We start from the raw sequence: 82,524 nt of genomic DNA, 5'->3' as shown, positions 1-82,524 counted from the left end.
CTGGTACAACAACCGCCGACTGCACGGCGAGCTCGGACACGTCCCACCAACCGAGTACGAGGAACTACACGCGGCGGCCAACCCGGTCACCGCACCCCTGGAAACCAACTAATCCAGTCTCCACGAAACCCGGGGCTTGACAGTAGCGGGCGGCCTGACAATCCTGAAGTCCACGTCGACGGAGCACGACGTCGACCACGACACGGCACTCACGCTCGGCGCCGGCGCCGTGGTCGGTCTGGCGCACGACTGGCTCACGATCGAGATCCCTGACGTAGCCCGAGTGGCAGGAGGGAGCCGGGTAGGCAGTGAGCTTGTGGCCAGCCTCCAGGAGCGGCTGCCAGCACTGCGCAGGATCGACCACACCCTCGGCGGGCTGCAGGCGCGCCCCCTGGTCGATGCCGAGCTGCGGCTGGTCAGCAACGTGCTGGCCCAGAGCAGTTACAGCGAGAAGACCGGACAAGACCTCTTCGCGGTGGCGGCAGAGCTTTGCCGGGTGGCTGGGTGGGCTTCGTGCGACGCCGGGCAGCATGCCGCGGCCGAACGGTACTGGCGCGCCGGGGTCCGCGCCTCCCATCTGTCCGGCGACCGCGGAATCGGCGCGAACATCCTGAAGTCCTGGAGCCTGCAGCGCGCGGAAGCTGACCAGCACTCGCAAGCGATTGCGCTGGCCGACGTCGCCCTGGAGGCGGTTCGCGGTAGCGCTGACCGAGTCCAGGCAATGCTCACCGTCCGCAAAGCCAGAGCACACGCCGCCCGCGGCGATCTCGCCGACACCGAACGACTCCTGGCCACCGCCGACACACTCCTCGCCCGCGACCGCGGCAACGATATCCCGGAGTGGGCCTGCTACTTCGAGACGGCCGAGTTCCACGCCCAGTCCGCCGCCTGCCACCTCCTACTCGGTCAAGCCGGCCGCACCGACCAGCTCCTGGACCACGCACTGGCCCTGCAGCCCGACGACCGCAGACGGGACCGCGCCACGTACACGATCTGGCGTGCAGAGAACTCCCTGGGCGCAGGCGACGTCGAAGCCGCCTGCACCCACATCCGGACCGCCATTCCTGACCTCGCCAGCGCCCACTCCGCCCGCAACCGCGCCCGCCTCGCAGGAGTCCACCGCGGACTTCGCCCTCACCACCGGCTGGTGGCCGTGCGCGACCTTGACGAGGAGCTCCACGATCTCCTCCAGGTGAAGTCCGCATGACCCGCCACGTCGCCGTCGTCACTGGCGCCACCAGCGGCTTCGGCCTGGCTACCGCCCGCGCCCTGGCACAGCATGGCTTCCACGTCATCATCACCGGCCGCGACACCACCACCAGCCGCCAGACCGCCGCGGCGCTCGAGAACGACGGCCTATCGGTCTGTGCGCACCCACTCGATGTCACCGACCCCAACAGCGTTGCGCGCGCCTTCGCCACCATCGGCCACGAGCACGGACGGCTCGACGTCCTGGTCAACAACGCCGCGATCGCGATCGATCGTCACCGCACCGCGACCCAGCCAGACATCGAACGCGTGACCGCCACGCTAGACACCAACATCACCGGCGTATGGCGGTGCAGCGCGGCCGCAATCCCCGAGATGCTGCGCCACCAGCACGGCAGGATCATCAACATCACCACCCATATGGCCACCAACGAACGCCTCGCTCGCGGCGGAGTCACCGGCAGCGCCGCTTATGTCGTCTCCAAGTCCGCGCTGAACGCCCTCACCCAGGTCCTCGCCGACGACCTGCGCGGCACCGGCATCCTCGTCAACGCCGTCACTCCTGGCAGGGTCGACACCCGCATGACCTACGGCAAGACCACCAGGCCGGTCGACGCCGCGACGCCCGACATTGTCCACCTGGCCACGCTCCCCGGGGACGGGCCGACCGGCGCGCTCTTCTACGGCGGCCAGCGGATCAGCTGGTAGCCAACGCTCGGCGGCCACGCTCCGGTACGGCCGGATGTGTTCTGCCCAGGGCTGCCGTGCATGAGCGTGACGTCGTCGGCGGGTTCAGCTGTGCCACCTCTCAGTCCGGCCAGCATCGAGGACGTGGTCGATCCGGAATCGGTTGGTGGGATGGGCCGCCAGCTCGCCGAGCCGGCCGACTGGCTGCCACACCACCTCAGAAGACTCCGACGAGGCACGTATCTCACCACGAGTGACGGTGGCGGTCACGCCGATCGAGAACTGGGAGCAGACCCCGTCGCTGTAGGCGATCACATGGCGCGGATCAGTGTAGACGCCGACCAGCCCGGTGACACCGACGCACCTGGTCTCTTCCTTCGTCTCCCGGACCGCGGCATGCCGGACAGACTCACCTGGTTCCATAGTGCCGCCCGGCATCGACCACAGGTCGTTGTCCGTGTGGTGGATCAACAGGATCCAGCCCGTCTCATCTCTCGCGCCGACCCTGACGACTGGGAATTCGGCTCGGGAGCCTGCGGGTCGTCGACGTAGTCGGTGCGGGCCATGGCGCTCGACCCTTGGTACGCGCCCGAACACGCGATTACATCTACCGTTGGGTTATTGGGCGCCCGGATCCACTACTTTGTTGCCTCGACGAAGAGGGAGAAGTGCTCGTTCTCCTCATTGGTCGTCGATGCGTTGTAGCCGTAGTCGTCGATGCGCAACTCCGGATGGGTGCTGCCCTGGTACGACGACTCCGTCGCCTCGCTGAAGCCTGCATCGATGAGCAGCTTGCGCAGCGTGATCGTGTCGTAACCGAACTTGTGGTTGAAATTCATCGTCTGCGAGTCCGCGCCGCAGAACAGCAGGATGTAGTCGAGCGTGGCCACTTCATCCACAACGAATCCCTCGCTGAGCGGATAGAACCTGTTCCGCGCCGCGAAGAAGGCCGAGTCTTTGGTGGCATACGCTTCAAGGAGCCGTCCCACGTCCGGGACCACAAACCTGGCGGTTCCACCGGGCTCCAGCACCCGGAGGATCTCGTTGATCAGAACCGGAGCCTGGTCGCGGAATCGCAGATGCTCCAGCAGGTGCGCCGTGTAGACGTACTCGATGCTTTCGTCGGGGAACGGCAGGCCCCAGTTCACGTTGAGTGCCAGATCGTCGCCTCCGGCGTCAACGTTGACCCAACCATCGAGCCGGTGCCCCCCGGACCCGAGGTGCAGCCGGGTGGGCGCATGTCGTGTGCTCTCCTCCAGTGCCCCGAGCTGCTCGGTGATGAACTCGTCGCGTGTGGACCGCAGCTCGGCGTACGCGCTCGCGAGTTCGGCCCGCGCTCGGACGAGCCGATCCTGAATGCTAGAGACATCGACCGCGAGACGCGGATCGGCCTTAGCTCCCCGGCTGGTGGTCTCAGGGTCCTGGCCGAGTACCGAAAGGTCGTCGAATAGCCGGTCGCTCAGCCGGGCGATGTCGTCGAGAAGGTCCACGCTGGTATGGCCCGCGGAGAGTTCGAGCTCCCGCATTTGGAACCTCGCTGCCGACGTGGGATCAATCCATTTCAGGCGCTCCAGATCGTACTCTGGGGGTGTGGATTCGGAGGGAATCATCGAACACCTGCTGCCAGGCCACCGAACAGCCGTCGTAGCCGGACCCGTACATCCAATGGGATTGGGGCGGCTACAGGGGTGTCGAATTCGTCATCGTGCGGCAGGTCGTCGAACTTGTCTGCTGCGAGGCGGCTGGAACCTCGCAGCAGGTCCTGCGCTGCGCCCGGATAGGCATCGACCATCATCTGTGCGAGGTAGTAGAAGTACGCCCGGCCATACATCCGGCTCGGGTACCGGGCCTCGTAGTTCTGCAGCGAGAACTTCGGAAAACAGCCGTCGATCAGCGATTTGGGCGTGAGCCAGAGCGGATAAACGATCTCAACCTCGCCCATCCGGCCAACCGGCTTTGGGAAGGGCACCTGGCCTGCGGCCAGGTAGTACAGGGTGTCGGACAGGCAGTCCTCGAGGTTGCTGCCGATCACGATCCGCCTGGCCCCCTGCTCCACGGCGACCGCCTCAAGCACCCGGCGCACGCCGTAAACCCCGAGCACTTCCAGGTCGTCGCCGGGGAACTGTCGTTCAAAAGCCGTGACCCAGTCCACCTGAGGCTGTGCAAACCCCAGGATCTTCGCCGTCTCGTCCTCTTGCACGGTGCGTAGGGTGAGTCCGTGAGTATCACAGATCGCGGTCGCCCGCTCCCACCCTTGATCCCAGTCCGGGATGCCGAGCATCATGACCGGCCGGATGTTCTCCTTGGCCACGAGCCCGGATCGCGCGATCGCTTCGAGTAGGGCATTACTGTCGCCGCCACCGCTCACCCCGACGACGAGCGGCTGATCCTCGACACCACTGGCCTCAAGTGCCGTCGCGACCTGTGCTGAGACCAGATCTATCGCGTCCGATGGGCGGAGGTACTCCGTAACGAATCCCTCGCCATCGTCAGCTCGCGTGCGGATCCAAGTCGAGGCACCGAGCCGCTCACGGACGACCGCGTCGCCGCCGAGAAGTGCGTGGTAGTCGATGTTCCGGTTAGGGATGACGACGATCGTGTCGGTGCCACGATAGTCACGCAAGGGATCGTGTGGCCGGACCACCAGAGCCAGTTCGCCCTGCGCATTCTCCTGGTACACAGAGACCTGCGTGACCGGCAATCCGTAGCGTTGACACACGTCGACTATCGAATCGGACTCACGCGCCTCCAGATAACGGTCGCCGTGCGCGCTCCGGAAGATCACCCGATTCAGGTTTTCCATGGCCTCACAAGCTTCTTTGGCCGCCGTTTCAGCAACGATGGCATCACCGAATAGACATTCTTGATGTAAGAGTTCACGTTCTGGACGCTGCGCGCCATCTTCACGACGTCGTCCGTCTCCTCCGCCTCGATCAACTCAACCTTGCCGCCCTTGCTGGGCAAGAACATCAGGTTGAGAATCGGTTTGCCCCTCGCAATGAAGAGCGGAGCCGAGGGGGCCCACCACTCGAAGACGAAGTTCACAGGCCTTACCCACGAGCGGATGTTCCACCGACCCTGAAGCACGAGCCCAGGCAGCGCGGGCTCGAAGTAGGTCGTTGCTAGCGGGGAGAGATACTGAACAGCGACGTCATCATCGGAGATGAAGTAGTAGTTCAGCATGACCTGCATGAGTGGGCGGTCAGGATGACGCCACTCCGCACGCGGATGCACCTTGAGCAACGGCGCGAGCTTTTCGGCCCGAATGCTTGACTTCTCGCCCACCGAAATGGTGCAACCGTCGTCCGTCAGTTCGCAGAGCAGATGCAAGTCGAACGGGCTGCGAAGCGTGTAAAGACTCTTCGAGAAGTCTCGCGACGCCGGGCAGAACCGGATGAGCCCCTTCTGCTCGCGATAGTCTTCCAGCTTGACGTAAGGCGCAGGATCAAACCATATCGCTCGTGCCTCAAGAGCACGCGGGAGAAACCATCCTACGCGGCGCGCGGCGCTCAACCGTGACAGGTCGGGCTGCAGGCGTTGAGGTACAACTCAAGCGAGTAATTGGAGACCTGTGCGGTGCCCTCGGGCAGAGCGGAGAACTCGGGCGAGATCGTTGGGGAGTCGCTCACTACCGTAGAACGCGCCTCGGTCCGGAAGGGCTGCACCTCTGACGGCTCGGACGTGGTCGCCACTGAACTCGTTGAAAGACCCACCTGAATCTCCTTCGTGACGAGGGGTTTCGCACGCTAGCAGGCGCCCGATGACCCGGTCAAGGCCTCCGACACGACCCGCGCCACGTCCGCGTCGGGTACGCTGACTTGCTCCGCCGTCTGCATGTTCTTCAGCGACACCGTTCCTGAAGCGTGCTCGCTGTCGCCGATGATCACAGCAAACCGCACACCCATTTTGTCGGCCAACTTGACCCCCGCGCGCATCGTCGAGGGCCCGAGCGCCGGCACCGAGCGGATCCCAGCTTCACGAAGAGCTCCGGTAACCCGACGCGCATCCGCGAGCAGGTCGTCGCTAGTGCCGAAAACGTACACATCGGGGCCGAGGTCAGGCTTCGGGAGGAGCCCGTGGGTCTTGAGGAAGTCCACGACCGTCACGTCGCCCATCCCGCAGCCGATGCCGGGGATCTTGCGGTTGGTGAACAAACTTGCGAGGTCGTCGTAGCGCCCGCCGCCAAAAAGGGACCGGCGGTTGTCCGGCGAGGTGTCGAAGACCTCGAACACCGTAGATGTGTAGTAGTCGAAGCCACGGATGATGCCGGGGAAGAACTCGAGCGGCACATCGGTGAGCTTGTCGCGCATGATCGGCACGATTCGAGAGCGAGAAGCCGCATCTTCTCCCGCGACATCGACGAACGCCGACAGATCCATGTCGAGAAGTGAGCGCAGGAGCTCCTCCTGCTTCACGTCAAGGCCAGCATCCCGCAGGGATTCCGACCGCCGTTCGTCATCGATCTTCTCCCAACGATCGATCACACGTCCAACCACCGAAAGGCTTCCGTCGGAAACGCGGACGTAGTTCTTGAGCGCCGCTGCCAGTAATCCTCGGTCATTGACGCGGATGACATACATCGACGGATCAGCACCGAGCCCATTGAGCAGCGCCGCGATCAATTCGAACATCTCGATCTCCGCGGCGCTGTCGTCGCTGCCGAAGATGTCGAGGTTGAGCTGCCAGTGCTCACGCATCCTGCCGCGCTGCGGCCGCTCGTACCGGTGAGCGTTGATGTGTGAGTACCAGCGTGCCGGAAGCACGATATCAGCCTGATTGCCAGCAATCATCCGCGCTACAGAGGGCGTCATCTCCGGCCGCAGCACGAGATCGCGTCCACCCTTATCGGTGAAGCGGTACATCTGCTCATCGACGATTTCCTTGCCCGATTTCGCCTCGAAAATATCAGCCGGCTCGATGATCGGCCCGTCGTAGCGCTGGAACCCAAAGAGTTCCGTGGTCCGGAACAGATTCTCGAAGATCTGCGTCCGAATCGACATCTCTTCAGGCAGGAAGTCGCGCGTGCCTCGGTACGGCTTAGTGGAGAATGGCAATGCCGGTCTCGATTCTTGGATGAAGGTTCTGACATTTGAATACAATCGGTAGCAATCGTGCGCAGGGAGCCAATAATCCGCTCGGGATCAAGGATTCCATTGCGCTCGACTGTCTATCGTTTGGGTTGCCTAGCGTTCCAGAGTGTCGACGGGTTCGCACTCGGTCGCTTCGAAGTCGCCGACTGTCGCTGACCGGTGCATTTCCCGGAGACCCTGGCGGGAGAAGTCTAGCACGCCAGCCCGGTTATGCAGGAGCGTCGCATTTTCCCATACAACGACGTCGCCCGGTCGCCAAGAATGTCGATATACCAAATCTTCGGCGGTCTGCGCGGCATGAACAGCGCTAAGAATCTCGTCACTCTGCGCATCGCTGAGACCTCGGATACTCGTCGCCTGCGGAGAGCAGTAGACGAACTGGCGCCCGGTTACTGGGTGCACGCGGACGATTGGCCGAATGAGGCTGCGACCCTCAGGGACCTCTGAATAGTCAATGGGCGGGAGACGCCAGTGCATTCCCTCCAGAGACGAACGCAACTCGACAGGGAGTGACTCATATGCGCCATACTGGTCGGCGAACAGCGTATCGCCAGCCGGGTCTGACGGACACTGGAGACAGTGCAAGACCGTGGCACCATGCGGGCGTCTTGCGTAGGCGAGGCCGTCCGAATGCCAGGCCATTCCATAGTTTGTAGTTGGCGAGTCGGACGAGTTGCGAAGCAGCAACAAATCCGGATAGCCGTTCACCTGATGCGATGGAGGCCTCCGCGATATCCCCGGATCGAGACTTCCGAAGCACCTCGTGAGCCGAAGTTGGTCCGCAGGACCGATGCTCGTGTCGCGAAAATGAAGCAACTGGAACTTCGCGAGAGCATCACGCAACTGCTGGGCAGTGGATTCGCTGATTGCATCTCGAAGGTCGATCTGCTCAACAACTGCACCAAACTGACCAATCGGGACCGTCGTGAATTCAGTCATCGTATATCCACATCCAGCTGATGGGCTTCGACTAGCATCCGCACTATCTCTCGGTCGACTGGGCGGGCCTCACCGGCAAAGCCATCACCCCAGCGCTCCGCGTACCGATCACGGGCGGGCCCCCCGCCGCTGAGTGCGAGCAGTACAGCCTCCAGACAGATTGCAACGTAGGACACCGCGTAGCCGCCCTCGTGCAACATCACCAACCGACCCTCGCAGGCCGTATCAGCTACGCCCATCATGATGCGAGTCATCTCAAAGTAGTCAGCCGCGCACAGCTGCAGTCGTGCTGCCGGGTCGACGTTAGATCCATCGAATCCGCAGCTTACGATGATGATGTCGGGCGCGAACTGGTCACATAGCGGTGCCACGACCGACTTCATAGCCAGCGCATAGGCGGCACCACCTGCGCCTGGCCCAAACGGCAGATTGACATTGTGAAGACTGCCCCTCCCCGCCCCAACCGCACTGGCCGAACCGTCCGAGCCTGCCCATGTCTCCCGGTCTTGGTGCAAGGAGATCGTCAGGACTGAGTCGTCCTCCCAAAAGGTGTCCTGAGCACCGTTGCCGTGATGCGCGTCCCAATCGACGATCGCAACGCGCGCGAAACCAAGTGCCTGAAGCTCTCGTGCGAGCACGGCGCCGTGGGCGAAGAGACAGCCACCTCCACCGCCACTAGACGCAGCGGCATGGTGCCCGGCGGGACGCACGAGGGCATAGCCATTCCGGACATCACCCCGTGCTACTGCCCGCCCCATCGTCAGGACGGCAGCACACGCATCGAGTGCCTGCGCAGAACTGTTCGGATCCCGCATGACCTCGGTGATGTAAGCCTCCGGGTGCACCCGGCCGATCGCCTCCCGAAGCCTTGAATCGTCGATAGCCAGTTCCCGCACTCGCGACCACACACCGGCCCGACGAACGTGTTCACTCGGCACAACAACACGCTCAGGGCGATCCCAGATGTCGTCGAAACCGTCCACGACACCAGGCTGAAGGAACGCTGACCCCGTCTTCGTCGCTGGCCCACGGATCTCGGTGGCCACCACGACACCTGTTGCGTAATCACGCATCTTGTCGACGTCGCTCCCCGATCAGCTTGGATTCGCCCCTATGATGCCATAGCGAGCGATCTCCTCCCAGGTCAGCGAGACATGCAAGGTTCAGTAAGCCTTCAGAAGCCGCATGTCGATCTTGCGAATCGTAGTCACCGTGAGTGATCCCCCGGCTGCGCCCGTGGCCATGCCGGCGCAGCCGCGGGCCGTGGCGTACCAGCATTCGCTCGCGCCCGTCGATCATCCGTGGCGCGCGCTCGTCCCGTTGACCTGGCTCCCAGCCGGACGTAACTCTTGTCAGGTTTGTCGTCCGTACTTGCGGTCGGGTGCCCCCGCGATTAGCACGTCCAGCGGGACCTCCCGCACGGTCGTTCCGGCTGCCGTGTCGTTCGCTCGTCGTGTCGCTGGGCGTTGGGTCCATCGCTTTGCCTGGGTGTCGGTCCGGAAGGGGAGGTAGGGCGCTTCGGTCATGTACATTTCTCGCCCAGGGCGGCGCGCGACGTGCTCGATCAGGCGTGAGAGCTTGCTCTTCCTGGTTGCGCCCGCGATTCGTACGGTCACCAGGTCTTGTGTGCCGATGGTTTCGACGCGCACCGCTTGCAGGGTGGTCTCTGCCCAGTCAGAAGCGTCCGGCACGGTGGGGTCGGCCAGCAGCACGAGCTTGCCTGGCCGGAGCCGGAATGGGAGCGAGACCGATGCCGTGAACGACTCGTCGTACAGGTTCAGAACGCGCAGACGTGAGACTGAGCCGTCCAGTACGCCGCGCTCGAGGAGTAGCGGGTCGGCGGTCAGGATCGCTCGGGTGGCGGTGTCCGCCGCTGAGGCACGGCCGTAGACCGTGACGGCGGATCGCAGCCCCCGGAAGCGGGCTGCGCTCAGGGCCGCGGACTCGCTCTTGAACGCGTGGCGTGCCCATTTGTTGTTGGTGGAACCGTCTCGTACGCGCTGCATGAGGTGGTCCAGGACGTCAGCAGTTTGCTCGTCCGGTGCGATGCCGAACGCCGTGCTCCACGAGGCCAACGTGTCGCTGTGGAGTCCAGATGGGAGCCAGTACTGTCTTGCCAGGGCTCGTGTCAGCACTACGACGCGGGTCGAGGCGACCAGGCCGAGCGCGAGCCGGAGCCGAAAGGGCAGTGACGCTTCGAAACCGTCGGGGCTTGTGCCACGGTCCGCTCTGGCGGGTCGTGCCCATCGGTCGGCGGCCTCCACGACCCGCCGCATCGTCGCCTCGTCGGCGACGATTAGCCGTCGCGGACGTTCCAGATCCGGGTAGGGGGTGTGGTCAGTCGTCACCTTCTCGGGCATCACGAGCGCCTTGTCGAGCAATCTAGCCGTCAACCGTGCCGCGCGCCCGGAGCCGCCCAGCAGACGTGCGCGGAGCATGCCACGCTCGTCCTGCCATACGCCGACGTCATCTACCGGCCCACCACCACCGCTGTCCCCGCCAAGGGCTCCCGGTGCTCGGGTCCGGCGGAGGGGCTTCCCGGCGTCTCGGGCCGCCGCTCGGCGCGCGGCGTCGTATCTGGCGATCGTCACGCCCTGTCGCTGGTCCGTGCTCGTCATGGTCTGGCAGATGTGCGGCCACACCGCTTGCACAGCTCACATGACGACCCCTGGTCCGCACATCCGTCGTGTGTTCCCACCCGTCGACCAGGGGAAGACCATGACTCTCGGCGCCAGCCTCGACGACCTCGGCCTCGGCTTCCCTGCCCGGGCGACGCCCGCCGAGCCCACGCCATCCGAGCCGGATCCGGCTGCTCTCGTGCCCGGCTCTCCTCTGGCTCGGGTGCTCTTCGAGGTCTGGTCGGGCCGCCCGATCGTCGTCGTCGACTCCCCGCCTGGCGCGGGCAAGACCACCCTCGTCACGGATGTTGTCGCGCAACTGAGCCGCCGTGCGGACATGAACGTCGTCGTGGCCACGCCGACTCGTCGAGCGGCGATCGACCTGGCCGAACGCCTCGGATCAGTACTCGGTGTCACGCCCGACGGCACGGCGCGCGTCGTCTTCGGCCCCGCGCTCAAACCGTACGAGGAAGTCAGCGAACGCGTCGCCACTGCCCATACAGGGCAGAAGGTCGTGGTCCGCACTCTTGCCTCCACCCTCATGAGCGCGCCGCAGTGCGACCTGTTGGTCGTGGATGAGGCATACCAGTCGGTCTTCGCCGACGTCGCCCTGGCTGGCGAGCGTTCCGCGCAGGTTCTCCTGGTCGGGGACCCGGGTCAGATCGGCCCTGTCGAGCAGTCCGACACGAGCGTCTGGAGCGGCAGGCGGCTGGCCCCGCACCTGCGCACGCCCGAGGTCTTCGGCCAGGCCGACGACGCGTTCGACATTCGGCTCCCCTCGACCTATCGCATCGGCCCGGATGCGGCCCGAGCGATCGCACCGCTGTACGACTTCCCCTTCGACTCCCGACGCCCCGACCGGTGGACCGAACGCCACGGACGCCACCTCCCCGAGATCACCGCTACGCAGGTACCTGCCGCTGGATCCGATGGCGAGTTCGATCTCGCCGTCCTGGGCCGCTTGGCCCATCTCGCGACTGGGTACATCGGCGACACACGCCACGAGACCGTGCCAGACGGTCCGGTGGCCGCCCACACCATCGGTGAAGACGACATCGCCGTCGTCGTGGCCCGCTCCGGTCAGGAAGCTGCTGTCCGTGCCCTACTGAAGCGCTCCGGAATCACAGTAGGCACGGCAGACCGGCTCCAGGGTGGGCAGTGGCCTGTCGTCGTCGCGCTCGACCCCCTTGTCGGTGCAGCGGATGCCGATGACTTCCGCACGGGGCCCGGGCGGCTCTGTGTCATGGCATCACGGCACACGACGCATCTGCACTGGGTTCACGATGGCCGCTGGGCTTCCATGCTCGATGCGGCCGCCGTCGACGGCCGTCGAGCAGAGGACGCCCGTAAGGGCGTAGCGGTCCGGCGCGCGCTGTGCGAGTAGTTGACTGCCGTGGCCCGCACATCATCCGGGTATGAACCTCAGGCAGCCGCGCGGCGCACCCGATTCCACCGGTGGGCAGTTCGCCCCGGCGCATCGAACCGACACGGACGTTCCGCTGCCGGCACCGGCTCCTGGTGCCACGCCACAGGATGTCGCGTCGGTCCAGCAGATGCTGCAGGAGGAGGGCGAGCTCCCGGTCGCGGACCATCGCGGTCATGTCGTCGACGAGAACTTCTACTGGACCGATCGCCGCGAGTCGGTCGCACACGCCGCCACCAGGACGCTGCTCGGTCACGACGACAACGACGTCGCACGGCTTGTCGGAGAGAGCAGTGAGTGTTTCGTGCCGGATCGCGAGGGCATCGGCTCTCACTTCGACGCTCGTGACCTGGCCGACGCCGTACGCTGGTTCGCTCACAGCCGGTGATGCCCCGGTTACGGCCTGCTACGGCGAAGATTGCCGTCCACTGGCGTTCGGGATCCTCGCCGCCTGCCCTGCACGATCGTGATGGCCTCCGAGCCTGCCGACAGTAGCCGGGCTATCCGAGCAGTGGCCAGGCCGCGAGTGCGCCGCTGGCGAATCCCCACAAGTACCCCGTGGCGACCTCGAGCGGCGTGTGCTCCTTCTGCGCGAGCCGCGCTGAGGCGACGATGACCGCCAGGGCGAGCAGAGCGACGGTGAGTCCGGGCAGGACCTGCGTCATGACGCCGGCGGTCACGGTCAGTGCCCCCACGTGGATCGAGGCGCGAATGACAGGTGTGACGGCGGTCAGTGCGATGACCCCTGCGACGCAGGCGATGAGCATCCGGATCAGCAGGTCCGATGCGCCCAGGAGGACGAGGATGGCGACTGCTATGACCTCCAGGACAACGACGCCGAGCAACGCGACGAATCGTTGGGCTCGGGGCCGGATCCATCGCGACTCGAGAATGCCCACCTTCGAGAGTCCGTACACCGCTGCGGCGGGGACCAGCGCACAGAAGACCAGGGCTGCTGCCGCGTGGCCGACTCCCTTCCATCCGGTGGCGGTTGCAAGGCCCATCGTGATCACGGTGACGGAGACGACGTTCGCAGGCTCGAAAACGGCGGCCACAAGGTTCGCCCAGGCCGGAGCGGACCGGTGCGCGGTCTGCACTTGGGAACTCACTCCCCCACCACCTGCTCCACGACCCGCTGGCGCGCGGAGGACGTCGTCCGGTCCCGGAATGCTCTGCCCAAGCGGTACACCGCCTCGTCATCGGACAGCCAGGAACTCCAGTCGTCGCTGTGTTCCGGGGTGTCGCCGATGGCTCGACGGGCCGCGGCAATATCGATCTGGTAGGCGAGGTGCACCTCTCTTGGTGCGTCCCCGACGGCGGTCCGGACGTGTTCGACGTCGGACTCGGACGAGTAGCGCGACAAGACCGCCAGAGCGTCCATGACTTCGACCATGGTGTGATACTCGGCGAGGACCTGGTCAGACTCAAGCCGGATCTCAGAGACAGTCGCGACAAGGTGATTGTGCAGCGCCCGCACGTCTGCCTGCCGATGGTGCTTGCGCACCATCGCAAGTATGAGGTGTCCGACGGCGCCCACGCAGAGGAAGGCGGTGGCCGTCGTGATGAGTGCGCTCGCGGTCACACCGAGCGCCGACTCCCACAAGGCAGTGTTCACCAGCACGTGGATGACCAGTGAGACGGCCGCCCATGCGAGTCCGCATGCGGCGCCGACGGCGGCGATCAGCATGCCCCAGCCGTACCCGAGGCCGAGCTTCCTGCTTGCCCGCGCTGATGACAGCCCGAACATCGCCGAAGCCAGCCCTGCTGCGCCGCAGTACAGCAGCCAGTACAGCGCCATCCACGGTTTGCCGTCGGTCTGCTTGCTGAGCTCCTCGTTGGTCCATGGGCCGTTGAGGACCACCAGGGCAGACATCACGATAGCGGAGCTGACAGCAACGGCAGCAACGACTATGAGGTTCGTTTCGCGGCCGGTCAAGGCCGTACGAACCCACCCGATGATCGCGACGGCCCCCATGGTGAACGTGACGTGCCTGACGACCTCGTAAGCCCCCGGGGGTGTGTTCGCGATCAGAGCTTGTTTGACCGGGTCGAGGCGTGTGAGCGACCCGACCGACAAGAGGCCCAGTCCGAGCGGAAGTGCCACGTCGCCCCCATGGCTGTTCCGGCTTCGGATCCCCGTCACGACTGCCGTGGAAGCAAAGAAGAGGAACACGACCAGTGCTGCTGCGGCCTTCACGCGAAGGTTCCCATCGCCGTCAGGCGGTCCGCGACACCTCCGCTAGCTTGGATTGACATCATGAGGGCGCAGGCTAGGGATTCCACCCGGTGCTCGGTGGGGTCGTCGTAGCCGGAGCGGGTGGCGCTGTTGCGCTCCTGGCTGGGGTCGTTCACGGCTTCCAGGATGTGCATGAGCTCGTGGGCGACGATGAACTCCCGGTGGCGTGGGCTGAGTGCTGACTCGGAGTTCACGATGATGCGGTCGCATCCCGGGAAGCCCAGCCACATGCCGGAAAGCCCTTCGCCCAGCGGCTGGTCGACGACTTCAATGGTGCGGGCTCGCAGCCGCTTGACGATATCGATCGCTTCGTCGAGAGACCGCGCTCTGTCCAGCCCGTGGGCTACCAGAGTGGCACGCTCGCCCGTCCGACGATCACGTGTTCGGCCTGTTCTCACCACTGCACCTCCCCCGCGGAGCCGTGGCGAGAGAACGTCTCTGCATCACGGGCGTTCGAGCACTGTTCATTGATTCTCGCTCATGAAGTGTTCGCGTGCTCGGTAATTGACGAAATGGCGCGCTCCTGGGCGTGTCTCGTGGGGAACAGGGGAACGCCCAGAGCCGCACATCCACGTGGCATGACGCTCACTTCATTGCGCAAGCTCGCCAGCGCTCCGGCCCCAAGCGGCGGCCGATTCACGACCAGCGCCGGCGCGGCTCGCCAGGCTTCACCGTTCTCGCTGGCTCCATACGATCCCGAGCACGAAGCGCCTGACGATGCGATCCTGCGCGCAGCCGACACGCTGGGCTCACTGCTCGACGGCGACGCCCGTGACGAGTTGATCACGCGCCTCCTTGCCGCACGAATAGCTGACGACCAGCGTCAGGGCCTTGCTCCCGCTGTTGCAGCGCACGCACACATCCCTGACGACTACGGGTTCGACACGGCGCTGCCCGCCTGGCCGGACGAGCTCCTGTTTCCAGAGACGAACGGCGTCGAGCACGGCGTCGACGGCGTGGAGTTGTACGTGTCCGTCGATCGACGGCGGGCCGCCGTCAGGCAGAACTCCGCCGGCGCGGTGGACGTCACCTGGACCGAGGACGACGACGCTGGCCCCGAATTCACGCCCGAGCAACTGGACGCCGCCAACGCCTACCTCCGAGCGATGTACGACCGCGCCGATCAGCTGACGACCGAAATCGACCACGCCGCGTTCGACAGCGTCCGGGAAACGATCGCGGCCATGCTCGACCACGAGTGACGGCGTACGAGATTCGACGTTCGCCCGCGCGCTGAGAGCCGATACCCGGCGGACCCTTCGACGAACCGAGACGCACCAGCACCATCAAGAGGGCTGCTCACGCCCCGCGTACCAGGGGTGTCCGAGGGCGAGCAACGCTTCTCGCGCCGTGTCGCGTACCCCAGGTTCGCGGTCTTCGGCGAGGACCGCGAGGCATGCAGAGCCGAGGCCGGGGAAGGACGCTACGCGTGTCCGGATCGCCGGGTCGTGGTGCGTGGCATACCGCGACGCAATGGCAGCGTTGCATTCGGGGTGGTCGAGCACGAGGCCGACCAAGCAGGTATCGGCGTCCGGTTCGCGCAGGCTCGGGGCGACCACCGCAAGCGCCTCACGTGTCAGGGCAGGATTCGCCGCGAGGTCTCGCAACGTGGGCAGGTCACGACGGTTGACCGCTTCGCAGCTGCGGCGGTAGAGGATGCCGGATGAGGTGGAAGTGGATTGCACACCACCGATCATCGAACACATGTACGCGATCGGGTAGTGGTCGTGGCCGACTATCGATGATGGACGGTCCCGTTGTCGTCCGTGTCGAGCCTGATGGGGGAGACTGTCATCCTGGAGTCCAGGAGGGCGCCAGCCTCTGCGACGGCGACGGCGTCCGCACGGGTGGGCGGGTCCTTGAGCTTCTTGACCATGTCGAGTGGGCCGAAGGTGGAGTCGAACGCGGCTTCCCCGTTTCGTGCGAACCACCATGCCTGCCCGATGACCTCGGGCATTTCGGCGAATGGGTTGGACTCATCGGTGATGACGGCGAGAGCGTCACGGTTCTCTGTCGCCCAGCGGGAGAACTCATCACGGATGTACTGCCGTGTGGCCGGAGCGAGCGTGTCCCGGTCGTAGCGGGTGGGCCAGAAGGGGTTGTCGAAGCTGACGTCGTCGAGGTCGTCTCCGGAGGCGGTGAACAGCACGTAGTCCTCGACGCCTTCTGGTTCGGTCATGGCGGCCTCCACGAATGCCTCGTGGGCGGCGGGATCCTCCACGTCCACATCCACGTGCGGGGCCGGGGTTGGCGTGAGCGAGATGGAGGTTTCGCTGTGCGTCGCGGGCGCGAACTGGCCGCCGGTGGAGTCGGGCGCGCCGCGAGGCTGCCGGTTCGGGCTCATGCCTGGGTGGTGTGCGGGCACCAAGTCCCGACTTTGCGTCGGGCGTCCGCAACTGCGTAACAGCGGCGCACCTTCCGCGCCTGCCGCGGCTCACCCCGCGGGACGCTCACGGTGATTGCCACGCGCAGCCGGTACAGGTCGGGAGGTCATCCGCGTGGTCGAGCTCGTCACCGCACTCGTCGCACCGGTTCGCGCAGTCCTCAGCCGGCAGGTACTCGACCGAGTCGTTGGGGCGAACGCGGACTTCGCCCTGGTCGGTCCTGACCCTGAGCCGGTGGCCGGCGGAGTCGTCGTCCCCGGTGACCGAAAGGACGGTCGCGAGCTCGGACTCGGCAGGTTCGAGAGAGTGAGCGTCGTCGGCGACATCGCTGTACTCGCGCCAGAGCGGTTCGAAGTCGACACGGTCCTCGACGACGAGGTCACCGACTGTGCCCCGAAGGTAGAGCCCGGCGCTCTGGTACCAGCCCACCTTCTCCGCGTACGGGGCTGCGGTCGCGTCGGCATGCTGCTCGATGACGTCTCGCGGGTTCATCCCTCGAGCACCTGGTGATAGCTCGCCGCGGGTAATCATCGACTCGATCCAGTGGTCGCTTGTGTGGCGCGGGGCGTGGGTGAGCGTCGAGGCGGCCTCCGGGCGGCTGGTGGGTGCGAACTGGCCGCCTGAGGATCCTGGCGCTCCTGCTGGATGCCGTGACGTGTGTCCCATGGCCTGGTGGTGTGCGGGAGCCTTCCTGTACGCGCGAGCGTGATCAGGTCGCGGGTTGGCCGCACATCTTCCCTGCAGGATGACGGGCGCAAGGATCGCGCCCACCGACGGCTCCGCTCCCCCGGTGTTGGCAAGGATGGGTCGCCGGACCTGCGGCGACGGGAGAATGGCCATGCGTATCTCGACCACGGGCAGAATGACCGTCGCGTTGAGCTTCTTCGCGGTAGCCGTCCTCGGATCGGGCCTCGACCTATCGCAGTGGTTTGCTGAGGCTGGCCGCGGCATCCCTGAGGGCGGTGGCCTCGTCAGCGCGGTGGCGGCCTGGGGTGCGGAGCATCGCCCCGTTCTCGGTTATGGGCTCGGCGCGCTGGTAGCAGTCATGGTGGTTCTCCGGCTCTGGAGCTGGTGGCCCCGGGCTCGCGATCCGCGCCGTGACTATCCAGGGCCGGTCCGGCGCGAGGCGTTCGGCCGGGCAGGCGGGCGGTGTGAGTACACGTCGATCCCCGGCGTGCGGTGTCGGCGCGCGGCTGAGCACGCCGACCACCTTCATCCCTGGTCCCGCGGCGGAGCCACCACCTTGGCCAACGCTGTCGCCTCGTGCGCCCGGCACAACCTGGTCAAGAGCGACAGAATCCTGGCTCCGTCGGTCATCTGGGCGCTACAGCAGCGCAGGCGCCGGTACTTCCCACCCGGTGCAGACGTCCGTGCCGGCGAACGATACAAAGCGTGACCGGGCGACAGGCCGGGCTTGGATCGGCGTGCTGTCGTGGATACGGCGTGCGCCTGTTCCGAGACCCACGCGATTGTGTTCGCCAGGTTCGCCGCGCCTACGTCGTCCGAGCGACGTCGGGCGGCGGTCACTCACCGATGACTCGCTTGGCCAGTCGCTGGCGTGACTCGCTCGTGGTCTGGTCGCGGAACGCGCGCCCGAGGCGGCGCAGGGCGTCGTCGTCGGTCAGCCAGGTGCTCCAGTCGTCGCTGTTGGCCGGCAGGTGGTCGATGCCGCGTCGAGCGGCCGCGATATCGATCTGGTAGGCGAGATGGACCTCGCGCGGGGCGTCGCCGATCACCGCACGGACGCGGCCAACGTCGTCGACGTCGGAGAAGCGTGACAGGACCGCCAATGCATCCATGATCTCGATCGAGGCGTGGAACTGCGCGAGTTCGGACCGGGGAGACTCCAACGAGGTTTCGGCAACGGTTGATCTCAGGTGCTGGTGGAGTTCTCGCAGGTCTTCCTGGCGCCGACGTTTGCGCGCGATCGCGAGGAAGAGGTGGCCGATCGCTCCGATGCACAGCAATGCCGTGGCCACGGTCGTGAGCGCGCTTGCCGTCATGCCAAGTATCGACTCGCGTGCCCGAGGGTGGACCGAGGCGACGCCGATGAGGGATGTCACGGCCCACACGACTCCGGCAGCTCCGCCAGCCGCGGCGATCGCCATGCCCCAGCCGTACCGCAGGCCAAGCACGCGGCTTGAGCGCAGCGCCGACAGACCGAACGCACCCGCGGCGAAGCCGCCCGACCCGCAGTAGATCAGCCAGTAGGCCGCCATCCACGGACGGCCGATCACCTGGTTCATCAGATCGTCGTTGGTCCACGGCCCGTTGGCGAGGAACAGGCCGACCATTACCGTGACTGCCGCTGCGGCCACGCCGATCAGGACCAGGTAATTGGTCCGTCTGCCGGTCAGGGCGGTGCGCACCCACGCAAAGACCGAGATCGCGCCGACCGTGAAGGAGACGTGCTTGACGAGCTCGTAGGTCGCCGGCGGAGCATTGGTGATCAGGTAGTGCTCGACGACGTGGAGGCGGGCGAGCAAGGCCAGTGACAAGAAGCTCAGCCCCACCGGGAGGGCGTTGTCGCCGCCATGAGCATTGCGGCTCCGGGAAGCGGTGATGACGGCCGCGATGGCGAAGAACAGGAATCCGAGGACCGCGGCCGCGGTCCTCACGTGAAGGTACCCATCGCGGTGAGGCGCGCTGCGACGCCACCGCCCGCCTGGATGGACATAATCAGGAGGCTGGCGAGGGACTCCACACGGTGCTCGGTCGGGTCGTCATACGCTGTCCTGTTCGCTTGAGTCCGCTCCTGGCTCGGGTCGGTGACCGCCTCGAGGATGTGCATGAGCTCGTGGGCGACGATGAGGTCACGGTGCGCCGGGCTCAGCGCGGACTCCGAGTTTACGACGATCCAGTCGCGGCCGGGGAAGCCGAACCACATTCCGCTGGGGCCATCGCCCAGCGGCTTGTCGTGGATCTCGATCGTCCGACCGCGCAGTCGGCTGACGATATCGATTGCTTCTTCCAGCGAGCGAGCCCGGTCTAGCCCCGCCTCGACGAGGCGGGCATGGTCGCCGCTGCGGTGATGGGTGTTGTTGTTCCCGCGACGTGGCTTCATCGCTACCCCCTGAGGCCCGGACCGGCCTTCCCGCAGCGTGTACGCCGCGTCAGATGGCTACCGTCAATCATAGATTCTGCACCATCGAAACATCGACTTCTTGTTAACTCCTGGAATACAGCCGGCTGCGCTGGTCAGGCCCCGCCGCACATCAGCGAATTATGACGAATCCCCTCGCCCGCCGGCCTGCCGGAGCGCCGGACTCAACTGGCGGACAGTTCGCCCACACGTCGCGGCCCGAGCCCGACCCTCTCGACCTGATCCAGCCCACCGGGACCTACTCTGCTGTCACCGACGAGGCGGTCGTGCGTTCCGTCGAGGCTCTCACCGAATTGCTCACTCCGCGGGCGCGCAAGGACCTGATCACGCGGCTACTCGCCCAGAATTCCGAGGACAGCCGCACGGTGGGGTACCAGAGCTCAGCACAAGCCCAGGCATTCATCCCCGACGACTACCCGTTCGAAACTCCGCTGCCCCGCTGGCCTGACGACCTCTCGCTCCCCGACGTGTCCGTACGCGACGAAGGCAACGGTCTCGAAGTCGTCATGGAGGTCGACTATGAGCGGGCCATCGTCCGCAAACGCGCCGACGGCGATATCGAGGTCACCTGGCATGCAGTCCATGGCCGCTCCAACCCCGAGTTCACCCCGGAACAAGCCAGAACCGTCAACGCTTACGCCTGGGCGCTGCACGACCGTGCCGACCAGGTCAGCATCGAGGTCGCGGCGTTCGCGTTCGACAGCGTCACTGACCGAATCGCCGACCTGATCGATAGGCAGTAGTCGACGGCTACAGGCACTACCGTCAAGATGGCTGTTCCTATCGCGGATCCAGGAAAGCCTCCTCTCCGCGGCAAAGCACCGGTGGGAGTCAGGTCAGCGACGGTTTCCGGCGTGGGCCAAGTATGGATGAAAATCGCTGAGGCATAGGACCCAGAGCAGCGTTGCTACGCTGTTTGGATGAGTGCCGATACAGCAATCTATCTCCGCCATTCCCCTGGCTCCGACGATGGCCCTGCTGTGGCGGATCAGGAAGCGGACTGCCGGCGGCTGGCAGCGAAGCTCGGCTGGCGTGTCGCCGCCGTCTACGTCGATCGCACTGACGGCGTCGCATCCGGCTCCCTGCGTCAGCGTCGCCCTGAATACCAGCGGATGACGGCGGACATCGACACCGGCGCGATCCAGGCCGTCATCGTATGGGACACAGACCGCCTGACACGCACACCGCACGAAATCGACAACTGGAACCACTACACCAAAGTTCTGGGACTCAAGATCGCGTCGGCCCGCCCCGCAGGTTCCGGCGGGGCTGCGTAGTGACCCGCTGACCTGTCAGGCGGGTGGAAGTACGTGCGCTGAATGGCGAGCCCGCGACCGGCAGGACCGGTTGCAGTCTTGCACGGTCGCGGGGCTCGTCATTCAGGGTGCGCTCGCAAGCCCCGGGGCGCAACACTTCCACCGCATGGCTGTGCAGCACGACGGGGAGCGGCTACTGATCACCTCTCGATGAAGCGTCGGTGCCGGTGTGGAGCGGGCCCAGTTCTCGGGGCATCTAGTTCCGTGGAGACCCGAGCGGATGCCCTGAGCGAGCTCATGCGTCCGAGTGTGCCACGCTGCCGACGCAGAGCGCCGGTTGATTTCGCAGGCCTACCGGCGACGGGACCGGACTGTCCTTGGGCAGATGAGTTGCCACGGCGCGGCGCTCTGACCTGCGGCGTGACAACTCGTTTGACCGATCCACGCCGCGGTTCGGTCACTTGATCTGTCACGGATCGCCAAATGGCCGGCGCCACGCCGGCGGCGCGCGAGGCACAGGGGCTCAGTGGGGGACCTGTCAGAAGAAGAACCCGGCGTCGACGAGCTGGACCAGGCCGACGTCGCCAGCTACCTGTTCGGATAGCCGGCCATACCCGAATGGGTGATGTGCGGACCGGGGGACAGGCGAGATCCTGGCAGACCAAGCGGAGAGGACCACCACGATGAGCACGAACATCCCCACGCCCGGCCAGACCGTCAAGTTCCTGGACGTCCCGCCCGCGGGCGAGATGTGGGCTGGCCCGGGTGACGCCGGGGTGTTCGTCGGGCTGCACAAGCCCGACGGCGCAGCGCTCGTCGCCCTCGAGGGCAGAAGCACCGTGCAGATTGCCCTGGACCAGATCGCCCCCGTCCCCGACAAGGTGGACCCGGACGACGGCGACGTCGTCGACGAGCTGCGCGTCACCCGGTGATCCGCGCGGCCGCGGCGTGAGCAGGTCGTGGACCGATGATCCCGTGCCAGACTCAGGCGTCATGAACAGTGGCGAAGAGGGCGTCCCGAGGTCATTTGTGGAATTGGTGTCTCGGCCGGGTTGGATCGTCGTCGCCGATGACGGGACCAAGGTCGAGGCTCGCTGGCTGCCCCCCGGTGATGGGCGCGAGATCGTCGACCTGAGAGGCCGGCGGGATATACCGAACCAGTGGCATGCCTTCTTGGCCGTGTCAGGCCAAGAAGATGACCGACTTCTGGATTCGGGGCTCGGGCTGAGCGAGGCGGGGGCGTGCGCGACTGTCGACCGGTGGATTGACAACCTCGCGCTGGGCCGGGGCTGGTGGATGTCGCGGCTACGGCCGCGCGAGATGGGTGACTTCTACACCGATCGCCGCTGGGAGCCGGAGGGCGCCCGGCTGCATGTGCTGCTGGTTCCAGAGGTCGGACCCCAGCTCACCGAGACCTACGGCTTGGTCATGCACGCATGGCAGCACGCTCTACGGCCGGTGCCGGCCCACCAGGTCCACGCCACTTTGTCCTGGCTCCGTGCCCCGGTCGCGGCCGGGATCACGACCGAGACCCGACAGCAAGTCGCCGACGAGCTCCGTACCCGGTTCGCCGATCTCGATCCGATCTCGACGCTCGCCGACAGGACAGTGGAGCCGGCCCGAGTGCGCTCCTACGGGGTGCGCTGCGAGATCCCCGAGGACGACAAGTCCACAGGCGGACGGCTGATCTATGCCTACGCGGCCGCGGCCACCGCGGCGCTACGGGCAGTCTTCGGCGCCGACCAGGTCCCCGACCCGCGTCCCGACGCCCACCTCGCGCTCGCCTACGGCACCGGTGGCGACATAGCCAGGCTGCATGGCGATCTCCGGGTGCTCGAGCCGTACCGGAGTGACTGGCCCGTCCTGGGCGACTGTCGAATCCTTCTCGCCGACGCCGATACCTTCGCCACACCAGCGACGGAATGGGACCGCTCTATCAACCTCACCGGGTAGTCCTGATCTGACGCCGTGGTGGTCTGGAGGTGCCCGACGGCGTGGGCGTCGACGAGGTGCGCGTCATCCGGTGAGCTGTGTGGCTACGGAGGTGAGAACGAGCTTGTAGAATCACACCGCCACCGAGCGGAGGCCTGGACGAATTGCGGTGTTGCCCGCCTGGGTGGCTCCGGCGACGAGCACGTTCAGCCCGGCCCGCACGGCGGCGCCGAGGAACGTGGCCGCCTGCCGGGTGAGGGAGCCGAGCCGGACCAGTTCGTCGAGCCCCGAGGCCCGGACCACGTGCTTGCGGATGTTCACGCTGATGTGCCGGCGGGTGATTCCGGGCAACACGGCGTGCAGCCGTTCTCCCCCGGGCAGGCAGGCGTCCACGAAGGGGCTGCTGAGGTCGAGCCGCCGCCCGGTGGACTTCAGCATCCGCTCCACCAGGTCCTCCACCTGCTCGACGGTCAGGATCGTGGTGGTCAGCTCGCTCTTCCCGCCTCGGGCGACGAACACCTGGCTGGGTGAATTGATCCAGATCTCCTCGACGTCCGGATCATCTAAATATGATTGCAGGGGACCCAGGCCACCGATGGCGGCATGGACCTCTTGTGCGGCACGTCCGGCATCGTGTAGCGGCACGACGACACCGCGTGCAGCTCGGTCCTCGTAGTCCGCCACCGCCTCGCGAACCAGGTCGCCGAAGGCATCAGGTTCCGCGACCGGATCGACGCCCCGACGGCGGACGAGCTCGCGCACTTCCGATTCGAGCACAGCGGCGCCACCTTCGACCGACCTGACGGAGGTGGTCGCGACCTGCCTGGCATCGCGATGCCCCTCGACCGGCTGCTCGGTTCGTTCCACCGAAACCGACATGACTCGCCCCCTGAGCGATTGTGCTGGCGGTGCCCCTGAACGGCGACCTCCTCGATCACCGCTGCCGACGAGCGTAGAGCTCACCTGCACGATCCGCTCGCCACAGCCAGATGCCTGTGGATAACTTCTGCCCGAGCTCCGCGCCGACCCACGCACACTGGGACGATCACGAGACCCGTGACAACATCCTCTGCCCCGCGCTCGCCGTGGTGTCGATGTTCAGCGCCCGAAGTGGAGTCAGCTGGCGAGCTGAGAGACGCGCTGGTGGGAAACACCCAGAAGGGAAGCCACGTCGCGGGCGGTGAGGTGCTCGGCCTCTCTCAGTCGCGTGACGGCCAGGCGCATCGCCGCCGAGGCATCTTCCTGCGCCTGCCGGGCCGCTTGCGCGGCCTGGAGGGCTCGGGCTACGACGGCGGCGGCTTCCTCGTTCAGGACCGGGTTAACGGTGACGTCGATGTCGGCCGGGTCGGTCTCCAGCATCAGCGCGACGGCGTCGGCGGCCATGGCCGCGGCCTGGTCCAGCCGCTTCACCTGGGTGTGCACGCCGCGCACCTCGGGCACCTCGATGGCCCACCAGTCACCCGACCGATGAGCGGTCGCTGTCACCTTCATGAGTCTGCCTCCATGTCCTTCAGGATCGCCTTGGCCGTGAACTCGTTGACCTCGTTGTGACGCGGAACGATCGTTGACAGACTGCCGATCCGCACCTTGGTGTGGTTCCCGCCCTCGATCACGACCAGCTCCTCGCCGCGCTCCTTGGCTGCCGCCTTCAGCTTCTTCAAGATGTCTCGACGCCTCACCAGGCTAAGGCTAGAGCCCTTGCGAAATCAAGGCAAGACGGGTTGCGAATTGGCGCCTCTTATCGACAGTACTCACCGCTACGGTGGGCACGTGCTCGTCCTGTCCTGTCAGTCCGACGCGCCGTGGCTGCCCCCTGGCGGCCGCGCCGACGTCGTCGTCCACGAACCCCATGACCCGGCGCCCGGCCCGGTCGGGTTGGTGCGGCTGCTGGTCACCGACCCGGACGGCCGTGTCTTCTGCACGCCCCGTACCGGTGACAGACCGGGCTGGGACCTACCCACCGCCCCCGTGCCCGACAGCAACCCGCAGACTGCCGTCGACCAACTCACGGGCGACGTGTTCGGACAGGCCGCGGCAACCCAGCTGATCGGCTTCGTCCGCAACACCGTCCCAGCCGGAGCCCGGTACGACTGGCCGGCACCGCTCGCGCACTTCGCCGTGTATCAGGTGCTCGATCACGCGATGCCCGTCCTCGACGGCGCATGGCTCGACGACGATGCCGCCGCCGAGCACCTGAGCGGACGGCACTGGTGGCCGCTCGTCGCCGTCGACCACGACAGCGCCACAGCACTGACCACGGAGCTGAACGTCGCATGGGAGTTGTGGCTGGATGACGTCGACCGTGACCGGGACCGGATCACGACGTCGGCGACGGACGCTCTGGTGCTCGGCATGGACAGCCCCGCTCTGCGCGAGCTGGCTGGCCTCGCGCCGGATGTTGTGTGGCCCGACGTCGACCTACTCGTCCGGCAGGCCGCCACCGAGCTCGGCCTGCCGGCCCCGACGAAGGAACGTGCCCTGGGCGCCGAACTCCGGCTCCTGGCCATGCGGGTGGTCGCAGGAACCGCCGAGCCAAGAGCCCTGACCGCGTGGGCCTGGCGGCGTATCGGCTACGAACACCGGAGCGGGCTGGAAGCGCTGGTCCGGCTGGACGACGAGTACGGACTGCTCGACGAAGTCCCGGGCTACTGGGAGGTCCCGAACCGCAGCGCGGGTCTCGCCGCGCTGGACGACATCGTCCGTGCGGCTGCCGCCGCTGTCCTGGACGGTAAGCACGACCTGACCCGGTTCATGCCCAACCGCAGTCGCGAGAAGTCGACATGACCCCCACGGGCGATCCGGAGCCGGGCGCGATCGACGGCATCTCCCAGCCCTGCACGTCCAAGAGCGGCGCGCGGGAGAAAGCCGAGGCCTACCTCGACAGCTGGCGGCACCGCGGGCACAGCGACATCCTCGTTGACCGGGTCGAGGAGCACTCCCGCGCATGGATCGCGTACTACACCACCCTGCGCTACCTGCAGACCGGGGACTTCACGGACCTACCGATCGGTGCGTCCCCGATCGTTGTGGACAAGGGGACCGGCGAGGTCCATGTGTACGGTTCGGCTCCGGACGAGTACGCGAAGTTCCTCACCTGGCGCGACTCCCTCTGAGCGATTGCGCTGGTCGCGACCTGAGCGATCGCCAGATTGATCACCGCCACAAACGAGCCCAGGTACCCAAGTTCCAGATCGCTCGCCACAACACGAACGCCTGTGGATCACCCGCGCCCGGGCAGGAGGTGATGGCCGTGAAGCGGCCGAGCAGCAGGAGTCCTAGGTCTGGGGTGACGATGCGGCGGAGCATCACAGCAGGGCTGCACTCATCGGGCACTCACGATCAGAGTTCGTCAGATCGAAGAGTCGACGCTGCAGTCTTTCCGGTCAGTTCACCTGTGCAGACGCGTGACAGACACTGATTCGTCTCGTGGATTGTCGCTGTGGCCGACATTGTCGATGGCACTGATGACCCTACACAGGAGATCCTGTCGGGACTGATTCTTTCGAAGACAGCGGGCTGCGACCGCCGCACGGCATGAGTGGCAGGTCACGATGGCTGCCGTTGATGCCCTTAGCGCGCCGTTCGCAGCCACTACAATCCGCGCATGACGGTCTACCTGCTGTCCGACGGCGACTATCTCAAGATCGGCCACACGACGCGCGATGTCGAGCGGCGTGTACGCGAACTTCAGACCGGCAGCCCGCGCGAGATTCGCCTGATAGCGGTCCTCCCTGGTGCGAGTACCGACACGGAGCGTGAGCTGCACGCCCAGTTCGCTGCCTACCGCGTCCGCGCCAACGGCGAGTGGTTCACGACACGCCGGGGATCCATACCGAGTTCTCGCGCCGTTCGACCGAAGAACACCGCATAGTTCGCCTCCGGCTCGGAATTGTCGCGCTCGAGGTGTTGGTCACCGCCGAGAAGGCGCAGCGCATTGCGGAGAACAAGAAGCGCGCCCTGGGCATGGCCCCCATCCGCATAGCCGCGGTAGCACTCTTGGCTTGGCTCGCCATCAGCCTGTTCACCAACTCGTGGCTCTGGTCGTTCGTCGTGGTCGCCATCGTCGCCGCCTTCTGGTACGCCATCAAGGCTGCAACTATCAATGACATGGCGAACGACCTCTTCCGCCTCATCCAGAAGGCGGAGGAGGCCGCCGACGAATACGACAGGCATGCACCGATCAGGGTCGGAGATACGGCGCGCGCAGAAGCTGTGAAGAACTACAAGGGGCTGACCGGCCGCGTCATCGCTGTGTGGCGGCTGTATGTCGTACTCGACGACGGTACCCGTACCTACAAGTGCCCCAAGGCGGCAGTCGCGAGGATCCCCTGACCCACACGGGAACTATGGGTTCACGATCCCTGTCAAGACCCCGGCCCACCTGAGCCCATCGAGGCCCGAGGCGAAGTGGTTGTCCACGAGTCTTGGGCCCTATGCGCCCGGTCAGGCAAGGGAGCCCAGGCTCCGTCGTGCTGCCAGAAAAGCCCTGATCAGGGCGACACACCCCGCATACTGGATTCCGAGAGAAGATTTGCAGCCGGACAAGGTGAATTGACCCAGATTTCCTCAACATCCGGATCGTCTAAATACAGCTGGAGGGGACCCAGGCCGCCGATGGCGGCATGGACCTCTTGTGCGGCACGTCCGGCATCCTGCAGCGGTACGACGACACCGCGTGCAGCTCGGCCCTCGTAGTCCGCCACCGCCTCGCGAACCAGGTCGCCGAAGGCATCAGGTTCCGCGACCGGATCGACGCCCCGACGGCGGACGAGCTCGCGCACTTCCGATTCGAGCACAGCGGCGCCACCTTCGACCGACCTGACGGAGGTGGTCGCGACCTGCCTGGCATCGCGATGTCCCTCGACCGGCTGCTCGGTTCGTTCCACCGAAACCGACATGACTCGCCCCCTGAGCGATTGTGCTGGCGGTGCCCCTGAACGGCGATCCTCGACCACCGCTGCCGACGAGCGTAGGTGCCACCTCCACGATCCGCTCGGCACGACCCGGATGCCTGTGGACAACCCGGCGGCGACCTATCGTCGTCGATCATGTTCGCCCGGTGAAGGACGGTCCCGTTGGCTCTGCGGCGCTCGTCATTCCTCAGCAGCCATCAGCCGGCGGGTGACCCGTCGATCCGGGCCCGGTGAAGCGTGGCCTCGCCGGTGTCGCCGTTCTCGACGGTCCAGACGAGGTGGTCGCCGGTGATCCCGGCCCGGTAGACCCCGAACTGCCGGGCGGCTTCGAGCGGCTGCGCCTCCGCGGTGGGATCGGTGAGCACGAGGACGGCGCCCTCGTTCAGGTCGTCGTCGCCTCGCTCGACCCAGAGCAGGACGCGGCCGGCGAGGTCGACGTCGAACGCCTCGAAGCGGTCCGCGGCGGGCGGGACGACGTGGACCTGCACGGTCCGGCGGTCCAGGACGTGCACCCCGCCGTCCTGGGGCCAGGCGACGAGCTGGTCGGAGACGGCCAGTCCCCACCCGGCGTCGAACGTCTCCTGGTCCAGGTCGTACGGCAGGCCCTGGCCGATCACCTCGGTCGTGCCGTCGTCGCGGTAGCTGGTCAGCTCCAGCCGCGTGGCGCCGTCGATCGTCACGGCGGTCGCGACCACGACCTCGTCATCGTACGCGGCGACCTGCAGGACGTCCTCGGCCAGCACCTCGCCGGCGGAGCCGTCGTCGTCCAGCATGGCGGTGTGGACACTGACCGTGCCGTCCAGGTCGGTGACCCAGGCCACCCGTGCGCTGGTAAGACCGATCCACGTGCCGTCGAGCGTGGGCCGGGGGTCGGGGCCGTCGCTCGCGACCTGCACGGTCACGGTCCGCGGCGCTCCCCCGGTTCGTGCGTCGTCGAGCACGCGAACGGCGTAGGTGGCCGGGCCGGAGTCGCCCTGCGGCACCTCGGTCCACGCGACCCGCTCGCCGTGGCGGGTCACCCCGTGCACCGCGGTGGGCAGCCCGGCGACCGCCCCGGTGGTCGCGAGGTCGCTGCGTTCGGTGCCGCCGCCGTCGCGCGGCACTGCCAGCTGCAGCGTCTGGCCTCCCCCGCCGGGCAACACGGTCAGGAACGACCCGTCCGCCGCAAGAGTGCGTCCCTCGACGCGGGACACATCAAGACTGTCGAGCAGGATCGGCTCGCCACCGACCAGCCGCGCGGGCACCGGATCACCCTCGTCCACCGGTTCCCGCTCGGTCTCCTGGACCAGCCCGGGCTCAAGATCGGTGAGGCCCAGGTCGCGCCTCTGGGTCACCTGCTCCAGCCCGGTCACCTCGCGGAACCACTCGCTGCCCGGCAGCACGACCGTCCCCAGCCCGGGCACCCGCACCGGACCCGACAAGAACAGTGCCACCAGCACGGCGGCCGCCCCCGCGGCCACCGCCTGCGCGGTCCGACGGCGGCGCAGCGCCGCCTTGCTCTGCGCGAGCACGCCGTGCGGGTCGACGTCGAGCACCTCCACGAGCTCCAGGTCGACGCCGCCGATCAGACCACGCAGCCGGGCCAGACCCCGGGAGTTGGCGGCCTTGACCGTGCCGACGCTGCGGCCCAGCTCCTCGGCCACCTGCGCCTCGGACATGTCCAGCAGGTGCCGCATGACCACCACGCGCCGCTGCTGCGGCGGCAGCTGTGCCAGGGCGCGCACCAGCGCGTCCCGCAACTCGACACGGCCGGCCGCGTCCGGCGTCGAACCGACCGGCAGGTGCTCGTCGCCGGGGACGACCTCCCGGGCCGAGCGCCGCCAGGTGTCGGTACGCAGGTTGACCAGGACGCGCCGCGCGTACGCCCGCGGCTCACGGTCGCCGATCCGCCGCCACACCCGGTAGGTCCTCTCGAACGTGGTCTGCACCAGGTCCTCGGCACGGTGCCGGTCACCCGTCAGGAGGTAGGCGGTACGGGACAGATACGGTCCCGCGTCCCGCACGAAGGCCACGAACCCCTCATCCGGACTCGACCCGCGAGGGCCGACGACGACGGCGGCGCGCTCGTGCGCCTCGAAATCGATGCTCATGCCCTCCACCACGCGTCACGACGGTCGCAAGTTGAGCGGGAGCGCCGTAGCCGTTCAGCGGCGCCCGTAGCGCGCCAGGACGAACGACTCGACGATCTGCGCCACCAGGTAGAGCGTGAGCGACGCGAGCGTCACCACCAGCACGCACGCCCACACCAGGTTGTTCTCGGACCGGCCCACGGCGTTGACGACCATGCTGCCGATCCCCCGGCCGGTGATCAGCCACTCGGCGAGCAACGCGCCCGTGATGGCGCCCGGCACGGAGATCCGGACCGACGCGAACAACGCGGGCAGCGCCGACGGGAACGCGACCTTGACCAGCAGCGCCCAGCGGCCGCCGCCGTACACGTGGACGACGTCGGCCATCTGCGCGGACACCGAGCGCAGTCCCTGCACGATGTTCACCAGGGCGGGGAACAGCACCACGATCCCGGAGACCACGGCGACGCGGACCAGCTCGTCGGTGAACAACAGCCGGATGATCGGCGTGAGCGCGATGAGCGGCACGGCACGCAGGATCAGAGCGACCGGCATGACGGCGGTCTCGACCGGCTTCGAGAGCACGATCAGGGCCGCCGCGGTCGTGGCGGCGAGCATGCCCGCCACGAACCCGATGGCGGCGTCACCCAGCGTGACGCCGAGCGCGGTGGCGATCTCGGCGCGGGTCCGGGCGGCGTCGTCGTCCGCGAAGAGGAACTCGTAGACCTCGGCGGGGCCCTTCGCGACGAATGCGTTGTCGACCAGAACCACCGAGGCGAGCCAGACCAGGGTGAGGATCGCCACCATGAGCAGCGCGGTCCCGAGCGCCCTGCCCAGTCCGGCGGCGAGGGCACGGCCGGTGCCCACGACGGTCGAGGCCCGGCCGGCGGCGACCAGCCCCGCCCGGGCCGGCTCTGTCGACTGCCCGCTCATCCTCGTCCTCCTCCGGTCGACCACGGCACCACGAAGCGACCCAGCAGGCCGAACGCGGCATACCCGATGCCCGCGACGAGCGCACAGGCGAACATGATTCCCCAGGCGCGCTCGACCATGAGGCCCTGGCCGGCGGCGATCAGCGCGGGCCCGACGCCGCGGTCCACCCCGCCGATGTACTCGCCGAGGATCGCGCCCAGGAACGCGGCCGGGGCAGCGATCTTCAGGGCGCTGATGATCTCCGGCAGCGCGGACACGAGCTGCACGGTGACCAGTTGCCTCCAGCGGCCGCCGCCGTAGACGCGCACGACGTCGAGCGCCGCCCGGTCGGCGGACCGGAAGCCGAGGACCGCTCCGACGACGGTGGTGAAGAAGACGGACAGCGCCGCCAGGACGACCGCGGTCGGCGAGGGGTCGCCCGGATCCGGCGGGCCCAGCACGATGTACAGGATGGGCAGGATCGCGATCGTCGGCACGCAGTAGCTGATGACCGCGATCTGCGAGATCACGGGCTCCAGCCGCGGCGTGAGCAGCACGAGGGCCGCGAGGACGAGAGCCAGCCCGTTGCCCCACGCGAACCCGATCAGCGCCTCGACGACGGTGCCGCCGAAGTTGTTCACGTAGAACGCCCACCCGTCGACGCCGTACTGCCGCAGCACCCCGGGCGGTGTCGGCATGGACGAGCCGTCGAACACGGTGAGCGCGAGCAGCCACCAGAGCACGACCAGGGCGGCCAGACCCGCCGCTCCGCCCAGCCATGCGCGTGCGCGGTCACGCATCGACGGCCCGGTTCTGCGCGCCGTCGGCCACCCCGTCGTCCGCCGCGAACAGGAGTTCCGAGGCCCGGTCGTGCAGGGCATGGAACTCGCCGCTGCGCATCATCTCCGGCAGTCGCGGCCGCGGCAGGTCGACCTCGATGACCTCCTTGATCCGGCCCGGGCGCGGGCTCATGACCGCCACCTGGTCCGACAGGAAGATGGCCTCGGAGATGCCGTGGGTGACCATGAGGGTCGTGGCGGGCTTCTCGGTCCAGATCCGCAGCAGTTCCACGTTGAGGCGCTGCCTGGTCATGTCGTCCAACGCGCCGAACGGCTCGTCGAGCAGCAGCACCGAGGGCTTGACGACCAGTGCGCGCGCGATGGACACCCGCTGCCGCATCCCGCCGGAGAGCTGGCCCGGCTTGGCCTTCTCGAAGCCGGTCAGCCCGACGAGGCGGACCAGCTCCGCCACCAGCGGGCGGTCGACCGGCTGGCCCGAGACCTCGAACGGGAGGCGCAGGTTGGACTCGACCGAGCGCCACGGCAGCAGGGCGGAGTCCTGGAAGGCGATCCCGAGCTCGTGCCCGGAGCGAAGCTGCTCGGGATCCTTGCCGTCCACCTTCACGGTGCCCGACGTCGCCGACTCCAGGCCGGCGAGGATCCGCAGGATCGTGGACTTGCCGCAGCCGCTGGGGCCCAGCAGGGACAGGAAGCTGCCCTGGTCGGTGTGCAGTGTGACGTCGTCCAGCGCGGTGACCGCCTTGCGGCCCGACCCGAACGACTTCGACAGGTTCGCGATGTGGAGGCCGGTGCCGGCCCCGCCCTCCTGGGCGGAGCCGGCTCCGGCCGCGGCATCGGTGACGGACTGGTCGGTCACGCTCAGCCCTTGAGCTCGGGCTTCTCTGCGAGCAGTTCCTCCAGGAGCGACAGGTCGAACACGTCCTCCTGGGTGGCGTCGATGCCGGCCGCCTCGAACGTCTCCATGTTCAGCGCCAGGAGCTCGTCGCTGATCGTGAAGAGACCGTTCTCCGCCGTCTCGTCGGTGCTGATCAGCTCCTCGCACTGGATCGTGTTCTGCTGGATCTCCTTGTCCAGGTCGAGTTCCTGGTCGGCGCCGTACTCCTCGACCGCGAGGCGCGCGCCCTCCTCCAGCTCGGCACAGGCGTCGGTCCAGCCCTTGATCTCGGCCTCGAGGAACGCCTTGACCGCCTCGGGACGTTCGGCGATGGTCTCGTCCGTGGCGATGACGGACTCGGCGACGAACGGCAAGCCGTTGTCGGCGAACAGGAGGTTGGTGACGTCCTCGCCCTGCGCCTCGACGATGATCGACTCGTTGGTCACGTACGCGAGGAACCCGTCGACCTCGCCGTTGACCAGCGGCTGCGGGTCGTACTGCACGGGCACGATCTCGACGTCGTCCTCGGTGAGGCCGTTGGCCGCCAGGAGCGCGGCGAACAGCAGGCCGTTGCCGCCGTCCTGCACGCCGATCTTCTTGCCCTTGAGGTCGTCGATCGTCGCGATGTCCGCGCCGTCCGCGAGGGACAGGATCGTGAACGGATTCTTCTGGAAGGTGGTGCCCACGATCTTGATGGGCGCGTCCTCGTTGGCGACGACCTGACCCACGGTCACGGCATTGGTGAGGCCGAAGTCCGCCTTGCCGGAGGCGACGAGGTTCTCCGTGGCGCCCGGACCCGCGTTGAGCGTGACCGCGCCGAAGCCGGCGTCCGAGTAGTAACCCTTGCTGTCGGCCATGAACTCGCCGGCGAACTCGGCGTTCTTGATCCAGGACAGCTGGACGGTGAGGTCGCCGAGGTCCTCCCCCTGCGCGGGGGCGTCGTCGCCGGAGCCACATGCCGCGAGACCGAACGAGCAGGCGGCCACGACGGCCGTCAGGCGCACTATGCGCCCAGGACGGGAAAGCATCATGAGTGGTTCTCCTGGTGTGCTGGGTGGGGGCCGAAACCCGAGTTTCTCTCCGCGGACGCTAGGGGCTTACGGTTTCAGTCCCGCGTCGGCCGGTTACGCCGTCGTAAAACGCGGGGACGCAATCGGATCGTTATCGGTCACAACCGCGCCGCGGCGGACGCCTGTGGATAACTCTGCGCAGAGCCGGGCACCTCCGTGGCCGCCATTTCCCTGCCCTGTGGACGACACGCCAGACCGGGGGCCGGAGTTATCCACAGATTCACAAGGTTTTCCACATATACGCTGGTAACGCGGGTTCTCCACGACGGCCCGGCGGCGCACCGCCCGTGGACAAGCGGTGGACGAGCGCCGACCGGACACACCGCGGGACATTCCTGGTACCGCTCCGGACGGTTAGGGTCGGCCCATGACCAACGTCGGCCCTCCCGGTCCCTGGCAGTCCGTCGCCCGCTCCATCGGCCTGATGTCCGCCGACGGGACGGTCGCCGCCACGATCTTCGCCGAGATGTCCGCCCTCGCGGCGCGCACGGGTGCTGTCAACCTCGGCCAGGGATTCCCGGACGTCGACGGTCCGCAGGCGGCCAAGGACGCCGCGATCGCCGCCATCCGCGCCGGCCGCAACCAGTACGCCCCGGGCGACGGAGTCCCCGAGCTGCGCCGCGCCATCGCCGACCACCAGCGCCGCCACTACGGGCTCGAACTCGACCCGGATTCCGAGGTCCTGGTCTCGACCGGCGCCACCGAGGGAATCGCCGCCTCGATCCTCGCGCTCGTGGGCCCCGGCGACGAGGTGCTCACGCTCGAGCCGTTCTACGACGTCCACGCCGCCTGCATCGCGCTGTCCGGCGCCACGCACGTGACCGCCCCGCTCCTGCCGCGCGACGGCGCCTTCCGGCTCGACGTCGCGGCCCTGCGCGCCGCCGCCTCACCGCGCACGCGTGTGATCGTGATCAACACGCCGCACAATCCCACCGGCGCGGTGCTCACGCCCGGCGAGCTGGAGGCGGTCGCCGCCGTCGCGCGCGAGCACGACGCCGTCGTCGTCACCGACGAGGTCTACGAACACCTCGTGTACGACGGCGCCCGCCACGTCCCCGTCGCCACGCTGCCCGGGATGCGGGAGCGCACGCTGACGGTGTCGTCGTCCGGCAAGACCTTCTCCCTCACGGGCTGGAAGATCGGCTGGGTGTGCGGCCCGGCCGACCTCATCACGGCCGTGCGCACCGTCAAGCAGTTCCTCACGTTCAGCTCGGGAGCGCCGTTCCAGCCCGCGATCGCGGAGGTGCTGGCCGACGACGACGTCCCGCGCGCACTCGCCGCGTCCCTGGCCGAGCGCCGCGACCTGGTCTGCGAGGGGCTCACGACCGCCGGATTCGACATCTCGGTGCCCGCCGGCACCTACTTCGTCTCCGCCGACGCGGCCGGCCTCGGGTTCGACGACGGGACCGAGCTCTGCCGCCGCCTCCCCGAGCTCGCGGGCGTGGTCGCCGTCCCGGTGTCCGCGTTCTGCACGCCGGGCTCGCCGACGTCCGAGGCCCTGCGGAGCTGGGTCAGGTTCACCTACGTCAAGCAGCCCGACGTGCTGGAGGAGGGGATGCGGCGGCTCGTCAAGGCGTTCGGCTGATCATCGGGGCTCAGGCGCGGTCAGGCCCGGTCAGACGCAGGTACCGGTCGGCTGGCTGGGCTCCGGGTCGGGGTCCGCGGTGTTCTCGCTCGCGGGTTCGGTGCTCCCGTCGCCCGTGTCGCCGGCCTCTCCGCCGCCCGTCGTGCCGTCCCCGCCGGACGCGCCGTCCTCCGACCCGCCGGTGTCCTCGGCGCCGCTCTCCCCGGTCCCGTCACCGTCACCGGAACCACCGCCGTCGGACTCGCCGCCCGCCGAACCGTCCCCCTCGCCCGAACCCGTGCCGTCTCCGCTGTCGCCCGACGTCCCCTCGCCCTTGAGCGGCGGCAGGTCTGTCGGGGCAACATCGTTCGCCAGATTGGCCCAGAGCAGATCAGCCTCATCAGTCCACGCGACGCGGTTGTCACCCGGGAACCGCGGCGCGTTCGGGACGGTTTCGAAGATAATCCGGTCCTTCTGGATGTCCTTGAGGCTGAACGCGAGACCCACCAGGTTCTGCGCGTCGGCGAGCTCCGGGTCCGGGTTCACGGAGCCGAGCACTGCCTTGGACAGGTTCAGCATCTTCGCCGGGTTGGCCATCGTGTCGGCCGACAGGATCTGGCGCAGCAGCGCGTTGATGAAGCCCTGCTGCCGCTCGATGCGCTCCAGGTCGCTCTGGGTGGTCCCCTCGACATGGCGCGCGCGCAGGTAGTCGAGCGAGTCCTTGCCGCCCAGCGTCTGCTCCCCGGCCGGGAGGTTCACGCCCCCGTACCGTTCCGGGGTGACGATCGGGGAAGGCAGGCAGACGCGCACGCCGCCGATGGCGTCGACCACGTCCAGCACGCTGTTCATCTTGACCACGATGTGGTTGGGCATCGGTATGCCGGTGTTGTCCATGACGGTGGTGATGGTGCAGGCCGCGCCGTACGTGAGGTCGTCCTCGCCCGCACCCGTCAGGTTGCCGGCGGCGTCGAAGGCACCGTTGAACTGCCCGATCCCCAGCGCCGGCGCCACACCTCCCCCTGGGAGCTCGCACTCCGGCCGGTTCACCATCGAGTCGCGCGGGATCGACACGACGTGGATCCACGACCGGTCCCTGGAGACGTGCACCACCATCGCCGTGTCGGACCGCATGCCGACCTCGGCGGCTCCGCCGGCGACCGCGACGTTCTCCGCGTCGCGGTAGTCCGTGCCGATCACCAGGATGTTCACCGGGACATCCTTGAAGGGGTCGGACGGGTCCTTCACCTCACGGCTGGCACCCTGCACGATGCCGGACACGTCGGAGACCTCGACCTCCGCCGCCAGCTGGTCCATGACGGTGGCCGCCGCCGCACCGCCCAGCGCGAAGACGCCCACGAAGCACATCGCCACGATCCGCGGCCTGCGTGACCAGCCCCTGCCCGAGGAGTGTCGGCTGGCCGGCCGGTCCGTACGCTGGGGGATCCGATGTGGCGGCATCGACGCATGCTGCGCGGACGGCCGGTCGGGCTGAGGCATAGGCTGGAGGATAGCGTCACTGCGTTTCACACGTGTTCAGACGCTTGTCAGGGACAGAACGTTGTACGGCACCCCAGATCCGTCTCGCGCCGGCCGGCGGTGGGACGGAATCCCGCGGACCTCAGCGCCGCCGGAACGCCGGCGTCGCGAAGGCCAGAACCGCCAGGGCACCCAGCACGGACGCGAACATCACCGACACCATCGCCACCGAACCGCCGCCGAGGAACCCGGCGAGCGAACTGACGATTCCCGCCACCGACGACTGCACCGCGCCGATCAGCGCGGCCGACGTCCCCGCGATCTCGCCGTGCCGGGACATCGCCATGGCCGCGGCGTTCGGCTGGATGAGCGGCTGCGTCGCGAGCACGAACCACATCACGACGAGCAGCCCGGCCAGGCCGCCGACGCCGAGCAGCACGACACCCAGCAGCGCCGCCGCGGTGACGGTCTGCGCCACGACGGCAAACCGCAGCAGCCGCATCGGGGCGACCCTGCGCACCAGTGAGGCGTTGACCTGGGCGGCGAGCACCAGCCCGACGCCGTTCGCGGCGAAGAGCAGGGAGAACTGTCCGTGCGAGAGCCCGAACTCGTCCTGGAACACCACCGGGGAGCTGACCACGTAGCTCATCAGCACGCCGAACGACAGGCCCGGCAGGACCGCCAGGGCGAGGAACTGCCGGTCGCGCAGCAGGGTGGCGTACCCGGCGAAGACCCGGCCCCGCGCGGTCACGGCCCGCTGCTCGGCGCCGTGGGTCTCCGGCATGAACCGCAGCACGACGAGCGCGAGCACCACCCCCATGGCGGCGAGCAGCACGAACACCCAGCGCCACGACGCCCCGGTGAGGATGGCCGAACCGATGGTCGGGGCGAACATGGGGGCGATGCCGATGACCAGCATGAGGCGCGACAGGACGCGCGCCGCCTCCGCGCCGACGAACCGGTCACGGACGACCGCCATCGCCGTGGTGGCGGCCGCGGCGTTGAATAACCCCTGCATCACGCGCAGGACGATCAGACCGCTCATGGTGGGCACGACGACGCACAACAGCGACGTCACGACGTGCAGCGCCAGGCCGACGAGCAGCGGGGCGCGGCGGCCGAACCGGTCCGAGAGCGGCCCGATGACGAGCTGCCCCAGCCCGCCGCCGATGAGCATGGCCGACACCGTGAGCTGCGCCATCGCCTCGGTGGAGCCAAGGTCCGCGGCGACCTGCGGGATGCCCGGCAGGTACATGTCGGTGGTGAACGCCGGCAACGCGCAGAGCGAGCCGAGCATGACGACCCACAGGGCGACGGTCTTGCCGCGCGGGCGGACGGGTGCGGAGGGAAGAGCGACGGGACGGGAGGCGAGCTGGGCGGTGGACACGAGTCTCCTGAGGGCACGACGGGAGTGGTGCGACGATGCGGGAGGATGGTTTCCCCAGTCTATCGAATCGATACGATCGTGTCACGGCCCTTTCCCGTCACACCCGTCACACCCCGGACTCCCGGCGATGTCCGACAGCCGGAGCACACTGGGGGCATGTGCGGAAGATTTGCCTCGTTCAGGGACGCCCAGGATCTGGCCGACGAGCTCGCGATCGCCGAGCTCGCCGAGGACGCGCGCCTGCTGGAACCGTCGTGGAACGTCGCCCCGACGGACCCGGTCAGGATCGTGGTCGAACGCGCCGCCCGGGACACCGGCGAGATCACCCGGTCGATGCGCGTCGCCCGCTGGGGCCTCGTCCCCTCCTGGGCCAAGGACCCGGGGATCGGGGCGCGCCTGATCAACGCGCGCAGCGAGTCGCTGCTCGACAAGCCCGCGTTCGCGAAGCCGTTCGCCGCCCGGCGCTGCCTCGTCGTCGCGGACGGCTACTACGAGTGGCGCAAGCTGCCCGACGGCGGCCCGGCGGCGCGGTCCGCCACGAGCCCGTCGCCGGCCGGTACGGCCCGCACCCGCGGGAGATCGAAGCAGGCGAAGCAGGCCTACTGGATCCGTCCGGCTGCGGGCCGTCCGGCGGCGTTCGCGGGCCTGTACGAGTTCTGGCGCGACCCGTCGAAGGCCGACGAGGACCCCGCGCGCTGGCTCGTCACGACCACCGTGGTCACCCGGGCGGCGGCCGGGAGGATGGAGCTGATCCACGACCGTGCGCCGGCGGTCCTGGGGGCGGATGCCTGGGATCGCTGGCTCGATCCGGGCGTCGGTGCCGAGGAGGCCGGTGCCCTCCTGCGAGAGTCCCGCGTACCGCTGGCGGCCGGCCCGGTCGGTGCCGCCGTCGGCTCGGTCCGCAACGACGGGCCCGGGCTGATCGAGCCGGACCTGCACCCCAGCGACCCGGAACCGCTGCTCCTGTGACCGAGCCGGGCCGCGCGGCCCGGCCTCCGGCGCTCGGAAGAACGGCGGGCGTCCGCCGCGAGGACGGCAGTACGCTCGCGACGTGACCACACCCTCCATCGCCCGAACCCCGACCGCCGTGGACGCCGTCGCCGACGCACACGTCCAGCGGCTCACCGAGCACAGCCCGATGACCGCCACCGAGATCGGCCTGCCCGGGCACGACCACCTCATGGACACGCTGGACCCGGCGTACCACGACGAGACCGCCGCCCTGAACCGGGCCACGCTCGACGCACTGGACGCGGTGGACCCCGTGGACGACGTCGACCACGTGACCCTCGCGGCCATGCGCGAGCGCCTCGGCCTGCAGCTCGAGCTGCACGACGCCGGCGAGGACATCGCCGACCTGAACAACATCGCCTCGCCCGTGCAGTACCTGCGGGAGATCTTCGACATGATGCCGACGGACTCCCCGGAGGCGTGGGAGAACATCTCCGGCCGCCTGGGCGCGCTGCCGACGGCGGTCGACGGCTACACCGAGTCCCTCCGCCTGGCGGCCTCCCGCGGCAGCGTCGCCGCGATCCGGCAGGTCCGCGAGTGCGTCACGCAGGCGCGCGAGCTGGCGGGCGACGAGTCGTTCTTCGCGTCGTTCGTCGCGGGCGAGGCGGCGCGCGGCGCGCTGGGCGAGGGCAACGACGCCCTGCGGTCCGATCTCGCCAGGGCCGCCGACGGCGCGCGTGCCGCGTACGCGAAGCTCGCGGACTTCCTCGAGTCGGAGCTCGCGCCGCGGGCTCCCGAGGCGGACGCCGTGGGCCGTGACCGCTACGCGTTGTTCAGCCGGACGTTCCTGGGCGCCACGGTCGACCTGGAGGAGACCTACGAGTGGGGCGTCGAGGAGCTCGCCCGTGTCGTCGCCGAGCAGGAGGCGGTGGCCCGCGAGATCGCCGGACCGGGCGCGAGCGTCGAGGACGCGGTACGCATGCTCGACGCGGACCCGGCGCGGAAGCTGGCCGGGACCGACGCGCTCAAGGCGTGGATGCAGGAGACCTCGGACGCCGCGATCCGCGACCTGGGCGGCACGCACTTCGACATTCCCGAGCCGGTGCTGACGCTGGAGTGCATGATCGCGCCCACGCAGACCGGCGGCATCTACTACACCCCGCCGAGCGACGACTTCTCGCGCCCCGGCCGCATGTGGTGGTCCGTCCCGCCGGGGGTCACCGAGTTCAACACGTGGCGCGAGAAGACGACCGTCTACCACGAGGGCGTCCCGGGCCACCACCTGCAGTGCTCGCAGGCGGTGCACGCGCGCGACACGCTCAACTCGTGGCGCCGGCTGGCGTGCTGGGTCTCGGGGCACGGCGAGGGCTGGGCGCTGTACGCGGAGCGGCTCATGGCCGACCTCGGCTACCTGGACGACCCGGGAGACCGGCTCGGCATGCTCGACGGCCAGCGCCTGCGTGCGGCCCGCGTCGTGTTCGACATCGGGATGCACCTGGGGCTCAAGGCGCCCGCGGCGTGGGGCGGGAACACCTGGGACGCCGGTACGGCATGGGAGTTCCTGAAGTCGAACGTCAACATGCCCGAGGAGTTCATCCGCTTCGAGTACCACCGCTATCTGGGCTGGCCCGGGCAGGCGCCGTCGTACAAGGTGGGCCAGCGGCTGTGGGAGCAGACGCGGGACGAGGCGAAGGCGGCCGCGGCCGCGAAGGGCGAGGAGTTCGACACGAAGGCGTTCCACGCCCGCGCGCTGAACCTGGGCTCGGTCGGCCTGGACGTGCTCCGCGGGGCGCTCGGCTGAACACCGGCGGTGCGGCGGGACCGCCGGGCGGCGTGTCCCGCCGTCCACGCGGGTGCGTGCGCGGGAAGTGCGCACGCACCCCTACCTGAACCCGGGGCAGGTGCCGTACCGTCAGGGTGGGGGCTCGCGACGACGTGGGTTCCGGCGAGCAGCGACGGAGGTGCTTCCCATGCGGGTGACAGAGGCATTACGGCGTAAGGGCAGCTCGGTGGTCACCATCTCCGGTGACCGGAGCGTACGTGATCTGCTCGCACTCCTCGCGGAGCACCGGATCGGCGCCGTGGTGGTGTCCGGCGACGGCGCCCGCGTGGACGGCATCGTCAGCGAGCGCGACGTCGTCCGGCGGCTGCACGCGGACGGGGACGCCGTCCTGGACAGCCCGGTCACGCAGATCATGACGGCCGACGTGCACACGTGCGGGCCCGAGGCCACGCTCGACGAACTGATGCCCCTGATGACGGAGCACCGCGTGCGGCACGTCCCCGTGCTGGTGGACGGCCGGCTGGCCGGGATCGTGAGCATCGGTGACGTCGTCAAGCACCGGATCGCCGAGGTGCAGGCCGAGCGCGACCAGCTCACGGACTACATCACCGGCGGGCGGATGTCGGCCTGAGCCTCCCGGGCCGCGGCGGAGAGATCCACGAGGAACGCCGCGTCCTTGCGTACCTGCTCGGGCACGCTCGGCGCCCACCAGTCATCCGGTACGGCTTTGACCTCGACGTTCACCCCGCGCCGTCCGAGGATCGAGGTGAGCAGCACGGTCGACGTCGTCGGCAGGCTGAGTATGCGCTGCCCCTCGTGCATGCCGGACAGCCGCAGTTCCAGCACCGCGCCCGGGTCGGCGATGGTCACTCCGGGCGTGGTCCGCAGGATGCGCTGCACCAGGGGCTCGTCACGCCGGTACGGCACGTACAGCAGCGGGCCCTCGGCGGCCATCGACAGCACCCACGACAGGTAGGCGTCGGCGTCCACGAAGCCCGCGCCCACCAGGCCCGACCCGACCACGACGGTCGGCTCGGCGGGCGCCGCCTCGAGCGGCTGGGAGGTGAACCAGGCGAACTCGTTGCGCACCACGCGCACGCCGAGCTCCGACAGCCGGCCGAGGGCGTCGGCGGGCAGCGGGAGGGCGGTGAACAGGGTGAGCCCGCCGCGGCGTGCCAGGGACCGCAGGCGGTCGGCGGTGGCGCGGCCGAGCACGCGGCGGGCCGCGCCGGAGCGCACCCCGGAGCGCACGAAGGCCCCCGTGGGCGAGGTGAGGATGCGGTCGAGGTCGAGGGCGGCGAGCCCGTCGTCGACGAGGGTGATCGAGGTGACCGGGCGCGTCAGGAGGGCGGTCTGCACGACGCCGGAGAACGCCTCGCCGACGATCCGGTTCCGGTTCAGGGACCACATGGCGTTCTGGACCGGCCGCACGTCCATCGTCAGGCCGGCCGGCAGGGTCGCGCGCGCGAACGCGTCACGCGCCTGGGCGAGGGTGGGCACGTCGTTGCGCACGTGTACGCGGGTGGTGTCGCCGCCGAGGCCCGCGGCGTGCGCCTCGATCGTGCACAGCAACTGCAGTGGTGACTCGACCAGTGCGCCGACGACGCGCGCCCGCGCGCTCACGAGCGAAGGCTCCAGCGCCAGGAGTCGGCGTTGTGGCGGCCCGACCGGCCGCCGAAGTTCTGCGCGGTGGCGGCACCGTTGCCCCGCAGCACGCGCGACCGGTTGGTCCACTCGTCGATCGGGGCGGCGTCCTCCGGTTCCGCGGCGGCGGTCACGGCGGCGAGGCCGGCCACGAGAGCGGCGACCTCGAGGTCGTCCGGCCGGCCGCGTACGACCCGTAGCTGTGGGTGCGAGCTCATCGTTCGTCCTCCCTGGAGTCGTCCCGGCCGGGGCCGGGGCCGTCGAACCCGGTGTCATCGGTCCCGTCGAACGGGTCCTCGCCGAGCGGGCCGTCGTCGAACCCGGCCGGGGCGCCGCGCGAGGAGATCCACTCGAGCACCTCGTAGCCGCCGTCGGCCAGGCGTTCCGCGACCTCCTCGCCCGTGGCGTCGACCATGCCGAGCACGCCGTCGAGCGAGGCGTCGTTGCCGCGTGCGGCGACCAGGAAGCTCAGGAAGAAGGCCTCCGCGCGCTGCGGGACGTCGCCCTGCTCCGGGCGGGGCGCGGCGTCCGCACCCGGCTCCCAGATGGACGTGGTGAGGTCCGGATGCATGCCGAGGGCGCCGTGCAGGATGTCGAAGAGGTCGGCGTTGCGCTGCCCGACCTTCTCCTCGAGCACGTGCACCCGCGGGTCCTCGTCGGCCTCCGCGGCGCCGAACTCCCCGCGCACGCCGACGGCCGTGCGGACGTAGTCGTGCAGAGTCGCGGCGAGCGCGTCGACCGCGCGGTGCAGCGGCTCGGGATCCACGGGGCCCAGCGGTGCCGGGCCGTGCGTGGCGTCCTCATGGCTCATGGGCTTCCTCCGGTGGGGCCGTCCGGGGACAGGGCCGTGAGAGGCCAAGCGTAGTGCGCCCGGCTGGGTGCCCTTACCACAAGCCCCGTCACAGGGGAATGTTGCCGTGCTTCTTCGGCGGCAGGCTCGCGCGCTTGGTGCGCAGCGCCCGCAGCGCCCGGACCACCTGGACGCGCGTCTCCGACGGCCGGATCACCGCGTCCACGTACCCGCGCTCGGCCGCATCCCACGGGTTGACGATGGCCTCCTCGTACTCCGCGGTCAGCCGGGCGCGCTCCGCCTCGACGTCGCCGCCCTCGTCGGCAACCTTCTTGAGCGCCCCGCGCTGCAGGATGTTCACGGCGCCACCCGCGCCCATGACCGCGATCTGCGCGGTGGGCCAGGCCAGGTTGACGTCCGCGCCGAGCTGCTTGGAGCCCATGACGATGTACGCGCCGCCGTACGCCTTGCGGGTGATGACCGTGACCAGCGGGACCGTCGCCTCGGCGTAGGCGTAGATCAGCTTCGCGCCGCGGCGGATGATCCCCTGGTGCTCCTGGCCCACGCCCGGCAGGAAGCCCGGCACGTCGACGAACGTCAGCACGGGGATGTTGAACGCGTCGCAGGTGCGCACGAACCGCGCGGCCTTCTCCGCCGCGTCGATGTCCAGGGTGCCCGCCATCGACAGCGGCTGGTTCGCGACGATGCCCACGGCCTGGCCCTCGACGTGCCCGAAGCCAGTGAGCACGTTGGCCGCGAACATCGGCTGGACCTCGAGGAACGACTCCGGGTCTAGCACCGCCTCGACCGCGTCGCGCATGTCGTAGGGCTGGTTGTCGGAGTCGGGGACGAGCCGGTCCAGGGCCTCGTCGTCGGCGGTGACCTCGAGCGGGGTGTCCTCGGCCGGGAACGCCGGCGCGTCGCCCAGGTTGTTCTGCGGCAGGTAGCCGAGCAGGTGGCGGACGTAGTCGAGCGCGTCGTCCTCGTCGCTCGCCATGTAGTGCGCCACGCCCGACGTCGCGTTGTGCGTCCGCGCCCCGCCCAGCGTCTCGAAGTCGACGTCCTCCCCGGTCACCGAGCGGATCACGTCCGGCCCGGTGATGAACATGTTCGACGTGCCGTCCGCCATCACGATGAAGTCGGTCAGCGCCGGCGAGTACACGGCACCGCCGGCACTCGGCCCGAGGATGAGGGAGATCTGCGGGATCACACCCGACGCCGCCACGTTGCGCCGGAACAACTCCGCGAACTGCGTCAGGGCCGCCACGCCCTCCTGGATGCGCGCGCCGCCGCCGTCGCTGATCCCGATGATCGGCACGCCGGTGCGCAGCGCCAGGTCCTGCACCTTGGTGATCTTCTCGCCGTGCACCTCGCCGAGGCTGCCGCCGAACACGGTGAAGTCCTGCGCGTAGATGCACACCTGACGGCCGTCGATCGTGCCGTACCCGGTCACGACGCCGTCGCCCGGGATCCGCTTCTTCTCCAGCCCGAAGTTGCGGCTGCGGTGCGTCGCGAGGGCGTCGAGCTCGACGAAGCTGCCCTCGTCGAGCAGCTCGGCGATGCGCTCGCGCGCCGTCTTCTTGTCCCGCTTGTGCTGCTTGGCCTGCGCGGTCACCTCGGGATCGGTGACGGCGGCAGCGCGGCGGGCCTCGAGGTCGTCGAGCTTGGCCTGGGTACCCACGGGGGCGGTGGTGGTGGCGTCGTTCACGAGGCGAGCCTAGTTGGAACATTCGGCCAACTCGATGGCAACGTCGTCAGCGTGGGGTCGGCGAGCCTTGTGAGGTTCCTACAGGGCACGGTTTTCCACAGACTCCCGACGCGGCACGCGGGGCGCCCGTCGGCGAGGCAGGATGGGAGCCATGCGCGCACCACTTCGCCCGACCGAGCTGCTCGTCCCCGGCTTCCACCGCGTCGACGTGGTCGAGGAGTCGACCTCCACCAACAGCGAGCTCGTCGCCGCCGTGCGGTCCGACCCCGGCGCCTGGCCCGCGCCGTCGGCCCTCGTCGCCGAGCGCCAGACCGCCGGCCGCGGCCGCGCCGGACGCTCCTGGGAGACGCCGCCACGAGCCTCCCTCACGGTCTCGATCCTCCTGCGCCCGGCGGTCCCCGCCGAGCGTCTCGGCTGGCTGCCGCTGCTGGCCGGGACGGCGGTCGTCCGCACGGCCTCCGGGTACGACGGCCTGGGCGGGTCCGACGGCGGGAGCTGGGCCGACGGCGGAGGCGGGTCCAACGACAGGAACTGGGCCGACGACGGTGGTAGCTGGTCTGACGACGGCGGTAGCGGTTCCGGCGACAGCCGGGCCGACGACGGTGCCGCGGACCTTGCCGTCAAGTGGCCCAATGACGTGCTGGTGCGGGAGCAGACTCCCGTGACCGGGCTGGGCCGCTACCGCAAGGTGGCGGGAATCCTGGCCGAGGTGGTGCCCGGGGGCGGCGCCGGCGAGCCCGCGGCGGTCGTGCTCGGCATCGGGCTCAACGTGTCGCAGGCACAGCACGAGCTGCCCGTGGAGACCGCCTCGTCGCTGACACTGGCCGGATACGGGGACCTCGACCGGACCGCGCTGCTGGCCGGGCTCCTGCGCGAGGTGGCGACCGCCGTCGGCCGGTGGGAGCGGGCGGGCGGCGACCCGGACGCGTCGGGCCTCGCCACCGAGTGCGCGGCCGCCTCCGCGACCCTGGGCACACGCGTCCGCGCGGAGCTGGCGGGCGGCGCGGGCACGGTCGAGGGCGAGGCCCTGCGCCTGGACCCCACGGGCGCGCTGGTGATCCGCACCGACGCGGGCGAGGAACGCACGGTCTCTGCGGGGGACATCCACCACTTGAGGTGATGCGCTGTGACGCGCGCCGGTACGGTCGGCAGGTTGTCGAGCGGTCGGTCCTTTGTCCGTGTGGTCGGTCGCTCGGGGGGCCGACTTCTCGACATCGGACCGACCGATCCCGACATCGGACCGACCAGCCGACAACCAACCGACCACGTCGCCCACCCGCGCGATCCCCAGCGAATAGGCTGCTCCCGTGCTCGAGAACGAACCCGACCCCGCCGAGGGCGCCCAGCAGGACCCCCAGCCCGGGCGTGACACGCCGGACGACCGGTCCGGCCGGGACGCCTCGGCCGGCCCCTTCGCGACGGACCACGGCCATTCCCATGCGCTCGGCTCGGACACCGCGACGCGCCTGGACGAGGCGATCCTGGGTGGGCCGCGGGTGTACACGTTCCCGGAGATCGTCGAGCGGACGGGCCTGGAACGGAAGCGGATCGAGGACTTCTGGCGCTGGATGGGGCTTCCCGTGACCCATCCGACGGACGCGTGGTTCACGGCGTCGGACGTCGAGGCGCTGCAGGAGATCGACGAGGTCTTCGAGGAGCAGGAGATGGACGCCCGGGCGCGGATGGCGTTCGTCCGCGCGATGGGCCACACCACGGAACGCCTCGCGCTGTGGCAGGTCGAGGCCCTCGTGGAGCACCTCGCCCGGCGGTACGACCTGGACGAGACCTCGGCCCGGCTGCTCGCTCTGGACCGTCTCCCCGACCTCGCCGAGATCCTCGGGCGCCAGCTGGAGCACGCCTGGCGGCGCCAGCTCGCCGCGCTGACCGGCCGGATGGCGATCGAGTTCGCCGGCGCCCGCGACGAGGTGGACCACGACGCCCATCAGCTCCCGCTCCCCCGCGCCGTGGGGTTCGCCGACGTCGTCTCCTTCACGAAGCGGACGGCCGGCCTGGAGTCGGCGGAGCTGGCCGACTTCGTGCAGCGCTTCGAGGCCGGCGCCCGCGACATCATCACGAACTGCGGCGGCCGTGTCGTCAAGACGATCGGCGACGCCATCCTCTTCGTGGCCGACGACGCCGAGACGGGCGCGGAGGTCGCGCTCAACCTCGCGGAGGCGACCGGCGAGTCCCTGGGCACGGCGCAGCCGGACGAACCCGAGATCCCGGTACGCGTCGGCTTCGTGTGGGGGCGCGTGCTGTCGCGGTTCGGCGACGTGTTCGGCCCGTCGGTCAACCTGGCGTCCCGGCTCACGGACCAGGCGGAACCGTCCACCGTGCTGGTGGACAAGCAGACGGCGGACATTCTCGCGTCGTCGTCCCGGTACGCGCTGACGCGGCAGCCGGTCCGGGAGGTTCCCGGCATCGGCCCCCTGGCCCCGGTCCGCCTCCAGCGCGCGTACTCGGGCTGACGCCGCGCGGCGTTCCCGGCGGCGCGCCCGTCAGCCGCGCCTCATCGCGCCCGGGAGCAGGCGGAGCTGGGTCGCGCGCTCGGCGGCGAGCGTCCGCAGCGGCCCTCGCTGCCAGGTGCGGTCCAGCAGCCGTTTCGCCGCGCGGACCGCCTCGGGGCGGTGTCCGGCGATGGTTCCCGCGAGCGCCCGGGCCTCGGTCAGCGGGTCGTCCGAGGCCGAGCCCGCCAGGCCGAACGCGACCGCGTCCGTGCCGGAGAACTCCTCGGCGGTCAGGGTGAGGCGCTTGGCGGTCTCGATCCCGGTCAGCTCCGAGACGGCCTGGATGCCTGTCATATCTGGCACCAGGCCGCGGGCGACCTCCATGACGCACCAGCGGGCGTCGGGCGTGGTGATGCGCAGGTCGGCGGCCAGGGCGAGCTGCAGTGCTCCGCCGAGGACGTGCCCGTGCACGGCCGCGATCACCGGGACGGGCAGGCGCCGCCACGCCCAGCACGCCTCCTGGAATCGGTTGGTGCCGCGCCAGGTCGGCACGAACGCTGCGGCGACCCCGGCGGGGTTCCGCGCCGCGGCCTGGAGGTCGAGTCCGGCGCCGAACGACCGTCCCTCGCCGGAGAGGATCACCGCCCGCAGTCCGGGCCGGCGGCGCAGGCGCCGTGCCGTCGCCGCGAGGTCGCCGAGCATGTCGAGCGTCAGGGCGTTCAGTTTGTCGGCGCGGTCGAGGCGGACGTGCGCGACGTCGTCGTCCACGGTGCAGGCGATGTGCGACATGGCCGAAGCGTACGGTCAAGAGGTCGCGCGCAACCTCTGGGATAACCTGGCGCCCGTGCTCCGACTCGTGCTCGCCTCCCGCTCCCCCGCTCGGCTCGCGACGCTGCGTTCGGCGGGCGTGGAGCCGATCGTGCGGGTCTCCGGCGTGGACGAGGACGCGGTCCTCACCGAGGCCCGGGGCCGTACGGAGCGTCTCGGGCCGGACGACGCCGTGCTGCTGCTCGCGCAGGCGAAGGCGGAGGACGTCGCGCACGGCATCGGCCGGGAGGGTGCTGCCGCGGCCTGGGGTGCGGAGGGGGCCGTCGTCGTCGGCTGCGACTCCATGCTGGAGGTCGACGGCGAGGTGGCCGGCAAGCCGGCGAGCCCGGAGGTGGCGCGCGAACGGTGGCGCGCGATGCGTGGTGGCAAGGGGGTGCTGCACTCCGGGCACTGGCTCGTCGACCTGCGCGACGAGGACGCGGGCGGCACGGGCGCCACGATCGGTGCGACGAGTTCCACCACCGTCTGGTTCGGCCAGATGGACGACGACGAGATCGACGCCTATGTGGCCACCGGCGAGCCGCTGGAGGTGGCGGGCGCATTCACCATCGACGGTCTCGGCGGGCCGTACATCGACCGGGTGGAGGGCGACCACCACGGCGTGGTCGGGATCAGCCTGCCCCTGCTCCGCACGCTCCTGCACGACGTCGGCGTGCCCTGGCACACGCTCCGCACGGCCTGAAACACGCCCGGCCGGCGCGCATTGCGGAATCCGACAGCGAGGCCCTGCCCGGGATCCGCCCGAGCCCGCGAAGGCCGCCGCGCATGGTGGATTCCTCCAAACGCGCTGGGGGCTCGTTGGCGAACCTTCCACACGTCCCCCGGCGCCCGCCCGCGTTACCGTGAGCCGTGCCCAGTTCTCGTATGCCCAGCGCCAGCATCTCCAAGGTGCTCATCGCCAACCGCGGTGAGATCGCCGTCCGCGTCGCCCGCGCGTGCGCCGACGCCGGCATCGCGTCCGTGGCCGTGTACGCGGAACCGGACCGGGACGCCATGCACGTGCGCCTCGCCGACGAGGCGTTCTCCCTCGGCGGTGCCACGGCCGCCGGGACCTATCTCGACATCGCGAAGCTGCTCGACGTCGCGCGGCGTTCGGGGGCTGACGCCGTCCACCCCGGGTACGGGTTCCTGTCGGAGAACGCCGAGTTCGCCCAGGCGGTGATGGACGCGGGACTCGTGTGGATCGGTCCGCCGCCGTCGGCCATCGAGGCGCTGGGCGACAAGGTGAGCGCGCGGCACATCGCGCAGCGGGCGGGCGCCCCGCTGGTTCCCGGGACGCCCGATCCGGTGGCCGGTGCGGCCGAGGTCCGCGCGTTCGCGGAGGAGTACGGGCTGCCCATCGCGATCAAGGCGGCGTTCGGTGGCGGCGGCCGCGGCCTGAAGGTCGCCCGCACGTACGACGAGATCGGCGAGCTGTTCGACTCCGCGGTCCGCGAGGCCACGGCCGCGTTCGGCCGGGGCGAGTGCTTCGTGGAGCGCTACCTGGACAAGCCCCGGCACGTGGAGACGCAGTGTCTCGCGGACGCGCACGGCAACGTCGTCGTGGTCTCGACGCGTGACTGCTCGCTGCAGCGCCGGCACCAGAAGCTGGTCGAGGAGGCGCCCGCGCCGTTCCTCACCCCGGCGCAGACGGCCGCGCTCTACGAGGCGTCGGAGGCGATCCTGCACGAGGCCGGCTACGTCGGTGCGGGGACGTGCGAGTTCCTCGTGGGCGTCGACGGGACGATCTCGTTCCTCGAGGTCAACACCCGCCTGCAGGTGGAGCACCCGGTGACCGAGGAGGTCACCGGCATCGACCTGGTCCGCGAGCAGTTCCGTATCGCCGCGGGCGAGAAGCTGGGCTACGGCGCGCCGGAGGTGCGCGGCCACTCCATCGAGTTCCGGATCAACGGCGAGGACCCGGCGGCGGGGTTCATGCCGGCGCCCGGCAGGCTGGACAAGATCGTCTGGCCGTCGGGGCCGGGCGTGCGCGTCGACACGGGTGTCATCGAGGGCGACGTCGTGTCCGGCAACTTCGACTCGATGATCGCCAAGCTGATCGTCACCGGCGCCACGCGGGCGCAGGCGGTGCAGCGGGCTCGTCGCGCCCTGCGCGAGCTGCACATCGAGGGCATCCCCACGGTCGTCCCGTTCCATCGCGCGGTGCTGGAGGCACCGGCGTTCGTGCCGGAGCTGGTGTCCGACGCCGGCCACGGGGACAACGCGTTCGCCGTGCACACCCGCTGGATCGAGACGGAGTTCGCCGAGACGGTCAAGGGGCTGGGCTCCGCCCCTGCCGTAGCCCCGTCGCCGGAGAGCGAGCAGGAGGAGCTCGCAGAACGCGTCGTGGTGGAGGTCGGCGGGCGTCGCCTGGAGGTGGTCCTCCCGGTCGGCCTGGGCGTGGCCGCGGGGAAGGCACGGTCGGCGAACGCGGCGCGGCGGCCCGGCCGGCGTTCGGGCGGCACGAAGTCCGCGACCACGGGCAACACGCTCGCCTCCCCGATGCAGGGCACGATCGTCAAGGTGGCCGTGGCCGAGGGCGATCAGGTCGCCGAGGGCGATCTCGTGGTCGTGCTGGAGGCCATGAAGATGGAGCAGCCGCTGGTCGCCCATCGTTCCGGAACCGTGTCCGCCCTGGTGGCGGAGCCGGGCGCGGGGGTCACGGCGGGCGCCGCGATCTGCGAGATCACCGACTGATCGAGCCGCCGGGAATCACGGATCGAATACCGGTCTGATCTGGTCATTTGCAGGGCACGCGGGTGAGTGCGCCGGGCTGTCAGCGCTCCTGGACGCGGGCGTCCAGGACGCGCGCCGCCTCCGCCGTCGTACCGCTCAGCGACGGGTAGATGGTGAACGACGCCGCGACGTCCTCCACCGTGAGCCGGTGCCGCACGGCCAGCGTGATCGGGAAGATGTGCTCGCCCGCGCGCGGCGCCACGACGACGCCGCCCAGGATGACGCCGGCCTCCGGGTGGGCGAACAGCTTCACGAAGCCGTCGCGGATGCCGAGCATCTTGGCGCGCGGGTTGCGCGCCAGCGGGAGCGTCGTGGTGATGTACCGCGACCCCTGCTTCTTGAGCGCATCCTCGCTGTACCCGACCGTGGCGATCTCCGGCGCGGTGAAGATGTTCGAGGAGACCGTGCCGAGCCGCAGCGGGGCGACGCCGTCGCCGAGTGCGTGCTGCACGGCGATCCGGCCCTGCATCGCGGCCACCGACGCGAGCGGGAGGACGCCGGTGCAGTCACCGGCGGCGTAGACGCCGCGCACGGAGGTCCGGGAGACCTTGTCCACCTCGATGTGGCCGCTCGCCGCGAGCGTGATCCCGGCCTCCTCGAGCCCCAGGCCCTGGGTGTTCGGGACGCCGCCGACGGCCACGAGCACATGCGACCCGTGCACCACGCGGCCGTCCGACAGCGTGACCGCGACGCCGTCGTCGGTCCGCACCGCCGCCTCCGCACGCGTACGGCTCAGGACCGTCATCCCCCGCGAGCGGAAGACGCCCTCCAGCAGCTCGGCCGCGTCCTCGTCCTCGCCCGGGAGCACGCGGTCCCGCGAGGAGACCAGGACGACGTCCGACCCCAGCGCGTTGTACGCGCCGGCGAACTCCGCGCCCGTGACACCGGAGCCCACCACGATGAGCTTCTCCGGCAGCTCGTCCAGGTTGTACATCTGGGTCCAGGTGAGGATGCGCTCGCCGTCGGGCACCGCCGTGGGCAGGATGCGCGGGGTGGCGCCGACGGCGAGGAGGACGGTGTCGGCGTCGAGCACGCGCGGCTCACCGCCATCGTCCGGCTCGACGACGACCCGCGACTTCCCGTCCAGGCGGCCCGTCCCGCTCACGATCTCGATGCCCTCGCGCACGAGCCGCCCGCGGATGTCGGCACTCTGCGCCTCCGCGAGCTCGAGCACGCGCTTGTTGACGGCCCGCAGGTCGACGGTCAGGTCGCGCTTGGCCGCCTCGTCCGTCAGGCGGATGCCGAGCTCGGGGGCACGCTCGGCGATGGTCATCCACTCGGCGGTGGCGATCAGGGTCTTGGAGGGGACGACGTCGGTCAGCACCGCCGCCCCGCCCAGCCCCTGGCGTTCGACGACGGTGACGCGCGCGCCCAGGCTGCCGGCGACGAGTGCCGCCTCGTAGCCCCCCGGGCCGCCGCCCACGACGACGATGTGGGCAGGCTCGCGTGGAGAGGAAACAGGGGTGGTCACGGGATCAGCCTACCGAGCCGTCCAGCACGATCTCACCGTCCGCCAGGCGCAGATTCGTCACGGTGAGCCCGGGGAGCTTGGCCTCCAGGAGGCGCTCGACGTCGACGGCGATCCGCGCGTCGTGCTGCACGTCGACGACGCCGGGCGGCAGGTCCTGCTTGGCGAGGGCCTGCTCGATGGGCGCGGCGGCCAGGGACAGCAGCTTGTGCGCGGGAAGGCCGGCCGCGTTCGCCTCGACCGCCAGGGTGGCGACGCCGGAGGCGAAGGCGACGACGCGCACGTCGGCCCGCACGATGGGGGCGATCCGGACGGCGAGCCTGAGCGGGCCGGGAAGCGAGTCGAGGCGACGCAGGTCGGCGACGACGCGGACCACGTCGCCGTCGCCGCTCACGGAGCTGATGACGGGCGGGACGGGCTGGCCCGCGACCTTGACCAGGCCCAGGACCTCGGCGGGAGTGATGCGGATGTGCACGCGGTGACCCTATCCCGCCCGCACCCGCGAGGGCAGGAGGTTCAGGAGGTCGGGGAGCGCGGCCTCGAACGCGGGCAGCAGGGTGAGACGCGCGAGCTCGGTCAGGGCGACCCAGCGGACCGCGAGGCTCTCCGCGTCGGCGGCCCGGGGCACGACGCGGGCCCCGGGCAGGACCTCGGCGACCACCGTCGTGTAGCTCCAGACGGGATGCTCGAGGACATGGGTGCCGACGACGTCGACGACGGCGGGGTCGACGGCGGCCTCCTCCGCGGCCTCACGGAGCGCGCCGTCCGCCGCGCTCTCCCCGGGCGCGAGGGCCCCGCCCGGGATGCCCCAGGTGCCGCCCATGTGGGACCACAGCGCCCGGTGCTGGAGCACCAGGTGCGCGGGAGCGCCGTCCGCCCCGCGCTTCACGAGCAGCAGCCCGGCCGCCCCGTAGCGGCCCCAGTGCCGGTGGTCGCCGCATTCCACCCATTCGTCCCCGTCGTGACAGTGCAGGTCGGCAGGTGGCTTCAGCGATTCGGACACGCCTGCCAGTCTGTCAGAGGTGCCCGCCGGCGGACACTCGTGGCGGGCACCGCCGGGTGGCGGTGGCCTCCCGTGTCGGCGCCGGTTAACCTCGGATCATGAGCACCACCCCGGACCTCGACGATCCCACCACCGACCCGTTCGACGTAGCAGCGGCCGCCGCCGAGCACATCGCCGCCAAGTCCGGCGTCGCCGGCCATGACATCGCGCTGGTGCTCGGGTCGGGATGGGGCGGAGCCGCCGAGCTGATCGGCGACGTGGTCGCGGAGATGCCCACCGCCGAGATCCCGGGCTTCCTCAAGCCCGCCGTCGACGGCCACCGCTCGACGACCCGCTCGATCCGCGTGGAGCGCGCCGACGGCTCGGTGCGGCACGCCCTGGTCCTCGGGTCGCGCACCCACCTGTACGAGGGCATGGGGGTCCGCCGCGTGGTGCACGGCGTGCGCACCGCGGCCGCGACCGGCGCGGAGACGCTGATCCTCACGAACGGCTGCGGCAGCACGCACATCGGCTGGCGGCCGGGACAGCCCGTGCTCCTCAAGGACCACCTGAACCTCACGTCGAGGACCCCGCTCGAGGGCGCGAAGTTCTCCGACATGACCGACGTCTACACGCCGCGCCTGCGCGAGCTGGCCCGCAGTGTCGACCCGGAACTCCCCGAGGGCGTGTACGCCCAGTTCCACGGGCCGCAGTACGAGACCCCGGCCGAGGTGAAGATGGCCCACCTGCTCGGCGCGGACCTCGTGGGCATGTCCACGGCGCTGGAGGCCGTCGCGGCCCGGCACTGCCGCATGGGCGTGCTCGGGATCTCCCTGGTCACGAACCTGGCGGCGGGGATCAGCCCGCAGCCGCTGTCCCACGAGGAAGTGCTGGAGGCGGGCAGGCAGGCCGGGCCGCGGATCAGCGACCTCCTCGCCCGCATCGTCGCGAAGATCTAGCGGTATGAGCACATCGACGCGGAGCACGAGCACCTCCGGAGACGGGAGCGAGAGCGGGTCCCCGCGGCCACGGGAAGGGGAGCCACTCCTCGCGGACGAGCCGGTGGTCGCGCTCGCCGAGGCCTGGATCGCAGACGACGTGGACGACGTCGACCGCGCGGACCTGCGCAACCTGCTCACCAGGGCTTCCGACCCCCTCCTGCACCAGCTCGCGTTCGCCGAGCTCCGCGACCGGTTCTCCGGGCCCCTGGAGTTCGGCACGGCCGGGCTGCGCGGCGCGATGGCCGCCGGCCCGCACCGGATGAACCGGGCCGTGGTGATCACGGCGGCCGCGGGGCTCGGGGCGTATCTCACGTCCGCGGTCCCCGGCCCGCCCCGCGTCGTCGTCGGCTACGACGCGCGGCACCGGTCCGCGGACTTCGCCCGGGACACCGCCGCGGTGCTGACCGCGGCGGGCGCCGACGTGTCCCTCCTGCCCGCCCCCCTGCCCACGCCGGTGCTCGCCTTCGCGGTGCGGCACCTCGACGCCGACGCGGGCGTGATGGTCACCGCCAGCCACAATCCCGCCGCCGACAACGGCTACAAGGTCTACCTCGGCGGGCGCGTGGTCACTGACTCCGGTCAGGGCGCGCAGATCGTGCCGCCGTACGACGCGCAGATCGCCGCCGAGATCGCCCGGGCCGCCGCGGGGCCGCGCGGGGCGTCCGGCGTGCCGCGGGCCGAGGACGGCTGGACGGTGCTCGGCGCCGGCATCCACGAGGAGTACCTGCGGCGCGTCGCCTCGCTGCACGACCCCGACCTGCATCTTCGCGATGTGCACGCACCGCGGCTGGTGCCGACGGCGGACGCCCGGACGGCCGTCGTCATCGCGGCGGGGGACGCCGGTCCCGCGCCGCTGCGGATCGTGACCACGTCGCTGCACGGTGTCGGTGGCCGGACGCTGGGGCGGGTGCTCTCCGACGCGGGGTTCACCGACGTCATCCCCGTCGAGGAGCAGCTGGACCCGGATCCGGCGTTCCCCACGGTGCGGTTCCCGAACCCGGAGGAGAAGGGCGCGCTCGACCTCGCCCTGTCGATCGCCTCCGACGCCCGGGCCGACATCGTCATCGCGAACGACCCCGACGCCGACCGCTGCGCGGTCGCCGTGTACGACCCGGACTGGGGCACCTACCAGGGTGCCGAGACGGCGGCGTCGCACGGCTGGCGGATGCTCACCGGGGACCAGGTGGGCGCGCTGCTCGGCTGGGACATCGCGCAGCGCACGACGTCGGGCACGCTGGCCTGCTCGATCGTGTCCTCACGCGTGCTGGCGCGCATCGCCGAACGCCACGGACTGCGCCACGCGACCACGCTGACCGGGTTCAAGTGGATCGCCCGCACACCGGACCTGGTGTTCGGCTACGAGGAGGCGCTGGGGTACTGCGTCGACCCCGAGGCCGTCCGGGACAAGGACGGGTTGTCGGCGGCGCTGCGCGTGGCGCTGCTCGCGGAGCGGCTCAAGGAGTCCGGTCGCACGCTCAAGGACGCGCTGGACGACATCGCCCGCGCCTGCGGCCTGTACAGCACCGGCCAGCTCGCGGCGCGGTTCGACGACCTCGCCCGCATCCCGGAGGCGATGGCCCGGCTGCGCGCGACGCCGCCGGTGAAGCTCGACGGCGCGCCCGTGACGGACGTCGTCGACCTCTCGGCGGGGGTGAACGGGCTGCCGCCCACGGACGGCATCGTCCTGACGGCAGCCGACGACACCCGCGTGATCGTCCGGCCCAGCGGGACCGAGCCCAAGGTGAAGTGCTACCTGGAGGTCGTGACCCCGGTCGACGCCCACGCGACCGCCGAGGACCTGGGCCGCGCCCGGGTCACCGCCCAGGGGCGCCTGGAACGCCTGAAGAAGGAGATGTCCGCGGCGCTCGGTATCTGAGCCGCGCCGCGGTCCCCGCGCGCGCACTGGCCTCGTCATGGAAGGATCGGGGACCATGCGCGGAATCATCCTGGCCGGCGGGTCCGGAACCCGGCTGCACCCGATCACGCTCGGCGTCAGCAAGCAACTGGTCCCGGTCTACGACAAACCGATGATCTACTACCCCCTCTCCACCCTGATCCTCGCGGGGATCAAGGACATCCTGGTGATCACCACCCCGCACGACGCCGATCAGTTCCAGCGGCTGCTCGGCGACGGCTCGCAGTTCGGCATCGATCTGGAGTACACGGTCCAGGCGTCGCCGGACGGTCTCGCCCAGGCGTTCGTGCTGGGTGAGGAGTTCATCGGCGCGGACCCGGCGGCGCTCGTACTCGGCGACAACATCTTCTACGGGCCGGGGCTCGGGTCCCAGCTGACCCGGTTCTCCCAGATCGACGGCGGTGCCGTGTTCGCCTACCGTGTCGCGGACCCCGCGGCGTACGGCGTCGTCGAGTTCGACGACGCCGGCCGCGCCCTCTCGCTCGAGGAGAAGCCCGTCAGGCCCCGGTCGAACTATGCCGTCCCCGGTCTCTACTTCTACGACAACGACGTGGTGGAGATCGCCAAGGGTCTCCAGCCGTCCTCCCGTGGCGAGTACGAGATCACCGACATCAACCGCCACTACCTCGAGCAGGGCAGGCTGCAGGTCGAGATCCTCCCGCGGGGTACGGCGTGGCTCGACACCGGCACCTTCGACTCGCTGCTGGAGGCGTCGGACTACGTCCGTACCATCGAGCGCCGGCAGGGGATGAAGATCGGGGCACCGGAGGAGGTCGCCTGGCGACGCGGCTTCCTGTCCGACGACGAACTCCGCGCCCGGGCGGAGAAGCTCACGAAGTCGGGCTACGGCTCCTACCTGCTGGGCCTCCTGGACGAGTAGGAGGTCACGCGACAGGTTGGCGGGACGGCACCCTGGCGTCTCCTCCTAGGCTTCACCGAGAACCGTCGGGGCTGCCGCCGTCCACCGTTCCGACCAGTCACCGATCGGGGTGACGCCCGCCGCGGCCAGTGCCGCGTGACCGAGCACCGAGTACGCCGGGCGCGGTGCCGGGCGCGGGAAGGCGTCGCTCGTCGTGGGCTCCAGTTTCACGTCGTCGCCCGTGGCGGCCACGATCCGCTCCGTGAAGCCGTACCACGACACCTGGCCCGACGATGTGCCGTGGTACGTCCCGCCCGGCGCGTCCGCGGCGCGCAGCCGCACGATGAGGTCCGCGAGGTCCCGCGTCCAGGTGGGCTGCCCGACCTGGTCGTCCACGACGCTCAGCCGGTCCTTCTCGGCGGCGAGGCGCGCCATCGTCCTCGGGAAGCAGCCCCCGCCCGCGCCGTACAGCCATGCGGTGCGCACGATCAACGAGTCGGGCGCCTCGGCCCGCACGGCCCACTCCCCCGCCGCCTTGGTACGTCCGTAGGCCGACCGGGGTGCGACCGGCGCGTCCTCGGCGTAGGGCGTGGTCGCGGCGCCGTCGAACACGTAGTCCGTGGACACCTGCACCAGGCGGGCGCCGGCTTCGGCGCACGCCCGGGCCACGTGGGCGGCGCCGACGGCGTTGACGGCGAACGCGTCCGGCTCGTGCGTCTCGGCGTCGTCGACGGCTGTCCAGGCCGCGCAGTTCACCACGACGTCGTACCCCTGGATCGCGCGGGCGGTGGCGGCCCGGTCGAGGATGTCGAGTCCGGTGCTGCGGCCCGTCCCGTCCACGTCGTGCCCCGCGGACCGGGCCACCTCGATCATCTCCTGTCCGAGCATCCCGGCGGCCCCGACCACCAGCCACCGCTCCCCCACGCCGGTCCTTGGTTCCATACGTATGATCCTAGGGTCCGACGCCCCGTCCCCACCTCCGCCACGGGGGATCTTCCCTGCTCCGAGGAGTTTTCATGCAGTATCGCGAGCTGTCCGTGCCCGGTGCGTTCGAGATCACCCCGAAGCTGTTCGGCGATGCTCGTGGCCTCTTCCTGGAGGCGTTCAAGGCGGATCCGTTCCGCGAGGCCGTCGGGCACGACTTCGACCTGCGGCAGGCCAACTGCTCCGTGTCGGCCGCCGGGGTACTGCGCGGCATCCACTTCGCCGACGTCCCGCCCAGCCAGGCCAAGTATGTGCAGTGCCTGCGCGGTGCGGTGCTCGACGTCGTCGTCGACATCCGCGTCGGCTCACCGACCTTCGGCCGGTGGGACAGCGTCCTGCTCGACGACGTCGACCGCCGTGCGATCTACCTGTCGGAGGGCCTCGGACACGCCTTCCTGTCGCTGGAGGACGACTCCACGGTCATGTACTTCTGCTCGACCGGCTACGCGCCGGAGCGCGAGCACGGCATCCACCCGCTGGACCCGGCGGTCGGCATCGACTGGCCGACGACGTCCCGCGACGGCACCCCGCTCACCCCCCAGCTCTCGCCAAAGGACGAGGCGGCCCCCACCCTCGCCGAGGCGGAGGCAGCGGGCCTGCTCCCGACGCTGGAGGACGTGGAGAAGTACGTGACGTCCCTCCGCTGACGCGCCCAGCGGGGCCGGCTTCCGGCGGCCCTGCCCTCGGGCAGACCGGTTCACACAGCACTCTCGCACCTGCTGAGCCTCCCGACGGAGTGATCCGGCTATCGCTTTCGAACCACTAGGTTGACCCAGGGTGTCGGCCGGAGGATGGCAGGCTTCTCGGACCACCAGAGCACGTCGAAGCCAGCTCGCTCAACCTCTCCACGCAACTTACCCGGCGGCCAATGGGAGAAATAGCGCGATTCGGGTAGCCGATCGCTCTCGGCCATGCGGTTCCACGGCACCGCCGCGGATTTGGTGTTGAAGCCCAGAAGCCCTCCTTCAACAAGGGCATCGTGAACGTTCATGAATGCGCTCCGCAACTGCCGGTTGGTCATATGACAGAAGACCGAGTTGGCGAACACGGCGTCCTGCGGACCGGGAAATTCGTCGTTGAGCACATCAAACTTCAAAGCATCAAACCCTTGCTCGTTCAAGGCGCCGATGAAGGAGTCTGCGATCTCGGACCGCTGCACCCCGTAACCCAGCGACTCGAAGTACGCGGCGTCGCGCCCCGTGCCCGATCCGATCTCGAAGATGCGCGCAGCAGGCGGAACGTCGGCAAGAAACCTGTCGAGCCATTCCTTCATTCCGCCGGTGACATGACGCGGAATCGACGAAGCGTATTCCTGAGCGAAGCGTTCGTAAAACAACCGCGTCCTCTGGGCCACGATCTGATCGTGCGACAGGGTGACGACCCCTTGCTGCCCCAGGCTCATGCCGGTAGGATACACTGGATAAAGCAGGTGTTACATGAATGAGTTGGATGCTTACTCATGTCCGATCAGCTCCATGCGTTCGACTGCGATTTCTGCACTCATCTCGTCGCCGACCCGGCGTCGACCTTGCGGCACCTCGCGAATCGTATCGTTGCCACGTACCGGAAGATGTTCCTGGTCGCCGACTACGCGCCTATGACACTAGGACACCTACTACTGATCCCGCGGGACCACCACACGGGGATGGCATCCTTCATTGCCCGGGATCCGAGCACACTGGCGACCCTGCGCGATGTCACACGCCGCTACCGAAACGCATTCGGCGGTTGCACAGTGATCGAGCACGGCTCGGGTGGGACCACATCCGCGACGGGCCCCTGCATCGACCACGCGCACTGGCATCTGCTTCCCTACAACGACGAACTGGCGCCGATAGTCGACGGCGACCACGGGGGCTCCATGACGCGTGTGAGCTCACTCGTAGAATTCGCGCGCAACTACGCCCGTGCCGACTACATCCTGTGCTGGGACGCCGACAGCACTCGCGTCGCGCTGCCCGATGCGGCCTCGCGGCGCACTCAGTACGCACGCAGTGTCGTGGCGCGACACCTTGACGTGGCGGCAATGCCGTACGACTGGGACTGGGCCCTACGCATGGACGACGACCTGCTCGTGCGGACTCTGATCGCAGCAAGGGCGGCATTCTCCGGTGGTGCGGAGAACGATGACGATGACGACAGCACAGCGAGGGAGATCGCGTGACACTTTCGGACGAACCCACTCGGGTCGAGCTGCTGACGTCGCTGATAGGGCGAACACCTCGCACCTGGCCCGCAAGCCCCTCTGCCGGCGGGATGGTGCGACTGGGCGTGCGAGCCGCCGACCGTGACGACTGCGCGGTCTTCGACGTATCCGGCCCGCTGCAGATTGTGGTCGGCAGCGATTATGTGCGGGGCACCGGCTTCTCCATGTACGAACTGGGCCATATGGACGACTTCGATATCGGCTACTTCCTGGTCATGGCAAACGTCAGTGACGTAGCGGCCATGGGTGCCATGCCGATCGGGTTCCTCTCCGTGGTCCGCTACCCGAAGTCGGTCGACGATGACAGGTTCCTCAGGATCATGGCCGGGATCAACGAGGCATGCGCGGCCTCCGGCATGGAGAGCGTGGGCGGCGACATCGGCGGCGCGGAGTCCCTCGTGCTCTCCGGCACCGCGCTCGGTGCCTGCGTGGAGGATGGCGCGCTCCGCCGTAGCGGCGCCCGCTCCGGTGATCATGTCTTCGTCAGCGGTGTGACGGGCGTGGCCGGGGCCGCGATGAAGTACTTTCGCGCGCGCGCCACTGGGGCGGAGAGGGATTCCGTGACGCCAGCCATGGAAACGGAAATGATCGACGCCTGGCGTCGCCCGCGAGCGGAGGTCGAGCTCGGAATGTCGCTCGCGGCCTCCGGCGTCGTGACAGCATGCCAGGATACCTCGGACGGGTTGAAGGGCACACTGGAACAGATCGCCGATGCGAGCGGAGTCGGCATTGATGTCGATGCAGCGGCTGTACCCATCTCCGACGTCGTCACAGCCGCTGCACCGGTGGTGGGTGAATCCGCTTCGGCCATCACCTTTGGCGACTCGGTGGATTTTCGGCTCGTGTTCACCGTGGACGGCTCGCTGTCCGCCGCGCGAGCCGCGGAACGGTTTCCTGGCTGCCATCTGATAGGTCGAGCATCGGACGAGTCAGGCGTGCGGCTACTGAGCACGGAAGGGGCGGCCACATCTGTTCCCGGCAAGGCCTGGCGACACACGTGAGCCTCAGCGCCGATCCCAGCGTGAATAGACCATCGACCCAAGCACTCCCGTAACCAGCGCGAACGCGATGTTGGCGATCGATGTCGCTGACGTCACGCCGCTCTCACCGGCCGCAATGCGCCAGGACCAGAAGGCGACAACCACAAGCGTGACGAACACGAGAGCACGGTGGAACAACCGCGCACCCGCCAGCCTCCGGAGCACGCGCTGCCGCCGGGTCGACGACGGCTGAGCTGCCAGAAATTCCGCAAGGAACTGGTCCACCAGACCGGCGTCGACGACGCCGATCCGTTCCGTCAGTGTCGAACGCAGTCCGCCGTCCACTTCAATGGCGTGGCACAGCCGACCCGCGAGGTCGCTCAGCAATGAACGTGAACGGGCGGGCGCACCGGCTTGGAGCATGGCCGTACCGACCACCACCTGCAGCGGGAAGGTCATGTAGTGGTTTCGCTGGTCAGCGGGCTTCGGCACCCAATAGTGGATCTGCTCGTACGCGATCGGCCTGGCACGCACCTGTCGGAGCCAGCTGTGCAGTGCGGTCACTCCACGTCGCATCGCGTTGACGTTCTCCGGACCGATGCCAGCACGTCGAAGTCTCGCGAGCGCGATCACGGCGAAGGCCAGCTCGAGAGTGCCCAGCGGCCCGTCCTCGAGAATGCGGGATCCCAGCCAAGCCGCGGGCCCTTCCAGGGGCTCTGCATCGATCCCGTCGACACCGGACAGAGAGATCAGGGCCTGGGCGGTGGCCAGCACGCTCGGCGCCTCAGGATCATCGGGAACCGTGTGGTGCCCCCAACCCTGTCGGTCGATGATCCCGGAGAGCAGACCCAGGCATGCCACCGTCGTCCGCGTCTGTTCATGGCGGACGGCACAGAGCGCATCGACGATCGCACACACTTTGTGCGTGATGAACAGGTCAGTTGCATCGAACGCGATCGCGGAGGATTCCGTGGCCCCAGGGAGCAGACGCACCGTGCCGGCCATGTCTCGACCGCGTGCCGCGAGCATCACCACACCGGCCGACGTGCCGTAGATGCCCGTATGTGAGGACCTGGCGGGTGCATCCGCGAACTGGCCCCATGCCATGACGTGCCCCGGTGTGAGCCGAGCCGCAGCGACGATCGATTCGCCCAATCGTCGTCGGGCCGACCGAATCCGCTGATCAAGGTCGCTGCCACGGCTGCGGACCGCCTCTGGCACCTGCCCACACCCCCACTCGCACATTGGCGAATATTGGGACAAGTTACCAGAGATGGGTTCTCGCTGGCGATGCAACCATGATCCTGTTGTCGAGAAGCAAAGCTGAGGCCGATTCTGTCAAAGCACCGTCAGTGCCACGACCCTTCCCCACCGACCCTCACTGCCCGCTACGCGCGTACTTCGCCTCCGTCGCCGCCTTCGCCGGCCTCCACCAGGCCTCGTTCCCCCGGTACCAGTCGATCGTCGCCGCGAGCCCGTCGCGGAACGCGGTGTATCGGGGCGTCCAGCCGAGCTCGTCGCGAAGCCGGGTCGCGTCGATCGCGTAGCGCATGTCGTGGCCGGGGCGGTCGGCGACGTGGTCGAAGTCGTCGGGCTCGCGGCCGAAGAGTTCCAGCAGGGTTCGCACGACGTCCAGGTTGTTCTTCTCGCCGTCGGCCCCGATCAGGTAGGTCTCGCCGATCTGTCCCTTGTCGACGATGGCCCAGACGGCGGAGTTGTGGTCCTCCACGTGGATCCAGTCCCGCACGTTGAGGCCGGCGCCGTAGAGGCGCGGGCGGACGCCGTCGATCAGGTTGGTGATCTGACGCGGGATGAACTTCTCGATGTGCTGGTACGGGCCGTAGTTGTTGGAGCAGTTCGAGATCGTGGCCCGGACGCCGAACGACCGCACCCAGGCGCGCACGAGCAGGTCGGAGCCCGCTTTCGTGGACGAGTAGGGCGACGACGGGTTGTACGGGGTCTCGGGCGTGAACTTCGCCGGGTCGTCGAGCTCCAGGTCTCCGTAGACCTCGTCCGTCGAGATGTGGTGGAACCGGGTGCCGTGCTTGCGCACGGCCTCCAGCAGCGTGAACGTGCCGACCAGGTTGGTCTGCACGAACGGGGACGGGTCGTCCAGCGAGTTGTCGTTGTGCGACTCGGCCGCGAAGTGGATGACGACGTCGGACTCGCCGACCAGCCGCTCCACGAGGGCGGCGTCGGTGATCGACCCCTCGACGAGCCTCACCCGCTCCGCGACCGGCGCCAGCGAGCCCCGGTCACCCGCGTACGTGAGCGCGTCGAGGACGGTGACCTCGGCGTCGGGCCGCTCCCGGACGGTCTGCTGGACGAAATTCGCTCCGATGAATCCGGCGCCGCCGGTGACCAGGATCTTCACGCTGCGATGTTTCCCTTTGCTGTGTCGTGCGACTGCGTGGTGAACCTGCGAGGCTTCAGTCGCGCCCGTAGATGTCGCGGGTGTAGACCTTCTCCGCCACGTCGTCGAGGACGTCGGTGCGACGGTTGGCGATGATGACGTCCGCGCGGGCCTTGAACGCGTCGAGGTCGTTGACGACCTCGGAGTGGTAGAACTCGTCGTCCTCGAGCGTCGGCTCGTGGACGATCACCTCGACGCCCTTGGCCTTGATCCGCTTCATGATGCCCTGGATGGCCGACGCCCGGAAGTTGTCGCTGCCGGACTTCATGACGAGCCGGTACACCCCCACGACCTTCGGGTCGCGCCTGAGGATGTCCGCGGCGACGAAGTCCTTGCGGGTCGTGTTCGCCTCGACCACGGCCTGGATGAGGTTCTGCGGCACGTCCGAGTAGTTCGCCAGCAGCTGCTTGGTGTCCTTGGGCAGGCAGTAGCCGCCGTAGCCGAACGACGGATTGTTGTAGTGCGAGCCGATCCGCGGGTCCAGCCCGACGCCCTCGATCACCTGCAGGGTGTCGAGGCCGTGCGTCGCCGCGTAGGTGTCGAGCTCGTTGAAGTACGCGACGCGGAGCGCCAGGTAGGTGTTCGCGAACAGCTTGATCGCCTCGGCCTCGGTGGCATCGGTCAGCAGCACCGGGACGTCCTTCGTGACGGCGCCCTCCAGCAGCAGGTCCGCGAACTTCTTGCCGCGCTCGGAACGGTCGCCCACCACGATGCGGGACGGGTGCAGGTTGTCGTACAGCGCGCGGCCCTCGCGGAGGAACTCCGGGGAGAAGAGGATCGCCGCGTCCGGGTACGCCGAGCGCATCCGCTCGGTGAAGCCCACCGGGATGGTCGACTTGATGACGATCGTCGCGGACGGCGCCACGCTCAGCACGTCCTTGACCACGAACTCCACCGAGGAGGTGTCGAAGAAGTTCGTCACCTCGTCGTAGTTCGTCGGCGTCGCGACGACGACGACCTCCGCGCCCTCGTAGGCGGCGTGCGCGTCCAGCGTCGCGGTCAGGTTCAGGTCCCGCTCGCGCAGGTACTCCTCGAGCTCCGCGTCGACGATCGGCGAGCGCCGTTCGTTCACCAGTGCGACCTTGGACTCGTCGAGGTCGACGGCCCACACCTCGTGATTCTGGGAGATGAGCACTGCGTTCGACAGGCCGACGTATCCGGTACCGACAACGGCGATCTTCATGCGGCCCATAGTACGGGCTGCCTGCCGCCGGAACGCCGGGCTTCACCCGAGGACCAGGAGCTCACCGCAGGGGCTTCTCACCGAGCACCCGGTCGAGCACGGCGAACCAGCGCTCGGGCACGACGTCGTCGAACGGCGCCTGGCTGTCGAGCACGGCCGCGAGCAGGGCCCGCGCGTCGGCATCCACGCGGGCCACGAGCTCGGCGGGATACCCGTACCGCACCTGGTGCTCGGCGAACTCGTCCTGGTCGTCGATGAACGCGCGGCCCCGGCCGCGTGGGTCGACGTGGTCGGCGTGGAACCCGATCACGTCGAGGTCGAGGTCGACCATGGTGACCTCCCAGGCCCGCGGCGCGGCTCCCCTCCCGCCCCCGTCCCCGTTTCCGGGCACGCCGCGCCACTCCGGGACCGTCGTGAGGTCCGTGTACACGCGGGTTCCGTAGGGGTGCTCCTGATCACCGGGGTAGAACGCCGGCGTCCAGCCGGCGTCCGGGAAGTATCCGACGCCCCGGGTGCGCGCCCGGTACTCGAGGCCCGGGCGCGCGAACAGGGTCCCGGCGGGGTATCCGATCCAGGTCCCGTGCTCGTCGGTCCCGAGGTACACGGCGTCGAACTGCCAGTGCGGGCTACCGTCCCACTTGGTGTAACGCGCTCGAACGGGCTCGCCGGGGATGCGGGGTCGCTGCGTCACGCAGCGACGATACCGCCGGCCGCTTGATGATCCCCGACACCTCGGACTCGTCGGACGGCCCGTGCTTGGCCTCCATGCGAGCCAACATGTCGTCGATGGCGTCACGCTGAGCCTCGCGACGATTGGTCTCGGCCACGTCAGTACCCGCCGCCGGTCGGCGCGTCGACCGCCGGCGTGACGCCGTCGTACCCGTCCAGTACCGCGGCCGTGCTCGACAGTCCCAGCCTTGTGGCCCCGGCGTCGATCATCCGGAGCGCCGCGTCGAGGTCCCGGATGCCGCCGGACGCCTTGACGCCGAGGCGCCCGCCGACGGTCTTCGCCATGAGCGACACCGCCGCCACGGACGCGCCGCCCGTCGGGTGGAAGCCGGTGGACGTCTTGACGAAGTCCGCGCCGGCGGCCTCGGCGGCCTCGCAGGCCGCGACGATCTGGTCGTCCGTCAGGGCGGCGGACTCGATGATCACCTTGAGCAGGTGTCCGGCGGGTACGGCGGCGCGGACCGCCGCGATGTCGGCCCGCACGTCGTCGAACAGCCCGGCCCGCGCGGCGCCGACGTCGATCACCATGTCGACCTCGTCCGCGCCGTCCGCCACCGAGCGGGCGGCCTCGGCCGCCTTCACCTCACGTGCGTGTTTCCCCGACGGGAACCCGCATACCGTGGCGATCGCGAGCCGCCCGGCCGCGACCTCGCGGGCGTGCGCCACGAACGTCGGCGACACGCACACGGAGAACACGCCGAGCCGGGCGCCCTCCTCGACGAGCGCGGTCACGTCGTCGGCTGTCGCCTCCGGCTTGAGCAGGGTGTGGTCGACGGTGGCGGCGAGCGCCGCACGGTCCAAGGTCATCGTTGCTCCGTTCCGCACGGCTCCGCGGTTCCCGCGCGGGTGGCGGGGCCTTCGTCAGAGCTGTGCCCTTTCGATTTTCTGGAAGCCCGGCACGATGATCTGCTCGACCAGCGTGCGCCGCTCGTCGTGGTGCACGAATGCGCTCCACGCGGCGGCCACGGTGACGTCGAGCAGGTCGTCGAGAGTCCACCCGGCTTCGGTGTTCAGGAGCATCATCTCGCGCGTCATGGAGGTGCGGGACATCAGGCGGTTGTCCGTGTTGAGCGTCACGGCGAAGTCGAGTTCCTTGAGGCGCGTGATCGGGTGGGTCGCGACGGACTCCGCGGCCCCGCTCTGGGTGTTGGACACCGGGCACACCTCGAGGGGGATCTGCTGGTCCCGGATCCAGTGGGCCACGGGCCCGAGCTCGGCGGCGGCGCCGTCGTGCCCGCCGTGCGCGGTGAACGCGATGTCGTCGGCGATCCGGACCCCGTGCCCGATCCGCAGGGCCTGCCCGGTGTGCAGGGCCTCGGCGATGGAGTCGACGCCGGCCGCCTCGCCGGCGTGGATCGTCACCGGGACCTGGTGGGAGGCGAGGTGCCGCCATATCTGGTCGTGCCGGCCGGGCGGGAAGCCTTCCTCGGGCCCGGCGAGGTCGAAGCCGAGGACGCCGTCGCCGGCCAGGTCGATCGCCAGGTCGGCGACCTCCGTCCAGCGGTCGGCGTGCCGCATGGCGGTGAGGATCTGCCCCGCGCGGATGGTGTGTCCCTCGGCGGCGGCGCGCGCCATGCCGTCGTCGATGCCGGTCTGCACGGCCTCGACGGCCTGCGCCATCGTCAGCCCGCGCTCGAGGTGCTGCTCGGGCGCCCAGCGCAGCTCGGCGTGCACGACGCCGTCGGCGGCGAGGTCGAGGACCGCCTCGCGGGCCACGCGCTCCAGCGCGTCCGCGGTCTGCATGACCGCGACCGTGTGCACGAACGTCTCGAGGTAGCGGACGAGCGAGCCGGAGTCGGCCGAATCCGCGAACCAGTCGGCGAGCGCGTCGGGTGTGGTGGCGGGCAGTTCGTGCCCGACGGCGTCCGCGAGCTCGAGGACGGTGGCGGGCCGCGGGCCGCCGTCGAGGTGGTCGTGGAGCAGGATCTTGGGCAGCGCCTGGATGGTCTCGACGCCGAGGTGTGTCATGCCGACCAACTTACCTACCCCGGGAGCTCGTCGTCGGCCGGGGCGTGAACGCCACCTGTCGCGTCAATGAGCAGTCTCATGCGGCGGCGAAGGGAAGTTCTCGCTCCTTGAGCGCCTCGCCGGCGAACGCGAGCGCAGCGTAGATGTCGGCGAGCTCGATATAGGGGTAGTGGACCTGGTGCTGAACGTTCGGCGCGATCACGCCACCCGGTCGAGGATCAGCCTCCCCGGTGTCGCCGCGGACGCGGCCTCCGCGGCGTCCGCCGGGGCCACCTCCCATGCGCCCTCCAGCGCCTGCCGGGCGCGCACGAACCGCTCGGGTGTGTCGGTGTGCAGCGTCATCAGCGGTTGCCCCGCCGTGACCCGCTCGCCCGGCTTCGCGTGCAGCTGGACGCCCGCGGCCGCCTGCACCGGGTCCTCCTTGCGGGCCCGCCCCGCGCCGAGCCGCCAGGCGGCGATCCCCACGGCGTAGGCGTCGAGCTGCGTCAGCACGCCGTCCGCCCCGGCCAGGACGGTCTCCGACTCCTTCGCGACGGCGAGCGTCGCGTCCGGATCGCCGCCCTGCGCCGCGATCATGCGTCGCCAGGTGTCCATCGCGCGGCCGTCGGCCAGCGCCGCCCGCACCTCGTCCTCGCCGACCGGCTTCCCTGCTCCCGACAGCATCTCGACGGCGAGGGCCACGGTCAGCTCGACGACGTCCGCGGGGCCGCCCCCGGCGAGCACCTCGACCGACTCGGTCACCTCCAGCGCGTTCCCGGCGGTCAGCCCGAGCGGCACGGACATGTCCGTCAGCAGCGCCACCGTGTGCACGCCCGCGTCGGTGCCGAGGTCCACCATGGTCCGGGCGAGTTCGCGCGCCTGCGGGAGGGACTTCATGAACGCGCCCGAGCCCACCTTGACGTCCAGCACGAGCGCGCCGGTGCCCTCGGCGATCTTCTTCGACATGATGGAGCTCGCGATGAGCGGGATGGACTCCACGGTCGCGGTGACGTCGCGCAGCGCGTAGAGCTTGCGGTCCGCGGGCGCCAGCCCGGACCCGGCCGCGCAGATCACCGCGCCGACGTCCTCGAGCTGGCGGAGGGTCTCCTCGTTCGACAGCGCCGCCCGCCAGCCGGGGATCGACTCCAGCTTGTCGAGCGTGCCGCCCGTGTGTCCCAGCCCGCGCCCGGACAGCTGCGGCACCGCCACGCCGAACGTCGCGACCAGCGGCGCCAGCGGCAGGGTGATCTTGTCCCCCACGCCGCCCGTGGAGTGCTTGTCGGCGGTGGGCCGCGACAGCCCCGAGAAGTCGAGGCGCTCACCGGACGCGATCATCGCGCCGGTCCAGCGTGCCACCTCCACCCGCGACATCCCGTTCAGGAAGATCGCCATGGCCAGCGCGGACATCTGGTAGTCGGTGACGACGCCGCGGGTGTAGGCGTCGACGACCCAGTCGATCTGCGGCCCGGACAGCGTGAGGCCGTCCCGCTTGGCGCGGATCACGTCCACGGCATCGAAGTGCTCGGTCATGACGGTTCCTCTCCGTGGGCTTCCCCATGAGTGCCCTGTGTTCCGTGCGTTCCCGCGGCCGCGGGGTCGTCGTGCGGCTGTCCGCCCTTCACCCGCGCCAGGTCCTCGGGACCGAACGCCTGCGGCAGCACCTGGTCCATGGGCAGCACGCCCCGCGGGGTGTCGACCAGGAGTTCCGGCCCGCCGTGCTCCCACAGGAGCTGGCGGCAGCGGCCGCAGGCCATGATGACCCGCCCGTCGGCATCGGTGCAGGTGAACGCTACGAGCCGCCCCCCGCCCGACATCATCAGCGCGCTCACGAGCGAGCACTCCGCGCACAGCGTGACGCCGTACGCGGCGTTCTCCACGTTGGCACCGGTCAGCACCCGCCCGTCGGCGGCGACGGCGGCCGCCCCGACGGGGAACCCGGAGTACGGCGCGTACGCGAACCGCAGCGCCTCCCGCGCGGCTGCCCGCAGCGCCTCCCAGTCGGGGTGCGCGACGGCGGCCGGGGTACCCGCTCCGCCGTCGTCGGTGGTGCTCACCGGGTCAGCCCTTCACGTACGGCTGGCCGTTCGCGGCCGGGGGCCGCGACCGTCCGACGAGCCCGGCGACGGCGAACAGCGTCACCACGTACGGGACCATCAGCATGAACTGGCTCGGCACCGGCGACCCCACCACGCTCAGTACGTTCTGCAGGTTCGAGGCGAACCCGAACAGGAGACCCGCCATGGCCGCCCGCACGGGGTCCCACTTCCCGAAGATCATCGCCGCCAGGGCGATGAAGCCCGCGCCCGCGGTCATGTTGAGGCCGAACTGGTCGACCGCGACGGTCGTGTAGAAGGCACCGCCGAGCCCGGCGCACGCGCCGCCGATGAGCAGCGCCCGGTAGCGGGTGCGCTCGACGTCGATGCCGACGGTGTCGGCGGCCTTCGGGTGTTCGCCGACGGCCCGCAGCCGCAGCCCCCAGCGGGTGCGGTACAGCGCGAACCACACCCCGGCGACCACGAGGTACATCAGGTAGATGAGCGGGGCCTGGTCGAACAGCACCGGCCCGATCACGGGGATGTCGCTGAGCAGCGGGATCGTCCAGGAGCTGAACCGGGGGGCGCTGTTCAGCGCCGCCGTGTTCGGCACGAGCACCTGCGAGTAGAAGAACGACGTCAGCCCGAGGACCAGCACGTTCAGCACCACGCCGACGATGATCTGGTTCACCCGGTGCGTCACCGTGAACAGCGCGAGCACCAGCGCCACGAGCATGCCGGCCAGGACCGCCGCCAGCACGCCGCCGAACGGCGATCCGGTGATCGACCCGGCGATCGCGGCGGTGAAGGCCGCGGCCAGCATCTGCCCCTCGATCGCGATGTTGATGACGCCGGACCGCTCGCCGATCACGCCGCTCAGCGAGCCGTAGATGAGCGGCACCGCCCCCAGCAGCGAGCCGGACAGCAGGCTCACGATCGACAGGGTGCCGCTGCTGCCCGCGCCGGCCCAGGCGAGGAACCCGGTGAGGAAGACGGCGCCGAAGACCGCGATCGCCCAGATCGGCGTCCTCCGGTTCGCCAGCGTGCGGACCACGGAGTACGCGGCGATCAGCGCCATGACCACCAGGCAGACCCACGCCAGCGGCATCGCCGGGATCTCCAGCAGCGGGATCTGGATGGCGTCGGCGCTGCGCGAGAGGGCGAACCGCGTCACGCCGTCGCGCGGGGCGGCGACGAGCAGCAGGGCGAAGAGGGCACCGACGATGATCAGGCCGCCCGCGGCCTTCCACCCGACGTGCACCACCTGGCGCTTCTTGGTGCCGTCCGACGGCGGCGTCCCCGGCGTGCCCGGGGCCTCGACTGCGGCGCTCACGCTGCCGCCTCCTTCCTGGCCTTCCGGGCCTTTCGCGGGGTCCGACGACGTTCCGGGTCCGGCAGCCGGAAGATCGCGCGGACCAGCGGCGGCGCCGCGATGAACAGCACGATCAGGGACTGCACGACGAGCACGATGTCGTTCGGCACGCCCTCGGACGCCTGCATCGCCGTCCCGCCCGCCTTGAACGCCCCGAACAGGATCCCGGCGGCCAGCACGCCCCACGGGTTGGAGCCGCCCAGCAGGGCGACCGTGATCGCGTCGAAGCCGATGCCGGCGTCGATGTCCCCGCCGAAGCCGGTGGTGACCTGCCCCAGAACCTGCGAGGCGCCGGCGATGCCGACCAGTCCACCGGCCACGAGCATGACCTTCACCGTGTTCCAGGGGACGTCGATGCCGGCCACGCGCGCGGCACGGGGGTTCTCGCCCACCGCGCGGAACGCGAAGCCCTGCGAGGACCGGTTCAGCAGCCACCAGACGAAGACGACCGCGCCGAGTGCCAGCACGAAGCCCCAGTGCAGGTTGTACCGCTCCCCGAGCAGGCCGGGGAGCTGCGCCGACTCCGGTGTGGGCGGCGTCTTCGGGTTGTTCGACCCGGGGGCCTGCAGCAGGCCGGGCGTCGCCAGGAAGTAGGCCACCAGGTAGAACGCGATCCAGTTGAGCATGATCGTGACGATCACCTCGTGCGCGCCGGTACGGGCCTTGAGCACGCCCGCGATCCCGGCCCACAGGGCGCCGCCGGCGATGCCCGCGGCGACCGCGAGCAGCGTGTGCACCCCGAACGGGAGACCGGGGACGCCGAAGGCCACCCAGCCCGCCGCGGCGGCCGCGATGAGCATCTGGCCCTGGCCACCGATGTTGAGCAGGCCCGCGCGGAACGCCAGCGCCACACCGAGCCCCGCCGCGATGAGCGGCGTCGCGAAGTTGAGCGTCTCGGTGAGGGGCCGGATCTGCGCCGCGAAGCCGTCGGCGCGGGGGTTGAACACCGCGCCCCGGAACAGCGCGGAGTACGCGCCGCCGATGGCGTCGCCGAGCGCGACGAACAGGTCGGTGGGACGCGCGAAGAAGTACCCCGCCGCGGCGGTCACGCGCTCGTCCGTGAACGCGATCATGACCGACCCGACCAGCACGGCGAGCACGATCGCCCCGACGGCGACCGTCCACCGGTGGCTCATGGTCTGCTGCAGCGCGTGCGCCAGGCGGTCGGCGGTGTCCTCCGCAGCCTCGGGCCCGGTGGGAGTGCCCGACTCGCGGGCCACCTCCTGCTCGAGTTCCTCGGCGAGGCCCGGCTCCGTCTCCGGCCCGGGTTCCGGGTTGGCGTCCTTCTCGTGGCTCACGCGGCCTCTCCTCCGTGCTCGACGGGCGGGATCCCCGCCATCATCAGTCCGAGGGTGTCGCGCGGCGTCGTCGACGGCACGATACCCACCACCCGTCCGCGGTACATGACCATGATCCGGTCGGCCAGCGCGGTCGCCTCGTCGAGCTCGGTCGAGACGACGATCACCGGCACGCCCGCGTCGCGCGTGGCCACGATCTGCTTGTGGATGAACTCGATCGAGCCGACGTCGACCCCGCGGGTGGGCTGTGCCGCCACGAACAGGCGCAGGTCGCGCTTCAGCTCGCGGGCGAGCACCACCTTCTGCTGGTTACCGCCGGACAGCCGGCCCACCGGGGTGTCGATCCCCAGCGTGCGCACGTCGTACTCGGCCACGGCGGTGCGCGCGAAGTCGTCGCGGTAGGTGAGCTGCAGCGCGCCCGACCGCACGAACGGAGGACCGTCGGAGCGGTCCAGCATGAGGTTCTCGGCGATGGTGAACTCCCCCACCAGGCCGTCGTGCGTGCGGTCCTCCGGTACGAAGCCGACGCCGCGGTCCAGCACCTTGCGCACGCTCAGGCCCGTCAGGTTCCGGCCGTCGAGCGTGATGCTGCCCGACACGTCCTCCTGCAGGCCGAGCAGCGCCTCGGTGAGCTCGGTCTGCCCGTTGCCCTGCACGCCCGCGACGACGAGCACCTCGCCACCGCGCACGTCGAACGACACGTCGTCGACCACGACGCTCCCGGCCTCGTCCACGACCTGCAGGCCGCTGACCCGCAGCAGGTGATCGGAGTACCGGGGCTCGTCCTTGCGCACGGTCAGCTCGACGGCGCGGCCCACCATGAGCGACGCGAGCTCGGCGTCCGACGCCGTGGGGCTCGCCTCGCCGACCACCTTGCCGTGCCGCACGACGGTGATGCGGTCCGCCACCTCGCGGACCTCGCGCAGCTTGTGGGTGATGAACACGATCGCGGCCCCGGCGTCCCGCAGCTGACGCATGATCGTCATCAGCTCGTCGGTCTCCTGGGGCGTGAGCACCGCCGTCGGCTCGTCGAAGACCAGGACGTCGGCGTTGCGGGACAGGGCCTTGATGATCTCGACGCGCTGCTGCACGCCCACGGGCAGATCCTCGATCAGGGCGTCCGGGTCGACGTGAAAGCCGAAACGCTCCGAGATCTCCCGCACCTGCGCCCGCGCCGACTCGACGTCGAGCACGCCGCCGCGCCCCGGCTCGTGGCCGAGCATCACGTTCTCGGCCACGCTGAACACCGGCACCAGCATGAAGTGCTGGTGCACCATGCCGATGCCCGCGGCCATCGCGTCGCCCGGGCCGGAGAAGTGCTGGACCTCGCCGTCCAGCAGGATGTCGCCCTCTTCGGCCTCGTACAGCCCGTACAGCACGTTCATCAGGGTCGACTTGCCCGCGCCGTTCTCACCCAGCAGGCAGTGGATCTCGCCCGGTTCGACCGTCAGGTCGATGTGGTCGTTCGCGACCAGCGCCCCGAAGCGCTTCGTGATACCCCGCAGCTCCAGCCGCATGTTCTTCCTCTCAATCACTGACCCGTCCCATTGACGCACTCCGGGGCCGCGAGCGGCAAACGCGCGCGGCCCCGGAGCTACGACGGTCACTCGGCCAGGTAGGACTCCACCTCGACCGCGCCGCCGATGATCGACTCCCGCAGTGAGTCGACCTCGGCCACCAGCGTCGGGTCGACCTCGCCCTCGAAGTTGTGCAGCGGGGCGAGGCCCACGCCCTCGTTCTCGAGCGTGCCGATGTACGGCGTCGGGTCGAACGAGCCGTCCGCCGCCTGCTGCACGGCCTCCGACGTCGAGACGTCCATGCCCTTGAGGATGGACGTCAGCACGAGGTCCTGCGTGGCCGGGTCCGTCTCGTACAGATCCGCGTCCACGCCGATCAGCGCGACGTCCTTGCCCGAGTCCTCGATCGCGTTGATCGCGGACTGGTAGATCGGGCCGCCGACCGGCAGGAGCACGTCGACGCCCTGGTCGATGACGTTCGTCGCCGTGTTCTTGGCGTTGGCGTCGGCCGTGAAGCCGCCGGTGAACGAGCCCGTCTCGCCGTCCCAACCGACGACCTCGACGTCGGCGTCCTTGACCTCGTTGTAGTGGTCGACGCCCTGCTTGAAGCCGTCCATGAAGATCGTCACGGTCGGGAACTCCATACCGCCGAACGTGCCGACCTTGCCGGTCTCGGAGTAGCCCGCCGAGAGGTAGCCGGCGAGGAACGCCGCCTCGGCGGTGTTGTAGAGCAGAGGCTTGATGTTCTCCGCGTCGGTCTCACCGTCGAAGTCGGCGTCCGCCGGGTCGTCGATGAGGATGTAGTCGATGTCCGGGTTCGCGGTGGCGGACTCGATCGTCGCCGCCGACAGCGCGAAGCCGACCGTCACGATCGCCTCGCAGCCCTCGTCGACGAGCGACTGGACGTTGCCCTGGTACTCGCTCTCGGAGTTGGACTCGACCTCCCTGGTCTCCGCCCCGATCGCCGTGGCCGCAGCCTGCAGGCCCTCGTAGCTGAGCTGGTTGAAGCTCTTGTCGTCGAATCCGCCCTCGTCGGAGACGATGCACGGGAGGAAGTCGGTTGCGGCCTCGTTGCCGGTCTCCTCCTCGGGGGCGGCCCCGCAAGCCGAGAGTGCGAGTGCCGCAGCACCGGTCAGCGCGGTGAGCGCTACAGCCTTCTTCACCTGTTGCTCCTCGATGGACTCAATTCAGGGCCTCGGTCAGGCCCCGCAATGCACCGAGATTATCCAGCGTTGGTGACGTTCCGTGTATCGAGTCGATGACGACGACAAGTCGTTACCGAAGCGTCATCGAATAGGGGTGGTTCGTGTGGAACTTGTCACGCTCGGCGCGGCCGGGTCAGCGGGCGGCGTACTGGGCGAGCATGCGGACGCCGACGCCGATCGCGCGCTCGTCCACGATCAGGTCGCCCTGGTGGATGTCGTACGAGCGCCCGCCAGGGGTCCGCGTACCAAGCCGCGCCATCGTGCCGCGCACCTTCGTCAGGTACCAGCCGAAGTCCTCGCCGCCCATCGACTGCTCCGTCAGGACGATGGCGTCCGGGCCGACAGCCTCCCGGATCGCCTCCTCCAGCGCGGTGGTCTCCCCCGCGTCGTTGTCGACCGGCGGAACACCGCGGGTGTGGTGCACGGTGACGTCGACGTCGTACGGCTTGACGACCTGCTCGACGACCTCGCGCACGAGGTCGCCCGCGTTCTGCCAGGCGGCGACGTCGAGACAGCGCAGCGTGCCCTTGACCGTGCCGGTGGACGGGATGACGTTGGGCATGCTGCCCGCCTGCACCGTGCCCCAGGTCAGGTTGACTCCCGACCGGGGATCGAGCCGCCGCCCCAGCGCCGCCGGGACCTGCGTGATCACCTGGCCGAGCGCGAACACGACATCTCCGGTCAGGTGCGGGCGCGAGGTGTGCCCGCCGGGCGACGAGACGGTCACGGAGACGGCGTCGGCCGCGGAGGTGATGGAGCCGATCCGGGTGCCGATGGTGCCGACGTCGATCTTGGGGTCGCAGTGCACGGCGGCGATGCGTGCCACGCCGTCGAGCTCCGACGTGCCGAGGATGTCCAGCGCCCCGCCGGGCATGACCTCCTCGGCGGGCTGGAAGAACAGCCGCACCCCGCGGGTCAGCAGCCCCTCGGAGGCGAGCCGGGCGAGCACGAGGCCGGCGCCCAGGACGGTGGTGGTGTGGACGTCGTGACCGCACGCGTGCGCGACGCCGGGTGTCGTGGAGGCGAAGTCGACGCCGCTGGTGTCCTGGAGCGGGAGGGCGTCGAGATCGGCGCGCAGTCCCGTGCGGGCGCCGTCGCCGGGGCCGATGTCGCACACCAGGCCGGTGCCCTCCAGCAGGCGCGGGCTGAGGCCCGCGGCGCGCAGGCGCTCGGCCACGACCGCCGTCGTCCGCGACTCCCGGCGCGACAGCTCCGGGTAGGCGTGCACGTCCCGCCGGAACGCGACCAGCTCGTCATCCAGCTCGTCCGCGAGCTCGACCACCCGCCGCGCGACGATCGCGCGCGCCTCCCGGGGCGGGACGGTCGAAACGATCTGATCCAGCTCTGCGACGCTCACGGCGGGTTGGGTCGATGTCACCTGCCCCACTGTAACGGGGGTCACACCCCCGCGCGCTCTCGCGTCCCACGATCTGGGACCGGCATGTGGACCGGGTGGGAGGCGGAGTACAAGGCGGTCAGCGACTACGCAGGTCGGTGTGGTCGGTCCGGTGTCGAGTGGTCGGTCGGTTGTCCGTGCGGTCGGCCCCCCGAGCGACCGACCGCACGGACAACCGGCCGACCGCATCGCCTCTTGCTTGTTTTGGCGTGCGGGTGGGCGGCGAAGGCAAGGGGGCCGAAGGTGCTCTCGTGATTGGTGCTGAAGTGTTCCTCCAGCTCAGCCGTCAGCGACGAATCCGTGGTTGACCCGCTGGAGCGGGGTAAGGGTTCCGTCCTTGATACGTTGGCTGACTTCCCGCCACTCACGGACGACGCGGGGGGCGCCCGTCGGGATGCTCGGGCCAGTTGGTCCGGGTGATCGGCACACCTGAGTAGACAGGCTCGTAGCCCAGGCCAGGCAGCGGCCGGATCTTCCAGAACTGCGCTCCCGCACAGTTGTCGAACTTGATGGAGTCCGGGGTGGCGGCGTAGAGCCGTCAGTCCGGGTCGGATGCGCCCGTCAGCCGGGTGATGGCGGCCTGGAGATCGTCGTCGCCCTCCCAGTAGGGCGCGCCGACGGCGTCGCGCAGCGCGTGATCGGCGGCGAGGGCCTCACGATAGAGCGCGAGTGCGGCGTCGGTGTTCCCGGCATCCTCTTCGAGTTCCGCGACGCGGGATGCCGCTGCTCGATGGTCCGCGAGTGATCGGGGAGAGTCGTTCGTCATGCGCCGAATCGTCCGGTCCAGGGCGAGTGCCTCCTCGAACGTGCCGCGGGCGGCGACGGCTTCCCGAGCCTGCTGGATCCGCGCCAATCGGTCGAGGGCGATCGAGAGGCCGCGGAGGGTCTGGGGTGTGTCGCCGAGGGTGTCGCGCAGGCGGCGGTGCAGACCGACCGATTCGGTGGCGGCGGGCAGTGCCTCGTCGTACCGGCCCTGGTCGGCATGGATGTCGGTGAGCTGGTCGAGGGCGGCCGCGAGGTCTCGCAGGGTCTGGGGTGTGTCGCCGACGGTGTCGCGCAGGCGGCGGGACAGGTCGACCGATTCGGTGGCGGCGGGCAGTGCCTGGTGGTACCGGCCCTGGCCGGTATGGATGTCGGTGAGCCGGTTGAGGGCGATCGAGAGTTCGCGGAGGGACTGGGGTGTGTCGCCGAGGGTGTCGCGCAGGCGGCGTCGGTTGTCGACCGATTCGGTGGCGGCGGGCAGTGCCTGGTGGTACCGGCCCTGGCCGGTATAAATATCGGTGAGCTGGTCGAGGGCGATCGAGAGTTCGCGGAGGGACTGGGGTGTGTCGCCGACCGTGTCGCGCAGGCGGCGTTGGATGTCGACCGATTCGGTGGCGGCGGGCAGTGCCTGGTGGTACCGGCCCTGGCCAGTATAAATATCGGTGAGCTGGTCGAGGGCGATCGAGAGTTCGCGGAGGGTCTGGGGTGTGTCGCCGAGGGTGTCACGCAGGCGGCGGGACAGGTCGACCGATTCGGTGGCGGCGGGCAGCGCCTGGTCGTACTGGCCTTGGTCGGCATGGATGTCGGTCAGCTGGCCAAGGGCGATCGAGAGTTCGCGGAGGGACTGGGGTGTGTCGCCGACCGTGTCGCGCAGACGGCGTTGGATGTCGACCGACTCGGTGGCGGTGGCCAGTGCCTGGTCGTACTGGCCTTGGTCGGCATGAATGCGGGTGAGCTGGCCAAGGGCGATCGAGAGTTCACGCAGGGTCTGCGGTGTGTCGCCGACCGTGTCGCGCAGACGGCGTCGGATGTCGACCGACTCGGTGGCGGCGGGCAGCGCCTGGTCGTGCTGACCCTGGTCGGCATGAATGCGGGTGAGCTGGCCAAGGGCGATCGAGAGTTCGCCCAGGGACTGGGGTGTGTCGCCGACCGTGTCGCGCAGACGGCGTCGGATGTCGACCGACTCGGTGGCGGCGGGCAGCGCCTGGTCGTACTGACCCTGGTCGGCATGAATGTCGGTGAGCTGGTCGAGGGCGATCGAGAGATCATGCAGGGTCTGGGGTGTGTCGCCGACGGTGTCGCGCAGGCGGCGGGACAGGTCGACCGACTCGGTGGCGCTGGTAAGTGCCTGGTCGTACTGACCCTGGTCGGTATGGATGTCGGTGAGCCCGTTCAGGGCGACCGCAAGGTCGCGCAGGGCCGGCGGCGAACCGTCCGCCGGCGTCACGAGCCTCCGTCGCCACTCCACGGCCTGTTCGGCCGCGGTTCGTACGATCTCCATGTCCGGCGAGTCCGTCAGGATGTCAAGGAGCGCGCTCGTCTGCTCGTCGCCGAGCGGCACCTCGGCCCGGAGCGCCGCCCAGGCGTGACGTTGCGCCTCGACGTGCTCCTCGTCCAGTTCCATGGCGCGCGCCAGCCACGTGCGCGCCAGGGCGACGTCCCCGGGATCGGTCGCAGCCTGAAGGGCTTCCTGACCGGCATGCAGTGCCTCGCCGGCACGCCGGGCTCCGACAGCCCGGGCAGCGCGCCGCAACGGCTCGATCACAGCGCTTGACGGTGTCGCCGCCGGACCATCGACGATGTGCCACGTTCGATCCGACCCGGAGGACGTGTCGCCGCGACTCGCAACCTCGATGCCGGACTGCGCTTCGTGCGGCTGCCTGCGGAGCAGCTCTACGTCGACCGTCAGTGTGCGGATCGACCACAGGTCCGGAGCCGCGTCCCTGACGGTGCCGGACGAGCCCGGTGGGCACGCGATCAGCACGGCCGCGCGCCTGGCGCCACGCACCACGTCCCGCCGCTCGTTGAGCCGCTGCAGGAAGGGCACCAGCACGGCGTCGTCGGTGGCGTCGACCCACGTCGCGAACAGCGGTTCACGGGGCGTCGTCAGTGCCGCGAGCGCGGTATGCACGGGATCGCCGCCGTCGGCGAGGTCGATGACGTCGACCGGTTCGGCCCGGGAGCGTCCCAGGTCTCGGCAGCGTTCGGCCAGCTCGGCGATCTCGTGGCGCTGCGCGCCGAAGACGAGGGCGAGCCAGAAGCCGCCGTGCAGCGTCAGGCCGGCACGGATCTCGTCCCATACCCTCTCCAGCTCGGGACGCAGGTCCGCGGCGCCAAGGCGTGGCTGGGACGTCACGGCAGGCGGAGTGCCCTCTGGGCGAGAGGGTGCACCTCGTACCAGTTCTGGCCGTTCCGGTGGGCGAGCAGCATGTGGCTCTGCAGCAGCCTCGCCATCAGCTGCACGTCGCCGTCGTCCGGTTGCACGGCGCCGACGTCCGTCATGATGTCGTGCAGGAACTCGGCCTGCTTCTTGGTCATTGTCGCGAAATCGGGTGCGACCAGATCGATCGCCTCCCGCACGCGTTCCGTTCCCAGTGGCAGCTCCAGGCGGAGCCGCAGAATGAGCCCCACACAGCGCTGGAGCATCCGGAAGATGTCCCGGAGGTGACCCCCCGAGGCGAGCAGCAGCTCGTCGACGGCCGTCGGATCGGCGAAGATCTCGTCGACCGGAATCCGCTTCCTGACGACGTCACGCAACTCCGCGAGGTTTCGCTCCGTGATGTGGTCGCTGCCGCCCGTGCGAGTCCGCACATGCGGCACGGGAACGAACAGCCGGTTGTCGAACGGAAGCGCCCCCGGCGAGATGAACTGCAGATAGGTCGGAACCGTATAGACGAGGTGGTGGGACCCGAACCGGAGCTTGTCGGCATGATTGACGAACAGCGCCTCGATCGAACGCTGCACCTCGCCGTCGTCGTCGGTCGTCCCGCGCAGTTTCTCCAGGCCGTCCACGATGAGGACGGTGCCCTCGCCGAGCTCGTCCGGCTGCAGTTCGACGAGAAAGTCGGCGACCTCGTCGTAGAGCTGCTTGATGTTGTTCGCGAGCTTGCTGCGCAGCTCGTTGACGAACGGCCGGCTCGTCCGGATCTCGTCACCGAGCTTGACCGTGATCGACTGGCCGAGTGCCTGAGCTGTCACACCTTCGGTCGACACCGCGCCCTTGAACCCGGCGATGTCGAGGTCGATGCGCAGGCGCTTGAGCAACCCCGTGAGCCGATCGGTGAACCCTGGCCCCTTGGTCCGTCCCTCGGGCAGCGCGTCGTGCGCTCCCACGGCGAGCGCGATGAGGAACTCGGTGATGTCGAGCGGGGACGACTGGCTGATGTAGTCGGTGATCGGGACGACAGCAGCCTCGTATCCCCTCTGCTCGAGGTCGCGGCGGAGGCGGTACAGCTCCGTCGTCTTCCCCGAGCCGGACGGGCCCGTGAGCAGTTGTGTCGTCGTCGCGAGCGAGAGTTCGATCTGCTCCTGCATCCGGTCGACCGTGCCCCGCCCCGCCTCGTCGAGCTCGACGTAGAGCTTCTCGTCGGCCGGCTTGCTGACGTCGAGCGGCCTGTCGGGCTCGAGGTTCGCGGTCCATTCGCGGAGGCGGTCACGAGTGGGCGGGTTCACGCGGCAATCCTACGACTTTGCCGTTGGACAGCGGCCGGCGTGACGCGCCGTGTCGTCCGCCCCGGCCTATGACGTCTACAGCAGGTCGTCCAGATCCCGCGCTCGCACGCCGTCGACGATCTGCTTGACCTGCTGGGCCCGCGCCCGGGTCGTGACGAGCAGGGCGTCGGGTGTGTCCACGACGACGACGTCGTCCAGGCCCAGCACGCTGACCAGGCGGCCGCCCGCCGGGACGACCACCGACCCGGCGCTGTCGATCCGGATCACGTCGGCGGCGTCGCCGAGTACCTTGGAACCCCGGTCGTCGTCCGACGGGAGGAGCGCGGCGAGGGAGTTGAAGTCGCCGACGTCGTCCCAGCCGAAGGTGCCGGGGACGACGGCGACGCCGCCGGCGTCCGCGACCGGCTCGGCGATGGCGTGGTCGATGGCGATCTTCTCGAGGCCGGGCCAGACGTCGGCGAGCACGCGGTCACGGTCGCCGGCGTCCCAGGCCTTCGCGATGGCGCGCAGCCCGTCATGCAGCTCGGGGCGCTGCTCGGCGAGGTGGCCCAGCAGTACGGACGTCTTCACCACGAACATCCCGGCGTTCCACCGGTACTCGCCCGAGGTGATGTACTCCCGGGCGGTCGCGGCGTCCGGCTTCTCGGTGAACCCGCGCACGTGCTGCGCGCTGGGCGCGCCGTCGACGCCGAGGGTGCCGTCCGAGCGGATGTAGCCGAACGCGACGGACGGCCGCGAGGCCGCGATGCCGATGGTGGTGACGTAGCCGGCCCGGGCGGCGGCGACGGCCTCGCGCACGGCGTTCTCGAAGGAGGGCTGGCCGGAGATGACGTGGTCGGCGGCGAAGGAGCCGATCACGACGTCGCCGTGCCGCTCGGCCAGGACTGCGGCGGCGAGGCCGATGGCCGCCATCGAGTCGCGGGGAGAGGGCTCGGCGAGCACGTCCTGCTCGCCCAGGCCGGGCAGCTGCGCCCGGCAGGCGGCCACGTGGTGGGTGCCGGTGACCAGTACGACGCCGTCGTCGCCGGTGAGGGGGCGCAGGCGGTCCACGGTGGCCTGCAGGAGAGTGCGGCCCGAGCCGGTCAGGTCGTGCAGGAACTTCGGCGACTTCCTGCGGGACAGAGGCCAGAGCCGGGTCCCCGCCCCGCCCGCGGGGATCACGGCGTGGAATCCTTCGATGGGTCTGCTGGTCTCCGCAGGATTGCTCATGGAAGCAGCATAGTGACGTGGATTCGGCGGGCGACATCTCCCCTGTGCGATCAATCACAAATCGACCATGTCACGCCCCGGAACCACATCTCCGGGACGGTTGATGCGACCGGGTGTCACTACAGTGGGAGGCGCCTGCCTCATACGTTCACCGGAAAGCCATAGGAGGCTCCCGAAGTGCCCACCGCACAAGGCGGCACGCTCTATCGCGGCCGCGAAGGCATGTGGTCCTGGGTCGCGCATCGCGTGACCGGATTCGCGATCTTCTTCTTCCTGCTCGTCCACGTCACGGACACAGCGCTGGTACGCGTGTCGCCCGAGGCCTACAACGCAGTGATCGGCACCTACCAGACACCGATCATGGGACTCGGCGAGGTGGGCCTCGTGGCCGCGATCGTCTTCCACGCGTTCAACGGCATCCGGATCGTGCTCGTGGACTTCCTCGCCAACGGGCCCCGCTACCAGAGGGTCATGCTCTGGATCGTGCTCGGTCTCTTCGTCGTGACGATGGCGGGCTTCCTGCCGCGTCACCTCATGAACGTCTTCGGAGGCCACTGATGAGCGCGACACACGGAACCCCGGCGG

82 protein-coding genes and 2 pseudogenes (1 of these 84 cut by a window edge) are annotated in these 82,524 nt (G+C 69.5%); 30 read left to right on the top strand and 54 right to left on the bottom strand.

Going from position 1 to position 82,524, the window contains the following annotated elements; all coding sequences use genetic code 11:
• The first annotated feature begins 136 nt into the window (after window positions 1-136).
• On the top strand, window positions 137-1,207 hold the full coding sequence (locus tag ACYVK5_RS06435; RefSeq protein ID WP_460702947.1) for a hypothetical protein: 1,071 nt from the start codon (window positions 137-139) through the stop codon (window positions 1,205-1,207).
• Entirely contained in the window at window positions 1,204-1,917 is a 714-nt protein-coding gene (locus tag ACYVK5_RS06430; RefSeq protein ID WP_460702946.1) for an SDR family NAD(P)-dependent oxidoreductase, read from the top strand. Before ACYVK5_RS06435 ends, ACYVK5_RS06430 begins: the two co-directional genes overlap by 4 nt.
• A gap of 84 nt (window positions 1,918-2,001) precedes the next feature.
• On the opposite strand, the gene ACYVK5_RS06425 is transcribed toward ACYVK5_RS06430, so the two are convergent.
• The 8 genes from ACYVK5_RS06425 to ACYVK5_RS06390 form a co-directional block, all read right to left on the bottom strand.
• A complete protein-coding gene (locus ACYVK5_RS06425; RefSeq protein WP_460702995.1) occupies window positions 2,002-2,334 on the bottom strand; it encodes an NUDIX hydrolase in 333 nt (110 codons plus the stop codon).
• Between the two features lie 200 nt (window positions 2,335-2,534).
• On the bottom strand, window positions 2,535-3,422 hold the full coding sequence (locus ACYVK5_RS06420) for a class I SAM-dependent methyltransferase (protein ID WP_460702944.1): 888 nt from the start codon (window positions 3,420-3,422) through the stop codon (window positions 2,535-2,537).
• Window positions 3,423-3,502: 80 nt separating this feature from the next.
• Window positions 3,503-4,699 carry a tRNA lysidine(34) synthetase gene (locus ACYVK5_RS06415; protein WP_460702942.1) on the bottom strand — a complete coding sequence of 399 codons (1,197 nt, stop codon included), beginning with the start codon at window positions 4,697-4,699 and terminating at the stop codon, window positions 3,503-3,505.
• Complete coding sequence (locus ACYVK5_RS06410) at window positions 4,687-5,409, bottom strand: hypothetical protein (RefSeq protein WP_460702940.1); 723 nt, start codon at window positions 5,407-5,409, stop codon at window positions 4,687-4,689. The genes ACYVK5_RS06415 and ACYVK5_RS06410 overlap by 13 nt, the downstream gene beginning before the upstream one ends.
• A 233-nt stretch (window positions 5,410-5,642) precedes the next feature.
• Window positions 5,643-6,950: a histidine--tRNA ligase gene (gene hisS, locus ACYVK5_RS06405; RefSeq protein WP_460702938.1), complete on the bottom strand. Its 1,308-nt coding sequence runs from the start codon at window positions 6,948-6,950 to the stop codon at window positions 5,643-5,645.
• A 129-nt stretch (window positions 6,951-7,079) separates the two neighbouring features.
• A complete protein-coding gene (locus ACYVK5_RS06400; protein WP_460702936.1) occupies window positions 7,080-7,925 on the bottom strand; it encodes a TauD/TfdA dioxygenase family protein in 846 nt (281 codons plus the stop codon).
• On the bottom strand, window positions 7,922-8,971 hold the full coding sequence (locus tag ACYVK5_RS06395; protein WP_460702934.1) for an arginase family protein: 1,050 nt from the start codon (window positions 8,969-8,971) through the stop codon (window positions 7,922-7,924). The genes ACYVK5_RS06400 and ACYVK5_RS06395 overlap by 4 nt, the downstream gene beginning before the upstream one ends.
• Window positions 8,972-9,277: 306 nt before the next feature.
• A complete protein-coding gene (locus ACYVK5_RS06390) occupies window positions 9,278-10,363 on the bottom strand; it encodes a hypothetical protein (RefSeq protein WP_460702932.1) in 1,086 nt (361 codons plus the stop codon).
• 280 nt (window positions 10,364-10,643) lie between these two features.
• Between ACYVK5_RS06390 and ACYVK5_RS06385 the strand changes: the two genes are divergently transcribed.
• A complete protein-coding gene (locus tag ACYVK5_RS06385) occupies window positions 10,644-11,927 on the top strand; it encodes an AAA family ATPase (protein WP_460702930.1) in 1,284 nt (427 codons plus the stop codon).
• A 31-nt stretch (window positions 11,928-11,958) separates the two neighbouring features.
• Window positions 11,959-12,354 carry a hypothetical protein gene (locus tag ACYVK5_RS06380; protein WP_460702928.1) on the top strand — a complete coding sequence of 132 codons (396 nt, stop codon included), beginning with the start codon at window positions 11,959-11,961 and terminating at the stop codon, window positions 12,352-12,354.
• Between the two features lie 112 nt (window positions 12,355-12,466).
• Here ACYVK5_RS06380 and ACYVK5_RS06375 read toward each other — a convergent pair whose 3' ends face one another.
• The 3 genes from ACYVK5_RS06375 to ACYVK5_RS06365 all read right to left on the bottom strand — a co-directional run bounded on the left by ACYVK5_RS06375 (window position 12,467) and on the right by ACYVK5_RS06365 (window position 14,600).
• Window positions 12,467-13,075: a hypothetical protein gene (locus ACYVK5_RS06375; RefSeq protein ID WP_460702926.1), complete on the bottom strand. Its 609-nt coding sequence runs from the start codon at window positions 13,073-13,075 to the stop codon at window positions 12,467-12,469.
• Window positions 13,072-13,941: a hypothetical protein gene (locus ACYVK5_RS06370; protein ID WP_460702924.1), complete on the bottom strand. Its 870-nt coding sequence runs from the start codon at window positions 13,939-13,941 to the stop codon at window positions 13,072-13,074. Before ACYVK5_RS06370 ends, ACYVK5_RS06375 begins: the two co-directional genes overlap by 4 nt.
• A 218-nt stretch (window positions 13,942-14,159) precedes the next feature.
• Window positions 14,160-14,600: an ImmA/IrrE family metallo-endopeptidase gene (locus ACYVK5_RS06365; protein WP_460702922.1), complete on the bottom strand. Its 441-nt coding sequence runs from the start codon at window positions 14,598-14,600 to the stop codon at window positions 14,160-14,162.
• Between the two features lie 195 nt (window positions 14,601-14,795).
• Here ACYVK5_RS06365 and ACYVK5_RS06360 point away from each other — a divergent pair, with 195 nt between their 5' ends.
• Window positions 14,796-15,404 (top strand): hypothetical protein, encoded by a 609-nt coding sequence (locus tag ACYVK5_RS06360; RefSeq protein ID WP_460702920.1) that lies wholly within the window; start codon window positions 14,796-14,798, stop codon window positions 15,402-15,404.
• An 84-nt stretch (window positions 15,405-15,488) separates the two neighbouring features.
• On the opposite strand, the gene ACYVK5_RS06355 is transcribed toward ACYVK5_RS06360, so the two are convergent.
• The 3 genes from ACYVK5_RS06355 to ACYVK5_RS06345 all read right to left on the bottom strand — a co-directional run bounded on the left by ACYVK5_RS06355 (window position 15,489) and on the right by ACYVK5_RS06345 (window position 17,078).
• Complete coding sequence (locus ACYVK5_RS06355) at window positions 15,489-15,908, bottom strand: hypothetical protein (RefSeq protein WP_460702918.1); 420 nt, start codon at window positions 15,906-15,908, stop codon at window positions 15,489-15,491.
• A gap of 29 nt (window positions 15,909-15,937) precedes the next feature.
• A complete protein-coding gene (locus tag ACYVK5_RS06350; RefSeq protein WP_460702916.1) occupies window positions 15,938-16,546 on the bottom strand; it encodes a hypothetical protein in 609 nt (202 codons plus the stop codon).
• A gap of 106 nt (window positions 16,547-16,652) precedes the next feature.
• Window positions 16,653-17,078: a hypothetical protein gene (locus ACYVK5_RS06345; RefSeq protein ID WP_460702914.1), complete on the bottom strand. Its 426-nt coding sequence runs from the start codon at window positions 17,076-17,078 to the stop codon at window positions 16,653-16,655.
• A 253-nt stretch (window positions 17,079-17,331) separates the two neighbouring features.
• On the opposite strand from ACYVK5_RS06345, the gene ACYVK5_RS06340 reads away from it, so the two are divergent.
• Window positions 17,332-17,982, top strand: a complete 651-nt coding sequence (locus ACYVK5_RS06340; protein WP_460702912.1) for an HNH endonuclease — start codon at window positions 17,332-17,334, stop codon at window positions 17,980-17,982.
• Between the two features lie 127 nt (window positions 17,983-18,109).
• On the opposite strand, the gene ACYVK5_RS06335 is transcribed toward ACYVK5_RS06340, so the two are convergent.
• Together ACYVK5_RS06335 and ACYVK5_RS06330 are read right to left on the bottom strand one after the other, a co-directional pair.
• Window positions 18,110-19,099 (bottom strand): hypothetical protein, encoded by a 990-nt coding sequence (locus ACYVK5_RS06335; protein WP_460702910.1) that lies wholly within the window; start codon window positions 19,097-19,099, stop codon window positions 18,110-18,112.
• A 101-nt stretch (window positions 19,100-19,200) separates the two neighbouring features.
• A complete protein-coding gene (locus ACYVK5_RS06330) occupies window positions 19,201-19,650 on the bottom strand; it encodes a hypothetical protein (RefSeq protein ID WP_460702908.1) in 450 nt (149 codons plus the stop codon).
• A 161-nt stretch (window positions 19,651-19,811) separates the two neighbouring features.
• Here ACYVK5_RS06330 and ACYVK5_RS06325 point away from each other — a divergent pair, with 161 nt between their 5' ends.
• The 4 genes from ACYVK5_RS06325 to ACYVK5_RS06310 all read left to right on the top strand — a co-directional run bounded on the left by ACYVK5_RS06325 (window position 19,812) and on the right by ACYVK5_RS06310 (window position 22,898).
• A complete protein-coding gene (locus ACYVK5_RS06325) occupies window positions 19,812-20,432 on the top strand; it encodes a hypothetical protein (RefSeq protein ID WP_460702906.1) in 621 nt (206 codons plus the stop codon).
• A gap of 177 nt (window positions 20,433-20,609) precedes the next feature.
• On the top strand, window positions 20,610-20,966 hold the full coding sequence (locus ACYVK5_RS06320) for a recombinase family protein (RefSeq protein ID WP_460702904.1): 357 nt from the start codon (window positions 20,610-20,612) through the stop codon (window positions 20,964-20,966).
• Window positions 20,967-21,628: 662 nt separating this feature from the next.
• Window positions 21,629-21,877, top strand: coding sequence for a hypothetical protein (locus ACYVK5_RS06315; protein ID WP_460702902.1), 249 nt, complete (start codon window positions 21,629-21,631; stop codon window positions 21,875-21,877).
• A gap of 61 nt (window positions 21,878-21,938) precedes the next feature.
• Window positions 21,939-22,898 (top strand): hypothetical protein, encoded by a 960-nt coding sequence (locus ACYVK5_RS06310; protein WP_460702900.1) that lies wholly within the window; start codon window positions 21,939-21,941, stop codon window positions 22,896-22,898.
• A 141-nt stretch (window positions 22,899-23,039) separates the two neighbouring features.
• Here ACYVK5_RS06310 and ACYVK5_RS06305 read toward each other — a convergent pair.
• From ACYVK5_RS06305 to ACYVK5_RS06295, 3 genes and pseudogenes are all read right to left on the bottom strand, one after another.
• Window positions 23,040-23,654: pseudogene (locus ACYVK5_RS06305) on the bottom strand (ATPase, T2SS/T4P/T4SS family); the annotation flags it as partial.
• 339 nt (window positions 23,655-23,993) lie between these two features.
• Window positions 23,994-24,362 (bottom strand): helix-turn-helix domain-containing protein, encoded by a 369-nt coding sequence (locus tag ACYVK5_RS06300; RefSeq protein ID WP_460702898.1) that lies wholly within the window; start codon window positions 24,360-24,362, stop codon window positions 23,994-23,996.
• A 2-nt stretch (window positions 24,363-24,364) separates the two neighbouring features.
• The gene (locus ACYVK5_RS06295; RefSeq protein WP_460702896.1) at window positions 24,365-24,556 is read right to left on the bottom strand and encodes a hypothetical protein; all 192 of its coding nucleotides are present in this window, start codon (window positions 24,554-24,556) and stop codon (window positions 24,365-24,367) included.
• A 91-nt stretch (window positions 24,557-24,647) separates the two neighbouring features.
• Here ACYVK5_RS06295 and ACYVK5_RS06290 point away from each other — a divergent pair, with 91 nt between their 5' ends.
• The 4 genes from ACYVK5_RS06290 to ACYVK5_RS06275 all read left to right on the top strand — a co-directional run bounded on the left by ACYVK5_RS06290 (window position 24,648) and on the right by ACYVK5_RS06275 (window position 27,209).
• Entirely contained in the window at window positions 24,648-25,661 is a 1,014-nt protein-coding gene (locus tag ACYVK5_RS06290) for a hypothetical protein (protein ID WP_460702894.1), read from the top strand.
• Window positions 25,658-25,990, top strand: coding sequence for a YrhB domain-containing protein (locus tag ACYVK5_RS06285; protein WP_460702892.1), 333 nt, complete (start codon window positions 25,658-25,660; stop codon window positions 25,988-25,990). Before ACYVK5_RS06290 ends, ACYVK5_RS06285 begins: the two co-directional genes overlap by 4 nt.
• Before the next feature lie 491 nt (window positions 25,991-26,481).
• Window positions 26,482-26,748 carry a GIY-YIG nuclease family protein gene (locus tag ACYVK5_RS06280; RefSeq protein WP_460702890.1) on the top strand — a complete coding sequence of 89 codons (267 nt, stop codon included), beginning with the start codon at window positions 26,482-26,484 and terminating at the stop codon, window positions 26,746-26,748.
• Between the two features lie 35 nt (window positions 26,749-26,783).
• Complete coding sequence (locus tag ACYVK5_RS06275) at window positions 26,784-27,209, top strand: hypothetical protein (RefSeq protein WP_460702888.1); 426 nt, start codon at window positions 26,784-26,786, stop codon at window positions 27,207-27,209.
• A gap of 158 nt (window positions 27,210-27,367) precedes the next feature.
• On the opposite strand, the gene ACYVK5_RS06270 is transcribed toward ACYVK5_RS06275, so the two are convergent.
• The 6 genes from ACYVK5_RS06270 to ACYVK5_RS06245 all read right to left on the bottom strand — a co-directional run bounded on the left by ACYVK5_RS06270 (window position 27,368) and on the right by ACYVK5_RS06245 (window position 33,476).
• On the bottom strand, window positions 27,368-27,775 hold the full coding sequence (locus ACYVK5_RS06270; RefSeq protein WP_460702886.1) for a hypothetical protein: 408 nt from the start codon (window positions 27,773-27,775) through the stop codon (window positions 27,368-27,370).
• 212 nt (window positions 27,776-27,987) lie between these two features.
• Window positions 27,988-29,880 (bottom strand): SigE family RNA polymerase sigma factor, encoded by a 1,893-nt coding sequence (locus ACYVK5_RS06265; RefSeq protein ID WP_460702884.1) that lies wholly within the window; start codon window positions 29,878-29,880, stop codon window positions 27,988-27,990.
• Between the two features lie 54 nt (window positions 29,881-29,934).
• Complete coding sequence (locus ACYVK5_RS06260) at window positions 29,935-30,792, bottom strand: ABC transporter permease (protein WP_460702882.1); 858 nt, start codon at window positions 30,790-30,792, stop codon at window positions 29,935-29,937.
• The gene (locus tag ACYVK5_RS06255; protein ID WP_460702880.1) at window positions 30,789-31,571 is read right to left on the bottom strand and encodes an ABC transporter permease; all 783 of its coding nucleotides are present in this window, start codon (window positions 31,569-31,571) and stop codon (window positions 30,789-30,791) included. The genes ACYVK5_RS06260 and ACYVK5_RS06255 overlap by 4 nt, the downstream gene beginning before the upstream one ends.
• Window positions 31,564-32,427 carry an ABC transporter ATP-binding protein gene (locus ACYVK5_RS06250; RefSeq protein ID WP_460702878.1) on the bottom strand — a complete coding sequence of 288 codons (864 nt, stop codon included), beginning with the start codon at window positions 32,425-32,427 and terminating at the stop codon, window positions 31,564-31,566. Before ACYVK5_RS06250 ends, ACYVK5_RS06255 begins: the two co-directional genes overlap by 8 nt.
• Before the next feature lie 2 nt (window positions 32,428-32,429).
• Window positions 32,430-33,476: an ABC transporter substrate-binding protein gene (locus tag ACYVK5_RS06245; RefSeq protein WP_460702876.1), complete on the bottom strand. Its 1,047-nt coding sequence runs from the start codon at window positions 33,474-33,476 to the stop codon at window positions 32,430-32,432.
• A gap of 406 nt (window positions 33,477-33,882) precedes the next feature.
• Here ACYVK5_RS06245 and ACYVK5_RS06240 point away from each other — a divergent pair, with 406 nt between their 5' ends.
• Window positions 33,883-35,100 (top strand): pyridoxal phosphate-dependent aminotransferase, encoded by a 1,218-nt coding sequence (locus tag ACYVK5_RS06240; protein WP_460702874.1) that lies wholly within the window; start codon window positions 33,883-33,885, stop codon window positions 35,098-35,100.
• A gap of 30 nt (window positions 35,101-35,130) precedes the next feature.
• Here the strand turns inward: ACYVK5_RS06240 and ACYVK5_RS06235 are convergent, their stop codons facing one another.
• Both ACYVK5_RS06235 and ACYVK5_RS06230 read right to left on the bottom strand, forming a co-directional pair.
• Window positions 35,131-36,576 carry an LCP family protein gene (locus ACYVK5_RS06235; RefSeq protein WP_460702872.1) on the bottom strand — a complete coding sequence of 482 codons (1,446 nt, stop codon included), beginning with the start codon at window positions 36,574-36,576 and terminating at the stop codon, window positions 35,131-35,133.
• Between the two features lie 121 nt (window positions 36,577-36,697).
• A complete protein-coding gene (locus tag ACYVK5_RS06230) occupies window positions 36,698-37,942 on the bottom strand; it encodes a multidrug effflux MFS transporter (protein WP_460702870.1) in 1,245 nt (414 codons plus the stop codon).
• 156 nt (window positions 37,943-38,098) lie between these two features.
• Here ACYVK5_RS06230 and ACYVK5_RS06225 point away from each other — a divergent pair, with 156 nt between their 5' ends.
• The 3 genes from ACYVK5_RS06225 to ACYVK5_RS06215 all read left to right on the top strand — a co-directional run bounded on the left by ACYVK5_RS06225 (window position 38,099) and on the right by ACYVK5_RS06215 (window position 41,307).
• Complete coding sequence (locus ACYVK5_RS06225) at window positions 38,099-38,911, top strand: SOS response-associated peptidase (protein WP_460702868.1); 813 nt, start codon at window positions 38,099-38,101, stop codon at window positions 38,909-38,911.
• Window positions 38,912-38,993: 82 nt separating this feature from the next.
• Window positions 38,994-40,694 carry a DUF885 domain-containing protein gene (locus ACYVK5_RS06220; RefSeq protein ID WP_460702866.1) on the top strand — a complete coding sequence of 567 codons (1,701 nt, stop codon included), beginning with the start codon at window positions 38,994-38,996 and terminating at the stop codon, window positions 40,692-40,694.
• Window positions 40,695-40,863: 169 nt separating this feature from the next.
• On the top strand, window positions 40,864-41,307 hold the full coding sequence (locus ACYVK5_RS06215; protein ID WP_460702864.1) for a CBS domain-containing protein: 444 nt from the start codon (window positions 40,864-40,866) through the stop codon (window positions 41,305-41,307).
• On the opposite strand, the gene ACYVK5_RS06210 is transcribed toward ACYVK5_RS06215, so the two are convergent.
• From ACYVK5_RS06210 to ACYVK5_RS06195, 4 genes are all read right to left on the bottom strand, one after another.
• Window positions 41,277-42,299 (bottom strand): hypothetical protein, encoded by a 1,023-nt coding sequence (locus tag ACYVK5_RS06210; protein ID WP_460702862.1) that lies wholly within the window; start codon window positions 42,297-42,299, stop codon window positions 41,277-41,279. The two genes, ACYVK5_RS06215 and ACYVK5_RS06210, sit on opposite strands and share 31 nt — an antisense overlap.
• Window positions 42,296-42,538, bottom strand: coding sequence for an acyl-CoA carboxylase epsilon subunit (locus ACYVK5_RS06205; protein WP_460702860.1), 243 nt, complete (start codon window positions 42,536-42,538; stop codon window positions 42,296-42,298). The genes ACYVK5_RS06210 and ACYVK5_RS06205 overlap by 4 nt, the downstream gene beginning before the upstream one ends.
• Window positions 42,535-43,131 (bottom strand): hypothetical protein, encoded by a 597-nt coding sequence (locus ACYVK5_RS06200; RefSeq protein WP_460702858.1) that lies wholly within the window; start codon window positions 43,129-43,131, stop codon window positions 42,535-42,537. The genes ACYVK5_RS06205 and ACYVK5_RS06200 overlap by 4 nt, the downstream gene beginning before the upstream one ends.
• A gap of 88 nt (window positions 43,132-43,219) precedes the next feature.
• Window positions 43,220-44,818 carry an acyl-CoA carboxylase subunit beta gene (locus tag ACYVK5_RS06195; RefSeq protein WP_460702856.1) on the bottom strand — a complete coding sequence of 533 codons (1,599 nt, stop codon included), beginning with the start codon at window positions 44,816-44,818 and terminating at the stop codon, window positions 43,220-43,222.
• Window positions 44,819-44,969: 151 nt separating this feature from the next.
• On the opposite strand from ACYVK5_RS06195, the gene ACYVK5_RS06190 reads away from it, so the two are divergent.
• Together ACYVK5_RS06190 and ACYVK5_RS06185 are read left to right on the top strand one after the other, a co-directional pair.
• Window positions 44,970-45,938 (top strand): biotin--[acetyl-CoA-carboxylase] ligase, encoded by a 969-nt coding sequence (locus ACYVK5_RS06190; protein ID WP_460702854.1) that lies wholly within the window; start codon window positions 44,970-44,972, stop codon window positions 45,936-45,938.
• Between the two features lie 187 nt (window positions 45,939-46,125).
• Window positions 46,126-47,286: an adenylate/guanylate cyclase domain-containing protein gene (locus tag ACYVK5_RS06185; protein WP_460702852.1), complete on the top strand. Its 1,161-nt coding sequence runs from the start codon at window positions 46,126-46,128 to the stop codon at window positions 47,284-47,286.
• Window positions 47,287-47,316: 30 nt separating this feature from the next.
• Here ACYVK5_RS06185 and ACYVK5_RS06180 read toward each other — a convergent pair whose 3' ends face one another.
• A complete protein-coding gene (locus tag ACYVK5_RS06180; RefSeq protein WP_460702850.1) occupies window positions 47,317-48,054 on the bottom strand; it encodes a crotonase/enoyl-CoA hydratase family protein in 738 nt (245 codons plus the stop codon).
• Between the two features lie 55 nt (window positions 48,055-48,109).
• Between ACYVK5_RS06180 and ACYVK5_RS06175 the strand changes: the two genes are divergently transcribed.
• Both ACYVK5_RS06175 and ACYVK5_RS06170 read left to right on the top strand, forming a co-directional pair.
• Window positions 48,110-48,775 carry a Maf family protein gene (locus ACYVK5_RS06175; protein WP_460702848.1) on the top strand — a complete coding sequence of 222 codons (666 nt, stop codon included), beginning with the start codon at window positions 48,110-48,112 and terminating at the stop codon, window positions 48,773-48,775.
• Window positions 48,776-48,957: 182 nt separating this feature from the next.
• A complete protein-coding gene (locus tag ACYVK5_RS06170; RefSeq protein WP_460702846.1) occupies window positions 48,958-50,769 on the top strand; it encodes an acetyl/propionyl/methylcrotonyl-CoA carboxylase subunit alpha in 1,812 nt (603 codons plus the stop codon).
• A 79-nt stretch (window positions 50,770-50,848) separates the two neighbouring features.
• Here the strand turns inward: ACYVK5_RS06170 and ACYVK5_RS06165 are convergent, their stop codons facing one another.
• Genes ACYVK5_RS06165 through ACYVK5_RS06155 form a run of 3 tightly spaced genes read right to left on the bottom strand, consistent with a single transcriptional unit; the run spans window position 50,849 to window position 53,279 of the window.
• The gene (locus ACYVK5_RS06165; protein ID WP_460702844.1) at window positions 50,849-52,279 is read right to left on the bottom strand and encodes an NAD(P)H-quinone dehydrogenase; all 1,431 of its coding nucleotides are present in this window, start codon (window positions 52,277-52,279) and stop codon (window positions 50,849-50,851) included.
• Between the two features lie 4 nt (window positions 52,280-52,283).
• Window positions 52,284-52,751, bottom strand: coding sequence for a hypothetical protein (locus ACYVK5_RS06160; RefSeq protein WP_460702842.1), 468 nt, complete (start codon window positions 52,749-52,751; stop codon window positions 52,284-52,286).
• 9 nt (window positions 52,752-52,760) lie between these two features.
• Window positions 52,761-53,279, bottom strand: coding sequence for an NUDIX domain-containing protein (locus ACYVK5_RS06155; RefSeq protein WP_460702840.1), 519 nt, complete (start codon window positions 53,277-53,279; stop codon window positions 52,761-52,763).
• A 98-nt stretch (window positions 53,280-53,377) separates the two neighbouring features.
• Here ACYVK5_RS06155 and ACYVK5_RS06150 point away from each other — a divergent pair, with 98 nt between their 5' ends.
• From ACYVK5_RS06150 to rfbA, 3 genes are read left to right on the top strand one after another with little or no spacing between them, the layout of a single operon-like run.
• Window positions 53,378-54,217: a purine-nucleoside phosphorylase gene (locus ACYVK5_RS06150; RefSeq protein ID WP_460702838.1), complete on the top strand. Its 840-nt coding sequence runs from the start codon at window positions 53,378-53,380 to the stop codon at window positions 54,215-54,217.
• A gap of 4 nt (window positions 54,218-54,221) precedes the next feature.
• Window positions 54,222-56,135 carry a phospho-sugar mutase gene (locus ACYVK5_RS06145; protein ID WP_460702836.1) on the top strand — a complete coding sequence of 638 codons (1,914 nt, stop codon included), beginning with the start codon at window positions 54,222-54,224 and terminating at the stop codon, window positions 56,133-56,135.
• 55 nt (window positions 56,136-56,190) lie between these two features.
• Entirely contained in the window at window positions 56,191-57,054 is an 864-nt protein-coding gene (gene rfbA / locus ACYVK5_RS06140; RefSeq protein ID WP_460702834.1) for a glucose-1-phosphate thymidylyltransferase RfbA, read from the top strand.
• Window positions 57,055-57,099: 45 nt separating this feature from the next.
• Here the strand turns inward: rfbA and rfbD are convergent, their stop codons facing one another.
• On the bottom strand, window positions 57,100-57,975 hold the full coding sequence (gene rfbD / locus ACYVK5_RS06135) for a dTDP-4-dehydrorhamnose reductase (RefSeq protein ID WP_460702832.1): 876 nt from the start codon (window positions 57,973-57,975) through the stop codon (window positions 57,100-57,102).
• A 74-nt stretch (window positions 57,976-58,049) separates the two neighbouring features.
• On the opposite strand from rfbD, the gene rfbC reads away from it, so the two are divergent.
• Window positions 58,050-58,664, top strand: coding sequence for a dTDP-4-dehydrorhamnose 3,5-epimerase (gene rfbC, locus ACYVK5_RS06130; RefSeq protein WP_460702830.1), 615 nt, complete (start codon window positions 58,050-58,052; stop codon window positions 58,662-58,664).
• Window positions 58,665-58,762: 98 nt separating this feature from the next.
• Here rfbC and ACYVK5_RS06125 read toward each other — a convergent pair whose 3' ends face one another.
• On the bottom strand, window positions 58,763-59,419 hold the full coding sequence (locus ACYVK5_RS06125) for a class I SAM-dependent DNA methyltransferase (protein WP_460702828.1): 657 nt from the start codon (window positions 59,417-59,419) through the stop codon (window positions 58,763-58,765).
• 57 nt (window positions 59,420-59,476) lie between these two features.
• Between ACYVK5_RS06125 and ACYVK5_RS06120 the strand changes: the two genes are divergently transcribed.
• Together ACYVK5_RS06120 and thiL are read left to right on the top strand one after the other, a co-directional pair.
• Window positions 59,477-60,181, top strand: a complete 705-nt coding sequence (locus ACYVK5_RS06120; RefSeq protein ID WP_460702826.1) for a hypothetical protein — start codon at window positions 59,477-59,479, stop codon at window positions 60,179-60,181.
• Entirely contained in the window at window positions 60,178-61,224 is a 1,047-nt protein-coding gene (gene thiL / locus ACYVK5_RS06115) for a thiamine-phosphate kinase (protein ID WP_460702824.1), read from the top strand. The genes ACYVK5_RS06120 and thiL overlap by 4 nt, the downstream gene beginning before the upstream one ends.
• Window positions 61,225-61,227: 3 nt before the next feature.
• Here the strand turns inward: thiL and ACYVK5_RS06110 are convergent, their stop codons facing one another.
• The 17 genes and pseudogenes from ACYVK5_RS06110 to ACYVK5_RS06030 form a co-directional block, all read right to left on the bottom strand.
• Window positions 61,228-62,310 carry a hypothetical protein gene (locus tag ACYVK5_RS06110; protein WP_460702822.1) on the bottom strand — a complete coding sequence of 361 codons (1,083 nt, stop codon included), beginning with the start codon at window positions 62,308-62,310 and terminating at the stop codon, window positions 61,228-61,230.
• Between the two features lie 271 nt (window positions 62,311-62,581).
• Window positions 62,582-63,577 (bottom strand): dTDP-glucose 4,6-dehydratase, encoded by a 996-nt coding sequence (rfbB, locus tag ACYVK5_RS06105; protein ID WP_460702820.1) that lies wholly within the window; start codon window positions 63,575-63,577, stop codon window positions 62,582-62,584.
• Between the two features lie 55 nt (window positions 63,578-63,632).
• Complete coding sequence (locus tag ACYVK5_RS06100; RefSeq protein WP_460702818.1) at window positions 63,633-64,799, bottom strand: nucleotide sugar dehydrogenase; 1,167 nt, start codon at window positions 64,797-64,799, stop codon at window positions 63,633-63,635.
• A 61-nt stretch (window positions 64,800-64,860) separates the two neighbouring features.
• Window positions 64,861-65,490: a DUF402 domain-containing protein gene (locus ACYVK5_RS06095; RefSeq protein ID WP_460702816.1), complete on the bottom strand. Its 630-nt coding sequence runs from the start codon at window positions 65,488-65,490 to the stop codon at window positions 64,861-64,863.
• A 137-nt stretch (window positions 65,491-65,627) separates the two neighbouring features.
• Window positions 65,628-66,335: a deoxyribose-phosphate aldolase gene (gene deoC, locus ACYVK5_RS06090; protein ID WP_460702814.1), complete on the bottom strand. Its 708-nt coding sequence runs from the start codon at window positions 66,333-66,335 to the stop codon at window positions 65,628-65,630.
• A gap of 54 nt (window positions 66,336-66,389) precedes the next feature.
• Entirely contained in the window at window positions 66,390-67,496 is a 1,107-nt protein-coding gene (locus tag ACYVK5_RS06085; RefSeq protein WP_460702812.1) for an adenosine deaminase, read from the bottom strand.
• Window positions 67,497-67,572: 76 nt separating this feature from the next.
• Entirely contained in the window at window positions 67,573-67,698 is a 126-nt protein-coding gene (locus ACYVK5_RS06080) for a DUF433 domain-containing protein (RefSeq protein ID WP_460702810.1), read from the bottom strand.
• A complete protein-coding gene (locus ACYVK5_RS06075) occupies window positions 67,695-69,005 on the bottom strand; it encodes a thymidine phosphorylase (protein WP_460702808.1) in 1,311 nt (436 codons plus the stop codon). Before ACYVK5_RS06075 ends, ACYVK5_RS06080 begins: the two co-directional genes overlap by 4 nt.
• A 98-nt stretch (window positions 69,006-69,103) precedes the next feature.
• Window positions 69,104-69,529, bottom strand: a pseudogene (locus ACYVK5_RS06070) (cytidine deaminase); the annotation flags it as partial.
• Window positions 69,530-69,533: 4 nt separating this feature from the next.
• Window positions 69,534-70,841 (bottom strand): ABC transporter permease, encoded by a 1,308-nt coding sequence (locus ACYVK5_RS06065; RefSeq protein ID WP_460702806.1) that lies wholly within the window; start codon window positions 70,839-70,841, stop codon window positions 69,534-69,536.
• Window positions 70,838-72,178: an ABC transporter permease gene (locus tag ACYVK5_RS06060; RefSeq protein ID WP_460702804.1), complete on the bottom strand. Its 1,341-nt coding sequence runs from the start codon at window positions 72,176-72,178 to the stop codon at window positions 70,838-70,840. The genes ACYVK5_RS06065 and ACYVK5_RS06060 overlap by 4 nt, the downstream gene beginning before the upstream one ends.
• Window positions 72,175-73,695 carry an ABC transporter ATP-binding protein gene (locus ACYVK5_RS06055; protein ID WP_460702993.1) on the bottom strand — a complete coding sequence of 507 codons (1,521 nt, stop codon included), beginning with the start codon at window positions 73,693-73,695 and terminating at the stop codon, window positions 72,175-72,177. The genes ACYVK5_RS06060 and ACYVK5_RS06055 overlap by 4 nt, the downstream gene beginning before the upstream one ends.
• 86 nt (window positions 73,696-73,781) lie before the next feature.
• Window positions 73,782-74,858 (bottom strand): BMP family lipoprotein, encoded by a 1,077-nt coding sequence (locus ACYVK5_RS06050; protein WP_460702802.1) that lies wholly within the window; start codon window positions 74,856-74,858, stop codon window positions 73,782-73,784.
• 175 nt (window positions 74,859-75,033) lie between these two features.
• Entirely contained in the window at window positions 75,034-76,278 is a 1,245-nt protein-coding gene (locus ACYVK5_RS06045) for an amidohydrolase (protein ID WP_460702800.1), read from the bottom strand.
• Window positions 76,279-76,834: 556 nt separating this feature from the next.
• On the bottom strand, window positions 76,835-79,414 hold the full coding sequence (locus ACYVK5_RS06040) for a tetratricopeptide repeat protein (RefSeq protein WP_460702797.1): 2,580 nt from the start codon (window positions 79,412-79,414) through the stop codon (window positions 76,835-76,837).
• Window positions 79,411-80,730 (bottom strand): hypothetical protein, encoded by a 1,320-nt coding sequence (locus ACYVK5_RS06035; protein WP_460702795.1) that lies wholly within the window; start codon window positions 80,728-80,730, stop codon window positions 79,411-79,413. Before ACYVK5_RS06035 ends, ACYVK5_RS06040 begins: the two co-directional genes overlap by 4 nt.
• A gap of 75 nt (window positions 80,731-80,805) precedes the next feature.
• Complete coding sequence (locus ACYVK5_RS06030; RefSeq protein WP_460702793.1) at window positions 80,806-81,939, bottom strand: mannose-1-phosphate guanylyltransferase; 1,134 nt, start codon at window positions 81,937-81,939, stop codon at window positions 80,806-80,808.
• Between the two features lie 177 nt (window positions 81,940-82,116).
• Between ACYVK5_RS06030 and sdhC the strand changes: the two genes are divergently transcribed.
• Window positions 82,117-82,497: a succinate dehydrogenase, cytochrome b556 subunit gene (gene sdhC, locus ACYVK5_RS06025; protein ID WP_460702790.1), complete on the top strand. Its 381-nt coding sequence runs from the start codon at window positions 82,117-82,119 to the stop codon at window positions 82,495-82,497.
• A protein-coding gene (locus ACYVK5_RS06020; protein WP_460702788.1) for a succinate dehydrogenase hydrophobic membrane anchor subunit crosses the window boundary here: on the top strand, window positions 82,497-82,524 show its 5' portion. 455 nt of this gene lie beyond the right edge of the window; 28 of the gene's 483 nt are visible here — the first part of the coding sequence; its start codon is at window positions 82,497-82,499; the stop codon falls past the right edge of the window. The genes sdhC and ACYVK5_RS06020 overlap by 1 nt, the downstream gene beginning before the upstream one ends.

The organism is Myceligenerans halotolerans (assembly GCF_054782975.1).
This window is presented reverse-complemented; position numbering and strand designations above follow the sequence as displayed.

Excerpts from the sequence above, each read along its gene's own strand:
- ACYVK5_RS06430 (WP_460702946.1), top strand. The coding sequence starts at position 1,204 with ATGACCCGCCACGTCGCCGTCGTCACTGGCGCCACCAGCGGCTTCGGC.
- ACYVK5_RS06425 (WP_460702995.1), bottom strand. The coding sequence starts at position 2,334 with ATGCCGGGCGGCACTATGGAACCAGGTGAGTCTGTCCGGCATGCCGCG.
- ACYVK5_RS06420 (WP_460702944.1), bottom strand. The coding sequence starts at position 3,422 with ATGCGGGAGCTCGAACTCTCCGCGGGCCATACCAGCGTGGACCTTCTC.
- ACYVK5_RS06415 (WP_460702942.1), bottom strand. The coding sequence starts at position 4,699 with ATGGAAAACCTGAATCGGGTGATCTTCCGGAGCGCGCACGGCGACCGT.
- ACYVK5_RS06400 (WP_460702936.1), bottom strand. The coding sequence starts at position 7,925 with ATGACTGAATTCACGACGGTCCCGATTGGTCAGTTTGGTGCAGTTGTT.
- ACYVK5_RS06390 (WP_460702932.1), bottom strand. The coding sequence starts at position 10,363 with ATGCTCCGCGCACGTCTGCTGGGCGGCTCCGGGCGCGCGGCACGGTTG.
- ACYVK5_RS06385 (WP_460702930.1), top strand. The coding sequence starts at position 10,644 with ATGACTCTCGGCGCCAGCCTCGACGACCTCGGCCTCGGCTTCCCTGCC.
- ACYVK5_RS06380 (WP_460702928.1), top strand. The coding sequence starts at position 11,959 with ATGAACCTCAGGCAGCCGCGCGGCGCACCCGATTCCACCGGTGGGCAG.
- ACYVK5_RS06370 (WP_460702924.1), bottom strand. The coding sequence starts at position 13,941 with ATGGGGGCCGTCGCGATCATCGGGTGGGTTCGTACGGCCTTGACCGGC.
- ACYVK5_RS06355 (WP_460702918.1), bottom strand. The coding sequence starts at position 15,908 with ATGTGTTCGATGATCGGTGGTGTGCAATCCACTTCCACCTCATCCGGC.
- ACYVK5_RS06350 (WP_460702916.1), bottom strand. The coding sequence starts at position 16,546 with ATGAGCCCGAACCGGCAGCCTCGCGGCGCGCCCGACTCCACCGGCGGC.
- ACYVK5_RS06345 (WP_460702914.1), bottom strand. The coding sequence starts at position 17,078 with ATGAACCCGCGAGACGTCATCGAGCAGCATGCCGACGCGACCGCAGCC.
- ACYVK5_RS06340 (WP_460702912.1), top strand. The coding sequence starts at position 17,332 with ATGACGGGCGCAAGGATCGCGCCCACCGACGGCTCCGCTCCCCCGGTG.
- ACYVK5_RS06330 (WP_460702908.1), bottom strand. The coding sequence starts at position 19,650 with ATGAAGCCACGTCGCGGGAACAACAACACCCATCACCGCAGCGGCGAC.
- ACYVK5_RS06325 (WP_460702906.1), top strand. The coding sequence starts at position 19,812 with ATGACGAATCCCCTCGCCCGCCGGCCTGCCGGAGCGCCGGACTCAACT.
- ACYVK5_RS06320 (WP_460702904.1), top strand. The coding sequence starts at position 20,610 with ATGAGTGCCGATACAGCAATCTATCTCCGCCATTCCCCTGGCTCCGAC.
- ACYVK5_RS06315 (WP_460702902.1), top strand. The coding sequence starts at position 21,629 with ATGAGCACGAACATCCCCACGCCCGGCCAGACCGTCAAGTTCCTGGAC.
- ACYVK5_RS06310 (WP_460702900.1), top strand. The coding sequence starts at position 21,939 with ATGAACAGTGGCGAAGAGGGCGTCCCGAGGTCATTTGTGGAATTGGTG.
- ACYVK5_RS06285 (WP_460702892.1), top strand. The coding sequence starts at position 25,658 with ATGACCCCCACGGGCGATCCGGAGCCGGGCGCGATCGACGGCATCTCC.
- ACYVK5_RS06280 (WP_460702890.1), top strand. The coding sequence starts at position 26,482 with ATGACGGTCTACCTGCTGTCCGACGGCGACTATCTCAAGATCGGCCAC.
- ACYVK5_RS06270 (WP_460702886.1), bottom strand. The coding sequence starts at position 27,775 with ATGTCGGTTTCGGTGGAACGAACCGAGCAGCCGGTCGAGGGACATCGC.
- ACYVK5_RS06265 (WP_460702884.1), bottom strand. The coding sequence starts at position 29,880 with ATGAGCATCGATTTCGAGGCGCACGAGCGCGCCGCCGTCGTCGTCGGC.
- ACYVK5_RS06260 (WP_460702882.1), bottom strand. The coding sequence starts at position 30,792 with ATGAGCGGGCAGTCGACAGAGCCGGCCCGGGCGGGGCTGGTCGCCGCC.
- ACYVK5_RS06255 (WP_460702880.1), bottom strand. The coding sequence starts at position 31,571 with ATGCGTGACCGCGCACGCGCATGGCTGGGCGGAGCGGCGGGTCTGGCC.
- ACYVK5_RS06245 (WP_460702876.1), bottom strand. The coding sequence starts at position 33,476 with ATGATGCTTTCCCGTCCTGGGCGCATAGTGCGCCTGACGGCCGTCGTG.
- ACYVK5_RS06240 (WP_460702874.1), top strand. The coding sequence starts at position 33,883 with ATGACCAACGTCGGCCCTCCCGGTCCCTGGCAGTCCGTCGCCCGCTCC.
- ACYVK5_RS06235 (WP_460702872.1), bottom strand. The coding sequence starts at position 36,576 with ATGCCTCAGCCCGACCGGCCGTCCGCGCAGCATGCGTCGATGCCGCCA.
- ACYVK5_RS06225 (WP_460702868.1), top strand. The coding sequence starts at position 38,099 with ATGTGCGGAAGATTTGCCTCGTTCAGGGACGCCCAGGATCTGGCCGAC.
- ACYVK5_RS06215 (WP_460702864.1), top strand. The coding sequence starts at position 40,864 with ATGCGGGTGACAGAGGCATTACGGCGTAAGGGCAGCTCGGTGGTCACC.
- ACYVK5_RS06205 (WP_460702860.1), bottom strand. The coding sequence starts at position 42,538 with ATGAGCTCGCACCCACAGCTACGGGTCGTACGCGGCCGGCCGGACGAC.
- ACYVK5_RS06200 (WP_460702858.1), bottom strand. The coding sequence starts at position 43,131 with ATGAGCCATGAGGACGCCACGCACGGCCCGGCACCGCTGGGCCCCGTG.
- ACYVK5_RS06190 (WP_460702854.1), top strand. The coding sequence starts at position 44,970 with ATGCGCGCACCACTTCGCCCGACCGAGCTGCTCGTCCCCGGCTTCCAC.
- ACYVK5_RS06180 (WP_460702850.1), bottom strand. The coding sequence starts at position 48,054 with ATGTCGCACATCGCCTGCACCGTGGACGACGACGTCGCGCACGTCCGC.
- ACYVK5_RS06170 (WP_460702846.1), top strand. The coding sequence starts at position 48,958 with ATGCCCAGCGCCAGCATCTCCAAGGTGCTCATCGCCAACCGCGGTGAG.
- ACYVK5_RS06150 (WP_460702838.1), top strand. The coding sequence starts at position 53,378 with ATGAGCACCACCCCGGACCTCGACGATCCCACCACCGACCCGTTCGAC.
- ACYVK5_RS06145 (WP_460702836.1), top strand. The coding sequence starts at position 54,222 with ATGAGCACATCGACGCGGAGCACGAGCACCTCCGGAGACGGGAGCGAG.
- rfbA (WP_460702834.1), top strand. The coding sequence starts at position 56,191 with ATGCGCGGAATCATCCTGGCCGGCGGGTCCGGAACCCGGCTGCACCCG.
- rfbD (WP_460702832.1), bottom strand. The coding sequence starts at position 57,975 with ATGGAACCAAGGACCGGCGTGGGGGAGCGGTGGCTGGTGGTCGGGGCC.
- rfbC (WP_460702830.1), top strand. The coding sequence starts at position 58,050 with ATGCAGTATCGCGAGCTGTCCGTGCCCGGTGCGTTCGAGATCACCCCG.
- ACYVK5_RS06125 (WP_460702828.1), bottom strand. The coding sequence starts at position 59,419 with ATGAGCCTGGGGCAGCAAGGGGTCGTCACCCTGTCGCACGATCAGATC.
- ACYVK5_RS06120 (WP_460702826.1), top strand. The coding sequence starts at position 59,477 with ATGTCCGATCAGCTCCATGCGTTCGACTGCGATTTCTGCACTCATCTC.
- ACYVK5_RS06110 (WP_460702822.1), bottom strand. The coding sequence starts at position 62,310 with ATGGCATGGGGCCAGTTCGCGGATGCACCCGCCAGGTCCTCACATACG.
- ACYVK5_RS06100 (WP_460702818.1), bottom strand. The coding sequence starts at position 64,799 with ATGAAGATCGCCGTTGTCGGTACCGGATACGTCGGCCTGTCGAACGCA.
- deoC (WP_460702814.1), bottom strand. The coding sequence starts at position 66,335 with ATGACCTTGGACCGTGCGGCGCTCGCCGCCACCGTCGACCACACCCTG.
- ACYVK5_RS06085 (WP_460702812.1), bottom strand. The coding sequence starts at position 67,496 with ATGACACACCTCGGCGTCGAGACCATCCAGGCGCTGCCCAAGATCCTG.
- ACYVK5_RS06075 (WP_460702808.1), bottom strand. The coding sequence starts at position 69,005 with ATGACCGAGCACTTCGATGCCGTGGACGTGATCCGCGCCAAGCGGGAC.
- ACYVK5_RS06055 (WP_460702993.1), bottom strand. The coding sequence starts at position 73,695 with ATGCGGCTGGAGCTGCGGGGTATCACGAAGCGCTTCGGGGCGCTGGTC.
- ACYVK5_RS06030 (WP_460702793.1), bottom strand. The coding sequence starts at position 81,939 with ATGAGCAATCCTGCGGAGACCAGCAGACCCATCGAAGGATTCCACGCC.